This is a genomic window from Pseudomonas sp. 478 (assembly GCF_003254125.1).
Taxonomy (GTDB): domain Bacteria; phylum Pseudomonadota; class Gammaproteobacteria; order Pseudomonadales; family Pseudomonadaceae; genus Aquipseudomonas.
Window position 1 is genome coordinate 111,983 of sequence record NZ_QKZG01000010.1, and the last position, 115,343, is coordinate 227,325.

General features: G+C 59.3%; 103 protein-coding genes and 1 pseudogene (2 of these 104 running past the window's edge). 58 read left to right on the forward strand and 46 right to left on the reverse strand.

Translation table 11 applies throughout. The features are described 5' to 3' along the window. From DFS28_RS21240 to lpxC, 12 genes are all read left to right on the forward strand, one after another. Window positions 1–67: the final stretch of a UDP-N-acetylmuramoyl-L-alanyl-D-glutamate--2,6-diaminopimelate ligase gene (locus tag DFS28_RS21240; RefSeq protein ID WP_111451314.1), read on the forward strand. It extends 1,397 nt beyond the left edge of the window; 67 of the gene's 1,464 nt are visible here — the last part of the coding sequence; the start codon falls outside the window, past its left edge; its stop codon occupies window positions 65–67. Beyond that, on the forward strand, window positions 60–1,427 hold the full coding sequence (murF, locus tag DFS28_RS21245) for a UDP-N-acetylmuramoyl-tripeptide--D-alanyl-D-alanine ligase (RefSeq protein ID WP_111451315.1): 1,368 nt from the start codon (window positions 60–62) through the stop codon (window positions 1,425–1,427). Before DFS28_RS21240 ends, murF begins: the two co-directional genes overlap by 8 nt. Beyond that, window positions 1,427–2,509, forward strand: a complete 1,083-nt coding sequence (gene mraY / locus DFS28_RS21250; RefSeq protein ID WP_033061333.1) for a phospho-N-acetylmuramoyl-pentapeptide-transferase — start codon at window positions 1,427–1,429, stop codon at window positions 2,507–2,509. Before murF ends, mraY begins: the two co-directional genes overlap by 1 nt. Before the next feature lie 5 nt (window positions 2,510–2,514). Beyond that, window positions 2,515–3,861 carry a UDP-N-acetylmuramoyl-L-alanine--D-glutamate ligase gene (murD, locus tag DFS28_RS21255; RefSeq protein ID WP_111451316.1) on the forward strand — a complete coding sequence of 449 codons (1,347 nt, stop codon included), beginning with the start codon at window positions 2,515–2,517 and terminating at the stop codon, window positions 3,859–3,861. Next, window positions 3,858–5,075, forward strand: a complete 1,218-nt coding sequence (gene ftsW / locus DFS28_RS21260; RefSeq protein ID WP_111451317.1) for a putative lipid II flippase FtsW — start codon at window positions 3,858–3,860, stop codon at window positions 5,073–5,075. Before murD ends, ftsW begins: the two co-directional genes overlap by 4 nt. Beyond that, window positions 5,065–6,135, forward strand: coding sequence for an undecaprenyldiphospho-muramoylpentapeptide beta-N-acetylglucosaminyltransferase (gene murG, locus DFS28_RS21265; protein WP_111451318.1), 1,071 nt, complete (start codon window positions 5,065–5,067; stop codon window positions 6,133–6,135). Before ftsW ends, murG begins: the two co-directional genes overlap by 11 nt. Next, window positions 6,128–7,588 carry a UDP-N-acetylmuramate--L-alanine ligase gene (gene murC, locus DFS28_RS21270; RefSeq protein ID WP_111451319.1) on the forward strand — a complete coding sequence of 487 codons (1,461 nt, stop codon included), beginning with the start codon at window positions 6,128–6,130 and terminating at the stop codon, window positions 7,586–7,588. Before murG ends, murC begins: the two co-directional genes overlap by 8 nt. Continuing rightward, window positions 7,585–8,553 carry a D-alanine--D-alanine ligase gene (locus DFS28_RS21275; RefSeq protein ID WP_111451320.1) on the forward strand — a complete coding sequence of 323 codons (969 nt, stop codon included), beginning with the start codon at window positions 7,585–7,587 and terminating at the stop codon, window positions 8,551–8,553. Before murC ends, DFS28_RS21275 begins: the two co-directional genes overlap by 4 nt. A 4-nt stretch (window positions 8,554–8,557) precedes the next feature. Beyond that, window positions 8,558–9,427 (forward strand): cell division protein FtsQ/DivIB, encoded by an 870-nt coding sequence (locus DFS28_RS21280; protein WP_111451321.1) that lies wholly within the window; start codon window positions 8,558–8,560, stop codon window positions 9,425–9,427. Window positions 9,428–9,441: 14 nt separating this feature from the next. Continuing rightward, a complete protein-coding gene (gene ftsA / locus DFS28_RS21285) occupies window positions 9,442–10,701 on the forward strand; it encodes a cell division protein FtsA (RefSeq protein ID WP_046048247.1) in 1,260 nt (419 codons plus the stop codon). 74 nt (window positions 10,702–10,775) lie between these two features. Then, the gene (ftsZ, locus tag DFS28_RS21290) at window positions 10,776–11,969 is read left to right on the forward strand and encodes a cell division protein FtsZ (protein WP_111451322.1); all 1,194 of its coding nucleotides are present in this window, start codon (window positions 10,776–10,778) and stop codon (window positions 11,967–11,969) included. A 112-nt stretch (window positions 11,970–12,081) separates the two neighbouring features. Next, window positions 12,082–12,993 (forward strand): UDP-3-O-acyl-N-acetylglucosamine deacetylase, encoded by a 912-nt coding sequence (lpxC, locus tag DFS28_RS21295; RefSeq protein WP_111451323.1) that lies wholly within the window; start codon window positions 12,082–12,084, stop codon window positions 12,991–12,993. 182 nt (window positions 12,994–13,175) lie between these two features. Here lpxC and DFS28_RS21300 read toward each other — a convergent pair whose 3' ends face one another. From DFS28_RS21300 to DFS28_RS21335, 8 genes and pseudogenes are all read right to left on the reverse strand, one after another. Then, complete coding sequence (locus DFS28_RS21300) at window positions 13,176–14,669, reverse strand: sensor domain-containing diguanylate cyclase (protein WP_111451324.1); 1,494 nt, start codon at window positions 14,667–14,669, stop codon at window positions 13,176–13,178. 147 nt (window positions 14,670–14,816) lie between these two features. Continuing rightward, window positions 14,817–16,136, reverse strand: a complete 1,320-nt coding sequence (locus DFS28_RS21305; RefSeq protein WP_111451325.1) for an OprD family porin — start codon at window positions 16,134–16,136, stop codon at window positions 14,817–14,819. Between the two features lie 195 nt (window positions 16,137–16,331). Next, entirely contained in the window at window positions 16,332–16,556 is a 225-nt protein-coding gene (locus DFS28_RS21310; protein ID WP_056743541.1) for a hypothetical protein, read from the reverse strand. Between the two features lie 464 nt (window positions 16,557–17,020). Then, on the reverse strand, window positions 17,021–18,385 hold the full coding sequence (locus tag DFS28_RS21315) for a heavy metal sensor histidine kinase (protein ID WP_111451326.1): 1,365 nt from the start codon (window positions 18,383–18,385) through the stop codon (window positions 17,021–17,023). After that, complete coding sequence (locus DFS28_RS21320; RefSeq protein WP_111451327.1) at window positions 18,375–19,052, reverse strand: heavy metal response regulator transcription factor; 678 nt, start codon at window positions 19,050–19,052, stop codon at window positions 18,375–18,377. Before DFS28_RS21320 ends, DFS28_RS21315 begins: the two co-directional genes overlap by 11 nt. Window positions 19,053–19,061: 9 nt before the next feature. Beyond that, window positions 19,062–22,175 carry a multidrug efflux RND transporter permease subunit gene (locus DFS28_RS21325; protein WP_111451328.1) on the reverse strand — a complete coding sequence of 1,038 codons (3,114 nt, stop codon included), beginning with the start codon at window positions 22,173–22,175 and terminating at the stop codon, window positions 19,062–19,064. Next, window positions 22,172–23,332: an efflux RND transporter periplasmic adaptor subunit gene (locus tag DFS28_RS21330; protein WP_111451329.1), complete on the reverse strand. Its 1,161-nt coding sequence runs from the start codon at window positions 23,330–23,332 to the stop codon at window positions 22,172–22,174. The genes DFS28_RS21325 and DFS28_RS21330 overlap by 4 nt, the downstream gene beginning before the upstream one ends. A 291-nt stretch (window positions 23,333–23,623) precedes the next feature. Further along, window positions 23,624–25,151 (reverse strand): annotated as a pseudogene (locus tag DFS28_RS21335) (IS3 family transposase). A 673-nt stretch (window positions 25,152–25,824) separates the two neighbouring features. Here DFS28_RS21335 and DFS28_RS21345 point away from each other — a divergent pair. Further along, window positions 25,825–26,082: a hypothetical protein gene (locus DFS28_RS21345; protein ID WP_008147542.1), complete on the forward strand. Its 258-nt coding sequence runs from the start codon at window positions 25,825–25,827 to the stop codon at window positions 26,080–26,082. 157 nt (window positions 26,083–26,239) lie between these two features. On the opposite strand, the gene DFS28_RS21350 is transcribed toward DFS28_RS21345, so the two are convergent. The 5 genes from DFS28_RS21350 to norR all read right to left on the reverse strand — a co-directional run bounded on the left by DFS28_RS21350 (window position 26,240) and on the right by norR (window position 30,838). Beyond that, on the reverse strand, window positions 26,240–26,989 hold the full coding sequence (locus tag DFS28_RS21350; RefSeq protein WP_111451330.1) for a YkgJ family cysteine cluster protein: 750 nt from the start codon (window positions 26,987–26,989) through the stop codon (window positions 26,240–26,242). An 83-nt stretch (window positions 26,990–27,072) separates the two neighbouring features. Beyond that, entirely contained in the window at window positions 27,073–27,399 is a 327-nt protein-coding gene (locus DFS28_RS21355) for a hypothetical protein (protein WP_111451331.1), read from the reverse strand. A gap of 179 nt (window positions 27,400–27,578) precedes the next feature. After that, the gene (locus DFS28_RS21360; protein ID WP_111451332.1) at window positions 27,579–28,037 is read right to left on the reverse strand and encodes an N-acetyltransferase; all 459 of its coding nucleotides are present in this window, start codon (window positions 28,035–28,037) and stop codon (window positions 27,579–27,581) included. A gap of 27 nt (window positions 28,038–28,064) precedes the next feature. Continuing rightward, window positions 28,065–28,967, reverse strand: coding sequence for a chemotaxis protein CheV (locus DFS28_RS21365; RefSeq protein ID WP_008147551.1), 903 nt, complete (start codon window positions 28,965–28,967; stop codon window positions 28,065–28,067). 317 nt (window positions 28,968–29,284) lie between these two features. Continuing rightward, on the reverse strand, window positions 29,285–30,838 hold the full coding sequence (gene norR / locus DFS28_RS21370; protein WP_111451333.1) for a nitric oxide reductase transcriptional regulator NorR: 1,554 nt from the start codon (window positions 30,836–30,838) through the stop codon (window positions 29,285–29,287). A 156-nt stretch (window positions 30,839–30,994) separates the two neighbouring features. On the opposite strand from norR, the gene hmpA reads away from it, so the two are divergent. Further along, a complete protein-coding gene (hmpA, locus tag DFS28_RS21375; protein WP_111451334.1) occupies window positions 30,995–32,176 on the forward strand; it encodes an NO-inducible flavohemoprotein in 1,182 nt (393 codons plus the stop codon). A gap of 140 nt (window positions 32,177–32,316) precedes the next feature. Here hmpA and DFS28_RS21380 read toward each other — a convergent pair whose 3' ends face one another. The 5 genes from DFS28_RS21380 to DFS28_RS21405 form a co-directional block, all read right to left on the reverse strand. Then, the gene (locus DFS28_RS21380; protein ID WP_111451335.1) at window positions 32,317–32,973 is read right to left on the reverse strand and encodes a transcriptional regulator; all 657 of its coding nucleotides are present in this window, start codon (window positions 32,971–32,973) and stop codon (window positions 32,317–32,319) included. Between the two features lie 92 nt (window positions 32,974–33,065). Beyond that, complete coding sequence (locus tag DFS28_RS21385; protein WP_111451336.1) at window positions 33,066–34,193, reverse strand: FAD-binding oxidoreductase; 1,128 nt, start codon at window positions 34,191–34,193, stop codon at window positions 33,066–33,068. 164 nt (window positions 34,194–34,357) lie between these two features. After that, a complete protein-coding gene (locus DFS28_RS21395) occupies window positions 34,358–35,305 on the reverse strand; it encodes an ornithine cyclodeaminase family protein (protein ID WP_178082223.1) in 948 nt (315 codons plus the stop codon). Between the two features lie 139 nt (window positions 35,306–35,444). Beyond that, entirely contained in the window at window positions 35,445–36,932 is a 1,488-nt protein-coding gene (rhlB, locus tag DFS28_RS21400) for an ATP-dependent RNA helicase RhlB (protein ID WP_111451339.1), read from the reverse strand. Window positions 36,933–37,030: 98 nt separating this feature from the next. Then, the gene (locus DFS28_RS21405; protein ID WP_111451340.1) at window positions 37,031–37,687 is read right to left on the reverse strand and encodes an alpha/beta hydrolase; all 657 of its coding nucleotides are present in this window, start codon (window positions 37,685–37,687) and stop codon (window positions 37,031–37,033) included. Window positions 37,688–38,153: 466 nt separating this feature from the next. Between DFS28_RS21405 and DFS28_RS21410 the strand changes: the two genes are divergently transcribed. The 4 genes from DFS28_RS21410 to DFS28_RS21425 all read left to right on the forward strand — a co-directional run bounded on the left by DFS28_RS21410 (window position 38,154) and on the right by DFS28_RS21425 (window position 42,315). Beyond that, on the forward strand, window positions 38,154–39,185 hold the full coding sequence (locus tag DFS28_RS21410) for an amino acid ABC transporter substrate-binding protein (RefSeq protein ID WP_111451341.1): 1,032 nt from the start codon (window positions 38,154–38,156) through the stop codon (window positions 39,183–39,185). Between the two features lie 65 nt (window positions 39,186–39,250). Beyond that, window positions 39,251–40,432 (forward strand): amino acid ABC transporter permease, encoded by a 1,182-nt coding sequence (locus DFS28_RS21415; protein WP_008147571.1) that lies wholly within the window; start codon window positions 39,251–39,253, stop codon window positions 40,430–40,432. A gap of 10 nt (window positions 40,433–40,442) precedes the next feature. Then, a complete protein-coding gene (locus DFS28_RS21420; RefSeq protein WP_111451342.1) occupies window positions 40,443–41,540 on the forward strand; it encodes an amino acid ABC transporter permease in 1,098 nt (365 codons plus the stop codon). 10 nt (window positions 41,541–41,550) lie between these two features. Next, complete coding sequence (locus tag DFS28_RS21425; RefSeq protein ID WP_008147575.1) at window positions 41,551–42,315, forward strand: amino acid ABC transporter ATP-binding protein; 765 nt, start codon at window positions 41,551–41,553, stop codon at window positions 42,313–42,315. 63 nt (window positions 42,316–42,378) lie between these two features. On the opposite strand, the gene DFS28_RS21430 is transcribed toward DFS28_RS21425, so the two are convergent. Beyond that, window positions 42,379–42,867 carry a type II toxin-antitoxin system MqsA family antitoxin gene (locus DFS28_RS21430; RefSeq protein ID WP_111451343.1) on the reverse strand — a complete coding sequence of 163 codons (489 nt, stop codon included), beginning with the start codon at window positions 42,865–42,867 and terminating at the stop codon, window positions 42,379–42,381. Beyond that, window positions 42,864–43,175 (reverse strand): type II toxin-antitoxin system MqsR family toxin, encoded by a 312-nt coding sequence (locus DFS28_RS21435; RefSeq protein WP_111451344.1) that lies wholly within the window; start codon window positions 43,173–43,175, stop codon window positions 42,864–42,866. The genes DFS28_RS21430 and DFS28_RS21435 overlap by 4 nt, the downstream gene beginning before the upstream one ends. Window positions 43,176–43,341: 166 nt before the next feature. Between DFS28_RS21435 and DFS28_RS21440 the strand changes: the two genes are divergently transcribed. The 5 genes from DFS28_RS21440 to DFS28_RS21460 all read left to right on the forward strand — a co-directional run bounded on the left by DFS28_RS21440 (window position 43,342) and on the right by DFS28_RS21460 (window position 47,276). Then, window positions 43,342–44,001 carry a FadR/GntR family transcriptional regulator gene (locus DFS28_RS21440; protein WP_008147581.1) on the forward strand — a complete coding sequence of 220 codons (660 nt, stop codon included), beginning with the start codon at window positions 43,342–43,344 and terminating at the stop codon, window positions 43,999–44,001. Beyond that, window positions 43,991–45,307: a CynX/NimT family MFS transporter gene (locus DFS28_RS21445; RefSeq protein WP_111451345.1), complete on the forward strand. Its 1,317-nt coding sequence runs from the start codon at window positions 43,991–43,993 to the stop codon at window positions 45,305–45,307. The genes DFS28_RS21440 and DFS28_RS21445 overlap by 11 nt, the downstream gene beginning before the upstream one ends. A gap of 113 nt (window positions 45,308–45,420) precedes the next feature. Continuing rightward, window positions 45,421–45,891: a nuclear transport factor 2 family protein gene (locus DFS28_RS21450; RefSeq protein ID WP_111451346.1), complete on the forward strand. Its 471-nt coding sequence runs from the start codon at window positions 45,421–45,423 to the stop codon at window positions 45,889–45,891. 40 nt (window positions 45,892–45,931) lie between these two features. Next, window positions 45,932–46,252 (forward strand): GIY-YIG nuclease family protein, encoded by a 321-nt coding sequence (locus tag DFS28_RS21455; protein ID WP_111451347.1) that lies wholly within the window; start codon window positions 45,932–45,934, stop codon window positions 46,250–46,252. An 88-nt stretch (window positions 46,253–46,340) separates the two neighbouring features. After that, window positions 46,341–47,276 carry a glutathione S-transferase family protein gene (locus tag DFS28_RS21460; RefSeq protein ID WP_111451348.1) on the forward strand — a complete coding sequence of 312 codons (936 nt, stop codon included), beginning with the start codon at window positions 46,341–46,343 and terminating at the stop codon, window positions 47,274–47,276. A 149-nt stretch (window positions 47,277–47,425) separates the two neighbouring features. On the opposite strand, the gene DFS28_RS21465 is transcribed toward DFS28_RS21460, so the two are convergent. Both DFS28_RS21465 and yejK read right to left on the reverse strand, forming a co-directional pair. Next, window positions 47,426–47,776 carry a glutaredoxin family protein gene (locus DFS28_RS21465; RefSeq protein ID WP_111451349.1) on the reverse strand — a complete coding sequence of 117 codons (351 nt, stop codon included), beginning with the start codon at window positions 47,774–47,776 and terminating at the stop codon, window positions 47,426–47,428. Continuing rightward, entirely contained in the window at window positions 47,776–48,780 is a 1,005-nt protein-coding gene (gene yejK / locus DFS28_RS21470; protein ID WP_008147593.1) for a nucleoid-associated protein YejK, read from the reverse strand. Before yejK ends, DFS28_RS21465 begins: the two co-directional genes overlap by 1 nt. A 395-nt stretch (window positions 48,781–49,175) precedes the next feature. Here yejK and DFS28_RS21475 point away from each other — a divergent pair, with 395 nt between their 5' ends. Continuing rightward, window positions 49,176–49,457, forward strand: a complete 282-nt coding sequence (locus tag DFS28_RS21475; protein ID WP_007905514.1) for an HU family DNA-binding protein — start codon at window positions 49,176–49,178, stop codon at window positions 49,455–49,457. Between the two features lie 213 nt (window positions 49,458–49,670). Here the strand turns inward: DFS28_RS21475 and rlmF are convergent, their stop codons facing one another. The 5 genes from rlmF to DFS28_RS21510 form a co-directional block, all read right to left on the reverse strand. Then, window positions 49,671–50,693: a 23S rRNA (adenine(1618)-N(6))-methyltransferase RlmF gene (gene rlmF, locus DFS28_RS21480; protein WP_111451350.1), complete on the reverse strand. Its 1,023-nt coding sequence runs from the start codon at window positions 50,691–50,693 to the stop codon at window positions 49,671–49,673. Between the two features lie 246 nt (window positions 50,694–50,939). Next, window positions 50,940–53,786, reverse strand: a complete 2,847-nt coding sequence (locus DFS28_RS21490; RefSeq protein WP_111451351.1) for a valine--tRNA ligase — start codon at window positions 53,784–53,786, stop codon at window positions 50,940–50,942. Window positions 53,787–54,004: 218 nt separating this feature from the next. Next, on the reverse strand, window positions 54,005–54,400 hold the full coding sequence (locus DFS28_RS21500; protein ID WP_111451353.1) for a DNA polymerase III subunit chi: 396 nt from the start codon (window positions 54,398–54,400) through the stop codon (window positions 54,005–54,007). An 8-nt stretch (window positions 54,401–54,408) separates the two neighbouring features. After that, window positions 54,409–54,837, reverse strand: a complete 429-nt coding sequence (locus tag DFS28_RS21505) for a DNA polymerase III subunit chi (protein WP_111451354.1) — start codon at window positions 54,835–54,837, stop codon at window positions 54,409–54,411. A gap of 60 nt (window positions 54,838–54,897) precedes the next feature. Further along, entirely contained in the window at window positions 54,898–56,388 is a 1,491-nt protein-coding gene (locus tag DFS28_RS21510) for a leucyl aminopeptidase (RefSeq protein WP_111451355.1), read from the reverse strand. A gap of 306 nt (window positions 56,389–56,694) precedes the next feature. Here DFS28_RS21510 and lptF point away from each other — a divergent pair, with 306 nt between their 5' ends. The 8 genes from lptF to pdxJ all read left to right on the forward strand — a co-directional run bounded on the left by lptF (window position 56,695) and on the right by pdxJ (window position 65,183). Next, on the forward strand, window positions 56,695–57,813 hold the full coding sequence (lptF, locus tag DFS28_RS21515) for an LPS export ABC transporter permease LptF (protein WP_111451356.1): 1,119 nt from the start codon (window positions 56,695–56,697) through the stop codon (window positions 57,811–57,813). Next, a complete protein-coding gene (gene lptG / locus DFS28_RS21520) occupies window positions 57,806–58,867 on the forward strand; it encodes an LPS export ABC transporter permease LptG (protein ID WP_111451357.1) in 1,062 nt (353 codons plus the stop codon). The genes lptF and lptG overlap by 8 nt, the downstream gene beginning before the upstream one ends. Window positions 58,868–59,038: 171 nt before the next feature. Beyond that, window positions 59,039–60,838: a translation elongation factor 4 gene (gene lepA / locus DFS28_RS21525; RefSeq protein ID WP_111451358.1), complete on the forward strand. Its 1,800-nt coding sequence runs from the start codon at window positions 59,039–59,041 to the stop codon at window positions 60,836–60,838. A 5-nt stretch (window positions 60,839–60,843) separates the two neighbouring features. Then, entirely contained in the window at window positions 60,844–61,698 is an 855-nt protein-coding gene (gene lepB, locus DFS28_RS21530; RefSeq protein ID WP_111451359.1) for a signal peptidase I, read from the forward strand. A 184-nt stretch (window positions 61,699–61,882) separates the two neighbouring features. Continuing rightward, window positions 61,883–62,572: a ribonuclease III gene (gene rnc, locus DFS28_RS21535; RefSeq protein ID WP_033053426.1), complete on the forward strand. Its 690-nt coding sequence runs from the start codon at window positions 61,883–61,885 to the stop codon at window positions 62,570–62,572. Continuing rightward, complete coding sequence (era, locus tag DFS28_RS21540; RefSeq protein WP_008151577.1) at window positions 62,565–63,467, forward strand: GTPase Era; 903 nt, start codon at window positions 62,565–62,567, stop codon at window positions 63,465–63,467. Before rnc ends, era begins: the two co-directional genes overlap by 8 nt. 173 nt (window positions 63,468–63,640) lie before the next feature. After that, entirely contained in the window at window positions 63,641–64,330 is a 690-nt protein-coding gene (gene recO / locus DFS28_RS21550) for a DNA repair protein RecO (protein WP_076029865.1), read from the forward strand. A gap of 109 nt (window positions 64,331–64,439) precedes the next feature. After that, the gene (gene pdxJ / locus DFS28_RS21555) at window positions 64,440–65,183 is read left to right on the forward strand and encodes a pyridoxine 5'-phosphate synthase (RefSeq protein ID WP_095130562.1); all 744 of its coding nucleotides are present in this window, start codon (window positions 64,440–64,442) and stop codon (window positions 65,181–65,183) included. Between the two features lie 127 nt (window positions 65,184–65,310). Here the strand turns inward: pdxJ and mltF are convergent, their stop codons facing one another. Then, window positions 65,311–66,771, reverse strand: a complete 1,461-nt coding sequence (gene mltF / locus DFS28_RS21565) for a membrane-bound lytic murein transglycosylase MltF (protein ID WP_111451360.1) — start codon at window positions 66,769–66,771, stop codon at window positions 65,311–65,313. 274 nt (window positions 66,772–67,045) lie between these two features. Between mltF and purL the strand changes: the two genes are divergently transcribed. From purL to DFS28_RS21585, 4 genes are all read left to right on the forward strand, one after another. Next, window positions 67,046–70,942: a phosphoribosylformylglycinamidine synthase gene (gene purL / locus DFS28_RS21570; RefSeq protein ID WP_111451361.1), complete on the forward strand. Its 3,897-nt coding sequence runs from the start codon at window positions 67,046–67,048 to the stop codon at window positions 70,940–70,942. A gap of 20 nt (window positions 70,943–70,962) precedes the next feature. After that, entirely contained in the window at window positions 70,963–71,274 is a 312-nt protein-coding gene (locus DFS28_RS21575; RefSeq protein WP_111451362.1) for a YqfO family protein, read from the forward strand. A gap of 272 nt (window positions 71,275–71,546) precedes the next feature. After that, on the forward strand, window positions 71,547–72,185 hold the full coding sequence (locus DFS28_RS21580; RefSeq protein ID WP_178082224.1) for a DUF6036 family nucleotidyltransferase: 639 nt from the start codon (window positions 71,547–71,549) through the stop codon (window positions 72,183–72,185). Further along, on the forward strand, window positions 72,169–72,624 hold the full coding sequence (locus DFS28_RS21585) for a hypothetical protein (protein WP_111451363.1): 456 nt from the start codon (window positions 72,169–72,171) through the stop codon (window positions 72,622–72,624). Before DFS28_RS21580 ends, DFS28_RS21585 begins: the two co-directional genes overlap by 17 nt. A gap of 112 nt (window positions 72,625–72,736) precedes the next feature. Here the strand turns inward: DFS28_RS21585 and nagE are convergent, their stop codons facing one another. The 7 genes from nagE to DFS28_RS21620 form a co-directional block, all read right to left on the reverse strand. After that, window positions 72,737–74,452, reverse strand: coding sequence for an N-acetylglucosamine-specific PTS transporter subunit IIBC (gene nagE, locus DFS28_RS21590; protein ID WP_111451364.1), 1,716 nt, complete (start codon window positions 74,450–74,452; stop codon window positions 72,737–72,739). Window positions 74,453–74,495: 43 nt separating this feature from the next. Further along, window positions 74,496–77,012 carry a phosphoenolpyruvate--protein phosphotransferase gene (ptsP, locus tag DFS28_RS21595; protein ID WP_111451365.1) on the reverse strand — a complete coding sequence of 839 codons (2,517 nt, stop codon included), beginning with the start codon at window positions 77,010–77,012 and terminating at the stop codon, window positions 74,496–74,498. A gap of 102 nt (window positions 77,013–77,114) precedes the next feature. After that, window positions 77,115–78,137 (reverse strand): SIS domain-containing protein, encoded by a 1,023-nt coding sequence (locus DFS28_RS21600; protein WP_111451366.1) that lies wholly within the window; start codon window positions 78,135–78,137, stop codon window positions 77,115–77,117. Next, window positions 78,118–79,224, reverse strand: a complete 1,107-nt coding sequence (gene nagA / locus DFS28_RS21605; protein ID WP_111451367.1) for an N-acetylglucosamine-6-phosphate deacetylase — start codon at window positions 79,222–79,224, stop codon at window positions 78,118–78,120. The genes DFS28_RS21600 and nagA overlap by 20 nt, the downstream gene beginning before the upstream one ends. A 31-nt stretch (window positions 79,225–79,255) precedes the next feature. Further along, the gene (locus DFS28_RS21610) at window positions 79,256–79,987 is read right to left on the reverse strand and encodes a GntR family transcriptional regulator (RefSeq protein WP_010463034.1); all 732 of its coding nucleotides are present in this window, start codon (window positions 79,985–79,987) and stop codon (window positions 79,256–79,258) included. 526 nt (window positions 79,988–80,513) lie between these two features. Beyond that, on the reverse strand, window positions 80,514–81,017 hold the full coding sequence (locus tag DFS28_RS21615) for a murein L,D-transpeptidase family protein (protein WP_111451368.1): 504 nt from the start codon (window positions 81,015–81,017) through the stop codon (window positions 80,514–80,516). Between the two features lie 64 nt (window positions 81,018–81,081). Then, window positions 81,082–81,633 (reverse strand): NUDIX hydrolase, encoded by a 552-nt coding sequence (locus DFS28_RS21620; protein WP_111451369.1) that lies wholly within the window; start codon window positions 81,631–81,633, stop codon window positions 81,082–81,084. Between the two features lie 146 nt (window positions 81,634–81,779). On the opposite strand from DFS28_RS21620, the gene DFS28_RS21625 reads away from it, so the two are divergent. From DFS28_RS21625 to purT, 5 genes are all read left to right on the forward strand, one after another. After that, a complete protein-coding gene (locus DFS28_RS21625; RefSeq protein ID WP_111451370.1) occupies window positions 81,780–82,379 on the forward strand; it encodes a CoA pyrophosphatase in 600 nt (199 codons plus the stop codon). 68 nt (window positions 82,380–82,447) lie between these two features. Continuing rightward, on the forward strand, window positions 82,448–82,972 hold the full coding sequence (locus DFS28_RS21630) for a gamma carbonic anhydrase family protein (protein WP_007954617.1): 525 nt from the start codon (window positions 82,448–82,450) through the stop codon (window positions 82,970–82,972). Further along, window positions 82,969–83,184 (forward strand): DUF1289 domain-containing protein, encoded by a 216-nt coding sequence (locus DFS28_RS21635; protein ID WP_111451371.1) that lies wholly within the window; start codon window positions 82,969–82,971, stop codon window positions 83,182–83,184. The genes DFS28_RS21630 and DFS28_RS21635 overlap by 4 nt, the downstream gene beginning before the upstream one ends. 205 nt (window positions 83,185–83,389) lie before the next feature. Beyond that, window positions 83,390–83,857, forward strand: a complete 468-nt coding sequence (locus DFS28_RS21640) for a VUT family protein (RefSeq protein WP_111451372.1) — start codon at window positions 83,390–83,392, stop codon at window positions 83,855–83,857. A gap of 99 nt (window positions 83,858–83,956) precedes the next feature. Further along, window positions 83,957–85,138, forward strand: coding sequence for a formate-dependent phosphoribosylglycinamide formyltransferase (gene purT / locus DFS28_RS21645; RefSeq protein WP_111451373.1), 1,182 nt, complete (start codon window positions 83,957–83,959; stop codon window positions 85,136–85,138). Between the two features lie 120 nt (window positions 85,139–85,258). Here purT and DFS28_RS21650 read toward each other — a convergent pair whose 3' ends face one another. The 3 genes from DFS28_RS21650 to DFS28_RS21660 form a co-directional block, all read right to left on the reverse strand. After that, window positions 85,259–86,575 (reverse strand): MFS transporter, encoded by a 1,317-nt coding sequence (locus tag DFS28_RS21650; protein ID WP_111451374.1) that lies wholly within the window; start codon window positions 86,573–86,575, stop codon window positions 85,259–85,261. A 327-nt stretch (window positions 86,576–86,902) separates the two neighbouring features. Further along, a complete protein-coding gene (locus DFS28_RS21655) occupies window positions 86,903–88,138 on the reverse strand; it encodes a transporter associated domain-containing protein (protein WP_111451375.1) in 1,236 nt (411 codons plus the stop codon). Between the two features lie 12 nt (window positions 88,139–88,150). Next, entirely contained in the window at window positions 88,151–88,963 is an 813-nt protein-coding gene (locus DFS28_RS21660; RefSeq protein WP_111451376.1) for an inner membrane protein YpjD, read from the reverse strand. Window positions 88,964–89,173: 210 nt separating this feature from the next. Here DFS28_RS21660 and ffh point away from each other — a divergent pair, with 210 nt between their 5' ends. The 11 genes from ffh (at window position 89,174) to DFS28_RS21720 (ending at window position 99,586) form a co-directional block, all read left to right on the forward strand. Continuing rightward, window positions 89,174–90,550 carry a signal recognition particle protein gene (gene ffh, locus DFS28_RS21665; protein ID WP_008151618.1) on the forward strand — a complete coding sequence of 459 codons (1,377 nt, stop codon included), beginning with the start codon at window positions 89,174–89,176 and terminating at the stop codon, window positions 90,548–90,550. A 249-nt stretch (window positions 90,551–90,799) separates the two neighbouring features. Continuing rightward, a complete protein-coding gene (gene rpsP / locus DFS28_RS21670) occupies window positions 90,800–91,051 on the forward strand; it encodes a 30S ribosomal protein S16 (protein ID WP_007944872.1) in 252 nt (83 codons plus the stop codon). A 5-nt stretch (window positions 91,052–91,056) separates the two neighbouring features. Further along, window positions 91,057–91,593, forward strand: coding sequence for a ribosome maturation factor RimM (gene rimM, locus DFS28_RS21675; RefSeq protein ID WP_111451377.1), 537 nt, complete (start codon window positions 91,057–91,059; stop codon window positions 91,591–91,593). After that, a complete protein-coding gene (gene trmD / locus DFS28_RS21680) occupies window positions 91,575–92,348 on the forward strand; it encodes a tRNA (guanosine(37)-N1)-methyltransferase TrmD (RefSeq protein ID WP_173667518.1) in 774 nt (257 codons plus the stop codon). The genes rimM and trmD overlap by 19 nt, the downstream gene beginning before the upstream one ends. 45 nt (window positions 92,349–92,393) lie before the next feature. Continuing rightward, on the forward strand, window positions 92,394–92,744 hold the full coding sequence (rplS, locus tag DFS28_RS21685; RefSeq protein WP_003175895.1) for a 50S ribosomal protein L19: 351 nt from the start codon (window positions 92,394–92,396) through the stop codon (window positions 92,742–92,744). 100 nt (window positions 92,745–92,844) lie between these two features. Beyond that, a complete protein-coding gene (xerD, locus tag DFS28_RS21690; protein WP_111451378.1) occupies window positions 92,845–93,741 on the forward strand; it encodes a site-specific tyrosine recombinase XerD in 897 nt (298 codons plus the stop codon). A 256-nt stretch (window positions 93,742–93,997) separates the two neighbouring features. Continuing rightward, entirely contained in the window at window positions 93,998–94,729 is a 732-nt protein-coding gene (gene dsbC, locus DFS28_RS21700; protein ID WP_111451379.1) for a bifunctional protein-disulfide isomerase/oxidoreductase DsbC, read from the forward strand. Between the two features lie 134 nt (window positions 94,730–94,863). Further along, window positions 94,864–96,168: a homoserine dehydrogenase gene (locus DFS28_RS21705; protein ID WP_074880855.1), complete on the forward strand. Its 1,305-nt coding sequence runs from the start codon at window positions 94,864–94,866 to the stop codon at window positions 96,166–96,168. 66 nt (window positions 96,169–96,234) lie between these two features. Further along, window positions 96,235–97,644: a threonine synthase gene (thrC, locus tag DFS28_RS21710; RefSeq protein WP_076029878.1), complete on the forward strand. Its 1,410-nt coding sequence runs from the start codon at window positions 96,235–96,237 to the stop codon at window positions 97,642–97,644. A gap of 133 nt (window positions 97,645–97,777) precedes the next feature. Next, window positions 97,778–99,136, forward strand: coding sequence for a transporter substrate-binding domain-containing protein (locus tag DFS28_RS21715; RefSeq protein ID WP_111451380.1), 1,359 nt, complete (start codon window positions 97,778–97,780; stop codon window positions 99,134–99,136). Window positions 99,137–99,298: 162 nt separating this feature from the next. After that, window positions 99,299–99,586, forward strand: a complete 288-nt coding sequence (locus tag DFS28_RS21720; RefSeq protein WP_111451381.1) for a DUF3509 domain-containing protein — start codon at window positions 99,299–99,301, stop codon at window positions 99,584–99,586. A gap of 170 nt (window positions 99,587–99,756) precedes the next feature. Here DFS28_RS21720 and DFS28_RS21725 read toward each other — a convergent pair whose 3' ends face one another. Both DFS28_RS21725 and DFS28_RS21730 read right to left on the reverse strand, forming a co-directional pair. Beyond that, complete coding sequence (locus tag DFS28_RS21725) at window positions 99,757–100,683, reverse strand: TIGR02285 family protein (RefSeq protein WP_111451382.1); 927 nt, start codon at window positions 100,681–100,683, stop codon at window positions 99,757–99,759. Then, complete coding sequence (locus DFS28_RS21730) at window positions 100,664–101,863, reverse strand: CaiB/BaiF CoA-transferase family protein (protein WP_111451383.1); 1,200 nt, start codon at window positions 101,861–101,863, stop codon at window positions 100,664–100,666. The genes DFS28_RS21725 and DFS28_RS21730 overlap by 20 nt, the downstream gene beginning before the upstream one ends. Before the next feature lie 147 nt (window positions 101,864–102,010). Here DFS28_RS21730 and DFS28_RS21735 point away from each other — a divergent pair, with 147 nt between their 5' ends. The 3 genes from DFS28_RS21735 (at window position 102,011) to DFS28_RS21745 (ending at window position 105,704) form a co-directional block, all read left to right on the forward strand. Continuing rightward, window positions 102,011–102,553: a YaeQ family protein gene (locus tag DFS28_RS21735; protein ID WP_008151638.1), complete on the forward strand. Its 543-nt coding sequence runs from the start codon at window positions 102,011–102,013 to the stop codon at window positions 102,551–102,553. Between the two features lie 66 nt (window positions 102,554–102,619). Further along, on the forward strand, window positions 102,620–104,329 hold the full coding sequence (gene recJ / locus DFS28_RS21740; protein WP_111451384.1) for a single-stranded-DNA-specific exonuclease RecJ: 1,710 nt from the start codon (window positions 102,620–102,622) through the stop codon (window positions 104,327–104,329). A gap of 268 nt (window positions 104,330–104,597) precedes the next feature. After that, window positions 104,598–105,704: an NADH:flavin oxidoreductase/NADH oxidase gene (locus tag DFS28_RS21745; RefSeq protein ID WP_033056387.1), complete on the forward strand. Its 1,107-nt coding sequence runs from the start codon at window positions 104,598–104,600 to the stop codon at window positions 105,702–105,704. 208 nt (window positions 105,705–105,912) lie between these two features. Here the strand turns inward: DFS28_RS21745 and DFS28_RS21750 are convergent, their stop codons facing one another. Next, complete coding sequence (locus tag DFS28_RS21750) at window positions 105,913–107,538, reverse strand: glucan biosynthesis protein D (RefSeq protein WP_008151641.1); 1,626 nt, start codon at window positions 107,536–107,538, stop codon at window positions 105,913–105,915. Between the two features lie 391 nt (window positions 107,539–107,929). On the opposite strand from DFS28_RS21750, the gene DFS28_RS21755 reads away from it, so the two are divergent. Beyond that, entirely contained in the window at window positions 107,930–108,115 is a 186-nt protein-coding gene (locus DFS28_RS21755) for a hypothetical protein (protein WP_111451415.1), read from the forward strand. A gap of 10 nt (window positions 108,116–108,125) precedes the next feature. On the opposite strand, the gene DFS28_RS21760 is transcribed toward DFS28_RS21755, so the two are convergent. Both DFS28_RS21760 and DFS28_RS21765 read right to left on the reverse strand, forming a co-directional pair. Continuing rightward, a complete protein-coding gene (locus DFS28_RS21760; protein ID WP_111451385.1) occupies window positions 108,126–108,329 on the reverse strand; it encodes a hypothetical protein in 204 nt (67 codons plus the stop codon). Window positions 108,330–108,425: 96 nt separating this feature from the next. Beyond that, window positions 108,426–108,848 (reverse strand): Bro-N domain-containing protein, encoded by a 423-nt coding sequence (locus tag DFS28_RS21765; protein ID WP_256596896.1) that lies wholly within the window; start codon window positions 108,846–108,848, stop codon window positions 108,426–108,428. 522 nt (window positions 108,849–109,370) lie between these two features. On the opposite strand from DFS28_RS21765, the gene DFS28_RS21770 reads away from it, so the two are divergent. Continuing rightward, on the forward strand, window positions 109,371–110,624 hold the full coding sequence (locus tag DFS28_RS21770) for an ATP/GTP-binding protein (RefSeq protein WP_111451417.1): 1,254 nt from the start codon (window positions 109,371–109,373) through the stop codon (window positions 110,622–110,624). A gap of 2 nt (window positions 110,625–110,626) precedes the next feature. Beyond that, a complete protein-coding gene (locus DFS28_RS21775; protein WP_111451386.1) occupies window positions 110,627–111,253 on the forward strand; it encodes an RloB family protein in 627 nt (208 codons plus the stop codon). A gap of 44 nt (window positions 111,254–111,297) precedes the next feature. Here the strand turns inward: DFS28_RS21775 and DFS28_RS21780 are convergent, their stop codons facing one another. The 3 genes from DFS28_RS21780 to DFS28_RS21790 all read right to left on the reverse strand — a co-directional run. Continuing rightward, entirely contained in the window at window positions 111,298–112,782 is a 1,485-nt protein-coding gene (locus tag DFS28_RS21780; protein WP_111451387.1) for an APC family permease, read from the reverse strand. A 176-nt stretch (window positions 112,783–112,958) separates the two neighbouring features. Next, window positions 112,959–114,383: a gamma-aminobutyraldehyde dehydrogenase gene (locus DFS28_RS21785; RefSeq protein WP_111451388.1), complete on the reverse strand. Its 1,425-nt coding sequence runs from the start codon at window positions 114,381–114,383 to the stop codon at window positions 112,959–112,961. 181 nt (window positions 114,384–114,564) lie between these two features. Next, a protein-coding gene (locus DFS28_RS21790; RefSeq protein WP_111451389.1) for an ABC transporter permease crosses the window boundary here: on the reverse strand, window positions 114,565–115,343 show its 3' portion. It continues 64 nt past the right edge of the window; 779 of the gene's 843 nt are visible here — the last part of the coding sequence; its start codon lies off the right edge, out of view; the stop codon is at window positions 114,565–114,567.

Consider the following 115,343-nt stretch of genomic DNA (forward strand, 5'->3'; position numbering starts at 1 on the left):
TCACGCTTTCTCCGATCTGATCGAGGCCGATCACGCCTTGACCGCGTGGGAGGTGGCCCATGCTTAAAGCCTTGAAACTGAGCGAACTGACCGGCGCGTTGAATGCCCGCCTGGTCACTGCCGATGCCAGCTTCGACGGCGTCAGCATCGACAGCCGCGCGATCAAACCAGGCCAACTCTTTATTGCCCTGACCGGCCCGCGTTTCGATGGTCACGACTATCTCAATGACGTCGCCGCAAAAGGCGCCGTAGCCGCGTTGGTCGAGCGCGAAGTCGCCGACAGCGCACTGCCGCAATTGCTGGTCAAAGATACGCGTCAAGCGCTGGGGCAACTCGGCGCGTTGAATCGTGCGGCTTACACCCATCCTGTCGCCGCGATCACCGGTTCCAGCGGCAAGACCACGGTCAAGGAAATGCTCGCCAGCATCCTGCGCACGCGCGGTCCGGTGTTGGCGACCCGCGGCAACCTGAACAATGACCTCGGCGTTCCGCTGACCCTGCTCGAACTCGCACCGGAACATACCGCTGCGGTGATCGAACTGGGTGCTTCGCGTCTCGGTGAAATTGCCTACACCGTCGGCATGACCAAGCCTCATGTGGCCGTGCTCAACAACGCCGGGACCGCCCACGTCGGCGAGTTCGGCGGGCCGGAAAAAATTGTTGAAGCCAAGGGCGAGATTATTGAAGGGCTGGATGCCGATGGCGTCGCCGTTCTCAATCTTGACGACAAGGCATTCGACATCTGGAAGACCCGCGCTGCCGGTCGCAAAGTGCTGACCTTCGCCCTGAGCAATGTCAGTGCCGATTTCTACGCCAGCGATCTGGACCGCGACGCGCGCGGTTGCCCGGCGTTCAACCTGCACAGTCCTGAAGGTATGGAGCGCGTTCAACTGAACCTGCTCGGCACCCATAACGTTGCCAATGCCCTGGCCGCAGCAGCCGCTGCCCATGCGCTGGGCGTGTCGCTGTTCGGCATCGCCACCGGTCTGGGCGCTGTGCAACCGGTCAAGGGCCGCACCGTTGCGCAACTGGCCAGCAATGGCATGCGCGTGATCGATGACACGTATAACGCGAACCCCACCTCCATGTGCGCCGCCGTTGATATACTCGCCGGCTTTTCCGGCCGCACCGTTCTGGTGCTCGGGGATATCGGCGAGTTGGGCGATTGGGCGGAGCAGGGGCACCGCGATGTGGGCGAGTACGCCCGTGGCAAGGTTTCCGCGCTCTACGCTGTCGGGCCAATGATGGCTCACGCCGTGAACGCTTTCGGTCCACAGGCCTTTCACTTCAGCACTCAGGCTGAACTGATCAAGGCCCTGGGCGCCGAGCAAGACACAAACACCACCATTTTGATCAAGGGCTCGCGCAGCGCCGCGATGGAAAACATCGTCGCCGCTTTGTGCGGGACCAGCCTGGAGAAACATTAATGCTGCTGCTGCTAGCGGAGTATCTGCAACAGTTCTACAAAGGCTTCGCGGTCTTTCAGTACCTGACCCTGCGCGGGATTCTCGGTGTGCTGACCGCGTTGGTTTTGTCGCTGTGCTATGGCCCGTGGATGATCCGCACGTTACAGAACCGTCAGATCGGTCAATCCGTTCGCAACGACGGTCCACAATCGCACCTGTCCAAGTCCGGCACCCCGACCATGGGCGGCGCGCTGATCCTGTCGTCAATCGGCGTCAGTACTTTGCTTTGGGCTGACCTGACCAACCGTTATGTCTGGACTGTGTTGCTGGTGACCTTGTTGTTCGGGGCGATCGGCTGGGTCGACGATTACCGCAAAGTGATCGAGAAGAACTCCCGTGGCTTGCCGAGCCGCTGGAAGTACTTCTGGCAATCGGTGTTCGGCCTGGGCGCAGCGATCTTCCTTTATATGACCGCAGCGACACCGGTGGAAACCACCCTGATCCTGCCGATGCTCAAGGACCACAGCATTCCGCTGGGCATTGGTTTCGTTGTCCTGACTTACTTCGTGATCGTCGGCTCGAGCAACGCGGTCAACCTGACCGACGGCCTCGACGGTCTGGCGATCATGCCCACTGTAATGGTTGGCGGCGGGTTGGGGATCTTCTGCTACCTGTCGGGTAACGTGAAATTCGCTGAATACCTGCTGATCCCGTATGTACCGGGCGCAGGCGAGTTGATTGTGTTCTGCGGCGCCTTGATCGGTGCGGGCCTCGGGTTCCTTTGGTTCAACACCTATCCGGCTCAGGTGTTCATGGGCGACGTCGGCGCACTGGCGCTGGGCGCTGCACTGGGCACCATCGCGGTGATCGTCCGTCAGGAAATCGTCCTGTTCATCATGGGCGGCGTGTTCGTGATGGAGACCCTGTCAGTCGTCATTCAGGTGGCCTCCTTTAAGCTCACCGGTCGCCGTGTGTTCCGCATGGCACCGATTCACCACCACTTTGAACTCAAGGGCTGGCCCGAGCCACGCGTGATCGTCCGTTTCTGGATCATCACCGTGATTCTCGTGCTGGTTGGCCTTGCCACCCTGAAGCTGAGGTAGAACGAGTGTCTCTGATCGCTTCTGACCACTTCCGCATCGTTGTCGGCCTCGGCAAGAGCGGCATGTCTCTGGTTCGCTTCCTGGCGAACCGGGGCACGTCGTTTGCTGTCGCCGACACGCGGGAAAATCCACCGGAACTGGCCACGCTCAAGCGTGACTATCCGCACGTGGAAGTGCGTTGTGGCGAGCTGGACGTCGAATTCCTGTGCCGCGCCGACGAGCTCTACGTGAGCCCCGGCCTGGCGCTGGCGACCCCGGCCCTGCAGGCTGCCGCCGCCCGTGGCGTGAAATTGTCCGGTGACATCGAGCTGTTCGCGCGTAACGCGAAGGCGCCGATCGTCGCCATCAGTGGTTCCAACGCAAAAAGCACCGTCACTACACTGGTCGGCGAGATGGCTGCGGCGGCCGGCAAGCGAGTCGCCGTTGGCGGCAACCTCGGTACGCCGGCACTGGACCTGCTCAGCGACGACGTCGAGCTGTACGTGATGGAACTGTCGAGCTTCCAGCTCGAAACCACCGATCAACTCAACGCCGAAGTGGCGACCGTGCTCAACGTAAGCGAAGACCACATGGACCGCTATAGCGGTCTGCCGGCTTATCACCTGGCCAAGCACCGGATCTTCCGGGGTGCCAAGCAGTTTGTGGTCAACCGCCAGGATGCCCTGAGCCGTCCGCTGATTGGCGAAGGTCAGCCATGCTGGACCTTCGGTTTGAGCAAACCTGATTTCAAGGCATTCGGTATCCGCGAAGAAGACGGCGAGAAGTACCTGGCCTTCGAATTCCAGAACCTGATGCCGGTGCGCGAGTTGAAAATTCGCGGTGCCCACAACCAGTCCAACGCCCTGGCGGCATTGGCCCTGGGCCACGCCGTCGGTCTGCCGTTCGACGCCATGCTGTCGAGCCTGCGCACCTTCGCCGGGCTTGAGCATCGCTGCCAGTGGGTCCGTGACTTGAATGGCGTGAGCTACTACAACGATTCCAAAGCCACCAACGTCGGCGCCGCACTGGCTGCCATCGAAGGCCTGGGCGCGGACATTGACGGCAAACTCGTGCTGATCGCCGGTGGCGACGGCAAGGGTGCCGAGTTCAAGGACTTGCGTGATCCGGTGGCGGCCAACTGCCGCGCCGTGGTGCTGATGGGCCGTGACGCCGAGCTGATCGCTCAGGCTATCGGCGATGCCGTGCCACTGATTCGCGTCAACTCGCTGATCGAAGCGGTCGAGCAATGCCGCGCCATCGCGGAGACGGGCGACGCCGTGTTGTTGTCGCCGGCCTGCGCCAGTTTCGACATGTTCAAGAATTACGAAGACCGTGGTCACCAGTTCGTCCGCGCAGTGGAGGATCTGGTATGAGCCTGAGAAACATCATCAAGCCGTACCCGTCGCCGATCATCACCGGGCGCGGCATCGACCTCGACTTCCCGATGCTCGCCGGCTGCCTGGCATTGATCGGCCTCGGGCTGGTCATGATTGCATCGGCCTCGACCGAAGTGGCGGCTGTGCAGTCGGGCAGCGCCCTGTACTACATGATCCGCCACCTTATCTACATCGTGCTGGGCCTGGGTGCCTGCGTCGTCACCATGATGATTCCGATCGCCACCTGGCAACGCCTGGGCTGGCTGATGCTGATTGGTGCGTTCGGTTTGCTGGTGATGGTGATCATCCCGGGGATCGGCCGTGAAGTGAACGGTTCGATGCGCTGGATCGGCTTCAGTTTCTTCAACGTTCAGCCGTCGGAAATCGCCAAGGTATTTGTCGTTATTTACCTTGCCGGTTACCTGGTGCGTCGCCAGAAAGAAGTGCGTGAAAGCTGGATGGGCTTCTTCAAGCCGTTCATCGTTCTGCTGCCAATGGCGGGTCTGTTGCTGATGGAGCCGGACTTCGGTGCCACCGTCGTGATGATGGGGGCTGCTGCTGCGATGCTGTTCCTTGGCGGGGTCGGCCTGTTCCGTTTTTCCTTGATGGTTGTCCTGGCGGTCGCAGCGGTGGTGTTGCTGATTCAAGTGCAGCCGTATCGAATGGCGCGCCTGACCAACTTTGCGGATCCGTGGGCCGACCAGTTCGGTGCCGGCTATCAGTTGTCTCAAGCGTTGATCGCTTTTGGTCGCGGCGAATGGCTGGGCGTTGGCCTGGGCAACAGCGTGCAGAAACAGTTCTACCTGCCGGAAGCCCACACCGACTTCGTGTTCTCGGTCCTGGCCGAAGAACTGGGTGCCGTCGGTTCTTTATGCACGGTAGCGCTGTTCGTCTTTGTCTGTATTCGTGGCATGTACATCGGTTATTGGGCCGAGAAGGCCAAGCAGTTTTTCGCCGCCTACATCGCGTACGGCTTGTCGTTCCTGTGGATTGGTCAGTTCCTGATCAACATCGGGGTGAACGTCGGTCTGCTGCCAACCAAAGGTCTGACCCTGCCGTTCCTCAGTTACGGCGGTAGCTCGTTGGTGATCTGCTGTGCCTGTCTTGGCTTGTTGCTGCGCATTGAATGGGAAAGTCGAACCCACTTGGGCAGCGAAGAGATGGAATTCCATGAGAGCGACTTCGCCGAGGAGCCGACCCATGGGCGCTAACGTATTGATCATGGCGGGCGGCACCGGTGGCCACGTGTTCCCGGCGCTGGCGTGTGCTCGGGAATTCCAGGCCCGTGGTTACACCGTGCATTGGCTCGGGACACCGCGGGGCATCGAGAACGATCTGGTTCCGGTGGCCGGCATCGAACTGCATCGGATCAATGCCAGCGGATTGCGTGGCAAGGGCAAATTGTCCCTGCTCAAGGCGCCGTTCATGTTGCTCAAGTCGATCTGGCAGGCGCGGGCGATCATTCGTCAGCTGCGGCCGGTGTGTGTCGTCGGCTTTGGTGGTTTTGTGACCGGCCCTGGTGGCGTTGCCGCCAAACTGGCTGGCGTGCCGGTGATCGTTCACGAGCAGAACGCCGTGGCCGGTACCGCCAATCGGTTGCTGGTGCCGTTGGCCGCCCGAGTCTGTGAAGCGTTCCCCGACACCTTTACCCTGTCGGGCAGCCGTCGGACCACCGGTAACCCGGTGCGCACCGAGCTGTTCCTCGAAACACCGCGACAGGCTCTGGCCGGTCGCAAGGCGCGTTTGCTGATCCTGGGTGGAAGCCTGGGCGCAGAACCGTTGAACAAGTTGCTGCCTGAAGCCCTGTCGCAAGTCGCCCCCGACCTGCGCCCGGAAGTGTTTCATCAGGCCGGCAAAAACCACGATGAAGTGACTGCAGAGCGCTATCGCGCGGCTGGCGTCGAGGCGCAAGTGCAGCCTTTCATCAAAGACATGGCCCAAGCCTATGGCTGGGCCGACCTGGTGGTGTGCCGCGCAGGCGCGTTGACCATCAGTGAACTGGCCGCTGCCGGTCTGCCCTCGATGCTGGTGCCTTTGCCCCACGCGATCGACGATCACCAGACCCGCAACGCCGATTATTTGGCCCGTGAAGGCGCTGCCTTCCTGATGCCGCAAAGAACGACTGGCGCAGCGGATCTTGCCGCACGCCTGACAGAGGTCCTGATGCAACCACAACGACTCACCGCCATGGCCACCGCGGCACGCCGCCTGGCCAAACCCGATGCAACCCGTAACGTGGTCGATACCTGCCTGGAGGTGGCCCATGGTTGAGAATCAGAAAGCCATGCCGCAACCGGAAATGCGCCGCATCCGTCGCATCCACTTCGTCGGGATCGGCGGCGTGGGCATGTGCGGCATTGCCGAAGTGTTGTTGAACCTGGGCTATGAAGTGTCCGGTTCCGACCTGAAAGCTTCGCCGGTGACCGAGCGTCTCGAGTCCTTCGGTGCCCAGATCTTTATCGGCCACCGCGCCGAGAACGCTGCGAACGCCGATGTGCTGGTCACCTCCAGTGCCGTGAACACGTCCAACCCGGAAGTCGCCACGGCCCTGGAACGCCGCATTCCGGTAGTGCCTCGCGCTGAAATGCTGGCTGAGCTGATGCGCTACCGCCATGGCATCGCCGTCGCCGGCACGCACGGCAAAACCACCACCACCAGCCTGATCGCTTCGGTGTTTGCCGCCGGTGGCCTGGACCCGACATTCGTGATCGGTGGCCGTCTGAATGCCGCGGGCACCAATGCCCAGCTTGGCACCAGCCGTTACCTGATCGCTGAAGCTGACGAAAGCGACGCCAGCTTCCTGCACTTGCAGCCGCTGGTGGCCGTGGTCACCAACATCGACGCCGACCACATGGCGACCTACGACGGTGACTTCAACAAACTGAAGAAAACCTTCGTCGAGTTCCTCCACAACCTGCCGTTCTACGGTCTGGCGGTGGTGTGCCTGGACGATCCGGTGGTGCGTGAAATCCTGCCGCTGGTGAAACGTCCGACGGTCACTTATGGCTTCGGCGACGACTGCGATGTGCGCGCGATCAATGTGCGTCAGCAGGGCATGCAGACCTTCTTCACCGTGCTGCGTCCTGATCGCGATCCGCTGGATGTATCGGTGAACATGCCGGGCAACCACAACGTGTTGAACGCACTGGCAACCATCTGCATCGCCACCGATGAAGGCGTCAGCGATGAAGCCATCGTCCAGGGCCTGTCCGGGTTCCAGGGTGTCGGCCGACGCTTCCAGGTCTACGGCGAACTGCCGGTAGAAGGTGGCAGCGTGATGCTGGTCGACGACTACGGTCACCACCCGACCGAAGTCGCCGCGGTCATCAAAGCCGTGCGCGGTGGCTGGCCGGAGCGCCGTCTGGTGATGGTCTACCAGCCGCACCGTTACAGCCGCACCCGTGACCTGTACGACGATTTCGTCAATGTCTTGGCCGACGCCAACGTCCTGCTGCTGATGGAAGTCTACCCGGCCGGTGAAGAACCAATCCCGGGCGCCGACAGCCGCAAGCTGTGCAACAGCATTCGTCAGCGCGGCCAGCTCGACCCGATCTACATCGAGCGCGGTGTTGACCTCGCGCCGGTGGTCAAGCCGCTGCTGCGTGCTGGCGACATCCTGCTGTGCCAGGGCGCCGGTGACATCGGTGGTCTTGCACCGAAACTGTTGAAAAGTCCGTTGTTCGCAGGCGCCGTTGCTGCGCCGACTGTGGGGAAGTTGAAATGACTGCTGCTTACGCCAACCTCGTCTCCACTGTTGCGCCGAAAGATTTCGGCCGCGTCGCCGTGCTCTTCGGCGGCAAGAGTGCCGAGCGTGAGGTTTCCCTGAAGTCGGGTAACGCGGTTCTCGACGCGCTGCTAAGCGCCGGTGTGGACGCGTTTGGTCTCGACGTGGGCGATGATCTCTTGCAGCGTCTGCTGAACGAAAAAATCGATCGCGCCTTCATCATTCTCCACGGTCGTGGCGGTGAAGACGGCAGCATGCAGGGCCTGTTGGAATGCCTGGGTATTCCGTACACCGGCAGCGGCATTCTTGCTTCCGCGCTGGCCATGGACAAGCTGCGGACCAAACAGGTCTGGCACAGCCTGGGTATTCCGACGCCACGCCATGCCGTACTGAGTTCTGAGGCCGATTGTATTTCGGCGGCGACGGAACTGGGCTTCCCTTTGATCGTCAAACCGGCCCATGAAGGTTCAAGTATCGGGATGGCCAAAGTGAGTTCCGCGTCGGAGTTGATCGACGCGTGGAAAGCGGCCAGTACCTACGATTCGCAAGTGTTGGTCGAGCAATGGATTCAAGGTCCGGAGTTCACCATCGCCACCCTGCGTGACCAGGTGTTGCCACCGATTGCCCTGGGCACGACGCACAGCTTCTACGACTACGACGCCAAGTACGTGGCTTCCGATACCCAGTACCGGATTCCGTGTGGCCTGGACAGCAACAAAGAAAAAGAACTGATGGACCTCACGGCGAAAGCCTGTGAGGCGCTGGGTATCGCCGGTTGGGGCAGGGCTGACGTGATGCAGGACGCCGACGGGCAGTTCTGGTTCCTGGAAGTCAATACCGCACCGGGCATGACCGATCACAGTCTGGTGCCGATGGCGGCTCGTGCTGCCGGTCTGGATTTCCAGCAACTGGTTCTGGCGATTTTGGCCGCCAGCATTGCCGGCAACAACGAGCCGCGAGGTTAAGACCATGCAAGGCGCACAGCTGAGACATCAGCCCTCCGCACCGACCGGCCGCAAGCCGGTACCGCGGGGTGCCAGCCGAATGGTGGCCAAAGAGCCGATGTCTGCGCGCCTGCCGAAAGCCAATTTTGGTTTTCTGAAAAGCCTGTTCTGGCCGGTGCTGTTGGTCGCACTGGGTTTCGGCACTTACGAAGGCGCACAGCGATTGCTGCCGTACGCCGACCGGCCGATCACCAAGATCAACGTGCAGGGCGATTTGAGTTACATCAGCCAGCAAGCGGTGCAGCAGCGGATCGCCCCGTACGTGGCGTCGAGCTTCTTCACCATCGACCTGGAGAGCATGCGCACCGAGCTTGAAACGATGCCATGGATTGCCCACGCCGAAGTGCGTCGGGTGTGGCCGGATCAAGTGGTGATCCGCCTGGAAGAACAACTGCCGGTGGCCCGTTGGGGCGATGAATCGCTGTTGAACAACCAGGGCCAGGCGTTCACCCCGCGTGAGCTGGCGAACTACGAACACTTGCCACAGCTGTTCGGCCCACAACGGGCGCAACAGCAAGTGATGCAGCAATACCAGGTGCTGAGCCAGATGCTCAGGCCGTTGGGCTTCTCGATTGCACGCCTGGAATTGCGTGATCGAGGCAGCTGGTTCCTGACCACCGGCGCCGGCAGCGCGGGTCCGGGAATCGAACTGTTGCTGGGACGCGGCAACCTGCTGGAAAAGATGCGCCGCTTCATTGCCATCTATGACAAGACGCTTAAAGAACAGATTACGAACATTGCGCGCATCGATCTGCGCTACGCCAACGGCCTCGCTGTTGGCTGGCGGGAACCTGTAGCGCCCACGACAGCCCAACCCGCTGTCGCGAAGAATTAAGAAGAGGCAGGACCATGGCAAACGTGCAAAGCGGCAAAATGATCGTCGGTCTCGATATCGGCACCTCCAAGGTGGTGGCGCTGGTCGGCGAGGTCTCGGACGACGGCACGCTGGAAATCGTCGGGATCGGTACCCATCCGTCCCGTGGCCTGAAGAAAGGCGTGGTGGTGAACATCGAGTCCACCGTGCAATCGATCCAGCGCGCGATCGAAGAGGCGCAGCTGATGGCTGGTTGCCGCATTCACTCGGCGTTCGTCGGCGTGGCGGGCAATCATATCCGCAGCCTGAACTCCCACGGCATCGTGGCGATTCGTGATCGCGAAGTCAGCGCCGCCGACCTCGAGCGCGTGCTCGACGCCGCCCAGGCTGTAGCGATCCCGGCTGACCAGCGCGTGCTGCACACCCTGCCGCAGGATTACGTGATCGATAACCAGGAAGGTGTTCGTGAGCCTCTGGGCATGTCGGGCGTACGTCTGGAAGCCAAGGTTCACGTGGTCACCTGCGCCGTCAACGCCGCACAGAACATTGAAAAATGCGTGCGTCGCTGCGGCCTGGAAATCGACGACATCATTCTCGAGCAACTGGCTTCGGCTTACTCGGTCCTGACCGACGACGAGAAAGAACTGGGCGTGTGCCTGGTGGACATCGGTGGCGGCACCACTGACATCGCGATCTTCACCGAAGGTGCGATCCGTCACACCGCGGTCATCCCGATTGCGGGCGACCAGGTAACCAACGATATCGCCATGGCGTTGCGCACCCCGACCCAGTACGCCGAAGAAATCAAGATTCGCTACGCCTGCGCCCTGGCCAAACTGGCCGGTGCCGGTGAAACCATCAAGGTTCCAAGCGTTGGCGACCGTCCACCGCGCGAGCTGTCCCGTCAGGCCCTGGCCGAAGTGGTCGAGCCGCGTTACGACGAGCTGTTCACGCTGATCCAGGCCGAACTGCGTCGCAGTGGCTACGAAGACCTGATCCCGGCCGGCATCGTGCTGACCGGTGGTACGTCGAAGATGGAAGGCGCAGTCGAACTGGCCGAGGAAATCTTCCACATGCCGGTCCGCCTGGGCGTGCCGCATGGCGTCAAGGGCCTGGACGATGTGGTCCGCAACCCGATTTATTCCACCGGCGTTGGCCTGTTGATGTACGGCCTGCAAAAGCAGTCCGACGGGATTTCGTTCTCGGGCATCAGCAGCCGCGACAGCTACAGCAATGAAGAACCGAAAGCCGCCTTGCTCGATCGCATCAAGAGCTGGGTACAAGGCAACTTCTAAAGATTTACGCAGCACCGCAAGACCGCAGCAAAAAGCAGTAGGCGAAAAAACTAGAGAATGTAAGGAGAGGGAAAATGTTCGAACTCGTAGACAACATCCCCGCAAGCCCGGTTATTAAAGTTATCGGTGTTGGCGGAGGCGGCGGCAACGCCGTCAACCACATGGTCAAGAGCAACATTGAAGGCGTTGAATTCATCTGCGCCAACACTGATGCCCAAGCGCTGAAAAGCATCGGCGCGCGGACCATCCTGCAACTGGGCACCGGCGTGACCAAAGGTCTCGGCGCTGGCGCCAACCCTGAAGTAGGTCGTCAGGCCGCTCTCGAAGATCGTGAGCGCATTGCCGAAGTCCTGCAGGGCACCAACATGGTGTTCATCACCACTGGCATGGGCGGTGGTACCGGTACCGGTGCTGCGCCGATCATTGCTGAAGTGGCCAAGGAAATGGGGATTCTCACCGTTGCGGTGGTGACTCGTCCGTTCCCGTTTGAAGGTCGCAAGCGTATGCAGATCGCCGATGAAGGCATCCGTCTGCTGTCTGAAAGCGTCGACTCGTTGATCACCATTCCCAACGAGAAGCTGCTGACCATCCTTGGCAAGGACGCAAGCCTGCTGTCCGCGTTCGCCAAGGCCGACGATGTACTGGCCGGTGCCGTTCGCGGTATCTCCGATATCATCAAGCGTCCGGGCATGATCAACGTCGACTTTGCCGACGTGCGTACCGTAATGAGCGAAATGGGCATGGCGATGATGGGCACTGGCTGCGCCAGCGGTCCGAACCGTGCACGCGAGGCCACCGAAGCGGCCATTCGCAACCCGTTGCTGGAAGACGTGAACCTGCAAGGTGCACGCGGCATCCTGGTGAACATCACCGCCGGTCCTGACCTGTCCCTGGGTGAGTACTCCGACGTGGGTAGCATCATCGAAGCTTTCGCTTCCGAGCACGCGATGGTCAAGGTCGGTACCGTTATCGATCCGGACATGCGCGACGAGCTGCACGTAACAGTAGTAGCCACTGGTTTGGGCGCGAAAATCGAGAAGCCTGTGAAGGTTATCGACAACACCATGCACACCTCCGTGGCTTCGCAACCGCAGCAACAAGCGCCTTCGCGTCATGAAGCGCCAGCGGTAAACTATCGTGACCTGGACCGTCCGACCGTCATGCGCAACCAGGCTCAGGCCGGTGCTGCGACTGCCGCGAAGATGAACCCGCAAGATGATCTGGACTACCTGGACATCCCGGCTTTCCTGCGTCGTCAGGCCGATTAATGGAATGTATCAGGGCTATGAAGGTGATTGGTGTTCAGCAAAGGTCTGGTCTGCTATCATCGCCAGCCTTTGTTGATACCAGTTCGCAATTTGCGCTGAAGCGGCCCAAGCCATGATTAAACAACGCACACTGAAAAATATTATCCGTGCTACAGGTGTAGGCCTGCACTCCGGGGAAAAGGTATACCTGACCCTCAAGCCCGCACCTATCGACACCGGCATTGTGTTTGTTCGTGCCGATCTCGACCCTGTGGTGCAGATTCCTGCCCGCGCGGAAAACGTTGGTGAAACCACGATGTCGACCACATTGGTCAGTGGTGACACCAAAGTGGATACGGTGGAGCACTTGCTCTCGGCCATGGCTGGCCTGGGCATCGATAACGCCTACGTCGAGCTCTCCGCGTCTGAAGTTCCGATCATGGATGGTAGCGCTGGACCTTTCGTATTCCTGATTCAATCGGCCGGCCTGGAAGAACAGGACGCACCGAAGAAGTTCATCCGGATCCTGCGGGAAGTGACAGTGGAAGACGGCGACAAGCGCGCCACTTTCGTCCCTTTCGAAGGCTTCAAGGTGAGTTTCGAGATCGATTTCGATCACCCGGTTTTCCGTAACCGCACACAAAGTGCAAGCGTGGATTTTTCCAGCACTTCGTTCGTAAAAGAAGTCAGCCGCGCCCGTACCTTTGGTTTCATGAGTGACATCGAGTACCTGCGCAAGCACAACCTCGCACTCGGCGGCAGCGTTGAAAACGCTATTGTGGTCGACGCGGATGGTGTACTGAACGAAGACGGCCTTCGCTATGAAGACGAATTCGTGAAGCACAAGATCCTCGATGCAATTGGTGACCTCTACCTACTGGGCAATAGCCTGATTGGTGAGTTCAAGGGCTTCAAGTCCGGACATGCATTGAACAACCAGCTGCTGCGCAAGTTGATTGAGCAGACAGATGCTTGGGAAGTCGTGACTTTCGAAGACGCCAGCTCTGCACCGATCTCTTACATGCGTCCAGTTGCGGCCGTGTAAGTAAAAAACCTCTCTAGTTTTTTAAAGGCTACCTTCGGGTGGCCTTTTTTTATGCCTGCGGGAATGGTTCCCACGCTCTGCGTGGGAATGCAGCCCGGGACGCTCCGCGTCCCTTTCCAGAGTTGGAACGCGGAGCGTCCCTTGAGGCATTCCCACGCAGAGCGTGGGAACGATCTCCTCGATCAGGCAGCGACCACCCGATTACGCCCACTTTCCTTGGCCTGATACAGCGCCTTGTCCGCTGCAAACAATAGCTGTTCCAGGCTGATCTCGGCGGAAGTGGTCCAGGTGCTGATACCGATACTGACAGTAATTGGTGACTCGGCACCTGCCACCAGCGGCAATTGTTCTACTGTCGCGCGGATGTGTTCGGCAATCTGTTGCGCCCCCTGACTGTCGGTTTCCGCGAGAATCACCGAAAACTCCTCACCGCCATAACGGGCGACCAGATCGGCTGGTCGCCTCACATTGTCGGAGATCACCTTGGCCACCGAGCGCAACGCATCGTCGCCAGCCTGATGCCCATGACGATCGTTGAACGCTTTGAAATGGTCGGCATCAATCATCAGCAGCGATAATGGCTGGCCGGAACGTTGAGCGCGGAACCACTCATGACGCAGGACCTGATCCAGCGTTCGGCGGTTGGCCAGGCCGGTCAAGGCATCGGTGGCCGCCAGTTGCGCCAGTTCCTGTTCGGCGTTGTGGCGCAGGCGCAGTTCCCGGCTGAGCAGCCAAGTCAGCCAGAGCAAGCCGATGCACAGCGCAATAGTCGCAACGCTGACCACCACCGCCGTGCGCTTCCACGACGCAAACACTTCATCACTGGACAGTGCAACGATGACGATCAACGGCAAGTTACCCACCTTGGAGAACGTGTACAGGCGTTTGTCCTTATAGTGGCTTGAAACACTGGTGAAGCTGCCGTTGCCTTCCTTGACGATGCGCTGAAAGTTGGGACGGTTGCTGAAGTCCTTGCCAATCAGCTCTTCGGCCAAGCGGGGTTCCTGGGCCAGAAGAATCCCGTCCGAGCTGATCAGGTTGACCGAGCTGTCACGACCGATGCTCAAGCTGTTGAACAGTTGATCGAAATAACTCAAGCGCATGGCGGCTTCGGCCACGCCAAGAAATTCACCCTGTGAGCCGCTGACCCGGCGACTGAAGCTGATTCGCCATTCATGTTCAGGCAGTCTGGAACGGAAGGGACGGCTGATGAACATGCTCGGGTCGCGATTGTTCACGTGCGACTGAAAGTATTCGCGGTCAGCAAAATTGCCCTTTCTGGGCTCTACCGAGGCCGAATCGGCGATCACGTCGCCCTTGTTGTCCAGCAACAAAATGTCGCCCTTGTACGGCGCGGCAGTGGCGCGGTCAAACAAGGCCAGATGGCGGATGGCAGGGGAAACGTTCTTGAGGTCTTCACGCTGGGAGGCGGCGATCAAGCCGAGCAAGGACAGGTCATAGAGTTCGACATTGCGCAGCACGTCGGCGTCGATCAGTTGCACGATGTTGGTGGCTGCGCGAGTGGCGGAGTGTTCAGCATTGGCGCGTTCGCGAATGAGCAGGAACGTCACGATGCTTGATATCGCAATCACCAGCAGCAAACTGCCGAGAAGCAGAAGCTGCTCCGATCGCGTCGACCGGATCGGATGGTGAGAAATTGCAGTGCTCACACTCATGGTTCTGACTTCTGCTAATGAGGCGTTATGAAAGTGTTTTGCAAGACTCAGGCAGAATCCCAGATACCATTTGCGTTCGGAGCGCCTGTATAAATCCCGGATAAAAAAAAGGCCAGCAAAACATGCTGGCCTTTTACTTATAGAAGCTTAGAAGACATTGAGCGGGTAGTCGACGATCACCCGGTATTCATCGGTGTCCTGATCCAGCGCGCCGTAGCCGTTGCCTCCTCGGTTGGTCGCCCATTGCAGACGCAACGCCAGGTTTTTGGCCTTGCCGCCCTGAACCACATAGTTGAGATCTATGTCGCGTTCCCAGTGCCTGGCGTTTTTGCCATCAGCGCTGTACCACGAGGCATAACCGGGGCTGGCCGGATCGACCTTGGTCAGGTCCAGTTCCCCTTGGGAGTAAGAGACCGCCGAGGTCAGGCCGGCGAGGCCGAGCCCGACAAAGTCGTAGGCGTACTTGAGTTTCCATGAGCGTTCGTTCGGGCCGTTGAAGTCCGAATACTGCTGGGAATTGTCGAGGTAGACGCTGTCGCCCTGGCTGATGTAGTCGAATGGTGTGTTGCCGTTGACCCGCTGATAGACCGCGGTAACGCTGTGATTGCCCACCCCCACGGTGAAATGCAGGCTGTAGGTGTTGTTGTCGATGTGGCCCAGCAGCGCATTGCCGGTGTCTTGCGTGTGATAGGCATGCAGACCCGGGTTGAGGCTGACCAGATCGTTCAAGGCGTAGGTGTAATCCAGGTCGTAGTAATACTGGTTCCAGATGTCCTTGAGTTCGGAAGCATAGAGGCTGCTGGTTAACCCCGGCAGGCCGCTCCAGGTCACGCCGGCCCAATTCAGGTGCTTACTTTCGTCACCGTCGGCCAGGCTGCCGTAGGACGTGCCGATTCGGGTGTGTCCACTCTGGTTGTAAGGCTTGGTGAAACTCGCCTGGCCACCTTCGATCATCCAGCCGTCAAAACTGTGGTTGGTCAGGCTGACGCCGCGAAAGGTCTGGGGCAGCATGCGGGTTTCGCCGCCGGCGATCACCGGGTTGGCGAGAAACAAGTCACCGGCCTTCAGTTCGGTGTCGAAGGCACGCATTTTCAGCGTGCCACCCGCCGTCGAGAACGAGCCCGGCGCTTTGCCGTTGCCATCGCTGACCGGCAGGATGCTCGAATTATCAGTGCCGCCACCGCCGTCGAGCTTGAGCCCGAGCATGGCGTGGGCGTCAACGCCGAAACCGACGCTGCCTTGGGTGTAGCCCGATTCGAAGGTGCCGAGGAAACCCTGGCCCCATTCAATGTTGTCGTCGGTCTGCTGCAGGCGGTTGCGGTTCATGTAGTAGTTACGGGCGTTGAGGTTGAGGCTCGATCCTGCAACGAAACCTTCGGCGTTTGTGTCGTCTGCGGCGTGAGCGGCAGGCGTCACCGTTGCAGCAATTGCAATGAATAACGGGCTGTATCTGAGAGGGAAACGCACTAGCGGTAAAGCTCCTTGGGTCAACTAAGAGCCTCATTGTTTTGAGACTCAGGATGTTTCTTGTTAGGGAAGACGAACTAAAGCTGTTTAAAACCACAACGAAAAAAAGCCGCTGATAGCAGCGGCTTTGAAGACAACTTTTCAAAGGGAAGAGCCGATGAAAAGTGTCGAGGGAAACAGAGTGATACTGGGCAATCAGCTGTCTTTCTCAACCACTGGCTGGGCCTGAGTACTCGACGCTTGAGGGGTTTGCGCAGCTTCCTGGGCCTTGGCTGTCATTTCGCTCTGATACTGTTCGAATGCAGCAGCGCGGGCGGAGTTTTGCGCGACGAACGTCTGCGACTCTTCAGCGATGGCGAACGGAGACAGAAACAAAGAGGACAAAACGAAAGCGCTGGCAATACCCATAGTGTTGGACATCTTTAAAACCTTCTTGCTTGGCAAGTGCTGTTTGGTGGGGCCAAGATAAGGGGGATTCGCGCGGGGAAAAAGAGCGGATTCATGAAAGGACTGTTGCGCTTAAAGCAACAGTAGGTGGCCGAATTGAACATGTCCTCTGGTGAGGTGGCTTCTGAGGTGATGGGCTCTGGGCTGAGGGGACTTCTGTGCTGAAGGGGCTTTTGTTGCAAAGGGGCTTTTGTGGTGAAAGGGCTTTTGTGGCAAAGGGGCTTTTGTGGCGAGGGGACTTGTCCCCGTTCCAGTGCGTAGCGCTGGCAAGATTTCGGTAACGCTATAGATTTTTGGGGCCGCTCCGCAGCCCAACGGGGACAAGTCCCCTCGCCACAAAAGCCCCTTCACCACAGAAGGCCCCTCAGCCCAGAGCCCCTTCACCACAAAAGTCCCTTCACCAAAGAAGTCCGCTTGCCACAGAGGGCCGGGTTGGATCAGACGGGGAGGTGGATGCCGAAGGTATTCATGCCGTGATCACTGCGCACAAACACGTCCCCGCCGTGCATCAGTGCAATCGCCTTGACGATCGCCAACCCCAAGCCATGGTTGTTGCCACTGTTGCTGCGCGATGCATCGACCCGATAAAAACGCTCAAACAGCCGCGACAAATGCTCGCTGGCAATCGGCGACCCTGGGTTCGCAACCCCGATGCTGACCTGATGCTCCTCAACCTCGATCCGCACCTCAATCACTTGCCCAGGCTCGGTGTGCTGCACCGCGTTGCTCAGCAGGTTGATCAACGCCCGGCGCAGATGAGCGATCTCGATCCGCACTTGGGCATCGCCACTGACCTGCACCTGAACCTGCGCGTCTTCAAGGATGAAATCCAGATACTCCAGGGTCGTGGCCACTTCATCGGCCAGCGAGGTGGAGGTCAGTTTGGTGGCTTTGCTGCCTTGGTCTGCGCTGGCGAGGAACAGCATGTCGTTGATGATCGAGCGCAGTCGCTCAAGCTCTTCAAGGTTCGATTGCAGCACTTCAAAATAGTGTTCGGCGGATCGCCCGCGAGTCAGCGCAACCTGGGTCTGGCCAATCAGGTTGGTCAGGGGCGAGCGCAGTTCGTGGGCCACGTCCGCGTTGAACGACTCAAGGCGCGAGTAAGCCTGTTCGACCCGCTCCAGTGTCGAGTTGAACGAATTGACGAACTGATTCAGTTCCGGCGGTAGCGGCGACAATTGCAGGCGACCGGACAACAACGGCGGTGCCAGCCGCTGGGCTTCCTGGGACAACTTGATCAGCGGCTTGAGGCCGATCCGCGCCACCCAATAACCGAGGGCCGACGCCAGCAACACGCCGATGATCGCCAGGCTGATCAGGGCAACCAGCAAATGGTGCTGAGTCTGCAAAAAAGTCTCGGTGTCGATGCCGATCATGAAGCGCAACGGCGGGCGTTGATCCTTGGCCGGGAACTGACTGACCAGCACTTTCAGCGGATAAGGCTGATCCGCAAGATTCAAGTCGCGCATGCCCAGCGGGCCTTCGGCAAAGGCGCGGATCTGCGGCGTCAGGTTGCCGTATTCGTAGTGCGGATCACCGCTGATGATCCAGAAGCTGATGCGCTTGTCTTCTTCGCCGAGCAGCTTGAGCTTGTTGTTGATCTTCACCCAATGCTCGGGCGTGCCATAACGCCCGACCGTGGATTCAAGCACGCTGTAGCGCGCGTCCAGTTCAGCCTCGGGCAACAAACCCAGGCCTTTATCGACCTGTTGATACAGCGCCCAGCCGATCAACAGAAACACCAAAAGCGCCACCAGCGTGAACATCCCGCTCAGGCGTAGCGCGATTGAGTTACTGGACACCACGGCTCTCCAGCACATAACCCATGCCACGAATTGTGTGCAGCAGTTTCTCTTCGAACGGCCCGTCGAGTTTGGCGCGCAGGCGTTTGATCGCGACTTCGACAACGTTGGCGTCGCTGTCGAAATTGATGTCCCAGACCATTTCGGCGATGGCGGTTTTTGACAGGATTTCACCCTGACGGCGGGCCAGCACGCTCAATAGCGAGAACTCCTTGGCGGTCAGGTCCAGACGCGTGCCGGCACGGGTGGCTTTGCGGCTGATCAAATCTATCCACAGGTCGGCGATGCTCACCTGCACTGGTTCATGACCACCGCTGCGGCGGGTCAGCGCCTGAAGGCGCGCCACCAGTTCCAGAAAGGAAAACGGTTTGCCAAGGTAATCGTCGGCACCGTCGCGCAGGCCTTTGATCCGGTCTTCAACACGCTCGCGGGCGGTGAGCATGATCACCGGGGTTTGCTTGCGCGCACGCAACGCGCGCAGTACGCCGAAGCCGTCGAGGCCCGGGAGCATGACGTCGAGGACGATCACCGCATAGTCGCTTTCCAGCGCCAGGTGCAGGCCGTCAACGCCGTCGCGCGCCAGGTCCACGGTGTAACCCTGTTCCGTCAGGCCGCGGTGCAGATAATCCGCGGTTTTTTCTTCGTCTTCGATAATCAGAACGCGCATGACCCCGCCTCAGTCTGTGGTTGTCAGCGCCGGTTGAGGTGCTGATGCTGGTGGGAGAGAGTGCCGATGGAATAGCCGCTCAAGCCACAAGTATATGACCGGCGTGGTGAACAACGTCAGCGCCTGGCTCACCAGCAAGCCGCCGACGACCGCGATCCCCAAGGGCTGGCGCAGTTCGGCGCCGGTGCCATAACCGAGCATCAATGGCAGCGCGCCGAGCAGGGCGGCGAGGGTGGTCATGATGATCGGACGGAACCGTGTGATACAGGCCTGGTAGATCGCTTCTTCCGGCGACAGCCCACCCTTGCGTTGCGCTTCGAGGGCGAAGTCGATCATCAGGATGCCGTTCTTCTTCACGATCCCGATCAGCAACACTAGCCCGATCAGCGCCATGATCGAAAAGTCCTGCCCGCAAATCCACAACATGATCACCGCGCCGAGCCCCGCCGACGGCAGCGTCGAGATGATGGTCAGCGGATGGACGAAGCTCTCGTAAAGCACGCCGAGAATGATGTACACCGCCACCAGCGCCGCCAGGATCAGCCATGGCTGGCTGGCCAGCGAACTCTGGAACGCCTGGGCCGCGCCCTGGAAATTACCGCTGATGGCCACCGGCATGCCGATGTCGGTCTTGGCCTGATTGAGCATGATCACCGCATCGCCCAGCGCCACACCGGGCGCCAGATTGAACGACAGGTTGGCAGCCGGGAACATGCCGTCATGGGCGATGGACAGGGGGCCGACCGTTGGCGCGTCGAATTTGGCCAGGGCCGACAGCGGCACCATTTCCCCGCTGAGCGGCGAGCGCAGGTAGAAATAGTTGAGGCTTTCAGCCTTGCCGCGCTGCTTGGTGTCCAGTTCCAGAATCACGTTGTACTGGTTGGTCTGGGTCTGGAACTCATTGATCTGCCGCTGGCCGAAGGCGTCGTACAACGCTTCGTCGACATCGCTGGCGGTCAGGCCGAAACGCGCTGCGGCGCTGCGGTCAATGCTGATGTGGGTGATGCTGCCACCCAGTTGCAGGTCGTTGGAAATGTCGCGGAACGCCGGGTTGGCGCGCAGTTTTTCCGTCAGGCGCTGGGTCCAGGTGCTCAGGAGTGCCCCGTCGTTACTCTTGAGCACGTATTGGTACTGCGCGCGACTCGGACCGGAGCTGAGGTTGATGTCTTGCCCGGCGCGCAGGTACAGCACGATGCCCGGGACTTTCATCAGTTGCGGGCGAATCCGGTCAATGAACTGACTGGCGGAGACGTCGCGGTCGCCGCGTTTTTTCAGAGAGATCCAGAAGCGACCGTTGGCGATGGTCTGGTTACTGCCAGAGACGCCGACCGAGTGGGAAAACGCCGCGACTGCCGGATCCGCCGCGACGATTTCGGCCATCGCCAGGTGTTTTTTCACCATGTCGCCGTAGGAAATATCGGCGGCCGCTTCGGTGGTGCCGAGGACGAAACCGGTGTCCTGCACCGGGAAGAAGCCCTTGGGGATAAAAATGTAACCGGCAATCGCCAGGCCCAGAGACAGGCCGAACACGCCGATCATCAGCTTCTGGTGGGCGAGGGCGCGGCGTAGAAGTTTTTCATAGCCTGCCAGTAAGCGTTCGCCAAACGTGGGTTTGCTGTGGGCGTTATGCACCGGCGCGCGCATGAACAGCGCCGCGAGCGTGGGTGCCAAGGTCAGTGAGACCACCACCGAAATCATGATCGTCGAAGTGGCAGTCAGGGCGAATTCCTTGAACAGCCGCCCGACCACGCCGCCCATGAACAGCAGCGGAATGAACGCCGCCACCAGCGAAAAGCTGATGGAGACCACGGTGAAACCAATCTCGCCGGCACCTTTGATCGCCGCCTCGCGCATGCCGTCGCCGGCTTCCAAGTGACGGTGAATGTTTTCCACCACCACAATCGCATCGTCCACCACAAACCCGACGGACACCACGATCGCCACCAGTGTCAGGTTATTCAGGCTGAAGCCCATGATGTACATCAGGGCGAAACTGGCGATCAGCGACACACCGAGCACCGACGCCACGATCAGGGTCGCCGATAACTGCCGCAGGAACAGCGCCATCACCGCCACCACCAGCAGGATTGCGATCAGCAGGGTGACCTCCACTTCATGCAACGAAGCACGGATGGTCTGGGTGCGGTCGATCAACACGTTGACCTGCACCGATGCCGGCAGCATGGCCTCCAGCGTCGGCAGGGCCGCTTGAATACGGTCCACGGTCTCGACGATGTTGGCTCCCGGTTGCCGGAAAATCACCAGGTTCACCCCCGGCTGACCGTCAGCCCAGGCCTGGATGTAGGCGTCTTCCGAACCGTTGACGACTTTGGCTACATCCTTGAGATGAACCGGTGCGCCGTCCTTGTAGGAAACAATCAGCTGACCGTATTCCTGGGGGTGAAACAATTGGTCGTTGGTGGACAAGGTCGAAATGCTCGACTCGCCGTACAACGCACCCTTGGCCAGGTTGAGGCTGGTCTGCTGGATCGCGAGGCGAATGTCTGCCAGGGTCAGGCCAATGGCGGCGAGTTTGTCCGCCGACGCCTGCACGCGAATCGCCGGACGTTGCTGACCGGTGATGTTGATATTGCCTACGCCGTCGATCTGGCTGATCTGACGGGCGAGCAGGGTTTCCACCAGGTCACTGACTTCGGTGCCGGGCATTTGCGGCGAGTTGATGCTGAGGATCAGCACCGGGCTGTCGGCCGGATTGACCTTCCTCCAGTTCGGCAGATTCGGCATGTCTTTGGGCAGTTTGCCGGCGGCGGTGTTGATCGCGGCCTGGACTTCCTGGGCTGCGGTGTCGATGCTTTTGTCGAGGGTGAATTGCAGGGTCAGTATGGTCGAGCCCAGGGCGCTGCTCGAGGTCATCTGGGTCACGCCGGGGATGGCGCTGAATTGCACTTCAAGCGGCGTGGCCACCGACGAGGCCATGGTTTCGGGGTTGGCGCCGGGCAATTGCGCGGCCACCTGAATGGTCGGAAATTCTGCTTCCGGCAATGGCGCGATAGGCAGGCGCGGAAAGGCGATGACACCGAGCAGCACCAAGGCAAAGGTCAGCAGGACCGTCGCCACCGGATGATCGATGCACCACGCGGAAACCGAGCCATGGCCCTTCATGGTTTCGGCTCCGATTGCACCACTTGCGGTGGGTCGGTCACTACCTGCACGGTCGAACCGGGCTTGAGCCGCGACTGGCCGTCGCTGACCAGCACATCGCCCGGTTTCACGCCTTTGATGAGGTCCTGGCCGCTGCCTTGATAAACCATCTGCACCTGAACGGCTTCGACCTTGTCGCCATTGACCCGGTAGACGAAATGTTGATCAAGGCCACGTTGTACGACGGTGGGCGGCACCACCAGCGCATTTTTATCCAGAGCTGTCTGAATCTTTACCGTTACCAGCAGGCCCGGCCAGAGTTTCTGTGCGGGGTTGGCGAATTCGGCCTTGGCGCGGATGGTCCCGGTGTTGGCGTTGATCTGGTTGTCGATCAGGGTCAAATGACCTTCGCCGAGCAGGTTGCCGGTTTCCCCGTCGGTATCGGCGCCGATATAAGCCTTGACCGGCGTGTGCTGTGGATCGTTGATCAGTCCCTGCAGGGTCGGCAGCATTTGCTGTGGCAGGGAGAACTCCACGGCGATCGGGTCGATCTGGGTCACCGTGAACAGGCCTTGAGCGTCGGTCATGCGCAGGAAGTTGCCTTCATCCACTGTGCGAATACCGACGCGACCGGTCACCGGGGAGCGAATCTGTGTGTAGGAAAGCTGCACTTGCGCGGCGTCGATCGAGGCCTGGTTACCTTGGGCGGTGGCTTTGAGTTGGTTGACTAACGCCTGTTGCTGGTCATAGGTCTGTTTGGATACGCCGTCGTCCACGCTCAGTAGTTTGTAGCGTTTGAGGTTGACCAGTGCGACTTGCAGCTGCGCCTGGCTTTCGCCGAGTTGCGCCCGGGCCTGGTCGAGGCTGGCGCGGATCGCGCGGTCGTCGATGGTGGCGAGCAGGTCGCCTTTGTTCACCAGTTGGCCTTCCTTGACCAATAATTTGGTGAGGATGCCGTCAATTTGCGGGCGCACCACAACGCTATGCAGGGACAGCACCGAGCCGATGCCGCTGACGTAGCGGGGGACGTCTTTTTCGGTGACGCTCACTACCCGAACGGGGATCGCCGTGGGCGCGGTCAGTTTGGTGGTAGCGGGCTTGATGGCGTACCACAGGCCCAGCGCTGCCAGAACGATCAGAAGGGCTGCGAGCAAGGCGGGTTTTTTCTGAATTCGCATGCGAGTGGGGCGCCGGGGCTGGGAGGTCGGAATTCTTTCAGGTTTATACCTTCCTTTATAAACCTGTTCGCCCGTCAGGAAGGTGACTGCTAACTGACGGCGCTGTCAGTTTGGACCTCTGCGGGGCGATGCCGATCCTCCCTTGGCGGCCAGGTAGCCGGCCATGTTGCTGTTGGTGGCGTACATATCCATTTCTGCGGTAACGGCCGCTTAGGGTTTCGCCCTTACGGCGAGTCCCTTTTGGCAAACGCGGTACGTGTCAAGGTACCTGTCGCCTTAGTACAGCTGCGGCTAGCCCATTGCGCCCTTAACTTCAGGGCGCTCTGGGTTTAAATACACCGCATCTGCCAGCTTCCAGTTCCGTGTCCGAGTACTCCAGCGATTCGGATTAGCTTCCCTGGCATCTTCATAAAGTGCTGCTCTAGCTTGTAATAAAACCGTCGCTTTGCCTTCGTGACGTTCGTTCGGCGTCACATATTTCAAGGCGCTGTGGCGGTGATCTTCGTTGTACCACTCTATGAATTTCTGCACCCAAAGCCTTGCATTAGTGACCGTATCAAAAGGTTGATCCGGCCAGAGTGGGCAGTACTTGGCGGTGCGGAAAAGTGCCTCGGCATAGGCGTTATCGTTGCTCACCCTTGGCCGGCTAAAGGATGGCTCGACGCCCAGCGCAACCATACTTTCACGCAACAAAGAACCTCTCATCACGTGCCCGTTATCCGAGTGCAGCACCAGCGGACGACCCGCTGTGTGTTCACGTAAGCACCCCTTTCTGAGCAGTTCGCACGCGTGTTCGGCGCACTCCACCTCATGTACTTCATTGGCGACCAGCTTGCGGCTGTAAACATCCTTGACCATGTACCAGTAGAAAAACCGACCTCTGACGGTACTAGGCAACCAGGTGATATCCCAGCACCACACCTGATTGGGGCTGTCAGCGCGATGCGTCGTCAGCACCCTGCGTTTCGGGGCTTTGGTTCTGCCGCGACGCACGTTTTGATTGGCTGCTTTTAACACACGATAAAACGTCGACTCCGAGGCCAGGTAGATGCCTGCATCGGCCAGCTTAGGAACGATTTGGTGCGGGGTGAGGCTGGCGTAGCCAGCCTGATTGGCAGCATCAAGCACCGCTTGGCGTTCTGTCTCACTGAGCTTATTGGCCGGAGCTGCCCGTTGAGCCAGTCGTCGTCGATCACAGCCAGCGTGTCGCCAGCGTTGGACTGTGCGCAGGCTCAACCCCAACTCATTGCACGCTCGATATCGACGAGCGCCATTCAGCACCGCGTCTGCAATCAACTTCATGGCTTGCGTACGATCAGAGGCGTCGATCAGTCTTCCTTGTCCTTGCCCCAGATCGCATTGGCTTTTTTTCTGAGTTCCAGCAAAGCCTCCGCCTCAGCACGTCCAGCATCTGACCGGATCAACTGACGTTCCAACTCTTTAATCCGCCGTTGCTCGGCAGTTTTCTCTACGCTGGGTTTCAGATCAGCAAGAATATTGGCGTTTTGGCAGGTCTCGCGCCATTGACGGATTTGCTCCGGATAGATGCCCTTGATCCGGCAGTATTGAGAGGTTCCACCTCACTCAACGGTGCGGTTTCCATCACAGCGTTGAATTTATCGGCGCTGGACCATTGATCACTGGTCTTGCCGTTTCCCGGCACGATCAAACCTTTATCTCTAGCCATTTGTCTCCAGTTTCGCAGTGACTGAGGCGTGAGATTAAGCGCAACGGCGAGTTCCGCCACTGAGCGATTGAGGGGCGGCATCATTTGCAGAACGACCCAATCTTTGAAGTCTTCGTCATAGCGCTTGGACATTGCAAAACACCTTCGCCCTCTTGAATGAATGAGTCAATCAACAAGGGCGACAGGTAGCCTGACACGGAGGGAACGCCCCAAAAGGAACCAAAAGGTCTCGCCCCGAGCGTCCGGCCCCTCGCTTAGGCTCGGCGTTCCTTCGTTCCGGTATTCATCTGGGGGCATCGCCTCCGGTTGGCTTCGCTTCAACCTCCTCTCGATGTGTTCGACTGCGTCGAACGGCGCTGCGCGCCTACCCCCCAGATGAACACCTCCACTCAGCCTGCCGAAGGGGCGGGTGGATCAAGATCAAGAGCTGCAGGCGAGCTAACGCTCGGCCTGTTGAGTGGTGAGGAGCGAAAGGCGAACACTGTCCCCCCTGTGGGAGTGAGCCTGCTCGCGATGGCGGCCTGACAGCCGACCAATCTCTTCCTGCCAAACATTGAATCCCTGTGTGAGCGAGCCTGCTCGCGAAGGCGGTCTGACAGCCTACCAATGTCTCGCAGATGGATACTGTTCAATTTTAGGCGCCGAGCTTGGTCCGGGCGGGGTTCCGACGAAGGCGTCAGGTCAGTCAATACAAAAACCGACGGACTCGCTTGCTGCTTGAAGCTTGCGACTCCCGAGACAGGTATACTGCCGCCTTTCGCGGCTCGCTGACCGGGCCCGACTCTATGCATCACCCGGAGCTTTCATGACTTCCCCGACACAACCGCCGGTTGCCGACGCTTTGAGCGACGACCAGGCTGACCTGCCAGACAGCGTCGACTCCAGCGCAGACAGCGAAACCAAAGCCGAGATCCCGGCGTTCAAGTTCCCGTTCAAACCGGGCGACCTGGCTGCAGCAAAGAACGCCAGCCAGCCCTGGTACAAGAACGGCGCGAAGAATGGTCACACCAAGACCCCGGGCGCAGCGCCTCCAGGGACTCGTCGTTCGATGGGTAAGCGCTGAGTCTTAAACGCTGCGGTGGCTGATCTACCGTCATCGCGAGCAAGCTCGGCTCCTACAGTTGATCTCTGTGAGATACAGATTTTGTGTACGACGCCAATCCACTGTAGGAGCTGAGCTTGCTCGCGAAGGGGCCATCAAAGGCAATACACCTTCTGGATCAAGCCGCCCGCAACGAAATAAACGCATAGTTTACGGGCGTATCCGTCGCCACTTGCGCACCCGCAGCCTGCACTTGCCGGGCAATGTCCTCACCCGACACATGAAACAACCAGTCAGCGCCTGACTCAGCCATTGGCTGTGTCATAACTTGGTCGATGACTACGGCGAACGCCGCCATGTCCGGCAGATAAGCAGTAAACCCATCGCCCTTCAGTGCTGTAGTCCGAATCCCCAACAGCGCGCAAATCGCCTCCTTGGTCTGAATGTCATCGCGATCCGCCTGACGGGAGCGCTGGATCAATCCGGCCAGTTCCTGATCGACCAATTCACCCCCCACAATCAGATCCGGTCCCTTTTCCCACGACTCGGGCGGACATTCTTTCACCGCAGGGTTCAGGGGAATATGCGGATTGATTTCCATCGGGTAGATGCGGCACACCAGCGGCCGGCGTTCATAAATGCGGCAGAGGTTATCTTCGTCAAGATTCCGGCAAGGACCAACGTTGTAGGCGGCAAAGGTGATGGCTATGTGCGCCTCGGATACGCCGCTTCGAACCTTCACCGAACGGCGTTCGGCGTGTTCGCGTTGCTGCACTGGCAGGCCCAGGCCATTGCCCAGGAAACCTTCCACCAGCACGATCACCTGACCCCCATCGGCCGCCCACATCCGGGCTTCGGGCAGGGTTAGGGGTACGTGGTGGTCGTTGCAGCATTTGCCACAGCCTACGCAGGAAAACGTCGTATTCATTGAACGGCCAGTCGCATTAAAGGACATGAAGCGACGACAGAATGCCGCCGCAAAGGCCGCTATCGAAGCAAGTTATGCGCCAGTCACTGCGCCTTGGCGGTTGGGCGGATGGAGTCCCATTCGGTGACGTAAGCGGTTTTGCTTTTTTTGTTGTAGAGACACAGTTCGGTGCCTTGCTGGCCTTTCATGTGTTTTTGCGGGTATTGGCCTTGCAACAGCAGTGCGGTGTAGCCAACCCGGTCATCGAACTGCGCGGCGTTGCCCACAGGTTTGGCATTTTTCAAGCCGCTGGCCTTGGTGCAACTGGCGAGCACGGCTTTGTCGTAGGCGGCCCAGGCGTCCGGGCTGGAAGCGTGAACCTGGGAGGCAAGAGCGGTGAGGCAGAGGAGGGTCAGGCTTGCTGCTTTCATGGGGTCGGGCATCCTTGGGGGTGTTTTGGCCAAGGTTGGAGTATGCCTGATGGGTTCAGGTTGAATGTGTCGGCCCCTTCGCGAGCAGGCTCGCTCCCACATTGGCTCTGCATAGGACACAGATTTTGTGTACGACAAAGATCCATTGTGGGAGCGAGCCTGCTCGCGAAGGCGGTGTGTCAGGCCGGAACCGGTTCCCGGCGGATTACACGCATTCCGGCGTTTTCATACAAACGCTGCGCTCTAAGGTTGTCTTCCAATACCTTCAAATCCACAAAACCTTCGCGCCGTTGCTGAAACACTTTGAAAGCATGCAGTAACAATGCACGACCCAAACCCCGGCCCTGAGCCCGTGGATGCACCACCAGGTTCTTGATATAGGCGCTGGTCCAGCACTGACACACGCCGACGATACCTTCGGCATCCAGAGCGATGAAGCACAGGCTCGGATCATATTCAGGATCGGTTTCAAAACGCTGTTGCCAAACCTCCAGGTCCGGCACGCGACCACCACCTTCCTGATAGCCCGATTCCATCAAACGATGAACGGCTTCAGCCAGATCGGGGCGGTATTCGCTGAGGACGATTCCCTGAGGCCAAGCGATCGCAGGCACACCTTCAGCAAGGTTGCGCCGCATCAGAAAGCAGAAGTCCTTGCTCAAGCCTCAATGACCTTGTTCTGCGACAGCCTTGGCCGCTTCGATCAGGCACTTGGTCAGTTCTGGCGAGGAGAACTTGGTCAGCACTGCGTTCGCGCCGGCGAGACGGGCCTTTTCGCTGTTCATCGCACTGTCCAAAGAAGTGTGGAGCAGCACATAGAGGTGCGAGAAGTCGGGGGTTTCGCGCAGGGTTCGGGTAAAGGCGTAGCCGTCCATCTCCGACATTTCGATGTCCGAGACGATCAGGTTGATCTGCTGGGCCGTACCTTGCAGGTCCAGCAGGCAGTCGATGGCTTCCTTGGCACTGCGGGCGGTGTGGCATTGCAGGCCGAGGTTGCGCAGGGTGTGGACCGATTGCTGCAGCGCCACCTGGCTGTCATCGACCACCAGAATCCGCGCGTTGCCGAGTACTTCGGCGTCTTCCATGCTCAGTTCGGTCGGGGCCGTTTCAATCTGCGCCGGGGCGATGCCATGGATCACTTTTTCGATGTCCAGCACCTGTACCAACGTGCCGTCGACCGAGGTCACGCCAGTGATGTATGAGCGCACGCCGCCAGAGCCAAACGGCGGCGGACGGATGTCGGTGGTCAGGCAGTGGACGATCTTGCTCACGGCCTGAACGTGCAAACCCTGCTTGGAGCGGCTGACATCGGTGACGATCAGGCAGCCACCGTTCGGGTCTTCCAGCGGCCGTTCACCGATGGCACGGCTGAGGTCGATCACCGACAACGAGGCACCGCGAAGGGTGGCGATGCCTTTGACGTGGGGGTGCGACTCCGGCAGCTTGGTCAGCGGCGGGCAGGGAATGATTTCACTGACTTTCAGCAGGTTGATCGCCATCAGCTTGCCGCTGCGCAAGGTAAACAGCAGAAGCGAAAGTGAGTCTGCGCGGGCTTTGTTTGAAGACATAAAAACCTTCTGTGGAAAAAGGTGATGGGCAATCGCGAGGATCGCCAGCAGCTATCGATGCCGGGTTATCGACCTGAACGGGGTGGGCTTTAGGGTAGTTATGGGTTGGTGGTCGGATCCACCCCTCACCCCAGCCCTCTCCCCAGAGGGTAGAGGGAGCCGACCGAGCTGAATGGGAAATTACGTCGACCTGAGAAACCGAATTGGATTCACCGTGGTTTCTCAGGTCGAAGCAAATCCCGCATCATCCCCGATCGGCCCCCTCTACCCTCTGGGGAGAGGGCTGGGGTGAGGGTTGGATTCAGAAACCGCCACACTTAATCCTTTATCCCCAACCGCTTCGCCATTCTCCCAAGATTCGCCCGATCCAAGCCTAGCTCACGCGCCGCACTCGCCCAATTGTTATGGTGCCGTTCCAGACAGGCGTTAATCAGTCGACGCTGATAATCCTCGGTCGCCGCCCGCAAGTCTCCCGAGACCAAAGCCGCAGGGCTGACAGGGACTGGCTCGGTTGCAAGCTCAACGCTGCCATTGGGCAAATCCAGATCCGCCGCGCTCAAACTCAGAATCTTCGGCCGCTCCTTGCAGTTACCCAGCGCCTTCAAGGCACTGCGGCCAATCAAGTGCTCCAGCTCCCGCACATTGCCCGGCCATGTATATGCCAGCAATGCCGCCTGCGCATCGCTGGTCAGGCGCAGGCTGTTGAGGCCCATGCGAGAGCGGTTTTGCTCCAGAAAATAGCCACTGAGCAACAGCACATCCCGCCCACGATCACGCAGTGCCGGCACCAGCAACGGATAAACGCTCAGGCGGTGATAGAAGTCGGCACGGTAGCGGCCGCTGCGCACTTCCTCGGCCAGGTCGCGGTTGGTCGCGGCAATCAGTCGTACGTCGACCAGATGCTCTTTATCCGAGCCCAATCGCTGCAGCTGACCGCTTTGCAGGACGCGCAGCAATTTGGCCTGGACGGTCAGGGACAGCTCACCGACTTCGTCGAGAAACAGCGTGCCGCCATTGGCCAGTTCAAACTTGCCGCGCCGATCGTTCATCGCGCCGGTGAAGGCGCCGCGGACGTGGCCGAATAGTTCGCTTTCCACCAGCGTGTCCGGCAGCGCGGCGCAGTTGAGGCTGATGATCGGCTTGTCGGCCCGGGGCGATGCGGCGTGGATGGCTTGGGCGACCAGTTCCTTGCCGACCCCGGTTTCGCCGGTGATCAGCACGGTAAGATCGCTGCCGCCCACCAGATTGATTTCTTCTACCAGCCGTTTGTGCGCCTTGCTCTGGCCAATCATCTCGCGGTTCTGCTGGCCGCTGGCTTGTCGGTAAACCTCGGCCCGTTGATGTTCGTCTTCGACACGATTGGCCAGGCGTTCGATGCGCTCGGCGGCGTTGACGGTGGCGGCGGCGAGGCTGGCGAAGGCTTCCAGGGCGTCCAGTTCGATCGGTTCGAAGCGCTCCGGATCGAGTGCGTCGAGGGTCAGCAAACCCCACGGGCGCTCGTCGATAAACAGCGGGCAACCCATGCAGTCGTGGACTTCCAAATGTTCATCGAGGCCCTCGACCAGGCCGTCGTAAGGGTCGGGCAAGTCGCTGTCGGCGGCAAAACGGGTCGGGCCGTGGCTGCTGAGCAGCGCTTCGAAACGCGGGTGTTCGCTGATTTTGAAGCGTCGACCGAGGGTGTCGGTGCTCAACCCGTCGACGGCCAGCGGCACCAACCATTCGCCATCAAGGCGCAGCAGGGCGGCGGCGTCGCACGGGAGCAAGGCGCGCATGGCTTCGAGCAAGCGCCGATAACGCTCGCCTTCGGGGAGTTCGCGGGACAGGTCGGCGACCAGTGGCAGCAGGGTGGTGAGCAGGGCTTTTGCAGTCATAGTGACTCCATGTAGTCGGTATGACTATAAGTCAGTGTGTGTCGAAATGACTATAAAGAATTTAACTAATTGATTTATAAGGTTTTATTTTCTGGCATGGAAACTGATAGGTATAAGGCAATTAGTTAGCAATCCAAGTAGATCAGGAGTCGCCTTATGCTTAGCGTTCAAGACCGTGCAATCGTCAAATCCACCGTGCCCTTGCTGGAAAGCGGCGGCGAAGCATTGATCACTCACTTCTACCGCATGATGCTGTCCGAGTACCCGGAAGTTCGTCCGCTGTTCAACCAGGCCCACCAGGCCAGCGGTGATCAGCCGCGTGCCTTGGCCAACGGTGTCTTGATGTATGCGCGGCACATCGACCAGCTCGATCAGTTGGGCGACCTGGTGGCCAAGATCATCAACAAGCACGTGGCCCTGCAAATCCTTCCGGAACATTACCCGATTGTCGGCTCCTGCCTGCTGCGAGCCATCTCTGAAGTGCTGGGTGAAGAGATCGCCACACCTGAAGTGATGGCTGCCTGGGGGGCTGCTTATGGTCAATTGGCCGACATCCTGATCGGCGCCGAAACCAGCATCTACGACCAGAAAGAACAAGCACCGGGCGGCTGGCGCGGGGCGCGGGAATTCATCGTGGTGGCCAAGGTCGACGAAAGCGAGGAAATCACCTCGTTCTACTTTGAACCAGCCGACAAAGGCCCGATTCTGGCGGCAGAGCCGGGCCAGTACATCGGCATGAAACTGATCCTCGATGGCGAAGAGATTCGTCGTAACTACTCGCTGTCGGCTTTGACCAACAAGGGTCAGTACCGGATCAGCGTCAAACGTGAAACCGGTGGCCGCGCCTCCAACCACCTGCACGATCATTTGCAGGTAGGCTCCAGCATCCAGCTGTTCCCGCCAGCGGGCGAATTCACTCTGACCGACAGCGACAAACCGCTGGTGCTGATCAGCGGCGGCGTCGGCATCACTCCGACCCTGGCAATGCTGGAAGCAGCGCTGGCGACCGAGCGGCCGGTGCACTTTATCCACTGCGCACGCAACGGCAGCGTTCACGCGTTCCGCGACTGGATTGATGGCTTGGCCGAGCGTCACCCGCAACTCAAACGCTTTTATTGCTACGACGAAGATGATGGCGTGAGCCCGGCGGCGGACAAGGTTGGGTTGTTGAGCCAGGAGCAATTGGGTGAGTGGTTGCCGCAGCAGCGCGATCTGGACGCGTACTTCTTGGGTCCTAAAGGCTTCATGGCGGCGGTCAAGCGCCACCTGAAAGCGCTGGGTGTGCCAGAGAAGCAAAGCCGTTACGAGTTCTTCGGGCCGGCTTCAGTGCTGGAGTAACCGCTAAAGCGAGAAACCTGTGGCGAGGGAGCTTGCTCCCGCTGGACTGCGCAGCAGGCCCCTTCTTTTCAGGTAGAGAGAGGGGCCGGTTCCCGGCCCAGCGGGACGATGCGGCGTTCCGACAAGCTCCCTCGCCACAATTAGCCCTTCAGTTCTTTCAAATGTTTGTACACCGTTGCCCGCCCCATGTTCAGCACGTTCGCCACATAGTTGGAAGCGCTTTTACCTTTGAAGGCGCCTTCGGCGTGCAGTGCCAGCACCAGTTCGCGCTTATGGTCACGGGTCAGCAGGTTCAGGCTCAGCTGGCGTTCGCGCAGCCAGGCGTGCAGGAACGTGTTGATCCGCTCCTGCCAGTCATCGCGAAACAGTGAATCGGGCTGTGGAATCAACTTGCTCGGTGACAGGAACAGATCCAGCGCGGCTTTGGCATTTTCGAACAACGAAATATTCAGATTAATGCACAGCACCGCCAGCGGACGACCTTCGCTGTCGCGCAGCACGCTGCTCAGGCTGCGAATCTTCTGGCCATCCCAATTGAGTTTTTCGTACGGCCCGATGTTTCGTTCGCTGATCTCTTCGCTGAGCATGTCCTCCAGCGACGAGTCATCACCGATTTCCCGTTTGGACAGGTTGTTGGCGATGTAATCGACCTTCTGGGTGCGCAGGTCGTGCAGCACCACCTCGGCGTGGGGAAAGAACAATGTGGCGATGGCATCGGCGATCGCACGGAAATTGTCCAGCGGCGAGCTCTTCAATGCAGAGTCATCACCGGCGGGTTCTTGTTCTTTGGCGTTCATAAAGTGGAGCTCCAGACAGCATCAGCGCCCCGTCAAAAAAGGGCGCTGGAAGTTTGCCGCAATCGTGTCAGCACGTCACCTGCGTCCGAACGTCAGCCCAGTCGAGCAGGGGAGAGCATCTGGGTGTTCAGACCGAAGCGAGTCAGTTGCTCGGGCAAGGCTTCACCGCGTACCAGTGCAGCGCTGGCCTGGCCCATGGCCGGCGAGGTCTGGATGCCATAACCGCCTTGTGCCGCTACCCAGAATAACCCCGGCACCTGTGGATCGAAACCGGACAGCAAATCTCCATCGCTCACGAAACTGCGCAAGCCGGCCCAGGTGCGGGTCGGACGGCGGATAGTCAGGGTGGTGGCTTCTTCGATCTGGTAAATGCCCATCGCAATGTCCAACTCTTCAGGCTGCACGTCGTGCGGTTCCACCGGGTCGGCGTTGGCGGGCGAGCCGAGGAACATTCCGGCGTCAGGCTTCATGTAGAAGGATTCGTCGAGGCTGACCAGCATTGGCCAATGGTGGATGTCCACGCCCTCGGGGCCGGCGAAGATGAACGCCGCACGGCGCTTGGGTTGCAGGCCCAGTGGTTTGGCACCGGCCAGCTCGCCGATTTTGTCGGCCCAGGCGCCTGCCGCGTTGATGATGATCGGGGCGCTGAAGGTCTGGCCGTTGGTTTGCACGTGCCACACACCTTCAGCGTCGCGGGTCAGGCTCAGGACTTCGCTGTCGGTATGAACTTCACCTTTGTTGCGTCGGATACCGCGCAGGTAACCCTGGTGCAAGGCGTCGGTGTCGATGTCGCTGGCGGTCGGGTCGTAAATGGCACCATGGACTTTCTCCCGACGCAGAATCGGCAGGCGCACGCAGGCCTCTTCGGCGCTGAGCAGCTGCATCTCCGGCACCGTGGCTTTGGCGCTCAGGTATTGATTGTTCAGTTCGGCCGGGTCACCGGTGAAGTCCACGGTCATCTCGCCACGCGGGGTCAGCAGCGGGTGTTCGCAGAAACCGGCCGGAGGGGCGTCGAAGAAATCACGGCTGGCCTGGGTCAGCGCCCGAACCTGCGGTGTGCCATAGGCGGCGGTGAACAGTGCGGCTGACCGTCCGGTGGAGTGGTAAGCCGGATGGGATTCGCGTTCGAGCACAATCACTCGGGCGTGCTGCGACAACCAGAAACCGGTGGAAGCACCGGCAATTCCGCCGCCGATGATGATGAAATCTGCCTGGCTCATGAACGTCTCCTGTCGAGCGCAAATGCCGAATGTGTCGATGATCATTGTGGGAGTGGCGGTGCGACGATTCGACTTGCTCGCGAAAGCGGTGTGCCAGTCAACATCATTGGTGAATGTCAGACCGCTTTCGCGAGCAAGCCCGCTCCCACAAGGGGTTTGTGGTGTTAGTGCTGTAGGCGATAGATGGCGTTGGCCAGTGCAATGTCTTCCAGGCCCAGGCCAATGGAGCGGAAGAACACATGACGGTCGTAGTCAGGGCGCTGCACTTTTTCGCTGAGCAGATCGGGCAAGTCGCCGATGATCGCGTTTTTGTCCCAGCCATGTTGTTCACCGGCAATCAGCATCTCGCCGGCCGAGCCCGGGGTGGTCAGACGATAGTCGCAGAACACTTGCATGTCATTGAGGCTCTGCGGCGGCACTTCGTGGGCACGTGGTGCGTTGGTGCTGATGGAGGTGATCAGCGCCGGTTTGCTCAAGCTTGACGGGTCAATCACCGGGCCTGCGGACGAGGTGCAGAGCATGATGACATCGGCGTCTTGAACCGCTGCTTCACGACTGTCGACGATGGTCAGGCGTGGATCGAGGCTTTTGAGCTGCGCCAACACCTCGGGATTGTTGTCGCTCAGGCTCGGCGAGTAGAGGCTGATGCTCTGCCAGTCGCGCAGGCCTTTGACGTAGTGCAAGTGCGCCTGGGCGACCTTGCCGCTGCCGATGATCGCCAGGCGCTGCGCCTTCAGCGGGGCGAGGGCGTCGACCGCCACGGCGGTGGTTGCGGCGGTGCGTGCCGTGGTCAGTTCACCGGCATCGCAAAGCAACAGCGGCTGGCCGGTCTGCATCGACATCAGCAGCGTCCAGGCGGTCACCAGCGGGCCTTGTTCACGCACGATGTACGGCGAGGTCTTGACCCCGTAGACGCCGTCTTCGGCCAGCACACCCAGGTAGTTGATGAAGTCGCCAGCGCCCTGCGGAAACTCCACCAGTTGCTGCGCCGGTTGCACAGCTTGCCCGGCGGCCAGATCGCGGAACAGTTTGCGCAGGATCTGCGGCACGTCGACCTGCGCCAGCAGCTCGCGGGCCTGAGGTTGGGTGATCACGTAAGGCGTACTGGACATGGTCGGCTCCGGGAGCTGGAAGTAAACTAATTTGTCCATTATGGACTTTTAGTTATCTCGAGCAAGCTCCTGTTGAAAAAAACGGACGAAAAAAAAGCGCAGTCCGTTTCCGGCTGCGCCTCTTTTAATGCGACCCGCGTTACGGGCGCTTGCGCTCAACCGCCCGCAGCAGATGCGTCGGTGGTGTTTCGCAGCTGATCTTGCGACCCAGCAGCGCCTCGATGGACGGTAGCTGGTAGGAGTCGTCTTCACCGGCAAAACTGATGGACACACCATCGGCGCCGGCACGACCGGTACGACCGATGCGATGCACGTAGTCGTCCGGGACTTCCGGCAGGGTGAAGTTGATCACGTGGCTGATACCGTCGATGTGAATGCCGCGACCGGCCACATCGGTGGCGACCAGGACGCGGATCTTGCCTTCGCGGAAACCTTCCAGAGTCTTGATGCGCTTGTGCTGCGGCACGTCGCCGGACAGTTGCGCGGCGTTGACGCCGTCACGCACCAGGCGTTCTTCGATGCGCCGCACTTCATCCTTGCGGTTGGCAAACACCATCACCCGCTCCCAACCGTTGTCGTTGACCAGGTTGTAGAGCAGTTTGTATTTGTCGGCACCGGCGACGGCGTAGATGTGCTGCTCGACGTTTTCGCTGGCCACGTTCTGCGACTCGATCTCGACGATCGACGGCTCGGTGGTCCATTGCTTGGCCAGGTTCATCACGTCTTCGGTGAAGGTCGCAGAGAACAGCAGCGTCTGACGCTCGTTCTTCGGCGGAGTCTGGCGAATGATCTGACGCACTTGTGGGATGAAACCCATGTCGAGCATTCGGTCGGCTTCGTCCAGCACCATGACTTCGACCATGTCCAGGTGCACGTCGCCGCGCTGGTTGAAGTCCAGCAAGCGGCCCGGTGTGGCCACGAGGATATCGCAGTGACGGGCCTCGAGGTGCTTGAGCTGCTTGTCGAAGTCCATGCCGCCAACGAACGTCATGACGTTGAGGCCGGTGTATTTGGTCAGGTCGGCTGCGTCCTTGGCGATCTGCACCACCAGTTCACGGGTCGGTGCAATGATCAGCGCCCGCGGCTCACCCATGTAGCGCTCTTTCGGCGGCGGGGTTTCCAGCAACTGGGTGATGATCGAAATCAGGAACGCTGCGGTTTTGCCGGTGCCGGTCTGGGCGCGACCGATGGCATCTTTGCCGGCCAGGGTGAAGCCGAGAACTTGTGCCTGGATCGGCGTGCAATACGGGAAGCCCAGGTCCTGGATGGCGTGCATCAGTTCGGGGGCGAGTTTGAAATCGTGGAAACGGGTTTTGCCTTCCTGGGGTTCGACGGCGAAGTCTTCGAGTTTCCAGGGGATAACCGGTGCTTTTGGCTTCGGTTCGCGACGCGGTCGGGCAGGTTTCGCAGCTTCGCTGCCCGGTTCTTCAGAGGCCTGAGCCTCAACGGGTTGGACGGCCGGTGTGGTGATCGGCTCGTGCTTCGGTACCGCTACGGTTGCGGTCCGGCCAGACTGATTACCGTCGGTGCGGTGGCTGGGATGGTGAGACGGAGCGCTGGAGACTGGCGCGAGCTGCTCAGTCTCGCTTTTACCGAACATTTTCTTGAGTGCTTTGAGCACGGTCATCTCATCAATTGGTTAAGGAATATACGCCGGCCAGTGTAATGCAAGAATCAGGCGCGGCGTAGTGGGATGGATCAATGGGCTGCTTTTCACATAAACAGTTAACGCAAGCGCTCGGCGAGCCAGACACCAATGTCGCGTATCTCCTCGGGTAACACTTCGTGGCCCATTGGGTATTCCTGCCATGTCACGGTGACACCATGCTGCTTTAAATACTCGTAGGCGGTGCGGCCCATGGAGTTTTGAACGACGTCATCGTACTGGCCGTGTAAAGACAGCACGGGAATACGCTGCTGGCTGGCGGAAAGCTCCAGTTCATCGCTGAAGGTCGGTGCGTAGGTCGAGAGGGCAAGTACGCCACCCAATGGCCCCTGCCATTTCAGAAACGCGGCGTGTAATGCCACCGCGCCGCCTTGGGAAAAACCGGCTAGAAATATCCGCGAGGCGTCTATTCCGATGGCTCGCTCCACTTCGATCAAATTAATGATCCTTTGTGCCGACTCTTCCAGCTGGTCGCGGTTGATCGCGCGCGCGGGGCTCATGGCCAATATGTCGTACCAGCTCGGCATCTCGTAACCACCGTTGATGGTCACGGCGCAGGTCGGTGCCTGAGGGAGAACGAAGCGGGTGGTCAGCAGGGTTTCCTGCAGCGCTTCGGCCACCGGCAGGAAGTCGTAGCGGTCGGCGCCCAGGCCGTGCAGCCAGATAACGCAGGCGTCTGCGGGCTTGACGGGTTGAAGAATCAAGGGCTCGGTCATGGTTGCTCCAATATTGTGCAGACGCTCTCATTGGGTGCGAGATCTGAGTGCGCGCCTGGTTGATCAGTTAAGAAGATGTCGCAAGGCTACAAGTTTTGCTATTGACCTGTCGCGCAATCGCTTCAGCGAGCGGTCTGGTACGGGCTTTGCTATGGGGAAACGGTGCAACCCATCTCGCGCCTTGCGGTAACACTATCAGTGTACTGCTGGCGGTGGGATAGCAAAGAATCCGGTGATGGATGTTCGCCAGTGGCCGCTACGGGCTCCGCGAACGTGAAAGGGCTACAGCCCGTTCGGCCGATTGGTGAGAAGTGAGTTGTCCATGATGTGGATTTTCTCCTACTAGACTCATAGCGCAGGTCTTACGTCGGTTGACCCCAAAAAAAGCCAACACGGGTCAACAACGCCTCATAAGGGTGCGACTGGACTCAGCTCCGACACAACAAGAGCAAAACTGGAGGTTTGAATGAAGATGTTGAAATCCACCCTGGCTATCGTGACTGCAGCCGCAGTACTCGGTGTCAGTGGGTTCGCTCAGGCGGGTGCAACCCTGGATGCAGTGCAGAAGAAAGGTTTCGTACAGTGCGGCGTAAGTGACGGTCTGCCGGGCTTCTCGGTACCGGATTCGACTGGCAAGATCGTTGGTATCGATGCTGACTACTGCCGCGCCGTGGCTGCTGCAGTGTTCGGCGATGCAAATAAAGTCAAATTCAGCCAGTTGAATGCCAAGGAGCGTTTCACCGCTCTGCAATCCGGCGAAATCGACATGCTGTCGCGCAACTCCACCATGACCAGTTCCCGTGACGCGGGCATGGGCCTGAAGTTTCCTGGCTTCATCACCTACTACGACGGCGTGGGCTTCCTGGCCAACAGCAAGCTGGGCGTGAAAAGTGCCAAGGAACTGGACGGTGCAACCATCTGTATTCAAGCCGGTACCACCACCGAGCTGAACGTGTCCGACTACTTCCGTGCCAACAATCTGAAGTACACCCCGATCACTTTCGACACCTCAGATGAAAGCGCCAAGTCGCTGGAATCCGGTCGTTGCGACGTGTTGACCTCCGATAAATCCCAGCTGTACGCACAGCGCAGCAAGCTGGCTTCGCCGAAAGACTACGTGGTTCTGCCGGAAACCATTTCCAAAGAACCTCTGGGACCAGTCGTGCGTAACGGCGACGACGAGTGGCTGGCCATCGTTCGTTGGGTTGGCTACGCCATGCTCAACGCCGAAGAGGCGGGCGTGACTTCCAAAAACGTGGCTGAACAAGCCAAGTCGACCAAAAACCCGGACGTTGCCCGTTTGCTGGGTGCTGATGGCGAGTACGGTAAAGACCTGAAGCTGCCGAAGGACTGGGTCGTCAAGATCGTCGGTCAGGTTGGCAACTACGGTGAAGTCTTCGAGAAAAACCTCGGCAAGAGCACTCCGCTGGAAATCGACCGTGGCTTGAACGCCCTGTGGACCAACGGCGGCATTCAATACGCACCACCAGTGCGCTGATGGTTCTATCACCCGGTGGGCCAACCACCGGGTGATGTTCTGTTCCATTCTTTGCGGGGCACTTCATGCAAAATTCAATCGGCGCACCAAAGCAGAGGCTCAGCCTCAGCGATCCAAAAGTGCGTGCGTGGCTGTTTCAGATCATCACCATTGTGGCGGTGGTCTCGATGGGCTGGTATCTGTTCGACAACACGCAGACCAACCTTCAACACCGGGGCATCACCTCCGGCTTCAGCTTTCTGGAGCGCAGTGCCGGTTTCGGCATCGCTCAACACCTGATCGACTACACCGAATCGGACAGCTATGCCCGGGTGTTTGTCATCGGCCTGCTCAACACGCTGCTGGTGACTTTCATCGGCGTGATCCTGGCGACGATCCTCGGGTTCATCGTTGGTGTGTCACGGCTGTCGAAGAACTGGATCATTGCCAAGCTGGCGACGGTGTATGTTGAGGTTTTCCGTAACATTCCGCCGCTGCTGCAAATCCTGTTCTGGTACTTCGCGGTGTTCCTGACCATGCCGGGGCCACGCAACAGCCATAACTTCGGCGACACCTTCTTTGTCAGCAGCCGTGGCCTGAACATGCCGGCCGCGTTGACGGCGGATGGTTTCTGGCCGTTTGTGGTCAGCATCGTCGTGGCCATTGTCGCCATCGTGCTGATGAGCCGCTGGGCGACCAAACGCTTCGAAGAGACCGGCGTACCGTTCCACAAATTCTGGGTGGGCCTGGCGCTGTTCCTGGTGATCCCTGCACTGTGCGCATTGATCTTCGGCGCGCCGCTGCACTGGGAAATGCCGAAGCTGCAAGGCTTCAACTTTGTTGGTGGCTGGGTGCTGATCCCGGAACTGCTGGCGCTGACCCTGGCCCTGACGGTGTACACCGCGGCGTTTATCGCCGAGATCGTGCGCTCGGGCATCAAGTCGGTCAGCCACGGCCAGACGGAAGCGGCGCACTCGCTGGGGTTGCGCAACGGTCCGACTCTGCGCAAGGTGATCATCCCGCAAGCCCTGCGCGTGATCATTCCACCGCTGACCAGCCAATACCTGAACCTGGCGAAGAACTCCTCGCTGGCGGCCGGTATCGGTTATCCGGAAATGGTTTCGTTGTTTGCCGGTACGGTGCTGAACCAGACCGGGCAGGCGATCGAGGTGATTGCTATCACCATGAGCGTGTACCTGGCGATCAGTATCAGCATTTCCCTGCTGATGAACTGGTACAACAAGCGCATTGCGCTGATCGAGCGGTAAGGAAAAGCGCATGACGACTCATACTTTCAAACCTGACATGCCGCCCCCGAACCGCAGCATCGGTGTCGTGGCGTGGATGCGCGCCAACATGTTCTCCAGCTGGCTCAATACCCTGCTGACCCTGTTTGCGTTCTACCTCATCTACCTGATTGTTCCGCCAATCCTGAGCTGGGCGATCCTCGATGCCAACTGGGTCGGCACCACGCGCGCCGACTGCACGAAGGAGGGCGCCTGCTGGGTGTTCATCCAACAGCGCTTCGGCCAGTTCATGTACGGCTACTATCCGACAGACCTGCGCTGGCGTGTGGACCTGACCGTGTGGTTGGCGGTCATCGGCGTGGCACCGTTGTTTATCTCGCGCTTTCACCATAAAGCGGTGTATGGGCTGAGCTTCCTGGTGCTGTACCCGATCATTGCCTACTTCCTGTTGCATGGCGGGCTCTTCGGCCTGACCAGCGTGGCGACCAGCCAATGGGGCGGCTTGATGCTGACCCTGGTGATCGCCACCGTCGGTATCGCCGGCGCTTTGCCGCTGGGGATCGTCCTGGCGCTGGGGCGTCGTTCGAACATGCCGGCGATTCGTGTGGTCTGCGTGACCTTCATCGAATTCTGGCGTGGCGTGCCGTTGATTACGGTGCTGTTCATGTCGTCGGTGATGCTGCCGTTGTTCCTGCCCGAAGGCATGAGCTTCGACAAGCTGCTGCGGGCACTGATCGGGGTGATCCTGTTCCAGTCGGCGTACGTCGCCGAAGTGGTGCGCGGTGGTCTGCAAGCGATTCCCAAAGGTCAGTACGAAGCGGCTGCAGCGATGGGCCTCGGTTACTGGCGCAGCATGGGACTGGTGATTCTGCCGCAAGCCCTGAAGCTGGTGATCCCCGGCATCGTCAACACCTTCATTGCGCTGTTCAAGGACACGAGCCTGGTGATCATCATCGGCCTGTTCGACTTGCTCAACAGCGTCAAACAAGCCGCCGCAGACCCTAAATGGTTGGGCATGGCCACCGAAGGCTATGTATTCGCGGCCCTGGTGTTCTGGATTTTCTGTTTTGGTATGTCGCGCTATTCCATGCATCTGGAACGCAAGCTCGACACTGGCCACAAGCGTTAGGAGTTCTGTAATGAGCGAAGCAATCAAAAAGCCTGTGAGCCCTGAAGGCATTATTCAGATGCAGGGCGTGAACAAGTGGTACGGCCAGTTCCACGTGTTGAAAGACATCAACCTGAACGTTAAACAGGGCGAGCGAATCGTCCTGTGCGGCCCGTCGGGTTCCGGCAAGTCCACCACCATTCGTTGCCTCAACCGACTGGAAGAACACCAGCAGGGCCGCATCGTGGTCGATGGCGTGGAGCTGACCAACGACCTCAAGCAGATCGAATCGGTACGCCGTGAAGTCGGAATGGTGTTCCAGCACTTCAACCTGTTCCCGCACCTGACCATCCTGCAGAACTGCACCCTGGCACCGATGTGGGTACGCAAGATGCCCAAGCGCAAGGCCGAAGAAATCGCCATGCATTACCTGGAACGCGTCCGCATTCCGGAACAGGCGCATAAATTCCCGGGGCAACTGTCCGGCGGTCAGCAACAGCGTGTGGCGATTGCCCGTGCCTTGTGCATGAAGCCGAAAATCATGCTGTTCGACGAACCGACCTCGGCACTCGACCCTGAAATGGTGAAAGAGGTTCTGGACACCATGATCGGCCTGGCCGAAGACGGCATGACCATGCTCTGCGTGACCCACGAGATGGGCTTCGCCCGCACCGTGGCCAATCGCGTGATCTTTATGGACAAGGGTGAAATCGTCGAACAGGCTGCGCCGAACGACTTCTTCGATAATCCGCAGAATGAACGGACCAAGCTGTTCTTGAGCCAGATCCTGCATTGATCCTGCGCAGGTGTTGAAATGAACCCGGACTTGATCCGGGTTTATTTTGTCTGGGGTTTGAGGTCAGGAGGTTAGTGTCGCTTCCTGTTCCGGATGACGGGCGGCCAATAGTTGTTTGAGGGCGGCGCCTTCGTTCAATACTTCAATTTCGGCCAGTAAATAGGGGTGACGGTCCAACAGCTGCATCAGTGTGAGTAACGGTTTGGGCGCAGGCAGCTCTCCACGCTCATACCGCGAAAAGGCATTGTTCCCACCGCCGGACAGCAACTTCACTGCGTTTTTTTGCGTGAGATGGAGTTTGCGGCGGATACGCTTGATCTCCGAGCCGATCAGTTGCAGGCAGTCCTGAAGCAATTGATCGCTGGCATCTGCATAACGCTCGGCGCTGTCGGTGTCATGATCGAATTCGATTTCACCGCAAACTCTGCATTCCCAACCCGCAAGCTCGTCAACAAGTCGCGACATCTGTTTGTAATTGACTGAGAGAGTGCGGCCTTCGAAGTGCCCCATCCCATCGTGTGTGCCACAGTTGACGCATTGCTGCGTTCTCATAGGTCTTTCTCCTTGAAGGAGACTACTGGATGTCCACCGCCGGGGCGGTAAGACACTTTTATGTAAATCTCCAATCCGTGAAATGTAGTGTGATAAACGTCCTGCCAAACCCGGTGGTCGACATAGGTGGTCATGGATTTGAAAAGCATTCGGCGTTCCAGTGCACCGATCACCTCGATCATTTGCCGGACGTTGAAACCCATGTAGCTGCCCGATTCCACAGCCCGTCGGGTGAATGCCTTTCTGCCCAGCCTGACCACCTCAGCCTTGATCACCGCCAAGTCGTAATGGGGTGTGCTCTTTTCCATAAGAAACCAAAACCCTGTCCCTGAAATTACCCTTAAAGGGTAATTTTGACTAATCGAAAATCCCGCTCCATTTCCTTCTCTCTGACCGTAGGCGGTTGTCGTCCTACGCGAAGCTGACTAACATGTCAGAAAATTCATCCTATGATTGGATGAAAGGGCGAATCCAATGTCAGAAATTTCTCCACTCATAAAGCGGTCCCTGGTCGATCAGGCCCTGGATCAGTTGCGCCTGCGCATCACAGAAGGCGTCTGGACGGTCGGCCAGCGTTTACCCACCGAACCCGAGCTGTCCGCCGAGTTGGGCATCAGCCGCAATACCGTGCGTGAAGCCATGCGCGTACTGGCGTTTTCCGGGTTGATCGAAATCCGTCAGGGCGACGGCAGTTATCTGCGGGCGGTGGTCGATCCGCTCGACACCATGAAAGCGTTGTCCCGCTGCTCCCATGAACAGGCCCGGGAAACACGGCACATTCTGGAAGTCGAGGCCATCGGCCTGGCTGCGTTGCGTCGTACCGACGAAGACCTGGTGGCATTGCGCGAGGCGTTGGGCGTCAGCGGCAGCCACTATCACGGCGATCTCGACACGTATATCGCCTGCGATCTGGTGTTCCACCGTCGTTTGGTGGACGCCGCGCACAACCCGACCCTCAGCGAGCTGTATCGCTATTTTTCCAGTGTCATCGGTGCGCAGTTGCGCGAAACCCTGAACATTTCCCCCCGACGCCAAGAGGTGTTTGACCTCCATATCGAACTGCTTGATGCCGTCGAGCAACGCGACCCGGAACGGGCCAAAGCCCTGTCGAGGCAGTTGATCAATGAACCTTGAAACCGAGAACCCCATGTCCAGCCAGCAGGTCGACAACAGCCGCATCCCCCAAGCCAAGCGCACGGCGGAGCTCGAAGAGCTGCTGATCGATGCCGAGGCGGATGACGAACAGGTCCAGCAAAGTCACCCGATCCTGCGACGGCCGTGGCTGCTGTTGCTGGGCCTGATACTGGTGGCGCTGAACCTGCGCCCGGCGCTGTCGAGCATGGCGCCGATGCTTAGCGAGGTGTCGAAAACCCTCGGGTTGTCGGCAGCCCAGGCCGGTTTGCTGACGACGTTGCCGGTGCTGTGCCTCGGCTTGTTTGCACCGCTGGCGCCCGTGCTGGCCCGACGTTTCGGCGCTGAGCGAGTGGTGCTGGGCATTCTCTTGATGTTGGCCGGCGGGATCATCCTGCGCAGTTCGCTCGGCGAGATCGGCCTGTTTGCCGGCAGCGTGCTGGCCGGCGCGAGCATTGGTGTAATCGGTGTGTTGCTGCCCGGCATCGTTAAACGCGACTTCGCGAAACACGCGGGCACCATGACCGGCGTCTACACCATGGCCCTGTGCCTGGGGGCGGCGATGGCCGCGGGCGCGACTGTGCCGTTGAGCGAGCATTTCGACAAGAGCTGGGCCTTGGGCCTGGGCTTCTGGGTGGTTCCGGCATTGGTCGCGGCGATTTTCTGGTTGCCACAAGTCGGGCAGAAACACGGTGCGCACAACGTCGCGTATCGGGTTCGCGGTCTGTTGCGTGATCCTCTGGCCTGGCAAGTGACGTTCTACATGGGCCTGCAATCCTCTTTGGCCTACATCGTGTTCGGCTGGTTGCCGTCGATCCTGATCGGTCGCGGCCTGACGCCGACCCAGGCGGGTCTGGTGCTGTCAGGCTCGGTCATCGTTCAGTTGGCGAGTTCACTGGCGGCGCCTTGGCTGGCGACGCGTGGCAAGGATCAGCGTCTGGCGATCGTCATCGTCATGCTGCTGACCCTTGGCGGCTTGTTCGGTTGTCTTTACGCACCGATCGACGGCTTGTGGGGCTGGGCGATCCTGCTGGGGCTGGGGCAGGGCGGTACGTTCAGTCTGGCGTTGACCCTGATCGTGCTGCGTTCGCGGGACGCCCATGTCGCGGCGAACCTGTCGAGCATGGCCCAGGGCTTCGGCTACACCCTGGCGTCCATGGGACCGTTCGCGGTCGGCATCGTGCATGACTGGACCGGTGGCTGGAACGCCTTGGGCTGGATATTCGGCATCATCGGCCTTGGGGCGATCATCGCCGGCCTCGGCGCCGGACGCTCGCTGTACGTCCAGGTCGAAAGCGAAAAGGTCTGACACCCGCACACTGTCGGTATTCGGCTCACGAATGCCGATAGTGTTTCGCGCCTTTGTTGACTATCGTGCAGGCAATCTTTCGAATCTACGTTGCAAACGCAGGGAGCCTGTCCATGAGTGATGCCCACAACGCATTGATCACCCAGTTCTACCAAGCCTTCCAGCGGCTGGATGCCGAAGCCATGAGCGCCTGCTATACCGACGACGTGGTGTTCAGTGATCCGGCGTTCGGCGAACTTCGCAGCCGCGATGCAGGCGACATGTGGCGGATGCTCACCACTCGGGCCAAGGATTTTTCCCTGACGTTCGATAACGTGCGCAGCGATGAGCGCACGGGCGGCGCCCATTGGGTGGCGACCTACCTGTTTAGCCAGACCGGCAATATTGTGGTCAACGACATCCAGGCGCGCTTTGTGTTTCGTGACGGCAAGATTTGCGAGCATCACGACAGCTTCGATATGTGGACCTGGTCCCGACAAGCGCTGGGTTTCAAAGGGCTGTTGTTGGGCTGGACGCCAGCGGTGAGAAACGCCGTACGCGCTCAAGCCTTGAAGGGGCTGAAGGCATTCCAGGCCAGTCGCTGATAAGATCGCGGCTTGTTTCCTTTCAAGCCTTGATCGTCACGTGAACAGCGCCAGCGAATCTTCCGTCATTGCCGCCGAACCGCCGCTGCCTGTCAGCAAACCCTGGTTCGTCTACCTCGTTCGCGCGGCCAATGGTTCGCTCTACTGCGGGATCAGCGATGATCCCGTGCGCCGCTTCGCCACCCACCAGCGTGGCAAGGGCGCGCGCTTTTTTCTCTCGAGCCCTGCCGTGGCATTGGTTTACACCGAAGCCTGCCGCGATAAAAGCGAAGCGCTGCGTCAGGAACGGCTGATCAAAAAACTCAAGAAAAGCGCCAAGGAATGCTTGGTGGCGAGTGCTGCTGCGGGCTTATCAATCTGACTGATAAGTGCCCATCAGGCAGATCGGTGGGCTGCACAGGAAATGCGCGCTAAGCTGCGGATTCCCAAACCGTGCGGCGGAGCCGAGCATGTCCGAGTTAATTCTCCATCATTACCCGACGTCCCCTTTTTCTGAAAAGGCCCGCTTGCTGCTGGGCTTCAAGGGGCTGTCCTGGCGCTCGGTGAAGATTTCGCCGGTGATGCCAAAACCCGACTTGACCGCGCTGACCGGTGGCTACCGCAAGACGCCGGTATTGCAGATTGGCGCGGATATCTATTGCGACACGTCGCTGATCGCCCGTCGTCTGGAGCAGGAAAAAGCCTTGCCGGCGTTCTTCCCGGAAGGTCAGGAAATGATCGCCGCGACCTTCGCCGCATGGGCGGATTCGGTGGTGTTCCAGCACGCGGTCAGCCTGGTGTTTCAACCAGAATCGATCGCCGTGCGCTTCGCCAATATGCCGCCGGAAGCGATCAAGGCATTCATTGCCGATCGCACAGAATTGTTCAGCGGTGGCAGTGCCACACGGTTGTCGGCTGAACAGGCCCGGCATCAGTGGCCGACCATCATGGCGCGTCTGGAGCAACAGCTTCAGCGCGAACAGGGCGACTTCCTGTTTGGCGAGCCGTCGATTGCCGACTTTGCCCTGGCCCATCCGTTGTGGTTCCTCAAGGCCACACCCGTCACGTCACCGTTGGTCGATGCTTATCCCGCGGTTTCGGCATGGCTGGGGCGCGTGTTGGGTTTCGGTCATGGCGCGTTCAGCGAGATGACCGCCGAAGAGGCCTTGGAGGTTGCGCGCAACGCCACACCGGCCGCATTGCCGGAGGAGCAATTCGACGAGCCGAATGGTTTTGAGGCGGGCCAGCAGGTGGTCATTGCCGCCATCGATTACGGCGTTGACCCGGTGGCGGGTGAGTTGCTGTTTGCGGGCCGTGAAGAATTGATTCTGCGTCGTGAAGACGAGCGCGGCGGTGTGGTGCATGTACACTTTCCGCGATTCGGGTTTCGCATTGAAGCGCAGTAACCTGGCATCACGATGATTGTGCTGGCTCTAACCTGTGGCGAGGGAGCTTGCTCCCGCTGGACTGCGTAGCAGGCCCAACTGTTTTGTGAGCGCTGCGCACTCAAGCGGGAGCAAGCTCCCTCACCACAGGGATTGAGTGAGCCAATAGGTTATTTCAGGGCGGCGAGAATGGTGTCCGGGTCATACCCGCGAATCAACGTCCCGTTCACATCGATGATCGGAATTCCGCCGCCTCCCAGCGCCTCGTAGGCCTTGCGCGCCTGGGCATCCTTCTCGATATCGAAATCCTTATAGGGAATTCCCTTCTGATCGAGAAAGCGACGGGTCAGTTTGCAGTAACCGCACCATTCGGTGGCATAGAGTACGACGTTGGCCTTGGCCTGAGTCTGCTCGGACACCACCTGCGCCGGATGGAATACCCGCTCGATCTTGCCCCAGTTCTGGTAGACCACGACCACCAGCAGGATCAGCAGGCATTTCTTCAGTACGCCGCCGAGCATCAGTTACGTCGCTTGAGCTGATCGGTGAGCTGGGTCGGCAGACCTTTGATGATCAGCGTGCCGGCTTCTTCGTCGTATTCGATCTTCGAGCCCAGCAGGTGCGCTTCGAAGCTGATGGACAGGCCTTCGGCGCGACCGGTGAAGCGGCGGAACTGGTTGAGGGTGCGTTTATCGGCCGGGATCTCCGGCGACAGACCGTAGTCCTTGTTGCGGATGTGATCGTAAAAGGCTTTCGGGCGCTCTTCGTCGATCAGCTCCGAGAGTTCTTCCAGGCCCATGGGTTCGCCCAATTTTGCCTGGCTGCTGGCGTAATCCACCAGGGTCTTGGTCTTCTCGCGGGCGGACTCTTCCGGCAGATCTTCGCTTTCGACAAAGTCACTGAAGGCCTTGAGCAGGGTGCGGGTTTCGCCGGGGCCGTCGACGCCTTCCTGGCAGCCGATGAAGTCGCGGAAATACTCCGAAACCTTTTTGCCGTTCTTACCTTTGATGAACGAAATGTACTGCTTGGACTGCTTGTTGTTCTGCCACTCGGACACGTTGATCCGTGCCGCCAGGTGCAGTTGGCCCAGATCCAGGTGTCGGGACGGGGTCACGTCCAGCTGATCGGTCACTGCAACGCCTTCACTGTGGTGTAGCAGGGCGATCGCCAGGTAGTCGGTCATGCCTTGCTGATAATGCGCAAACAGCACGTGGCCGCCCACAGAGAGGTTCGATTCCTCCATCAGCTTTTGCAGGTGTTCCACCGCCACCCGGCTGAACGCCGTGAAATCCTTGCCGCCATCGAGGTATTCCTTCAGCCAGCCGCTGAACGGATGCGCCCCGGACTCGGCATGGAAGAAACCCCAGGCCTTGCCTTGTTTGGCGTTGTAGCTCTCATTGAGGTCGGCAAGCATGTACTCGATGGCGCTCGACTCGGCCAGTTCGGAATCGCGAGCATGGAGAACTGCAGGTGTGCCGTCGGGTTTTTTGTCGATCAGGTGGACGATGCAATGGCGGATCGGCATGGGCTTCTCGGCTGATTGAAGGGAGGAGGGCGTGCTCCCCCAAAAAGTGCCAAGTGTACCGCAACCACTGGTTTTGGCGCGGCACGAAGGGCAATTCGCAGGTGTCCGATGGCGCTTATGCTGTTTTTTACCGTTTTAGAGCAATAAAGCTGACCAAATGGGTAGCTAGAGGCGGATATTTCCCCGTCTCTGTGCTAGTTTTGCCCGGTCTTACGCGAAGTCACTGCGTTAAGCGTGCATTCAGCATTTGTCAGGTCGAACCAAACCCTGATTTCGGTATCTATAACCCCGACTCGTCGCGGTTATGGCCGAGGGTGCCAGATCCAGAAGATCGGGCTCGATGGCTGACACTGCACTCTGCAATCCATATGAATTTGATAGGGAAGGAACACTACATGGCTCTTACTAAAGACCAACTGATCGCCGACATCGCTGAAGCTATCGACGCGCCAAAAACCACCGCGCGTAACGCTCTGGACCAACTGGGCCAAATCGTTGCTGATCAGCTGGAAAACGGCGGCGAAATCACTCTGCCAGGTATCGGCAAACTGAAAGTGACTGAGCGTCCTGCCCGTACCGGCCGTAACCCTTCGACTGGCGCTGCCATCGAAATCGCTGCCAAGAAAGTTATCAAGCTGGTTGTGGCCAAAGGCCTGACCGACGCTGTTAACAAGTAAGACGCAGTAAAAAAAAGCCGTGCTCCGGAGTGATCCGGGCACGGCTTTTTTGTGTCCGCGATTTAGCGGTGCTCCCGCATACACCGCTAAACCAATTGTGGGAGCGGGCTTGCTCGCGAAGGCGGTGTGTCAGTCAATATTGAAATCGACTGACACACCGCCTTCGCGAGCAAGCCCGCTCCCACATTATTTGATCTGCGTCGGGTCAGTTACTCAGCTTTTCTTTACCCAGCGTTCGCGCCAGACCTGCTGCTCCGATTTGGTCTGGAAGGTCCAGGCGACGAAGCGGCTTTGCTTCTGGCCCTGAGACATTTCCACGACCTGGCTTTCCAATACACCGGCCTTTTTCAGGGCCGTCTGGATCGCCGGCAGGTTGGAGGCTTTCGAGACCAGGGTGCTGAACCAAAGCACTTTGTGCTGGAAATGCGCGCTCTCGGCGATCAGTTGCGTCACAAACCGTGCTTCGCCCCCTTCACACCACAATTCCGCCGACTGACCGCCAAAGTTCAGCACAGGCAGTTTGCGTTTTGGATCGGCGCGGCCCAGTGCGCGCCATTTACGCTCGCTACCCTTGGTCGCTTCGTCCATCGAGGCGTGGAACGGCGGATTGCACATGGTCAGGTCAAAACGTTCGCCGGGTTCGAGCAGGCCCAGCAGAATGTGCTTGGGATTGCTTTGCAGGCGCAACTGGATGGCCTTGTTCAGCCCGTTGGACTGGACGATGGCTTTGGCGGCGGCCACGGCTGTAGGGTCGATTTCCGAGCCGAGGAAGTGCCAGCGATAGTCGCTGTAACCGATCAACGGATAGACGCAGTTGGCGCCCATGCCGATATCGAGCACCTTGACCGGCGCGCCACGCGGGATCTCACCGTCGTTGACGCTGGCCAGCAGGTCGGCCAGGAAGTGCACGTAATCGGCACGGCCCGGAACCGGTGGGCAGAGGTAGTCGGCCGGGATGTCCCAATGGGCGACGCCGTAGAACGACTTGAGCAACGCACGGTTGAACACCCGCACTGCGTCCGGGCTGGCGAAGTCGATACTTTCTTTGCCGTACGGGTTGATGATCACGAACTTCGCCAGTTCCGGCGTGGTTTTGATCAGCGCCGGGAAGTCGTAACGACCCTGATGGCGGTTGCGCGGATGCAGGCTGGCCTTTTCACGCGGTTCCACGGCTTTGGCCGGGGTGGCGGAATCAGGCTTTTTGCGCGCAGGGCGGGGTGTGCGGGGGGCGTTCATGGGTGTGGTCGATTCGGGTATGGCTAAAAGTGGCGGGTATTGTCCCACATCCCGGCCTTGTGAACGCAATACCTGTGGGAGCGGGCTTGCTCGCGAAGGCGGCGTGTCAGCCAACATCAGTGCTGATTGAGAAACCGCCTTCGCGAGCAAGCCCGCTCCCACAAGGGATTTGTGGTGTAGGGGAAAGTGACCGGGCACAAAAAAGGGAGGCCGTTTCGGGCCTCCCTCTTTCATTGCGATTTGCCGTTACAGGCTGGCAATCCGCGCATGCTGCTCGGCCAACTTGCCCAAAGCCTGTTCAGCTTCAGCCAGTTTGGCGCGTTCCTTCTCGATGACTTCGGCCGGGGCCTTGTCGACGAAACCGGCGTTAGACAGCTTGCCGCCCACCCGCTGAACTTCGCCCTGCAGACGCAGGATTTCCTTGTCCAGACGCGCCAGTTCCGCGTCTTTGTCGATCAGGCCGGCCATCGGCACCAGCACTTCCATCTCGCCGACCAGTGCGGTGGCGGACAGCGGTGCTTCTTCGCCAGCAGCCAACACGGTGATCGATTCGAGGCGAGCCAGCTTCTTCAGCAGGGCTTCGTTCTCGGTGAGACGACGCTGATCTTCGGCGCTGACGTTTTTCAGGAACAGGTTCAACGGCTTGCCTGGACCGATGTTCATTTCGGCGCGAATGTTGCGCGTGCCGAGCATCAACGTCTTCAGCCACTCGATGTCATCTTCGGCGCCCTGATCAATGCGCGCTTCATTGGCCACTGGCCAAGGTTGCAGCATGATCGTCTTGCCTTCGATACCAGCCAGCGGCGCGATGCGCTGCCAGATTTCTTCGGTGATGAACGGCATGAACGGATGCGCCAGGCGCAGCGCGACTTCCAATACCCGAACCAGTGTGCGGCGGGTGCCGCGCTGACGTTCGACCGGCGCGTTTTCGTCCCACAGCACAGGCTTGGAGAGTTCCAGGTACCAGTCGCAATACTGGTTCCAGATGAACTCGTACAAGGCTTGTGCGGCCAGGTCGAAGCGGAACTGATCGAGTTGACGGGTCACTTCGGCTTCGGTGCGTTGCAGCTGCGAAATGATCCAGCGATCCGCCAGCGACAGCTCGTAAGCTTCGCCGTTCTGGCCGCAGTCTTCGCCCTTGTCCAGCACGTAGCGCGCAGCGTTCCAGATCTTGTTGCAGAAGTTGCGATAGCCTTCGACGCGGCCCATGTCGAACTTGATGTCGCGGCCGGTCGATGCCAGCGAGCAGAAGGTGAAGCGCAGGGCGTCGGTGCCGTAGCTGGCGATACCGTCGGCGAACTCGTCGCGGGTCTGCTTCTCGATCTTCTTCGCCAGTTTCGGCTGCATCATGCCCGAGGTGCGTTTCTGCACCAGGTCTTCGAGCTCGATGCCGTCGATGATGTCCAGCGGGTCCAGGACGTTGCCCTTGGACTTGGACATTTTCTGGCCCTGGCCATCACGCACCAGACCGTGAACATAAACGGTCTTGAACGGAACCTGCGGCGTGCCGTCTTCGTTTTTCACCAAGTGCATGGTGAGCATGATCATCCGGGCAACCCAGAAGAAAATGATGTCGAAACCGGTGACCAGCACGTCGGTGGAGTGGAATTTCTTCAGGAATTCGGTCTGCTCAGGCCAGCCGAGCGTGGAGAAAGTCCACAGGCCCGAACTGAACCAGGTGTCGAGAACGTCGTTGTCCTGTTGCAGTGCAACGTCCGGGCCGAGGTTGTGCTTGGCACGTACTTCGGCTTCGTCGCGACCGACGTAGACCTTGCCCGACTCGTCGTACCAGGCCGGAATCCGGTGGCCCCACCACAGCTGACGGCTGATGCACCAGTCCTGGATATCGCGCATCCACGAGAAGTACATGTTTTCGTATTGTTTCGGCACGAACTGAATGCGGCCGTCTTCAACCGCAGCGATGGCCGGCTCGGCCAATGGCTTGGTCGACACATACCATTGGTCGGTCAGCCACGGCTCGATGATGGTGCCGGAGCGGTCGCCTTTCGGCACTTTCAGCGCGTGATCATTGACGCTGACCAACAGGCCGGCGGCATCAAACGCTGCAACGATCTGCTTGCGCGCTTCGAAGCGATCCAGGCCGGCGTATTCGGCCGGGATCTTGCCGTCGATGCTTTCGTTCAGGGTGCCGTCGAGGTTGAACACCTGACAGGCCGGCAATACAGCGGCGTTCTTGTCGAAGATGTTCAGCAGCGGCAGGTTGTGGCGCTTGCCGACTTCGTAGTCGTTGAAATCGTGGGCCGGGGTGATTTTCACGCAGCCGGTGCCGAATTCAGGATCGCAGTAATCATCGGCGATGATCGGAATGCGGCGGCCGACCAGCGGCAGCTCGACAAACTTGCCGATCAGGGCTTGGTAGCGTTCATCGTTCGGGTTAACGGCTACGGCGGCGTCGCCAAGCATGGTTTCCGGGCGAGTGGTCGCGACGATCAGGTAATCGTTGCCTTCAGCGGTCCTGGCGCCATCGGCCAGTGGGTATTTCAGGTTCCACAGGAAACCTTTCTCGTCGTGGTTTTCCACTTCGAGGTCGGAAATCGCCGTGTGCAACTTGGTGTCCCAGTTGACCAGGCGCTTGCCGCGGTAGATCAGGCCGTCTTCGTGCAGGCGCACGAAGGCTTCTTTCACGGCTTCCGAGAGGCCGTCGTCCATGGTGAAACGCTCGCGGCCCCAGTCCACGGACGAGCCGAGACGGCGGATCTGACGGCTGATGTTGCCGCCGGACTGATCCTTCCATTCCCAGACTTTCTCGAGGAATTTCTCACGGCCCAGATCGTGGCGATTCTGGCCCTGGGCTTCGAGTTGGCGCTCCACCAGCATTTGCGTGGCGATACCGGCGTGGTCGGTACCCGGCTGCCACAGGGTGTTACGACCCTGCATGCGGCGGAAACGGATCAGGGCGTCCATGATCGCGTTGTTGAAGCCGTGACCCATGTGCAGGCTGCCGGTGACGTTCGGCGGCGGGATCATGATGGTGTAGGACTCGCCCGCGCCTTGCGGGGCGAAGTAATTCTCTGACTCCCAGGTGTTGTACCAGGAAGTTTCAATGGCGTGCGGCTGGTAGGTCTTATCCATGCGCGGCGGGACCCTATTGGCATTTATTCAGGAAAAGCCGGCAAGTATAGCGGGGCATGGGGCGTAGGGCGAGCGGGTGCAGACAGGGCGCTTGATCAATTACAGCGCAGATCCAATGTGGGAGCGGGCTTGCTCGCGAAGGGGCCATCACCTTCAGCATTGATGTTGGCTGATACATCGCTTTCGCGAGCAAGCCCGCTCCCACAAGGAGGCGGGGGTTATTCGTATTGGCTAAGGAGGCGTTCCATCCGCGCGCTGAGGCGGCGTTTGATTTCGGTTTCGATGTGCGGGGCGAAGTCGTCGATCACGTCTTGCATGATCAATTGCGCGGCGGCGCGCAGTTCGTCTTCCAGGTGCAGCAGCTCGTCGGCGCTCTTGCTGGCGGCGGGTGCCGGTTGGGCGGCAGGGGCTGCTGGGGCGGGTGGCGTCGGTTCGAGAATCGGCGGGCTGGCGCCGACGGTATCGAACAGCATCGGAATCTGTTCCTGGTCACCTTCCTCGACCGTGTCGGTGAGCAAGGGCGGTTGCAGGTTGTCGTCGCCGAGCAATTGACGGATCGACTCGAGGTCGTCCAGCAGGTGCGCGGACTTTTGCAGCGGTTTTGGAGTGTCCATCGGAATGCTCAGAGTCGCTGTAAACGGTGATCTTGCAAAGGATAGCCCTGTTCGCGGTAGAAACGGAAACTCTCCCGCGCAGCCGTACGAATCGTCGGATCTTCCACCACCACTTCCGCCACGCGGGCGAACTTGTTGGCGAATGCCGGGACTTTCAGGGCGAGATTGATCAACAGGTCCTGATGCGGGCCGCAGTCATCGCCAAGGCCCAACACAATCAAACCGTCCGGCTCATTTTCAGCGGGGCTGTGAGGCACGAAGCTTTCGCCCTTGAAGGCCCACAAACGCGCATCGAGATCGTCGCGCTGGACAGCATCGCTGCAATGCAGATAGATGCGGTGACCCATGCGCCAGGCTTTTTCGGTGAGCTTGCAGGCAAAGTCCAGCCGCGCCGAAGGATCGGCGCTGGGCAGGATATAGAAGTCGACTTTGGTCATTGCGGTTCCTGAGCCAAGGGCGGCGTCACCCGAAAGCAACGCGGCCCAAGGTCATCGGTTTCAGGCTTTGGCGCGGTCCAGCAGGTATTGGGTCAGCAATGGAACCGGACGGCCAGTGGCGCCCTTGTCCTTGCCGCCGCTGGTCCAGGCCGTGCCGGCGATGTCCAGGTGCGCCCAGTTGAGGTTCTTGGTGAAGCGCGACAGGAAGCAGGCCGCGGTGATGGTGCCGGCTTTCGGGCCGCCAATGTTGGCGATGTCGGCGAACGGGCTGTCCAGCTGTTCCTGATACTCATCGAACAGCGGCAGTTGCCAGGCGCGATCGTCAGCCGATTGGCCAGCGCTCAGCAGTTGGCCGATCAGTTCGTCGTTGTTGCCCAGCAAGCCCGACGTGTGGGAACCCAGCGCAACGACGCAAGCGCCGGTCAGGGTCGCGATGTCGATCACCGCTTGCGGCTTGAAGCGCTCGGAGTAGGTCAGGGCGTCGCACAGCACCAGACGGCCTTCGGCGTCGGTGTTGAGGATTTCCACGGTCTGGCCGCTCATGGTGGTGACGATGTCGCCAGGACGCGAAGCATTGCCGCTCGGCATGTTCTCGGCGCAGGCCAGGATACACACCAGGTTGATCGGCAGTTTCAGCTCGAGCACGGCACGCAGCGTACCGAATACGCTGGCAGCGCCGCCCATGTCGTACTTCATTTCATCCATGCCGGCGCCCGGTTTCAGGCTGATGCCGCCAGTGTCAAAGGTGATGCCTTTGCCGACCAGCGCATACGGCTTCTCGGATTTCTTGCCGCCGTTGTATTGCATGACGATCAGGCGCGGTGGCTGGGCGCTGCCCTGGCCCACGGCGTAGAACGAGCCCATGCCCAGGTCCTTGATCTTCTTCTCATCAAGGACTTCGACTTTCAGGCTCTTGAATTCTTTGCCCAGGTTCTTCGCTTGCTCACCGAGGAAGGTCGGGTGGCAGATGTTCGGCGGCAGGTTACCCAGGTCGCGGGTGAATGCCATGCCGTTGGCGATGGCAGTGGCGTGGGCCACGGCGCGCTCGACTTCAGCCTGTGCAGCCTTGATGGTCACCAGGGTGACTTTCTTCAGGATGCGAGGTTCGGCTTTCTGGCTCTTGAACTGATCGAACGTGTATTCGCCGTCCACCAGGGTTTCGGCCAGCAGGCGAGTTTTGCCGTAGCTGTCACGGCCTTTGACCACGACTTCGTCCAGGGCCAGCACCGCATCGCTGCCGCCCAGGCCTTTAAGGGTGTTGAGGATGCCGGCAATGATCTTGCGGAACGGGCGGTCGCCCAGCTCTTCGTCTTTGCCCACGCCCACCAGCAGCACGCGTTCGGCCTTGAGGTTCGGCAGGCTGTGCAGCAACAGACTCTGACCGACTTTGCCAGCCAGGTCGCCGCGCTTGAGCACAGCGCTGATGGCGCCACCGCTCAGTTCGTCGAGTTGTTTGGCAACGGCGCCGAGCTTGCGGCCTTCGCCGACGGCGACCACCAGAGTGGCGGTTTTCAACGTTTCTGGGCTAACGCTTTTTACAACCAGTTCCATGTCCGGGTCCCTGAATTAATGGTCAACACGCAAGAGCTCGACAGCATGCATTCGAGCTTGCTTATAAATAGAAAGACGCAGGTCACGGCCCGCGACAAAGGCCGCAGTTTGAACCTCGTGCCCCGAGCCTGACAACCCTCGGTTGTACGATCTTCAGCGCTTTACCCGCCTGCTTGAGCATGCGCAGTGACAGGCGCACCCAATCACAGGATAATGCGCCAACTTTTTCGGCAGCTCTGCCCTGCGGGCCGTCTGATACGTTTGCTTGTTTGGCCGCCTTAGCCTGACAACCCTGGAGTGTCTGGTTTGATCGTCTTCCGTTACCTATCCCGCGAAGTCCTGTTGACCTTGAGCGCCGTCAGCGCTGTGCTGCTGGTCATCATCATGAGCGGTCGCTTCATCAAGTACCTCGCCCAGGCGGCCTCTGGCCTCCTGGATCCGGGCTCGCTATTCCTGATCATGGGCTTTCGTCTGCCGGGTTTCCTGCAGCTGATTTTGCCTTTGGGCCTGTTTCTTGGAATCCTGCTGGCCTACGGTCGCCTGTACCTTGAAAGCGAAATGACGGTGCTGTCTGCCACCGGCATGAGCCAGCAGCGTCTGTTTGCCATGACCCTTTTCCCAGCCACCCTGGTCGCACTGGTGGTGGCATGGCTGAGCCTGAGCCTGGCACCACAAGGCGCCAATCAGTTCCAGTTACTGTTGAACAAGCAGGATGCCCTGACCGAGTTCGACACCCTCGAGCCGGGTCGCTTCCAGGCACTGCGTGACGGGACTCGGGTGACCTACACCGAAACGCTGTCGGATGATCGCATCAACCTCGGCGGCGTATTCATTTCGCAGAAAAACGTCAATTCCGATAACAAGGATCGCGGGATTTCCGTGCTGGTGGCCGAGAAGGGCCGTCAGGAAATTCGGCCCGACGGTAACCGTTACCTGATTCTTGACAACGGCTATCGCTATGACGGCAATCCGGGTCAGGCCGACTATCGGGCGATCAAGTACGAGGAGTACGGCGTCTTGCTGCCCAAGCCGGATGTCAGCGACGAAGTGACTGACCGTGACGCGATGCCCACCAGTTCCCTGATCAGCAGCGATGACATCCGTTTGCATACCGAGCTGCAATGGCGTTTGTCCTTGCCGTTGCTGGTCTTCATCGTGACCTTGATGGCGGTGCCGTTGTCGCGGGTCAATCCGCGACAGGGTCGTTTCCTCAAGCTGCTGCCGGCGATTCTTCTATATATGGCTTACCTGTCCATCCTGATTGCCGCTCGCGGCGCCCTTGAAAAGGGCAAAATCCCGCCAGCTCTGGGGTTGTGGTGGGTGCATGCAATCTTCCTGGCCATCGGCCTGGGCTTGCTCTATTGGGAAACCTTGCAGTTGAAGCTGGCGAGTCGTCGCAGTGCGCTGGAGGTGGCTCGTGGATAAGCTCGATCGCTACATTGGTAGCAGCGTGTTCGTGGCAATTCTGGCGGTACTGGGGATCATTCTCGGTCTGGCGACGCTGTTCGCGTTCATCGATGAAATGAGTGAGGTCAGCGATACCTACACCTTGGTCGACGTGTTGAGTTATGTCCTGCTGACCGCGCCGCGTCGTCTTTACGACATGTTGCCGATGGCTGCACTGATCGGTTGCCTGATCGGCCTCGGCAGTCTCGCCAGTCACAGCGAGCTGACCATCATGCGTGCTGCGGGCGTGTCGATCGGGCGCATCGTCTGGGCGGTCATGAAGCCAATGCTGATCCTGATGGTGGTGGGTGTGCTGATCGGCGAATACGTTGCGCCGGCCACCGAAGTCACCGCTCAGGCTAATCGCTCCCTGGCCCAGGGCAGCGGCGACGCGCAAAGCGCCAAGCATGGCCTGTGGCACCGTCAGGGGGACGAGTTCATTCACGTCAACTCCGTGCAGCCAAACGGTTTGCTGTATGGCGTGACCCGTTATCGCTTCGACGATCAGCGCCACATGCTGTCCTCGAGCTTCGCCAAGCGCGCCGAATTCGACAAGGATCACTGGCAGCTCAGCGATGTCACGACCACGTTATTCCATGACAAGAGCACCGAAGTGGTGACCGCTCCGGTCGAACGCTGGAACGTGGCGCTGAGCCCGCAACTGCTGGATACCGTGGTGATGTCGCCCGATTCGCTGTCGATCAGTGGTCTGTGGGGGTACATCCACTACCTGGCTGAGCAGGGCTTGAGCAATGGTCGTTACTGGCTGGCATTTTGGGTCAAGGTATTGCAACCGCTGGTCACCGCCGCGCTGGTGCTGATGGCGATTTCCTTCATCTTCGGTCCGTTGCGCTCGGTGACCCTCGGTCAGCGGGTGTTCACCGGCGTGCTGGTGGGCTTCACCTTCCGTATCGTTCAGGATTTGCTCGGCCCTTCGAGCCTGGTCTTCGGCTTCTCGCCACTGTTTGCGGTGCTTATTCCGGCGGGTGTTTGTGCCTTGGCCGGGGTCTGGTTGTTGCGCCGGGCCGGTTGATCCAGGGTTTCTTCTGACGTTGCAGGTCACTCAAAACGCCCCTGTCGCAAGACCGGGGCGTTTTTGTAGGCGCCGTCTGACCTGCGAACGTGACGCTTGCGCCGTGGATCAGGTACAATTCCCGGCTATTTTTCGGCGGGCTATGCCTGCAGCCTTTTTGAGTGTTGATCCGTGAGTGATTTGAGTCATATCCGCAATTTCTCCATCATCGCCCACATTGACCATGGCAAGTCGACGCTGGCCGATCGCTTCATCCAGATGTGTGGCGGCCTTGCCGAGCGCGAAATGGAAGCCCAGGTTCTGGACTCCATGGACCTGGAGCGTGAACGCGGGATCACCATCAAGGCCCACAGCGTCACCCTGTATTACACCGCTCGCGATGGCATCAAGTACCAGCTGAACTTCATTGACACCCCGGGCCACGTCGACTTCACCTATGAAGTCAGCCGGTCGCTGGCGGCCTGTGAAGGCGCGTTGCTGGTGGTCGATGCCGGTCAGGGCGTTGAAGCGCAGTCGGTAGCCAACTGCTACACCGCCATTGAGCAGGGCCTGGAAGTGATGCCGGTCCTGAACAAGATCGACCTGCCTCAGGCCGATCCGGACCGCGTGAAAGAAGAAATCGAAAAAATCATCGGCATCGATGCCACCGACGCGGTCGAGTGCAGTGCCAAGACCGGTCTGGGCGTCGACGAAGTGCTGGAGCGTCTGGTCAAGACCATTCCTGCGCCGACCGGCAACTATGAAGATCCGCTGCAAGCGTTGATCATCGACTCCTGGTTCGACAACTACCTGGGCGTTGTTTCCCTGGTTCGCGTGCGCCACGGTCGTGTGAAGAAGGGCGACAAGATCCTGGTCAAGTCCACCGGCAAGATCCACCTCGTGGACAGCGTCGGTGTCTTCAACCCGAAACACACCGCCACCGCAGACCTGAAGGCCGGCGAAGTGGGCTTCATCATCGCCGGCATTAAGGACATTCACGGTGCACCGGTCGGTGACACCCTGACCTTGAGCTCCACGCCGGACGTCGACGTGCTGCCAGGCTTCAAACGCATTCAGCCGCAGGTATACGCCGGCCTGTTCCCGGTCAGCTCCGACGACTTCGAAGATTTCCGTGAAGCCCTGCAAAAGCTCACGCTCAACGACTCGTCCCTGCAATACACCCCGGAAAGCTCCGACGCTCTGGGCTTCGGCTTCCGTTGCGGGTTCCTCGGCATGCTGCACATGGAAATCATCCAGGAGCGCCTGGAGCGCGAGTACGACCTGGACCTGATCACCACGGCGCCGACGGTAATTTTCGAGTTGCTGCTGAAAACCGGTGAAACGATTTACGTCGACAACCCGTCGAAGCTGCCAGACCTGTCCTCGATCGAAGACATGCGCGAGCCGATCGTGCGGGCCAATATTCTTGTGCCGCAAGAGCACCTCGGTAACGTCATTACCCTGTGTATCGAGAAGCGTGGCGTGCAACACGACATGCTGTTCCTCGGTACCCAGGTTCAAGTGACCTACGATTTGCCGATGAACGAAGTGGTCCTGGACTTCTTCGACCGTCTGAAATCCACCAGCCGTGGCTATGCTTCGCTGGATTACCATTTCGATCGTTATCAATCGGCTAATCTGGTGAAACTGGATGTGCTGATCAACGGTGACAAGGTCGACGCCCTGGCGTTGATCGTGCACAAGGATAACGCGCACTACAAAGGTCGCCAGCTGACCGAGAAGATGAAAGAACTGATTCCACGTCAGATGTTCGACGTCGCGATCCAGGCCGCCATTGGCGGGCAGATCATTGCGCGGACCTCTGTCAAGGCGCTCAGAAAGAACGTATTGGCCAAATGCTACGGCGGTGACGTTAGCCGTAAGAAAAAACTGCTGGAAAAGCAAAAGGCCGGTAAAAAACGCATGAAGCAAGTCGGTAACGTGGAAATTCCACAAGAAGCCTTCCTTGCAGTGCTCAGGTTGGATAGTTAGGTCCTATGTCACTAAATTTCCCGCTGTTGCTGGTCATCGCCGTGTTCGTCTGCGGCCTGTTGGCGTTGCTCGATCTGCTGTTCCTGGCGCCACGGCGCCGGGCTGCCATTAACTCTTACCAGGGTAGCGTCAGCCAGGCTGACATGGTGGTGCTCGAGAAACTGAACAAGGAGCCGCTGCTGGTCGAATACGGCAAGTCGTTCTTCCCGGTGTTGTTCATCGTGCTGGTGCTGCGTTCGTTCCTGGTGGAACCGTTCCAGATTCCTTCGGGCTCGATGAAACCTACGCTGGATGTTGGCGACTTCATACTGGTGAACAAGTTTTCTTACGGGATCCGCTTGCCGGTGATCGACAAGAAAGTCATCGAAGTCGGTGATCCACAGCGCGGCGATGTGATGGTGTTCCGCTACCCGAGCGATCCGAACGTCAACTACATTAAACGTGTGGTGGGCCTGCCGGGTGACCAGATTCGTTACACCGCCGACAAGCGTCTGTTCGTCAACGGTGAGTCGATTGCCGAACAACTGGTCGGCTCCGAGCCGGGCACGTTGGGCAGCGCTGAGCTCTACAAGGAAAAACTCGGCGTCGCCGAGCACCTGATCCGCAAGGAAATGAGCCGCTATCGTGCATCGCCGGACCATACATGGACCGTGCCTGCCGGGCACTACTTCATGATGGGCGACAACCGCGACAACTCGAACGACAGTCGCTACTGGGATGATCCGAGCATTCCCAAGGATCTGCTGGGCATGGTTCCCGACAAGAATATCGTCGGCAAGGCCTTTGCAGTCTGGATGAGCTGGCCGGAACCCAAACTCAGTCACCTGCCGAATTTCTCGCGGGTTGGCCTGATCAAGTAATCACACACGGCGCTGTTGAACACAGCGCCGAATGCATTTCTGGAGTCGGCACAATCGGCGCCAGACGCATGAAAACAATGATATTCAGGACGTAATTTTTGAACACAGCGTTAATTGTCCCAAGCCTGCGCCGCACCACGGCGATGGCGGTGGAATCCAGCCACGAACTCAGCGTGGGTACACCGTGAGCGTCTCCTTAAGCCGTCTAGAGCGTCAGCTCGGCTACACCTTCAAGGATCAGGAACTGATGGTCCTGGCCCTGACTCACCGCAGCTTTGCCGGGCGTAACAACGAACGCCTGGAGTTCCTCGGTGATGCCATCCTTAACTTCGTCGCTGGCGAGGCGCTGTTCGATCGCTTCCCGCTGGCCCGCGAAGGTCAGTTGTCGCGCTTGCGCGCACGCCTGGTGAAAGGCGAGACCCTGGCCGTACTGGCTCGCGGTTTCGATCTGGGCGAATACCTGCGCCTGGGTTCCGGTGAATTGAAAAGTGGCGGGTTCCGTCGCGAGTCGATTCTGGCCGACGCCCTTGAAGCGCTGATTGGTGCGATCTACCTGGATGCCGGCATGGACATGGCACGCGAACGCGTGCTGGCCTGGCTGGCCGGGGAGTTCGAAGGCCTGACGCTGGTCGACACCAACAAAGATCCGAAAACCCGTCTGCAAGAGTTCTTGCAGTCCCGTGGTTGCGAACTGCCGCGTTACGAAGTGGTGGATATCCAGGGTGAGCCGCATTGCCGGACGTTCTTCGTCGAATGTGAAATCACCTTACTGAATGAAAAAAGCCGAGGTCAGGGTGTGAGCCGTCGTATTGCCGAACAGGTAGCGGCCGCTGCAGCACTGATTGCCCTGGGCGTGGAGAATGGCCATGACTGATTCAACTGCAACTCGCTGTGGCTATGTCGCCATCGTCGGCCGTCCCAACGTGGGCAAGTCCACGCTGCTGAACCACATCCTCGGTCAGAAGCTGGCGATCACCTCGCGCAAGCCTCAGACCACTCGCCACAACATGCTCGGCATCAAGACCGAGGGCGCCGTGCAGGCGATCTACGTCGACACCCCCGGCATGCACAAAGGTGGCGAGAAAGCCCTGAATCGCTACATGAACAAGACCGCTTCGGCAGCGTTGAAAGACGTCGACGTAGTGATCTTCGTGGTTGACCGCACCAAGTGGACCGACGAAGACCAGATGGTCCTCGAGCGCGTTCAATACGTGACCGGTCCGCTGATCGTGGCGCTGAACAAGACTGACCGCATCGAAGACAAAGCCGAGCTGATGCCGCACCTGACCTGGTTGCAGGAACAGTTGCCGAACGCGCAGATCATGCCGATCTCTGCTCAGCACGGGCATAACCTCGAAACGCTGGAGCGTGTGATTGCCGGTTACCTGCCGGAAAACGATCACTTCTTCCCGGAAGACCAGATCACCGATCGCAGCAGCCGCTTCCTCGCCGCTGAACTGGTACGCGAGAAAATCATGCGCCAGATGGGCGCCGAGCTGCCGTACCAGATCACCGTCGAAATCGAAGAATTCAAGCAACAGGGCAAAACCCTGCACATCCATGCCTTGATCCTCGTTGAACGCGACGGCCAGAAGAAAATCATCATTGGCGACAAGGGTGAGCGGATCAAGCGCATCGGCACCGAGGCACGCAAGGACATGGAGTTGCTGTTCGACTCCAAGATCATGCTCAACCTCTGGGTGAAAGTGAAAGGCGGCTGGTCCGACGATGAACGCGCCTTGCGTTCGCTGGGTTACGGCGACCTGTAATCGCTTAACCTGGATGCACAAAGATCCAATGTGGGAGCGGGCTTGCTCGCGAAGGCGGTGCGACAGTCAACGAAGATGTTGATTGTTAAGCCGCCTTCGCGAGCAAGCCCGCTCCCACATTAGTTTCAGGTTGTCTATAAGATCGTGTTCCTCTATTGAGAACTCTGACGTCCATGTCTCCAACCCAACCCATCGGCCAACCCGCCTTCGTGCTCCACTCCCGCGCTTACCGCGAGAACAGCGCATTGGTGGATTTCCTCACGCCGCAAGGCCGGCTGCGGGCGGTGTTGCGCAGTGCTCGGGGCAAGGCCGGGACGTTGGCGCGGCCGTTCGTGCCGCTGGAAGTGGAGTTCCGTGGCCGTGGTGAGCTGAAGAATGTCGGGCGCATGGAAAGCGCCGGTGTTTCCACCTGGCTCAACGGTGAAGCGCTGTTCAGCGGTCTCTACCTCAATGAGCTGTTGATTCGGCTGTTGCCCTCCGAAGACCCGCATCCGGCTGTGTTTGACCACTACGCCGCGACCCTGCTTGCGCTTGCCGAAGGCCGTCCGCTGGAGCCTTTGTTGCGATCCTTCGAATGGCGGCTGCTGGATGACTTGGGTTACGGCTTCGCTCTGACTACTGACATCCATGGCGAGCCCATCGCGCCGGACGGTCTCTACCGTCTGCAAGTGGACGCGGGGCTCGAGCGGGTCTACCTGCTGCAACCCGGTCTGTTCAACGGCACCGAACTGCTGGCGATGGCCGATGCAGATTGGTCTGCCCCTGGCGCGCTATCGGCAGCCAAGCGATTGATGCGCCAGGCACTGGCGGTTCATCTGGGTGGTCGTCCCTTGGTAAGTCGCGAGTTGTTTCGCAAGCCGTAGGGTCTGTTGATGCTTGGCAGTGCCCGGCGCGGCCACTGCCAAACATCAACAGACCCTATCTCCCCGTGTATGCTGTGCGCCGAACTTTTCCATTTTCAGGAGCGCTTCCGTGACCACCAGCAATCGCATTCTTCTTGGCGTGAACATCGACCACGTTGCCACCCTGCGTCAGGCCCGGGGCACTCGCTATCCGGATCCGGTCAAGGCTGCACTGGACGCGGAAGAGGCGGGCGCTGACGGCATAACCGTGCACCTGCGCGAAGACCGTCGGCACATTCAGGAGCGCGACGTGTTGCTGCTCAAGGATGTGCTGCAAACCCGCATGAACTTCGAAATGGGCGTGACCGAAGAGATGATGGCGTTTGCCGAACGCATTCGTCCGGCGCACATTTGCCTGGTACCGGAAACCCGCCAAGAGCTGACGACCGAAGGTGGTCTGGACGTGGCGGGGCAGGAAGCACGGATTAAAGCCGCGGTGGATCGTCTGTCAAAGATCGGCTGTGAAGTGTCGCTGTTCATTGATGCTGACGAGCGACAGATCGAAGCATCCCGTCGTGTTGGTGCGCCGGCTATTGAGCTGCATACCGGCCGTTACGCCGATGCCGAGACGCCGACCGATGTGGCTGAAGAGCTCAAGCGTGTGGCGGATGGCGTGGCGTTTGGTCTGGCTCAAGGTTTGATCGTCAACGCTGGCCACGGTCTGCACTACCACAACGTTGAAGCTGTAGCGGCGATCAAAGGCATCAACGAACTGAACATCGGTCACGCGCTGGTGGCTCATGCGTTGTTCGTCGGGTTCAAGTCGGCGGTGTCGGAGATGAAAGCACTGATCCTGGCTGCCGCAAAAGCCTAAAGCCAAACACAAATTCAATTGTGGGAGCGGGCTTGCTCGCGAATGCGGTGTATCAGTCAAAGTTGATGTCGACTGACACACCGCATTCGCGAGCAAGCCCGCTCCCACATTTGATTGGTGGTGGCCGTTAAAGCTGTGGGGTTTCCGGATTCGGCTTGGTCTTGTCGACCCCCGGCACATGCAGGTTGCCCTCGGCGACCTGATTGCCTTCAAGCTGCGGCTGCGTCACCCAGGTCAGGATGTCATAGTAGCGGCGGATGTTCGCCACAAAGTGAACGGGTTCGCCGCCACGGGCATAACCGTAACGGGTTTTGCTGAACCACTTCTTCTCGGACAGGCGCGGCAGGATCTTTTTCACGTCCAGCCACTTGTCCGGGTTCAGTCCTTCCTTGGCCGCCAGTTTGCGCGCGTCATCCAGATGACCGCTGCCAACGTTGTAGGCCGCCAGCGCAAACCATGTGCGATCCGGCTCCTGGATCGACTCATCCAGCTGATCCTTCATGTAGGCCAGGTACTTGGCGCCACCCATGATGCTTTGTTTGGGGTCCAGTCGATTGGACACACCCATGGCCTGCGCAGTGTTCTGGGTCAGCATCATCAGGCCGCGCACGCCGGTCTTCGACGTGACGGCCGCTTGCCATAGCGACTCCTGATAACCGATCGCTGCCAGCAGGCGCCAGTCGACTTTCTCTTTCTTGGCGTACGCCTTGAAGTGCTGTTCGTATTTGGGCAGACGTTGCTGCAGGTGTTGGGCAAAGGTGGTGGCGCCCATGTAACCCAGTACATCGACGTGCCCGTAATAGCGGTCTTTCAGGCGTTGCAGGGTGCCGTTTTTCTTCACCTTGTCGAGGTAGTCGTTGATCTCGTTGAGCAAGCTGTTGTCGTCGCCAGCGGCCACCGCCCAGCTCTGGTTGCTGGCATCTCCGAGGTCGAAGGCCACTTGTATGTTGGGGAAGTAGACCTGGTTCATCGCGACTTCGTTTGAATCGACCAGGGTCAGGTCTATCTGACCTTCATCGACCATCCGCAGCAAGTCGACGACTTCAACGGCGTCGGACTCTTCGTATTCAATGCCGGGATACTTCTTTTTCAGCTCCGCCAATTGCTCGGCGTGGGTGCTGCCCTTGAGCACCATGATCTTCTTGCCCACCAGATCCTTCGCGTCGGTCGGCCGCGATTTGCCGTTGCGATAGATGACCTGCGGGGTGACTTCGAGATAGGAGTGGGAAAACCGCACCTGCTGTTTGCGTTTGTCGCTGCTGACCAGGCCGGCAGCAGCGATCACCGGGCCGTTGGGTTTGCCCACCTGATTAAACAGGTCGTCGAGGTTGTCGGCGGTTTCGATTTTGAGTTCCACCCCCAGATCGTCGGCGAAGCGCTTCACCAGCTCGTATTCGAAGCCGGTTTCACCGTTGCGATCCTGAAAGTAGGTGGCGGGGCTGTTACGGGTAACCACCCGCAGCACGCCATCCTCCTTTACGCGCTCCAGCGTGTTGGGTTTATCAACACAGCCACTGAGCACCAGGAAGAGTCCGGTTGCGATGAGCCATTTGGCGAACCGCGGACGCAAAGCCGTTGGGGAAAACATCTGCGCAGTATACGCAAAGGACCACGAGCGCCATATCTCGACAGCGAAGGGCTTGTCTGCTAGGCAACTGAAAACCGCTCCGGAGCCCGTAGGAATGGGCCCGAGCAGCATTTTGTGACAGAAAAAATATCGCTCGGCGTGCGCCTGTTTTATGTCCGAATACCCGGCCCGACGCCCGGGTGCAGCCGCCCGTACCGTTTCGGGTGATGTCGCGGCCTGTTTAGGCTAGAATGCACGGCCTCAAAGCACACCCCTTCCCGAGGCTGTCCCGAAGATGTTGATCCTGCGCGGCGCTCCTGCCCTTTCTGCCTTTCGCCACAGCAAACTCCTTGAGCAACTGAGCCAGAAAGTTCCGGCTGTCAGTGGCTTGTATGCTGAATTCGCTCACTTCGCCGAAGTTACCGGCGTCCTGACCGGCGACGAACAGCAGGTGCTCGCGCGCCTTCTGAAGTACGGCCCAAGTGTTCCGGTACAAGAGCCGACCGGTCGTCTGTTCCTGGTGTTGCCGCGTTTCGGCACCATCTCGCCATGGTCCAGTAAAGCCAGCGACATCGCTCGCAACTGCGGCCTGACGAAAATCCAACGCCTGGAGCGCGGCATCGCGTTCTACGTGGCCGGCCAGTTCAGCGACGCCGAAGCGCAGCTGATCTGCGATGCGCTGCACGACCGCATGACCCAGATCGTCCTCGGCAACCTTGAACAAGCCGCCGGCCTGTTCAGCCATGCCGAGCCGAAACCGCTGACCGCCATCGATGTGCTGGGTGGCGGCCGCGCCGCGCTGGAAAAAGCCAACACCGAGCTGGGCCTGGCCCTGGCCGAAGACGAGATCGACTACCTGGTCAACGCCTTCATCGGCTTGAAGCGCAACCCCCACGACATCGAACTGATGATGTTCGCCCAGGCGAACTCCGAGCACTGCCGTCACAAGATCTTCAACGCCAGTTGGGATATCGACGGTCAGAGCCAGGAAAAAAGCCTGTTCGGCATGATCAAGAACACCTACGTGATGCACAGCGAAGGCGTTCTGTCGGCTTATAAGGACAACGCTTCGGTGATCGTCGGCAACGTCGCCGGTCGTTTCTTCCCGGACCCTGCAACCCGCCAGTACGGCGCGGTGCAGGAACCGGTGCACATCCTGATGAAAGTCGAAACGCACAACCACCCAACCGCGATTGCCCCGTTCCCGGGCGCTTCCACCGGTTCCGGTGGCGAGATTCGCGACGAAGGCGCAACCGGTCGCGGTGCCAAGCCAAAGGCTGGCCTGACCGGTTTCACCGTGTCCAACCTGCAAATCCCGGGCTTCGAACAGCCGTGGGAAGTGCCGTACGGCAAGCCTGAGCGCATCGTTACCGCGCTGGACATCATGATCGAAGGCCCACTGGGTGGCGCCGCGTTCAACAACGAATTCGGTCGTCCGGCCCTGACCGGTTACTTCCGTACCTTCGAACAGTCGATCACCACCCCGCGTGGCGACGAAGTTCGCGGTTACCACAAGCCGATCATGCTGGCCGGCGGTATGGGTAACATCCGTGCCGAACACGTGCAGAAAGGCGAGATCACCGTTGGCTCCAAGCTGATCGTGCTCGGCGGCCCGGCGATGCTGATCGGCCTGGGCGGCGGCGCGGCTTCCTCCATGGCCACCGGCACCAGCTCGGCAGACCTGGACTTCGCTTCCGTACAGCGCGAAAACCCGGAAATGGAACGTCGCTGCCAGGAAGTCATCGACCGTTGCTGGCAGTTGGGTGAACACAACCCGATCAGCTTCATCCACGACGTCGGCGCGGGCGGTCTGTCCAACGCCTTCCCGGAACTGGTCAACGATGGCAACCGTGGCGGTCGCTTCGAACTGCGCAACATTCCTAACGACGAGCCGGGCATGGCCCCGCACGAAATCTGGAGTAACGAATCCCAGGAACGCTACGTTCTGGCGGTCGGTCCGGCTGACTTCGAACGCTTCCAGGCGATCTGCGAACGCGAGCGTTGCCCGTTTGCGGTCGTCGGCGAAGCCACTGCCGAGCCGCAACTGACGGTCACCGACAGTCACTTCGGCAACAGCCCGGTGGACATGCCACTCGAAGTGCTGCTGGGCAAAGCCCCGCGCATGCACCGTTCGGCCGTTCGCGAAAATGAACTGGGCGACGATTTCGATCCGTCGACGCTTGAGATTGCAGACTGCGTCGAACGCGTTCTGCATCACCCGGCCGTGGCCAGCAAAAGCTTCCTGATCACCATCGGCGACCGCACCATCACCGGCCTCGTGGCTCGTGATCAGATGGTCGGCCCGTGGCAGGTTCCGGTGGCCGACGTTGCCGTCACCGCCACCAGCTTCGACGTCTACACCGGTGAAGCCATGGCCATGGGCGAGCGCACTCCGCTGGCACTGCTGGACGCTCCAGCGTCGGGCCGTATGGCCATCGGTGAAACCCTGACCAACATCGCGGCTTCGCGCATCAACAAAATTTCCGACATCAAACTGTCGGCCAACTGGATGTCCGCTGCCGGTCACCCAGGTGAAGACGCGCGTCTATACGACACCGTGAAAGCGGTCGGCATGGAATTGTGCCCGGACCTCGGTATCACCATTCCGGTGGGCAAGGACTCCATGTCCATGGCCACGCGCTGGAACGATGAAGGCGTCGACAAGACCGTGACCTCGCCGATGTCCCTGATCGTGACCGGTTTCGCGCCTGTGGCTGACATCCGTCAGACCCTGACGCCGGAACTGCGCATGGACAAGGGCACCACCGACCTGATCCTGATCGACCTGGGCCGTGGCCAGAACCGCATGGGCGCCTCGATCCTGGCCCAGGTTCACGGCAAGCTCGGTTCGCAAGCGCCGGACGTCGACGATGCTGAAGACCTCAAAGCCTTCTTCGCCGTGATCCAGGGCCTCAACGCCGACGGTCACCTGCTGGCTTACCACGACCGCTCCGACGGTGGTCTGTTGACCAGCACCGTGGAAATGGCCTTCGCCGGCCATTGCGGTCTGAGCCTGAACCTCGACGGTCTGGCAGAGACTTCTGCCGACATCGCCGCGATCCTGTTCAACGAAGAACTGGGCGCCGTGATCCAGGTTCGCCAGGACGCTACTCCAGACATCCTCGCGCAGTTCAGCGCTGCCGGTCTGGGCGAGTGCGTGTCGGTGATCGGTCAGCCGATGAACAACGGCCAGATCAGCATCACCTTCAACGGCGAAACCGTGTTTGAAGGTCAGCGTCGTCTGCTGCAACGTCAGTGGGCTGAGACCAGCTACCAGATCCAGCGTCTGCGCGATAACGCCGACTGCGCCGAACAAGAGTTCGACGTGCTGCTGCAAGAAGACAACCCGGGCCTGAGCGTCAAGCTCAGCTACGACGTCAACCAGGACGTCGCCGCGCCTTACATCAAGAAAGGCATCCGCCCACAGGTTGCCGTGCTGCGTGAGCAGGGCGTCAACGGTCAGGTGGAAATGGCGGCTGCGTTCGACCGCGCCGGTTTCAACGCAATCGACGTGCACATGAGCGACATTCTGGCCGGCCGTGTCGACCTGAACGAGTTCAAAGGCCTGGTGGCGTGCGGCGGTTTCTCCTACGGCGACGTTCTCGGCGCCGGCGAAGGCTGGGCCAAGTCCGCGCTGTTCAACAGCCGCGCTCGCGATGCGTTCCAGGGCTTCTTCGAACGTACCGACAGCTTCACCCTCGGCGTGTGCAACGGTTGCCAGATGATGTCCAACCTGCACGAGCTGATCCCGGGCAGCGAGTTCTGGCCGCACTTTGTGCGTAACCGTTCCGAGCAGTTCGAAGCTCGTGTGGCGATGGTTCAGGTTCAGGAATCGAACTCGATCTTCCTGCAGGGCATGGCCGGTTCGCGTATGCCGATCGCTATTGCTCACGGTGAAGGTCATGCCGAATTCGCCAGCGAAGAAGCGTTGCTGGAAGCTGATCTGTCGGGTTGCGTGGCGATGCGTTTCGTCGACAACCACGGCAAGGTCACCGAAAACTACCCGGCCAACCCGAACGGCTCGCCGCGCGGGATCACCGGTTTGACCAGCCGCGACGGTCGCGTGACGATCATGATGCCGCACCCGGAGCGTGTGTTCCGCGCGGTGCAGAACTCGTGGCGTTCGGAAGACTGGAATGAAGACGCACCTTGGATGCGTATGTTCCGTAATGCGCGCGTCTGGGTGAACTAAGAGCGGGTGAACTAAGCGCTGTGTACAAGCTCAGTTTTTTTGTTCCAACCAGTCACGTCGAAGACGTGAAAAGCGCCGTATTCGCCGCCGGTGGCGGACGAATCGGCGCGTACGACCATTGCGCCTGGCAAGTGCTCGGCCGCGGCCAGTTTCGCCCGTTGGACGGCAGTCAGCCGTTCATTGGGGAAGCGGGGCAGGTCGAGCAGGTTGAGGAATGGAAGGTCGAGCTTGTGGTCAGCGACGAGTTGATTCGCGCTGTGGTGTTGGCGCTGAAGCAGAGTCATCCCTACGAGACGCCGGCTTATGAGGTGTGGCGGTTGGAGGAATTTTGATCTGCCTGCCGCTGAAATGAGAAACCCGCTGATGAAGATCAGCGGGTTTTTTTTGCCCGGGATTTGGACTGATGTACACAACTCAAACTGTGGGAGCTGGCTTGCCTTCGATGATGGCCTAATAGCCGTTTTCGTCGAGGTGTGGATACTATTCTTGCGGTAACGGCTACATCGTTCGATGAAATATCCGACAACCTTTTCAGGTTGTCCGTCGGAAGTCTCAAGTCCAGCCTTTGTCCATCACAACACTTCAATCCACTTGAGGTTCAACGATGGAATTGCCGGACGCAATTACTCCCTGGGTTAACTCGAACACCGCGCTTGGGCAGGCGCTAATTTCGATGTTCAAATCAGTCGAACTGGAGCTAGTCGGTGAATGCGCAGAGCCAGGGGCGGTCAAGGTTGTCGTGTTCGGAGGGTGCGCCGTCCACCTCTACACTCATCACCGCGTGTCAACTGATGTTGATGCTGAGATCTATTATGCAAATCTTCCGCAGGGTCTTCACTTACAGACCTTACTCGCAGAAGTACCTGAACAATTCGTTGATGAGCAATCCGGCCGGTTAATGGAGCTGAACTACGACCTTCAGTACAACACCAGCTTCGGTCCCATTCATGAAGACTACTGGGAACGTAGTCTTCCTCTTGCAGATTTCTCCGTAGAGTCGCCGCTGCATGTCCATATTGATGCTCCTGTCGACATCGCAATATCCAAACTAGGTAGAGCGACAGACCAGGATATCGGCGACGTCATGGCGCTGCTCCGGGCGGGTTTCATACTGACCACTGAACTCCGTCGTCTGGCATTGCAGGCAATTGATGTATATGTTGGCAACAAAGAGCCACCGACGTCCGTTCTCACTAACATATTGCAAGATTACCTGGAGACTACAGATGGCGACGCCCCTTAGTGGCCACGTCCTCTCATCCGCCTTGGACACCTTGGTCAAAAAACCGTTGAATCAAGCAGATGACGCTGCGTTGGTGCGCGCAGCTAAAGTTGTCTGGTATTCGGAGGATGATCTTGTGAGTGAAGTCGAAGCCTTCCTGAGCCTTCACTCTGACGAGCTCGAAGTTCGCCGCGCAGGTTATTTGCTTGAGCGGTTCACGCGTTTTGCATGTGTTTCTGATAGCCGTGTATTGGAAACCTTCTGGGCTCTTAAGCTTTTTTTACGCTCTACGTCCAGACTGGAAGTGAGGTCGGAGGTAGCGACTGTTCCGCTTCGCAAGCGTCGCGATGAACTCGCGGCTTCTTGGGGACTGAGTGAGGGGCTTGGCCTGAAGGCTCAGACCCTCATGCCTTTCCAGACTCGACATTACGAAGCTGAGCAGCACGCCACGTCTGCTTGAGCTCATCCAATGCCTCATCGCGCGCAGGCTCGCTCCTGCATTGGTTCTATGTACGCCAATCCAATGTGGAAGCTGGCTTGCCTGCGATGACTGACTATCAGGTACCCACAATTTAAACCTTGGCACTCACCTCACTGCGATTCACCAATGCCTCCAGTGCATCATTCAAACTCGATGCCTTGTCGCCAATCAGCAGATGCCAAATCCCTCCCTCCAACTGACTGACACCCTGGCAACCCAACGCCTTCAGATCACATTCCGACAATGCTTTGCCGTCCGCCAGTTGCAATCGAATCCGGGTCATGGCGATGCAATCCATCTGCAACACGTTCTCGCCACCACCCAAAGCGTTCAGCCATTGCTGTGCTTCTGTACTCGCCACCGCAGCAGGTTTCGGCGCATCGATCACCGCAGCGGGGGAGGAAATGATCGCGCGCCCCAACGCAGGCATCGCCAAGCGAATCTCATCGGCAATGCTGTCCGCCATCGGCCCGACCACGACCTGCAAACTCCCACCCTTGCCCGGACGCACCACCGCCATCGCCCCCAGCGCTTTCAATTCCGCATCGTTCGCCTTGTTGCGATCCACCATGTCCAGCCGCAACCGAGTGGTGCAGGCACCCACGGTGATCAAATTCTGCGCTCCACCCAGCGCCTTGATATAAGCGCCCGCCCGTTCGCTGTCGGCGACGACGACTTTGTCGCCCGTTGGAATGTCTTCACGCCCTGGGGTCTTGAGGTTGAAGCGGCGAATGCAGAAATCGAACACCACGTAGTAGATCACCGCATACGCCAGGCCGACCGGTACCATCAACCAGCCGTTGGTGGATTTTCCCCAGCCGAGAATCATGTCGATCAAACCACCGGAAAACGTAAACCCGAGGTGAATGTTCAGCAGGTTGGTGATCGCCATCGACAGGCCCGTCAGCAACGCATGCACCAGGTAAAGCAGTGGCGCGAGGAACATGAAGGCGAACTCGATCGGCTCAGTCACACCCGTTAAAAACGACGTCAGCGCCATCGACAGAAAGATCCCGCCCATGACCTTGCGGCGCTCCGGCGAAGCATTGCGGTACATCGCCAGGCACGCGGCGGGCAGACCGAAGATCATCACCGGGAACATGCCGGTCATGAACTGGCCGCCCTTCGGGTCACCGGCGAAGTAGCGCGACAAGTCACCGGTGACGATGGCGCCGGTGGTCGAATCAGTGAAATTGCCGAAGACGAACCACGCCATGTTGTTGAGGATGTGGTGCAGCCCGGTGACGATCAGCAGGCGGTTGAAAACGCCAAAGACGAACGCGCCGAAGCTGCCGCTCTCCATCATCAACGTGCCGAAGCTGTTGATGCCTTGTTGGATGGGCGGCCAGATCAAACCGAAAATGACACCCAGGCCGACGGCGGCGAACCCGGTGACAATCGGCACGAAGCGCCGGCCGCCAAAGAATGCCAGGTACTCCGGCAATTTGATGTCCTTGAAACGGTTGTACAGCGCGCCCGCCATCAAGCCGCTGACGATCCCGGCGAGCATGCCCATGTTGATGCTCGCGTCGAGCACCTTGAGGGTGGAGATCATCACCAGGTAGCCAATGACTCCGGCCAGGCCTGCGGTGCCGTTGTTGTCCTTGGCGAAACCGACGGCGATGCCGATGGCGAAGATCATTGCCAGGTTGGCGAAGATCACTTGGCCGGCGTCGTGGATGATCGCGATGTTCAGCAGGTCGGTGTCGCCCAGGCGCAGCAACAGGCCGGCGATCGGCAGGATCGCGATCGGCAGCATCAGCGCGCGGCCGAGGCGTTGCAGGCCTTCGATGAAGTAGTGGTACATGGCGGTTCTCCCTGTGTTCTTTTTGTTATAGCGCTGTTGTTGTTCAGCTCAGAGGCCATTGCTGGTGACAGGCGTGACGCACCGCAGCGGCACAGCTCAACTTGAGCAGGTCCTGGCAGATGCGTCGGCATTCGGCGGCGTCGAGATGACGGACGCGGTCTTTGATTTCACCGATCTGCACCGGGCTGACCGACAACTCGCTGACGCCCAGGCCAATCAACACCGGAGTGGCCAGCGGATCGGAGGCGAGCGCGCCGCAGACACCGACCCAACGGTTATGCACCGCAGCACCAGCGCAGGTCTGGGCGATCAGCCGCAGCAGCGCCGGGTGCATGGCGTCTACCCGCGAAGCGAGGCCGGCGTGGTCGCGGTCCATGGCCAGGGTGTATTGGGACAAGTCGTTGGTGCCGATCGACAGGAAGTCCGCATGCTCTGCAAGCTGCTCGGCCAGCAGTGCGGCGGCGGGGACTTCGATCATCACGCCTAACTCAGGACGCTCACTTACACCGAGTTCAGTGCACAACGCGTCGAGACGCTGGCGGACGTGCAGCAACTCATCGACTTCAGTCACCATCGGCAGCAGGATCCGGCAACGCGACAGCGGGCGGACATGCAGTAATGCGCGCAATTGCTGATCGAGGATTTCCGGACGGACCTGAGCCAGGCGAATACCGCGCAGACCCAGCACAGGATTGGCTTCAGCCGGCAGCGGCAAATAGTCGAGTTGTTTGTCGCCGCCAACGTCGATGGTGCGAATGATCACCGACTTGTCGCCGATGGCGTCGAGCACGGCTTGATAAGCAGTGCGCTGTTCCTCTTCGTCCGGTGCGGTGTTGCGATCCACAAACAGAAACTCGGTACGCAGCAAGCCGACGCCGTCTGCACCATTGGCCAAGGCATCAGCCGCTTCAGCGCTGGAGGCCACATTGGCGGCGACTTCAATCTGCAAGCCGTCGAGCGTCAGCGCCGGGGTGTGAGCCTGAGTCTGTTGTTCGGCGCGACGCTGTTGATGATCGAGTTGCGCCTGATGCACTTCGGCCAAACGTTCGGCACTTGGCATCAGTTCGAGACGACCGCCATCGGCATCCAGCACGACCGCTTGGCCTTGCTGCTGATCCAGCAGCGTAGAACCCAGCGCGACCATGCACGGCAGACCTTTGCCGCGAGCGAGAATCGCCACGTGGGAAGTCGCGCCACCCTCGGCCATGCACAACCCGGCAGCACCTTGCTGACTGAGTTGCAGCAGATCGGACGGGGTCAGTTCATGCGCGGCGACGATGGCGCCGGCCGGCACGTCGTAGTGCCAGGCTTCGCCGAGCAGGACGCGCAGCACGCGTTGTTTGAGGTCGCGCAGATCATTGGCGCGCTCGGCCAACAACGGGCTGCCGAGTTGCTGGAGCACCTCGCACTGCACGTCGATCGATTGGCTCCAGGCGTGGGTTGCGGCCATGCCCTGATCGATGGAGGTGTTTGCTGCGTTCAGCAGCGCCGGGTCTTCGAGCAGGGCGAGGTGCGCGGCGAAGATCGCTTCTTCGTCGGTGTTTTTATGTTTCCTTGCTTGGGCCAGCGTGTGGTCGATTTCACCGCGCACAACGGTCAGCGCCGTATCGAGAACATGCAGCTGTTGCTCGGGATCATGGTTGCCGGTGTCCACCGGCAGGCTGATGGCGGTCAAGCGGAACAACGGCCCGCCAACCAAACCGGGAGCGGCACAGACGCCGTGCAACACGCCCGCTTCGGCAGCTCGAGTGCGTCGGGCAATCGGTGTTGGCGCGGCGGCGTGGCTGTCTTCGGCCAGCGCTGTGGATAACGCGATCAGCAGCGCTTGCAACGCAGCTTCGGCGTCCGGCCCCTGGCAGCTGACCTGAACCTCATCCTGTTCGCCGACTGCCAAACCCATCAAGCCGATCAAGCTGTCGCAGGTCGCCGATTTGCCAGCGAAGTGCAGCCGCGATTGGCTCTTGAAGCCTTGCGCTGTCTGGCGAATCAGTGCTGCCGGACGGGCATGCAAACCGCCACGATGGGCGATGCGAATGTGGCCATGAATTTCTTCCCCGCAGAGCTCCGCTTCAGCCTGCGCGCCCGACGCGTGCCGACGAATGATGTGCAGCAATGGTTCGCCAACTTTCACCGACTTCAGCGTGATGGGTCGCGCCTGAAAGTCCTGGCTGTTGGTCAGGATCATCAAGCTGACCAGGCTTTTGCATTGCTGCGCGACCTTGTCCAGGTCGTAGCGCAACAGCGGCTGGCCATTGCTGACCCGCGCGCCTTCCTTGACCAGCATCGAGAAGCCTTCGCCCTGCAACTCGACCGTGTCGAGGCCCAGGTGCAGCAGCAATTCGGCACCGTTGTCGGCACGCAAGGTGACGGCATGGCCGGTGCGCGCGACGTGCACCACGACGCCGGCGCACGGGGCGTGGAGAGTGTCGTTCAGCGGATCGATGGCGATCCCGTCGCCCATGGCGCCGCTGGCGAACACCGGGTCAGGAACTTTGGCGAGCGTGAGCACCGGGCCGCTGAGCGGGGCGCTGAGGGTCAGCTCTTTATTATTGTTGTGCATGGCTCGGTCTCATCAGTAAAAACTACGGTTCGGATCAACTCGCCCTGTACGGATTAACGGGGGTATTCATCCGCCGGTAAATAGGGATGGATTCCAATCGGTTCAGTGGGTGCGGGTCACTTTGCTCAAGTGCCGTGGCTGGTCCGGGTCCATGCCTCGGGCGACGGCCAAACCGGCGGCCATGACGTAGAAACTCTGGATCGCCAAAATCGGGTCGAGGGCCGGGTGCTCGGCGCGGGTCAGGGTGAGGTCGCGTTCGGCAATGTCATCCGGTGCGGCCAGCAATACGCGAGCACCGCGCTGGCGCATGTCGGCGGCGAGGCTCAGCAAGCCGGCCTGCTCGGCACCGCGCGGGGCGAAGATCAGCAGTGGATAATTTTCATCGATCAACGCCATCGGACCGTGACGGACCTCGGCGCTGCTGAAGGCTTCAGCCTGGATCGCCGAGGTTTCCTTGAATTTCAACGCAGCTTCCTGGGCGATGGCGAAACCGGCGCCACGGCCGATCACCATCAGGCGCTGGCAATCACGCAGGGCATCGATGGCCAGGCTCCAGCCCTGTTTCGCCGCTTCGCGCAAACCTTCCGGCAGGGCTAGGCCGGCCTCCAGCAATTGCGTGTCCTCTTTCCAATGGGCGATCAGACGGGCGCTGGCGCTGAGGGTGGCGATAAAACTCTTGGTTGCCGCAACGCTGCTTTCGGTGCCGGCGCACAGCGGCAGGCTGAACTCACACGCGGCCTCCAGCGGCGAGCTCTCGGCGTTGATCATCGAGATGCTCAGGGCGCCGCGCTTGCGCAGCAGACGCATGCTGTTCACCAGATCGGGACTTTGCCCGGACTGCGAAAAGGCGAACGCCACTTGGCCACTGACCTTCAACGGCGCTTGCAGCATGGTCACCACCGACATCGGCAACGACGCCACCGGGAAGCCCAATTGCTGCATGGTCAGGTAGGCAAAGTAACTGGCGGCATGATCGGAGCTGCCGCGAGCGACGGTCATCACCACTTGCGGCGGCTGACGGCGCAGGCGCCCGGCGATCTCGATCATCTGCGGGTCGAGTTGCTGCAATTGGGCTTGCACGGCCTCGAACGAGGACAGCGCCTCTTCAAGCATTTTTGAAGTCAATGTCTTCTCCTTCGACCATGACGGCGGTCAGTGTGAGTGAGCGATCGAGCCGTACGCAGTCGGCCCAGCTGCCGGGTTGCAGGCGCCCGCGTTCGTTGAGGCCGAGGTAGTCGGCGGGGAATTGCGAAAGACGTTGCGAGGCCTCGGCGATCGGCAAACCGATTTTCACCAGATTGCGCAGGGCCTGATCCATGGTCAGGGTGCTGCCGGCCAGCGTGCCGTCGGGCAAGCGCACACCGCCCAGGCATTTGGTCACGGTGTGGCTGCCAAGCTTGTACTCACCGTCCGGCATACCCGCTGCGGCGGTCGAATCGGTGACGCAATACAGACACGGGATTGAGCGCAGGGCCACACGGATGGCGCCGGGGTGCACGTGCAGCAAGTCTGGAATCAGCTCGGCGTATTGGGCGTGAGCCAGTGCCGCGCCGACGATGCCTGGCTCGCGGTGATGCAGCGGGCTCATGGCGTTGTAGAGGTGAGTGAAGCTGCTGGCGCCGGCATTCAGCGCGGCAACGCCTTCCTCATAACTGCCAAGGGTGTGGCCGATTTGCATGCGCACACCGCGAGCGCTGAGGTCGCGGATCAAGGCGTCGTGACCGGCGATTTCCGGGGCAATGGTGATCACCCGGATTGGCGCCAGTGCCAGGTATTCTTCTACTTCGGCCATCAATGCGGTGTGGGCGAAATTCGGTTGCGCGCCGAGTTTGCCGGGGTTGATGTACGGGCCTTCGAGGTGCACGCCGAGGACTCGGGCGCTGCCTTTCGGGCGCTGTTCGCAATATTCGCCAACGGCTTTGAGCACGCTGGAAATTTCCGCAGGCGGCGCGGTCATGGTGGTCGCCAGCAGCGAGGTTGTGCCGAAACGCACGTGGGTTTTGGTAATGGTCTCGAAGGCTGGTGCACCTTCCATGATGTCTTTGCCGCCGCCGCCATGAACGTGCAGGTCGATGAAACCCGGCAGCAGGTAAGGCAGGTCGTTGTCGGCCGGATCGCACGGTTGGCCTTCGATCGACACGACCTTGCCGTGTTCGTGAATCAGCCGGCCGCGAACCCAGCCGTGGGCGGTGAGGATGTTGTCTTCGGACATGATCGGTTCTCAGTCTTGGCGGCGAAGCTCTTTATCGACGAAGCTCGGCGACAAAGTCGTAGTAGTCGTTGCGGCAATAGGTGTCGGTGACTTCGATCGGCGTGTTGTCTTCCAGGTAACCGACCCGGGTCATCAGCAGCATGGCGGTGCCGGGGGCGATGCCCACCAGGGCGGCGAATTCGTCCGAGGCGTTGATCGCCTGAATGTGCTGCAGGGCGCGGACGATCGGCTTGCCGATGCCGTCGAGGTATTCGTACAGGGAGTCGCCCACCGCTTGCGGCTTGGGAATGATCGAGGCGGGCAGGGTGCTCATCTCGATTGCCATCACCGTGTCGTCGGCTTTACGCAGGCGCTTGAGCCGGGCGACCTTATCGTTCGGCGAGAGGCCCAGGCGAATCAGTTCTTCGTGGGTCGGCGGAGTGATTTCACGCTCCAGCCATTGCGAGCCGGGGACGAAGCCTTTCAGGCGCAGCATCTCGCTGAAACCCGAGAGGCGCGACAGCGGTTGTTCCAGGCGCGGGGTGATGAAGGTGCCGGAACCCTGGTTGCGGCGAATCAGGCCTTGTTCGAACAGAACTTCCAGCGCCTTGCGTGCGGTGACGCGGGAGATGCCCAGCAGCTCGCTGAGGTTGCGCTCCGACGGCATGGCCTGTTCGGCTTTCCACTGGCCGGCATGGATCGCCGCTTCCAGATTGCGCGCCAGTTGCAGGTACAACGGCGTGGGCTGAGTGTCGTCAGGGCGTAGGGCCTGGAGGTCATTCATGTAGGTTTGGTCCGATGCGGATATAGGATTGTTGTCGCCCGGTGGTGGGGTGAAACCTAATACCACTTAAATACCATGTCAATGAGACCACTTTGCTGTTGGCGCGGGAAAGCCGGCCCTTATTGATGGGCAATAGGGTTGCTGGTTTTAAGTGGTATTAGCGGTGGGGGTTTTGAGCGCAAAGATCGCAGCTTGCGGCAGCTCTTACACAGGGAATTGGTATTCACCCGGTAGGCGCTGCCGCAGGCTGCGATCTTTTGAGTTTATTTGTTGATGCCGACCGAAGGTAGCGGCCAGAACATAATGTTGGAGCCCACTCGATCCCTTGTGGTGAGGGGATTTATCGGAACGCCGCACCGCCCCGTTCGGCTGCGAAGCAGTCGCAAACTCAGGCGGCGCGGTGGGCCTGACACAATGCAATTGCAGGTTTCAGCGCTGCTTCGCAGCGCAACGGGGATAAATCCCCTCGCCACTGAAGCCCATCACCAGTCTGGAAAAGTCTTTCATCCGTCCGGGAAGCTTGAGATTACGGGCGGATTTCGATCATCGTGCCGTCCGGCACCAAACCCCAAACCTCGCGCATGTCCATGTTGCGCATGGCAATGCAGCCGTCGGTCCAGTCCAGCGTGTGGAAAAGGTCTTCGGGGTTTTCTTCAGTGTCCGGGGTGCCGTGGATCATGATCATGCCACCGGGTTCGACGCCTTCACGCCGGGAGCGTACGGAGTCACTGATGTTCGGGTAGGAGATGTGCATCGCCAGATTGAAACGGTCACTGACCTTGCGCCAGTCCAGCCAGTAAAAACCTTCTGGCGTGCGTTTGTCGCCTTCCATGAGTTTCGGGCCGATGGGTCTTTTTCCCAATGAGATGCGATAGGTCTTGATCGGCTTGCCGTCATTGATCAATTGCAATTGGTGAGCGGACTTAAGCACCAGAACTTTTTCGATGACTTTGCCGTCCAGCGTTTCCGCAACGGAAGCCTGGGAGACAGCGACGAACGCCAAGCAAAACAGGGCAAGCAACCAGCGCATTGAAACGATATCCCTAAAAGGTGTCGCGACTATTAAGTTATAGGTGATTTTAGAGCCAGGAGCTTTATGTATTGGCAGGCTGAGCAAGTGGCGGGATCGACTCGGACCGCACGGGGTAGACCTCGGTCTGCCGGTCAGCAAAGAAGCATTCTAAGGTACGGCCCACTGTGCGGAAAGCCAACTCGGACCACGGGATGTCGGCTTCGTCGAAAAGCGCCACTTCCAGGCTCTCGGGGCCGGCGGCAAAGTCCAGGTCCACCAGCTCGGCGCGGAAGAACACATGCACCTGACTGATGTGCGGCACGTCGATCAACGTATAGATGGTCAGGTTACGCACCCGCGCGCAGGCTTCTTCGGCCGTCTCGCGAATGGCCGCCTGTTCGATGGTTTCCCCGTTTTCCATGAAACCGGCGGGCAGGGTCCAATAACCGAGCCGAGGCTCGATGGCGCGTCGGCACAGCAAGACCTTGGAGCCCCAGGTCGCCACGCAACCGGCGACGATATTGGGGTTCTGGTAGTGAATCGCCTGACAGCTGTCACAGACAAAACGCAGGCGCGAATCGCCTTCTGGAATGCGCTGGGTCACCGGGTTGCCGCACTGACTGCAAAATTTCATGCTTGGGTTCCTGAATGCTGCGCCTATCTTGGCGTGCGGCGGTGTCTGTCGGCAAGTTGTCGTTTAGCGACATGCAGTGGTTATGGGGTTGGGCGGCCGGTTCGATTGGTGCATGATGCGAGATAGAGAACAAATCGAGAAGACTCATGCTGGACGAGCTACTTCACCGAGTAAGCAATCACACCCCAAGCACACTGGAAACCGATAAGCGTTTCCCCGAAGCCGCTGTGCTGGTGCCCATTACCCGCAGCGACGAGCCGGAACTGGTTCTGACCCTGCGCGCCAGCGGGCTCTCGACCCATGGCGGCGAAGTCGCCTTTCCCGGCGGGCGACGCGACCCTGAAGACCCGGACCTTATTTTCACCGCCCTGCGCGAAGCCGAAGAAGAAATCGGCCTGCCGCCGGGGCTGGTCGAAGTGATCGGCCCGCTGAGCCCGTTGATCTCCCTGCACGGCATCAAGGTCACACCCTATGTTGGTGTGATTCCGGACTTTGTTGAGTACCTGGCCAACGATGCCGAGATTGCCGCAGTCTTCAGCGTACCGCTGGAGTTCTTCCGCAAGGATCCGCGCGAGCATACCCATCGAATCGATTACCAGGGCCGCAGTTGGTACGTGCCGAGCTATCGTTACGGCGAATACAAAATCTGGGGCCTGACGGCGATTATGATCGTGGAGTTGATCAACCTGCTCTATGACGCCAAAATCAGCCTGCACCAGCCACCCAAGACGTTTATCAATACCTGAAGCCATCGCCCGTATGGCGTGAACCCCGCTTTCTGTAAGTGAGCCTGCCTGGCCTTGAGGACAATAAGATGAAATATCGCCTGGGCGACGCCCGCGTCGAAACCCATCCGCAGAGCTGGGTCGCACCCAATGCCGTGCTGGTGGGTAAGGTCAAGCTGGAAGAGGGCGCCAACGTCTGGTTCAACGCTGTGCTGCGTGGCGACAACGAACTGATCCTGATCGGCAAGAACAGCAACGTCCAGGATGGCACGGTGATGCACACCGACATGGGTTACCCGCTGACCATCGGCACCGGCGTGACCATTGGCCATAACGCCATGCTTCATGGCTGCACGGTGGGCGATTACAGTTTGATCGGGATTAACGCGGTGATCCTCAACGGCGCGAAAATCGGCAAGAACTGCATCATCGGCGCCAACTCACTGATTGGGGAGGGCAAAGAGATTCCAGACGGTTCGCTGGTCATGGGTTCCCCCGGCAAAGTGGTGCGCGAACTGACCGAGCCGCAGAAGAAAATGCTGGAGGCCAGCGCTGCTCACTATGTGCATAACTCGCAACGTTATGCCCGCGATCTGGTTGAGCAGGAAGAATGAGCGCGCCCGAACGCCCGGTTCGATCGCCTTGCGTGAATATCTGCGCGCTGGACGAGGACGATATTTGCACCGGGTGTCAGCGCACAGTGGAAGAGATCACGCGCTGGAGCCGGATGGACAACGAAGAGCGGCGCAAGGTGTTGGGGTTGTGTCATGAGCGGGCCAAGTCCAGCGGGATTCTCTGGATGATCGGCAAAACTCCAAACCTGTAGCAGCTGGCGGAGCCTGCGTTCGGCTGCGAAGCAGTCGCAAAATCAGGCAATGCAGTCATTCAGACACACCGCGGACTCAGGATTCACGACTGCTGCGCAGCCGAACGCAGGCTCCGCCAGCTGCTACAGGATTCGCGTTTGGGTTTGGTGCTTGTTTATGGCTGAAGTACTCTGTGCGCCAAATTGACAGGCTCCCCACTCGCCCATGCTCTTCCTGATCGCCTACATCAGCAGCGTCGTGCTGATCAACTACGCCTTTTCCACCGCCCCAAACCTGGACATCATCTGGTCAGCCTGGGGAGGTTTGGTGTTCGTTTTGCGCGACATGGTGCAAACCCGTTTCGGCCATGGCGCGATCGCGGCGATGCTGGCAGCGCTGGTGTTGTCTTACGTGACGTCCGATCCCTCCATTGCGCTGGCCAGCGCCACGGCGTTTGCGGTGTCCGAATGCATCGATTGGCTGGTGTTCAGCGTCACCAAGCGTCCCTTGCACGACCGCCTGTGGATAAGTTCAGCCCTGAGCATTCCTCTCGATACCTTTATCTTCTTCGGCATGATCGATGCGTTCACCCCGGCCGTGATCCTCACCGCCATGGGCTCGAAGTTCGCCGGCGTGACCATTGTGTGGATCGCAATGGCCTGGCGTCTGCGCAAGAACGCGATTCCCGGTTAAAGCCAAACCCCTCGGTTCATGTAAAATGCCGCGCTTTCTCCCCATGGGAAGCGCGCCAGGCGTCGCGTCCCTCGATGATCCGCTTCTTGAGGACCTGAGATGACCCGTATCGGAACTCCATTGTCGCCAACCGCGACCCGCGTATTGCTGTGTGGCTGTGGCGAGTTGGGCAAGGAAGTGGTGATCGAGCTGCAACGCCTGGGCGTTGAAGTGATTGCCGTGGATCGCTACGCCAACGCGCCGGCCATGCAAGTCGCGCATCGCAGCCATGTGATCAACATGCTCGACGGCGCCGCCCTGCGTGCGGTGATCGAAGCCGAAAAGCCGCATTTCATCGTGCCGGAAATCGAAGCCATTGCCACCGCGACCCTCGTGGAGCTGGAAGCCGAAGGCTTCACCGTGATCCCGACCGCTCGCGCCGCGCAGTTGACCATGAACCGTGAAGGCATCCGTCGCCTGGCCGCCGAAGAGCTGGACCTGCCGACCTCGCCGTACCACTTCGCCGACACCTTCGAGGATTACAGCAAGGCTGTCGAAGACCTCGGTTTTCCCTGTGTGGTTAAACCGGTGATGAGCTCGTCGGGCAAAGGCCAGAGCCTGCTGCGCAGTGCCGATGACGTGAAAACCGCTTGGGATTACGCTCAAGAAGGCGGCCGTGCCGGTAAAGGCCGCGTGATCATCGAAGGCTTTATCGACTTCGACTACGAAATCACCCTGTTGACCGTGCGCCACGTTGGCGGCACTACGTTCTGCGCGCCAGTCGGCCACCGTCAGGAGAAGGGCGACTATCAGGAATCCTGGCAGCCACAAGCCATGAGCCCGATTGCCCTGGCCGAATCCGAGCGCGTTGCCAAAGCCGTCACTGAAGCCTTGGGTGGCCGTGGGCTGTTTGGTGTCGAGCTGTTCATCAAAGGCGATCAAGTCTGGTTCAGCGAAGTCTCGCCGCGTCCACATGACACCGGTCTGGTGACGTTGATTTCCCAGGACCTGTCGCAGTTCGCGCTGCACGCACGGGCGATTCTGGGCCTGCCGATTCCATTGATCCGTCAGTTCGGTCCATCGGCTTCGGCGGTGATTCTGGTGGAAGGGCAGTCCACGCAAACCGCATTCGCCAATTTGGGCGCTGCGTTGAGCGAGCCGGATACGGCGTTGCGTCTGTTCGGCAAGCCTGAGGTGAATGGTCAGCGTCGGATGGGTGTGGCGTTGGCGCGCGACGAATCCATCGAAGCCGCTCGTGCCAAGGCGACCCGCGCTTCTCAGGCTGTTGTTGTAGAGCTGTAACCGAGTCGCGCCATTCGCGAGCAAGCCCGCTCCCACACTTGACCGGTGTGAATACAGATTTTGTATACATCCAAAATCTAATGTGGGAGCGGGCTTGCTCGCGAAGCTTTTGCTTTTTCTTCAGGCCACTCGATTCAGATCGTTATTGCGCGTTTCCTTCAGGCACAGCACAGCAATCAAGCTCAGCACCGCCGCCCCCGACACATACCCGCCGACATAACTCAAACCACCCATCGCCACCAGCTTCTGTGCGAAGAACGGCGCCGCCGAGGCTCCGACAATGCCGCCCAGGTTGTAGGCCGCCGACGCACCGGTATAGCGCACGCGGGTTGGAAACAGCTCCGGCAGCAGCGCGCCCATCGGCGCAAACGTCACGCCCATCAGAAACAGCTCGATGCACAGGAACAGCGCCACGCCCCAGGTCGAACCTTGGGTCAGCAGCGGATCCATCAGGAAGCCGGACAGAATCGCCAGCACACCGCCGATGATCAGCACCGGTTTGCGCCCGTATCGATCACTGGCCCAGGCCGACAGCGGCGTCGCGGCGGCCATGAACAGCACGGCGAAGCACAGCAGCGCGAGGAAGGTCTCGCGGGTGTAGCCGAGCGTCGACACGCCATAGCTCAGCGAAAACACCGTCGAGATATAGAACAGCGCGTAGCACACCACCATCGATCCGGCACCCAGCAGCATCGGCGCCCAATATTGGCTGAACAACTCGACCAGCGGGATTTTTACCCGCTCCTGGCGAGCCATTGCGTTGGCAAACACCGGGGTTTCGTGAAGCTTGAGACGCACGTACAGACCCACCATTACCAGCACGGCACTGAGCAGGAACGGAATCCGCCAGCCCCACGAACGGAACTGCTCGTCGTTCAGGGTCATGGCCAGCGTAAGAAACAGCCCATTGGCCGCGAGGAATCCGATCGAGGGGCCAAGCTGCGGGAACATGCCGAACCAGGCGCGTTTGCCCTTCGGCGCATTCTCCGTCGCCAGCAGCGCTGCACCGCCCCATTCGCCGCCGAGTCCCAGGCCCTGGCCGAAGCGCAGCACGCAGAGCAGGATCGGCGCCCAGGCCCCGATGCTGTCGTAACCCGGTAGTACGCCGATCAGCGTGGTGCACACGCCCATCAGCAGCAACGAGGCAACCAGCGTCGATTTTCGCCCGATGCGGTCACCAAAGTGGCCGAAAAGCGCTGAGCCCAGCGGTCGAGCCAGGAAAGCGATGCCGAAGGTGAGGAACGCCGAGAGCATCTGGGCTGTGCCGGAGGTCTGCGGAAAAAATACCGGGCCGATCACCAGCGCAGCGGCAGTGGCATAGACGTAGAAGTCGTAGAACTCGATGGCCGTGCCGATGAAACTCGCGGTCGCCACGCGGGTGGCGGAGTTCGTCGGCTGCGCAGGCGCGGTGTCGTTATAAGTCGTGCTGGTCGTCATGCGGTTATCCCTGACAGTCATGTGCCCCAGTGGAGCGAATTATTATGGTCGAACACCCAGGGATGTGGGTTTGATGCGGGGTGCGGGTAGCACGGGGGTGTGGCGGGGCTTGGGTAAGCTGGGATGATTATAGGAAGGAGGCTAACGATCGAACAAGTGGCCAGGGTTGCCGATGGCTTCTGTGGCGAGGGAGCTTGCTCCCGCTCGGGCGCGCAGCGGCCGCAAAAAGGCTGGATGGGTGCTGTCAGGATAAATGCAGCGTCTGTGATTGGCCTGCTTCGCAGGCCGGCGGGAGCAAGCTCCCTCGCCACAGGTTGGGGGCAGGGTTCAAATAACTGCTGGAACTGAGCTGGTATGCCAGATCAAAACCCGCGTGACCCGATTATCTTCCGTCTCCAGAATCTCTAGCCGATAACGCCCGATCTTCAGGCATACCGCACTGTCCGGAATCGTCTCCAGGGCCTCGGTCACCAACCCGTTGAGGGTTTTCGGGCCGTCGCTCGGCAAGTGCCAGCCCAGGCTCTTGTTCAATTCGCGAATCGACGCCGCCCCTTCGATCACCAGGCGGCCATCGGCCTGAGGATGGATGTGCGGGTTATCCAGGCTGTGCTGGCTTTCGAACTCGCCGACGATTTCTTCGAGGATGTCTTCCAGCGTCACGACACCGAGCACTTCGCCATACTCGTCGACCACCATGCCCAGGCGTCGCTGTTGTTTGTGGAAATTCAACAGCTGCAGTTGCAGCGGAGTGCTTTCCGGCACGAAGTAGGGGTCGTGACAGGCTGCCAGCAGTGCCTCACGGGTCAGGCTGGCGTCAGACAGCAGATGGCGGATCTGCCGGGTATTGAGCACTGCCTCGACCTGATTGATGTCGCTGTGGAAAACCGGCAAGCGTGTGCGTTTGTTGGCGCGAAGCTGGTCAATGATTTCCTCAAGGGAGTCGTCCAGATTGACCCCGTCGACGTCACTGCGTGGCACCAGAATGTCGTTGACCGTGATGTTGTCCAGCGCATGGATGCCTGACAGCGGGTGTGGGCGGCAGGCGGCGTGTTCGTGATCGTCGTGCCGATGGTTCGGGGTCTCGTCTTCGCTCTGCTGCACCACTTTGACTTTGCGGGCGAACGGTCGCATCAGCAGCTGGCTTATGCCATTGAGCAACCAGGCGGCGGGATAGATGATTTTCAGTGGCGCGCCCAGCAAGGTGTTACCCAGGGCCAGGACGGCGTCCGGATAACGCACGGCGAGGCTCCGCGGCAGGTAGTCGGCGAACACCAGAAGCACGGCGCCAGCCCCCAGGCAGGCCACCCATGGACCGTTTTCCGCCCAAGTGAAAATCGCCAGCAAGGTGCTGATGACCACGACCAATGCGCGGCACAGGGTGTTGCAGAGGATCAGGCTGTTGAGCGAAAAGCTCAGTTTTGCCACCGGCTTGTCGCTCGAGCGCGAAGCTGTCCGCTGGGGGAGCAAGTGCTGTTGCGCAGCTTCGATGGCGGTAAACAGCCCCGACCATAAAATCAGCAGGGCCACTACCGCGAGCATCGGCCCTATGGGCAAGTCGTCCATTAATGCCGCCCGTCAGATATGCAGGATGTATTCACGAACCAGCTTACTGCCGAAATAAGCCAGCATCAGCAGGCAGAAACCGGCGAGGGTCCAGCGAATGGCCTTGTGGCCGCGCCAGCCGAGGCGATTACGGCCCCATAGCAGCACGCTGAAGACGATCCAGGCCAGGCATGCCAGCAAGGTTTTGTGCACCAGGTGCTGGGCGAAAAGGTTGTCGACGAACAGCCAGCCGGAGATCAACGACAGCGACAGCAGGGTCCAGCCGGCCCAGAGGAAACCGAACAGCAGGCTTTCCATGGTTTGCAGCGGCGGGAAGTTCTTGATCAGGCCCGACGGGTGTTTGTGCTTGAGCTGATGGTCTTGAACCAGCAGCAGCAATGCCTGGAATACCGCGATGGTGAACATGCCGTAGGCAAGGATCGACAGCAGGATGTGGGCGAGGATGCCCGGTTCTTCGTCGATGATCTGCACGGTGCCGGCGGGGGCGAACTGTGCGAGCAGCACGGTGGCGGCGCCGAGCGGGAACAGCAATATAAGCAGGTTTTCCACCGGGATCCGCGAGCAGGCCAACAGCGTCAGGGTAATCACTGCAGCGGCGATCAGGCTGGCGGCGCTGAAAAAATCCAGTCCAAGGCCAATCGGTGTCAGCAGGTGGGTGAACAGGCTGGCGCTATGAGCCAGCACGGCGAGCACGCCGAGCGTGACCAGCAGGCGTTTGTTCGCCTTGGCAGCGGTGGCCAGACGAGTGCCCTGATAGAGGGTCGCAGCGGCATATAAGCAGGCGGCGGCGAGGGTAGCTAGCAAACTGGGTGACAAGGGGAGCATAAATCCTGTTAGGCAAGCCCGAAAGGCGCTGAGTTTGGCATAGAACCCCCACAGCACGAAAGACCATGCAACCTGACGACGAGGTGTCCGCCAGACGCAGTCTTCGCTATAATCCGCGACCTGCCCACGCCGCAGGCTCGCCGAGCACATGTTTATTCCGGTCTGGGCCGCCATTATCCCGGTCTACACAGGGCCTGAAAGGATCGCGCAATGTTTGAAAACTTAACCGACCGTCTCTCGCAGACGCTGCGCCATGTCACCGGCAAGGCCAAGCTGACCGAAGACAACATCAAAGACACCCTGCGCGAAGTGCGCATGGCGTTGCTCGAAGCTGACGTCGCCTTGCCGGTCGTCAAGGACTTCGTCAATTCGGTCAAGGAGCGCGCCGTCGGCACCGAGGTGTCGCGCAGCCTGACGCCGGGCCAGGCCTTCGTGAAGATCGTCCAGGCCGAACTCGAAAGCCTGATGGGCGCGGCCAACGAAGACCTGAACCTGAGCGCCGTTCCTCCCGCCGTCGTGCTGATGGCCGGTTTGCAGGGTGCGGGTAAAACCACCACCGCCGGCAAGCTCGCGCGCTTCCTTAAAGAGCGCAAGAAGAAGTCGGTCATGGTCGTGTCTGCGGACGTTTACCGTCCGGCAGCGATCAAGCAGCTGGAAATGCTCGCGGGTGAAGTCGGCGTTACCTTCTTCCCGTCCGACCTGAGCCAGAAGCCGGTCGACATCGCGCAAGCAGCCATTAAAGAAGCAAAACTGAAATTCATCGACGTGGTCATCGTCGATACCGCCGGTCGCCTGCACATCGATGAAGAGATGATGGGCGAGATCAAGGCCCTGCATGCCGCGATCAACCCGGTCGAAACACTGTTCGTGGTCGACGCCATGACCGGCCAGGACGCCGCCAACACGGCCAAGGCCTTCGGCGATGCTCTGCCGCTGACCGGTGTGATCCTGACCAAGGTCGACGGCGACGCCCGTGGCGGTGCTGCACTGTCGGTACGCGCCATCACCGGCAAGCCGATCAAGTTCATCGGTATGGGCGAGAAGAGCGACGCGCTCGAGCCGTTCCACCCGGAGCGTATTGCTTCGCGCATCCTCGGTATGGGCGACGTGCTCAGTCTGATCGAGCAGGCCGAACAGACCCTCGACAAGGACAAGGCCGACAAACTGGCCAAGAAGCTGAAGAAGGGCAAGGGCTTCGACCTCGAAGACTTCCGCGATCAGCTGCAACAGATGAAAAACATGGGCGGCCTCGGCGGCCTCATGGACAAACTGCCAAACATCGGTGGTATGAACCTGGCGCAGATGGGCAATGCTCAAGGCGCGGCAGAGAAACAATTCAAGCAGATGGAAGCCATCATCAATTCCATGACCCCGGCCGAGCGCCGCGACCCTGAGATGATCAGCGGTTCGCGCAAACGCCGGATCGCCATGGGTTCCGGCACTCAGGTGCAGGACATCGGTCGCTTGATCAAGCAGCACAAGCAGATGCAGAAGATGATGAAGAAGTTCTCCGCAAAAGGCGGAATGGCCAAAATGATGCGCGGCATGGGCGGTATGTTGCCCGGCGGCGGCGCGCCTAGAATGTAATTAATTTACGCGGGGGCTTGCCCTTGCACCTCCCACACGGAAGTGGGATCTCCAGCAAACCCGCACTTGGCGGGAGCTGACTGGCCGTTTTCAACGACGGCTCTATAGCAAATCTTGATGGCGGCCGAAAGACCGTCGGAAAAAGACATTTGCAAAAGTCCGGATATTCCTTAGAATATGCGGCCTTTCGGGCACCTATGCCCGCTGTGCCTTTAGATTTGCAGCACCGACTACAGGAACGATGTTCACATGCTAACAATCCGTCTTGCCCTTGGCGGCTCCAAAAAGCGCCCGTTTTACCACTTGACCGTAACCGACAGCCGCAACCCGCGCGACGGTTCGCACAAGGAACAGGTTGGTTTCTTCAACCCTGTTGCTCGTGGTCAAGAAGTCCGTCTGTCCGTGAACCAAGAGCGCGTAGCCTACTGGCTGAGCGTTGGTGCACAACCTTCTGAGCGTGTTGCTCAGTTGTTGAAGGACGCGGCTAAGGCTGCGGCCTGAGCAATATGAACGCGACGCCAGCTGTTGCTGATGATTTGATCGTTATCGGCAAAATTTATTCGGTTCATGGCGTTCGCGGCGAAGTGAAGGTGTATTCCTTTACTGATCCGACTGAAAACCTGTTGCAGTACAAAACCTGGACGCTCAAGCGCGAAGGTAGTGTGAAACAGGTCGAGCTGGTCAGCGGACGCGGGAACGACAAGTTCCTGGTCGCAAAGCTCAAGGGTCTTGATGATCGTGAAGAAGCGCGTCTTCTGGCCGGTTATGAGATCTGCGTGCCGCGCAACCTGTTCCCTGAATTGACCGACGGCGAGTACTACTGGTACCAGCTGGAAGGTCTGAAGGTCATTGATCAACTCGGGCAATTGCTCGGGAAAATCGATCATCTTCTGGAAACCGGCGCCAATGATGTAATGGTGATCAAGCCTTGCGCTGGCAGCCTGGATGATCGCGAACGCCTGTTGCCCTATACAGAGCAATGCGTGTTGGCCGTCGACCTTGCCGCAGGCGAGATGAAGGTGGAATGGGATGCGGACTTCTAAACGTGGCTAACCTGCGCGTAGAAGTGATCAGTTTGTTTCCCGAGATGTTCTCCGCCATCAGCGAGTACGGCATCACCAGTCGTGCGGTGAAACAGGGGCTCTTGCAGCTCACCTGTTGGAATCCGCGAGACTACACGACGGATCGACATCACACTGTGGACGATCGCCCATTTGGCGGTGGTCCGGGCATGGTGATGAAGATCAAGCCCCTGGAAGATGCGTTGGTTCAGGCCAAGGCAGCAGCCGGGGAGGCGGCGAAGGTAATTTACCTGTCCCCCCAAGGCCGTCAACTGACTCAGTCGGCGGTACGCGAGTTGGCGAATCTGGATGCATTGATCCTGATTGCCGGCCGCTATGAAGGCATTGACGAGCGTTTTATTGATGCTCATGTCGATGAAGAGTGGTCGATTGGCGACTATGTGCTGTCTGGCGGCGAGCTGCCGGCGATGGTCCTGATCGATGCGGTTACACGACTGCTGCCTGGAGCTTTAGGGCATGCGGACTCCGCCGAGGAAGATTCCTTTACGGATGGTTTGCTGGATTGCCCGCACTACACCCGACCGGAGGTGTATGCGGATCAGCGTGTTCCCGACGTATTGCTAAGTGGCAATCACGCGCATATCCGGCGTTGGCGTTTACAGCAGTCCCTTGGTAGGACCTTTGAACGACGCGCCGATCTTCTGGAAAGCCGCTCGCTTTCTGGAGAAGAGAAGAAGCTGCTCGAGGAATACATCCGCGAGCGGGACGATAGTTAACAACGTATCGATGGTAGATCCGACGATTTACCTTAGGAGCACAGCATGACTAACAAAATCATCCTTGCACTCGAAGCAGAGCAGATGACCAAAGAGATCCCTACCTTTGCCCCGGGCGACACCATTGTCGTTCAGGTGAAAGTGAAGGAAGGCGACCGTTCGCGTCTGCAAGCGTTCGAAGGTGTTGTTATCGCCAAGCGTAACCGCGGCGTAAACAGTGCTTTCACCGTTCGTAAAATCTCCAACGGTGTTGGCGTAGAGCGTACTTTCCAGACCTACAGCCCGCAAATCGACAGCATGGCCGTTAAACGTCGCGGTGACGTACGTAAAGCCAAGCTGTACTACCTGCGTGACCTGTCCGGTAAAGCAGCTCGCATCAAGGAAAAACTGGCTTAAGTCCAGCTTCCGATGCAGAAAAAAAGCAGCCTACGGGCTGCTTTTTTGTTGCCTGCGATTTATCTTCCCTGACCGTATTGTCGGTCTTGCCTGAGCCTTTATGCCCACCATCGATCATCCTTTGATAGACCAGTTTCTCGACGCGCTGTGGCTGGAGAAAGGTCTTTCCGATAACACCCGCGATGCCTATCGCAGCGACCTGGCCCTGTTCAACGGCTGGCTGCAGGAAAAAAACCTGGAGCTGATCAACGCCGGACGCGAGCTGATCCTCGATCACTTGGCCTGGCGCCTGGAGCAGAACTACAAACCCCGTTCCACTGCGAGATTTCTCTCGGGTGTGCGCGGCTTTTACCGCTATCTGCTGCGGGAAAAGTTGATCGCGGTCGATCCGACGTTACGCGTCGATATGCCTCAACTCGGTAGGCCATTGCCCAAATCCCTGTCGGAAGCAGACGTAGAAGCGCTGTTGAAGGCCCCAGATTTGAGCGAAGCCATCGGCCAACGCGACCGCGCCATGCTCGAAGTGCTTTATGCCTGCGGCTTGCGCGTGACGGAGCTGATCAGCCTGACGCTGGAGCAAGTCAACCTGCGCCAAGGCGTGCTGCGAGTGATGGGCAAGGGCAGCAAGGAGCGGCTGGTGCCGATGGGCGAGGAGGCGATTGTCTGGGTCGAGCGTTACCTGCGCGATGGCCGCCAGGAGCTGCTTGGCGGGCGTCCCAGCGATGTCATGTTCCCCAGCCAGCGCGGCGAGCAGATGACCCGGCAGACCTTCTGGCATCGCATCAAGCACCAGGCCAAGGTTGCCGGGATCGGCAAGTCGCTGTCGCCGCACACCTTGCGCCATGCCTTTGCCACCCACTTGCTCAACCACGGCGCCGACCTGCGGGTGGTGCAAATGCTGCTCGGCCACAGCGATCTGTCGACTACGCAGATCTACACCCACGTCGCCCGCGCACGTCTGCAGGACCTGCACGCCAAACACCATCCGCGCGGATGATCACGATTCTTGTGGGAGCGGGCTTGCTCGCGAATGCGGTATGTCAGTCAAAGATGATGTCGACTGACACACCGCATTCGCGAGCAAGCCCGCTCCCACATAAGAGCCAGCGTCACCACGATGTCCCGCATCACCCGCATTCGGCCACAGGGGCCTTATGTGGTAGGCTTTGCCGGTTTGCACGATGGGCGTTTATGACCCGGTGTTTCGGCACGGGCGTTCTGATCGTCCCATTTGTCCGCCTTCAGGAGTTCTCATGCGTCTGACCCAGATTTTCGCCGCCGCAGCCATTGCGTTGGTCAGTACCTTTGCCGTCGCCGATGACGCGGCCGACAAAGCCATTCGTAAAAGCCTGGAAAACCTCCAGCTCGAGGTGCCGGTAGAAAGCATCACCGCCAGTCCGCTGCCGGGCCTGTACGAAGTCAAGCTGCAAGGCAGCCGCGTGCTCTACGCCAGCGCCGACGGCCAATACGTGGTGCAGGGCTACATGTTCCAGCTCAAGGACGGCAAACCGATCAACCTGACCGAGAAGACCGAACGCCTGGGCGTGTCCAAACTGATCAACGCCATTCCAGTCGCGGAAACCGTGGTCTACCCGGCGATCGGCGAAACCAAATCGCACATCACCGTGTTTACCGATACCACCTGCCCGTACTGCCACAAGCTGCACGCTGAAGTGCCTGAGCTGAACAAGCGCGGCATCGAAGTGCGTTATGTCGCGTTCCCGCGCCAGGGCCTGGGCTCGCCGGGTGATGAGCAGCTGCAAGCGGTCTGGTGCTCGAAAGACAAGAAAGCGGCCATGGACAAGATGGTCGACGGCAAGGAGATCAAGGCCGCCAAGTGCGATAACCCGGTTTCCAAGCAGTTCGCCCTCGGTCAGTCGATCGGCGTGAACGGTACACCGGCCATCGTTTTGGCCGACGGCCAGGTCATTCCGGGCTACCAGCCTGCGCCACAAGTCGCCAAACTGGCGTTGGGCGCGAAGTAAATTCGCATCGTCACGGTCAGCCATTGACGATCATGGTTCGGCGGCAGCGTTCGCCGGGCCATTAATAGAGAACCGCGAGTATGCGGTTGTTTTCACGGCCGGCCTTGAGTCGGCCGTTTCATGGGGAGTTCACAGTGAAACCGGTCAAAGTAGGCATCTGTGGGTTAGGGACCGTCGGTGGCGGTACCTTCAACGTACTTCAGCGTAACGCCGAGGAAATTTCTCGTCGTGCCGGGCGTGGAATCGAAGTGGCACAAATTGCCATGCGCACGCCAAAGCCTCAGTTCCAGACGACCGGTATTGCGATTACCAACGATGTCTTCGAAGTGGCCACGAACCCTGAGATCGACATCGTCATAGAGCTGATGGGCGGCTACACCGTTGCCCGCGAGCTGGTACTCAAAGCGATCGAGAACGGAAAACATGTGGTGACCGCGAACAAGGCGTTGATCGCCGTTCACGGTAATGAAATTTTCGCCAAGGCCCGCGAGAAGGGCGTGATTGTGGCGTTCGAAGCCGCGGTGGCCGGTGGCATTCCGGTGATCAAGGCAATCCGTGAAGGCCTGTCGGCCAACCGCATCAACTGGGTCGCCGGCATCATCAACGGCACCGGTAACTTCATCCTCACCGAAATGCGTGAGAAGGGCCGGACTTTCGAAGACGTACTCGCCGAGGCACAAGCCCTGGGTTACGCCGAGGCCGATCCGACCTTCGACGTTGAAGGCATCGACGCGGCCCACAAGCTGACGATCCTGGCGTCCATCGCGTTCGGTATTCCGCTGCAGTTCGACAAGGCCTACACCGAAGGCATCACCAAGCTGACCACCGCTGACGTGAACTACGCCGAAGCGCTGGGCTATCGCATCAAGCACCTGGGCGTGGCGCGCAGCACCGCGGCCGGCATCGAACTGCGCGTGCACCCGACGCTGATCCCGGCCGATCGCCTGATCGCCAACGTCAACGGCGTGATGAACGCAGTGATGGTCAACGGTGACGCTGCCGGTTCGACCCTGTTCTACGGCGCTGGCGCTGGCATGGAGCCGACCGCTTCGTCGGTGATCGCCGACCTGGTGGATGTGGTTCGCGCCATGACGTCCGACCCGGAAAACCGCGTACCGCACCTGGCGTTTCAGCCGGACTCGCTGTCGGCCCACCCGATCCTGCCGATCGAGGCTTGCGAGAGCTCCTATTACCTGCGCATCCAGGCCAAGGATCATCCAGGCGTGTTGGCGCAGGTGGCGAGCATCCTGTCGGAGCGCGGCATCAACATCGAATCGATCATGCAGAAGGAAGTCGAAGAACACGACGGCCTGGTGCCGATGATCCTGCTGACTCACCGCGTGCTGGAACAGCACATGAACGACGCGATCGCCGCCCTGGAAGCCTTGGCGGGCGTAGTCGGTCCGGTCGTACGGATCCGCGTCGAGCACCTGAACTAAGCCGTTATCGTTCACCGGGCTCGCCTGCGAGCCCGGGTTTGCGAACACTGTCTATTGGAGCCAGTCATGCGTTATATCAGTACCCGCGGCCAGGCACCGGCCCTGAATTTCGAAGACGTCCTGCTGGCCGGTCTGGCCACGGACGGTGGTCTGTACGTCCCGGAAAACCTGCCACGTTTCACCCAGGAAGAAATCGCTTCCTGGGCCGGCCTGCCGTATCACGAGCTGGCCTTCCGGGTGATGCGCCCGTTCGTGACCGGCAGCATTCCTGATGCCGATTTCAAAAAGATCCTCGAAGAAACCTACGGCGTGTTCTCGCACAACGCCGTGGCACCACTGCGTCAGCTGAACGGCAACGAATGGGTGCTGGAGCTGTTCCACGGCCCGACCCTCGCGTTCAAAGACTTTGCCTTGCAACTGCTGGGTCGTCTGCTCGACTACGTGCTGGAGAAACGTGGTGAGCGCGTAGTGATTGTTGGCGCCACCTCCGGCGACACCGGTTCGGCCGCCATCGAAGGCTGCAAGCACTGCGAAAACGTCGACATCTTCATCCTGCACCCGCACAACCGTGTGTCCGAAGTGCAGCGTCGCCAGATGACCACCATCTTCGGCGAGAACATCCATAACATCGCCATCGAAGGCAACTTCGATGACTGCCAGGAAATGGTCAAGGCCAGCTTCGCCGACCAGAGCTTCCTCAAAGGCACACGTCTGGTGGCTGTGAACTCGATCAACTGGGCGCGAATCATGGCCCAGATCGTTTACTACTTCCACGCAGCCCTGCAGTTGGGCGGCCCGGCGCGTTCGGTATCGTTCTCGGTGCCGACCGGCAACTTCGGCGATATTTTCGCCGGTTACCTGGCGCGCAACATGGGCCTGCCGATCAACCAGTTGATCGTCGCCACCAACCGCAACGACATCCTGCACCGCTTCATGAGCGGCAATCAGTACGTCAAGGACACCCTGCACGCCACGCTGTCGCCGTCGATGGACATCATGGTGTCGTCGAACTTCGAACGCCTGCTGTTCGACCTGCACGGTCGCAACGGCGCAGCGATCGCCGGGCTGATGGACACCTTCAAGCAGGGTGGCGGTTTCAGCGTCGAACAGGAACGCTGGACCGAAGCCCGAAAGCTGTTCGATTCGCTGGCTGTGGATGATGCTCAAACCTGCGAAACCATCGCCGAAGTCTTCGAGCAAACCGGCGAGCTGCTGGATCCGCACACCGCCATCGGTGTGAAGGCGGCGCGCGAGTGCCGTCGCAGCCTGGATATCCCGATGGTGATCCTTGGTACGGCGCATCCGGTCAAATTCCCGGACGCTGTGGAAAAAGCAGGCGTAGGAAAAGCGCTCGAACTGCCTGCACATCTTTCTGATTTGTTTGAGCGAGATGAGCGCTGCACCGTGCTGCCAAATGACTTGAAAGCCGTGCAGGCCTTTGTCAGCAAGCATGGCAACCGCGGCAAGCCTCTGTAACCAATTAAAACTGTCACATTTTGAAGCCCGTCTCCTGACGGGCTTTCTCATTTCTGCATGCCACACTTGCCGGGTTTCGTAAATGAAGAGCCGCCCATGAAGGGCGGGCGAGACGATTACCAAGGAAGTGGCAATGCTGTTTTTCAGAGGGTTAAAACCAGCCGCGTGCTGGATGTTTTTTTTAGTCGGCACCCTGGGCTTTGTTCAATGGGGGAGCGCGTCGCAATTGGCGGCAACCGATTCCAAAGGATCGGTTGCTGGCCCAAGGATCGAGCTGGATGCTCAGGAGTTGAAATGGATTGCCGAGCATTCAAAAGTCATCGTCGCCTCGGTGCAATACCCGCTGTACCTGTTCAAGGATGAGCACGGCCACTGGAACGGCTTGAACAATGATCTGCTCAACCGCATCAGCGCGATGACGGGATTGCAGTTTGTTCACGAAGAATCGTTTTCTACCGATCAGTTGCTCGGGCGACTGGAAAGTGGCGCAGCGGACATGAGCACGACGCTGGCGATGAATGACGAACGCAAGACGTTTCTGGATTTCAGTCATGCGTTCGGTGGAGCTGGCTGGGTGTTCGTCGGGCGGGCCGGGGCGCCAGTGGTGCAATCCCTGGATCAGCTGTCGGGAAGGGTTCTGGTGTTGCCGACCCGGCATGCGCTGGAGGCCACGATTCTCCGGGACTATCCTGACATCGAGCTGCGCTCGGTTAAAACCTACGCGGAGGCCCGGGCGCTGGTCGAGAGCGGTGAGGCCTATGCCACCATCGAAAACGAAACCGGCGCGCAACTCTATCCGTCCGGGCAGCTCAAGGTCGGGTATACGGTGGAGGGCAAATGGGAGGCGGACCACCTGGCCGTACGCAAAGGTCAGCCTCAGCTGTCGAGCATCCTCAACAAGGCGCTCGAGGCGCTTGATCCTGCCGAATTGCGCGCCATTCGCCTGAAATGGCTCAATGGCATTGCCCCCGTCAAGGTGCCCGGCACCTGGCACCGACTCGCCGAGTGGGGCTGCTGGGGAATGTTTATCGCCAGCCTGTTCGGCCTGTTGTCCCTGCTCTGGAACCGACGGCTCACGCTATTGATCCAGCAACGCCTGGATGCCGAGAAAAGTCTGAGTGATCAGCTCGCCTTCCAGCATGCGTTGATGGACGCCATGCCCGATCCGATGTTTGTTCGTGATCTGGAAGGGCGTTTGATCATGTGCAACAAAAGTTATGAGGAGGGCTTGTCGACCCGTTTCGACCAGGTTCAGGGACGACAGCTGATTGAACTGGACGTCTTGCCCAAAGAGACCGCCGAACTGCTGCATGCAGAGTTCATGGCCCAGCTCGGTACGCGCAAGACGCGCTTCAGTGAGCGTCAATTGATGTTCAACAACGGCGTCAGGCATATCTATCAGTGGACGGTGCCTTTTTACGGTGCCGACGGACAATTGCGGGGCTTGCTGGGAGGATGGACCGATATCGGCAAGCGCAAGCAACAGGCATGACGCGGCTGTTTTTTATCTGTCATCTTGGCCGTGCATGCTCTATTGACCCGAGGCGCAGGTTTCCCAGCAGTCGGTATCCAGAACTTTCTTCTCGAGCCAGTGGTCATTTACTGTAGGTACGCCCCAGGCACTTTGTTTTCGGACTATTGAGTGGTGATCGAGATGGAAAGTATCAGTCTATTGCTCGGTGAAGCTCTGAGCCCGTATCAGGTAACGTTGACCCCGTCGGGAACCCATGGCGAACGCCTGGTGACACTGAAAAATGCGACCGGCGCGATCGTGGTCGAACGGGTGTTCAATCAGGCCCAACTGACCAGCAAACGTCTGCTGACGGATGTCGTCGACGGATTGCATCGCGACGTGCTGATCGCCGAAGGCAGGCTGGAGCCCTGCGTCATCGCGGCATTACGCAATGCTGCACAGGACAAGATCCTGGCCAACCGTAATTGAATTGTTTTTTGTGGGAACCTTCCTGCGCTTAGGTCAGTCAGACCTTGTAACAGCAGGATCAAGCATTGTGCTCCGGTGCTTGTAGCTTGCTGCCACTGGTCTTTATGTAGACCACGTTTAACCCCGAGTCGTCTCCCCACTTCTCGGGGTTTCTTTTTGCCTGCGATTTGTCATTGCTCGGCCTGGCGCTCAAAAAACGCTTTGGTTTCTTTTAGGTATTCGCTGCGTCTTTGCGGGTCCAGCCAGTCAGCGTATTGCTGATCCAGCCGATCGTGCGGCATGGTGCGTAATAGCTGGTTTATCTCATTGATCGCCTTTCGGCCTTGAGGTGTATTGGAGCAACCAATGTGCCCGGACAGGTATTTACCGGTGCCCTTGACCGGATAGAACTCCAACTGGTCGTCGGCGATTTGTGCCTGATTGGCCTTATAGCGAATTTCCGGCCAGTACCCCAAAACCACCTGCAAGCGACCCAGGCGCTGCATCTGTAACAGACTGCCGAGGGCGTCGTTGCCGTAGTGGCGTGTCAGCGCATCGGGCAGAGCCTGTTTCAGCAGCGTGTCGAGGAATTGACCGTAACTGCGCTCAGCCACCACACCGACTTTCTTTCGACCGCTGGCCAGCATTGCCGCCAGATCGACTTCACCGTCGACAAGAAACGGTTCCAGCACCGCTCGGTCTTCCTGCCGCACGACCAGACCATTGCTGACTGCACGGAAGGCCGGAATGGAGAACGTAATCCACTGTTCCCGCTCCTGGGTCCAGATCAACGAGGGATCGCACGTAAACGACGCTTCGTGGAGCATTTGCATGCCGCGGGCTCGGTTGACCCGCATCAGGGCGTGTTGGTATTGCGGCATGCCGGCGATCAACAGCGGCAACATTTGATCGATGATTCCCTGTCCTTTTTTCGGACCTTCAAGAATCATCGTCGGTGGCAAATCGCGCAGCAGCCAGATCAGCGTCTCTTTGGGTTGCGCCCAGACGGTAGAACTAAGGCACGACAATAAGATGAGCGTCGCCAAAACCCGCCAGCCGTGGGCGTGATCGAGTGCTGATGAAAGCAGGCGCCTCAGCTTAGATGGCCCCGTCTTCACGCAGCTTTGCGATCTGTTCCCTGTCATAACCAAGATCGTTGAGTACCTGCGCATTGTGTTCGCCCAACTGCGGCCCGACCCATTCCGATGTTCCGGGTGTCTCTGAGAGTTTCGGCACGATTCCCGGCATCTTGAAATCTTTGCCGTCCGGCAACTTGGCCTTCAGGAACATTTCCCGGGCCAGGTACTGCGGATCACTGAACATATCTTCTGCACTGAAGATCCGGCTGGCCGGTACGTCGGCCTGATTCAACTGCTCAATGATGGCGTCCAGCGGCAGCGAGTTGACCCAGCGATCAATCACCCCATAAATCTCGTCGCGACGGCTATCACGTCCGTCGTTGCTCGCCAGCGCAGGGTCGTTGGCCAAGTCCTCGCGACCAATAATCAGCATGAAGCGTTTGAAGATCGCATCGCCATTGGCGCCGATCTGCACATGTTTGCCGTCGGCACTGGTGTGGATCGAAGAGGGCGTGATGCCCGGCATGATGTTGCCGGTGCGTTCGCGGATGAAGCCGAACACGTCGAATTCCGGGACCATGCTTTCCATCATGGCGAAGATCGCTTCATACAGCGCCACATCCACCACTTGGCCAAGGCCACCGTTGACCTCGCGATGACGCAGGGCCATCAATGCGCCGATCACACCCCACAACGCAGCAATAGAGTCACCGATGGAAATCCCGGTGCGTACCGGTGGCCGGTCTTCGAACCCGGTGATGTAGCGCAAGCCGCCCATGGATTCACCGACGGCGCCAAAGCCTGGCTGATCCTTCATCGGCCCGGTCTGACCGAAACCCGAGAGGCGCACCATCACCAGTTTCGGGTTCAGTGCGTGCAAGACTTCCCAACTCAGGCCGAGCTTTTCCAGCACGCCAGGGCGAAAGTTCTCGATCAGGATGTCCGCCTCGCTGAGCAGTTTTTTCAGGATCGCCAAGCCGTCGGGGTGTTTGAGGTTCAGGGTCAGGGATTTCTTGTTGCGCGCCTGGACGAACCACCACAGCGAGGTGCCTTCATACATTTTTCGCCATTTGCGCAACGGATCGCCGCCATCGGGGGACTCGATTTTGATCACCTCGGCACCGAACTCTCCGCAAATGCGCGAGGCAAACGGCCCGGCGATCAGCGTACCCAATTCAATGACTTTCAGCCCTGAGAGCGGTTTTCCGGTGAGCGGCATGCTGGATCCTGTAGGACAAAGGTTGAGCGAAGACAGGGTTTTAACATAGCCGAACGTCAGACGACCAAGGTTGATCGCCTTCAATTCGTGGATTGCCTACCGCATCGGTTAGACTTGCCGCCTTTCCCCGTATCAAGAAGCCCGTTCATGGCCCAGCCGTCCACGACCTACAAGTTTGAACTGAACCTTACCGACCTCGACCGCAGCGTGTACGAGAGCGTGAAGCAGACCATCGCCCGTCACCCTTCGGAGACCGAAGAGCGTATGACCGTGCGGCTGCTGGCCTACGCCTTTTGGTACAACGAGCAGTTGTCGTTCGGTCGCGGTCTGTCAGACGTGGACGAACCTGCCCTGTGGGAAAAGAGCCTGGACGACCGTGTCCTGCACTGGATCGAAGTCGGCCAGCCAGACGCTGATCGCCTGACCTGGTGCTCGCGTCGCACCGAGCGCACCAGCCTGCTGGCCTACGGCAGCCTGCGCGTCTGGGAAACCAAAGTGATCCCGGCGATCAAAAACCTGAAAAACGTACACATCGCTGCTGTTCCCCAGGACGTGCTGGAAACCCTGGCCAAAGACATGCCCCGGGTTATCAAGTGGGACGTGATGATCAGCGAAGGAACGATTTTCGTCACCGACGACCGTGGTCAGCACGAAGTCCAGTTGCAGTGGCTGAGCGGCGAACGCGGCTGATTATTCGCTGCTGGTCCGCGTTATCCGGTTTTATCCTACGTATTCAAGAGAAGCACCTGTCACCCCATGCGCATCGAACCTCGCCTGTTGCCCGACACCCTGCCATTCCTCGGTGATCTGCCGCCGCTGCTGACCCGGCTGTACGCGGCTCGTGGTGTGCAGACCGAGGCTGAACTGGACAAGAGCCTGGCGCGGTTGATCCCGTTCCAGCAACTCAAAGGCATTGATGCAGCGGTGGATTTGCTGGTGACAGCGCTCGAGCAGCGTCAGCGGATTCTGATCGTCGGTGACTTCGACGCCGATGGGGCGACGGCCAGCACCGTGGGCATGTTGGGCTTGCGCCTGCTGGGCGCGGCGCACGTCGACTACTTGGTGCCGAACCGGTTCGAGTACGGCTACGGCCTGACGCCGGAAATCGTTGAAGTGGCGCTGACCCGTACACCCCAGTTGCTGATCACTGTGGACAACGGAATCTCCAGCGTTGAAGGCGTGGCAGCGGCGAAAAAGGCCGGGCTCCAGGTGCTGGTCACCGACCACCATTTGCCCGGTGACGAGTTGCCGTTGGCCGATGCCATCGTCAATCCGAACCAACCGGGTTGCGAGTTTCCGAGCAAGGCGCTGGCCGGCGTCGGGGTGATTTTCTATGTGCTGATGGCTTTGCGTGCGCGTTTGCGCAGCCTCGGCTGGTACGAGAGCAAGCCGCAGCCGAACATCGGCGAGTTGCTGGACCTTGTGGCCCTGGGCAGCGTCGCCGACGTGGTACCGCTGGATGCCAACAACCGGATTCTGGTGCACCAAGGCCTGGAGCGGATTCGCGCCGGGCGCGCGCGGCCGGGGATCAAGGCGATCCTCGAAGTCGCCAAGCGTGACCACACGCGCATCACCTCTACCGACCTGGGTTTCATTGTTGGCCCGCGTCTGAATGCGGCGGGGCGTCTGGATGACATGAGCCTGGGCATCGAATGCCTGCTCACCGAAGACGCTGGTCTGGCGCGTGAAATGGCCGCTCAACTCGACGGCATGAACCAGGACCGCAAATCCATTGAGCAGGGCATGCAGCGTGAAGCGCTGGCTCAACTGAAGGATTTGCCGGTCGAGTCGATGCCGTTCGGCTTGTGCCTGTTCGATCCCGAGTGGCACCAAGGTGTCATCGGAATCCTCGCATCGCGTATGAAAGATCGCTATTTTCGCCCGACTATTGCCTTTGCCGATGCCGGCGATGGCTTGCTCAAGGGCTCGGGCCGTTCGGTTCAGGGTTTTCATATTCGCGACGCGTTGAGCGTGGTGGCGGCGCAGCATCCGAATCTGATCAGCAAATACGGCGGCCATGCGATGGCCGCCGGCCTCACGCTGCCAGAGGCGAATTTTCCGTTGTTCGCCGAAGCCTTTGACGCGGAAGTGCGTAGGCAATTACGCGAAGAAGACCTGACCGGGCGATTGCTGTCGGACGGCACGCTAGCGGTCGAGGAATTTCACCTGGAACTGGCCCGCGCCCTGCGTCATGCCGGACCCTGGGGGCAGCACTTCCCGGAGCCGTTGTTCCACGGTGTGTTCCAGCTGATCGAGCAGCGAGTGGTCGGCGAGCGGCACCTCAAAGTGGTGCTGAAGAGTGAATGTGGCTCGGTAAAACTGGATGGCATTGCCTTCGGAATCGACCGCGACATCTGGCCGAATCCGACCATCAAGTGGGTGGAATTGGCCTACAAACTCGACCTCAACGAGTTCCGTGGCAACGAGACGGTGCAGCTGATGATTGCCCACATCGAACCGCGTTGAACCCTTCACGAGCAAGCCCGCTCCCACAGGATTTGCGCAAACCCTGTGGGAGCGGGCTTGCTCGCGAAGGCGATCTCCCTCACGCCAAATTTCCCCGGAACCCGCCCTCATCCCCCGATGTCGACTAGTCTCTAAGCACTGCTTGATTATCCTTGTGACGTCTTGTCGAATTTTTTGCCCGCGGGGGCGGGTGCTGCACCTTTTTCCTGTCACTCGTCGACTTTCAAACAGAACCCTGGAGCCTGCCCACTGATACGAGAGGTGCCCCATGAGTCTGCTGCTTGAACCCTATACCCTTCGCCAATTGACCCTGCTCAACCGAATTGCGGTGTCGCCGATGTGCCAGTACTCCAGCGTTGATGGACTGGCCAATGACTGGCACCTGGTCCACCTCGGCAGCCGCGCTGTCGGCGGCGCCGGCCTGGTGTTTACCGAAGCCACGGCGGTCACGGCCGACGGGCGCATCACCGCCGAGGACCTCGGCCTGTGGAACGATGAACAGATAGAACCGTTGCAACGCATCACGCGCTTCATTGCGGCACAAGGCGCTGTGGCCGGCATTCAGTTGGCTCACGCCGGGCGCAAGGCCAGCACCCATCGGCCGTGGATCGGCAAACATGGCAGCGTCAAACCCGAAGACGGTGGCTGGATTCCAGTGGGCCCTTCGCCGATTGCTTTCGACCCGCAGCACACACATCCCAAGCAGCTCGATGATGGCGAGATCGCTGAGGTCATTCAGGCCTTTGTCGCTTCGGCCAAGCGAGCGCTGACCGCCGGTTTCAAAGTGGTGGAAATACACGCCGCCCACGGCTACCTGTTGCATCAGTTTCTTTCGCCCCTGAGCAATCAGCGGCGCGATCAATATGGTGGTTCGTTCGAGAATCGCATCCGGCTGGTGCTGCAAGTCACCGAAGCGGTGCGTGCGGTGTGGCCTGAAGAGCTACCGCTGTTCGTGCGGGTGTCGGCCACCGATTGGGTGGAAGACGGCTGGAACCCGGATGAAACCGTGGAGCTGGCGCGACGCCTCCATGCGTTGGGCGTAGACCTGATTGACGTCTCGTCGGGCGGTACGGCGGCCAACGCCGAGATTCCTACAGGTCCCGGGTATCAGACCCGCTTCGCTGAACGTGTGCGCAAAGAGTCAGGTATTGCCACCGGCACGGTAGGAATGATCACCGAGCCAGCACAGGCCGAGCACATTCTGCGCACCTGCCAGGCTGACATCATCTTTCTCGCCCGTGAGCTGTTGCGTGATCCGTACTGGCCGCTGCATGCCGATGATGACCTGGGGGGACGCAAGGCCATCTGGCCAGCGCAGTATCAGCGGGCCACCCATCGTGAACAGCCGATTCATGAGTCGGATTTGCGCGACTGATTGATGCGCTGAAAACAAAAAGCCCCGATCGAGTTGATCGGGGCTTTTGCATTTCTGTGCACTGAGGTTTGTTGTCTGTCAGGCCCTCATCGCGAGCAGGCTCGCTCCCACATTGGATCTCCATGAGACACAGCTCCTGTGTCCGACGATGATCACCTGTGGGAGCGAGCCTGCTCGCGATGGGGCCAGCCCAGACACCCAATTACCCTCAGGTGTACTTACGCTTATCCGGTGCCGGCGGGAAATACTGGTACAACCAGGTCTCACTCAACGTCCGGTCATTGGTGCGAATGAACAACCGCAGCTCAACCGGAGCCACGCTGTCATTGGTCGGGTACCAGTCAAAGGTAATGCGGTAACCCTTGATGTCATCCAGCACCAGCACGTTGAAATCCTTCACCTGCCCATTCGAGCACGTGACCACCGGCTCGATCCCCGCGCCTTCCGGCAAGCGATCCAGACCGCCTCCGGTGAAGTCCACGGCAAACCGTCGAGCCCAAACCTCTGGGTAGTGCTCGCCAGGGGCCCAGCCTTCGATGAAGCCGCCCATGCCTGAACGAGTGGCGTTGACCCGCGCCAACGGCGTGCCGACCGGTGGCAGTGCGCTCCAGTACAGCTTGTAGCCGTAGTTCAGTGAGTCGCCGGCCGCGACCGGTTTTTTCGGGGTCCAGAATGCGACGATGTTATCCAGGGTTTCGCCCGTCGTAGGAATTTCCAACAGATCGATAGAGCCTTCGCCCCACGCGGTCGTAGGTTCTACCCACAGGCTCGGACGCTTGCTGTACCAGTCGACGGTGTCTTGATAGCTGTCGAACTCATGATCGGTCTGCACCAGACCGAAACCTTTCGGGTCGGTGTCGGCGAAGGCGTTGAATTGCAGGGTGGCCGGGTTGTTCAGCGGGCGGCAGATCCACTCGCCGTTGCCGCGCCACATGGCCAAGCGATCAGAATCGTGGATTTGCGGGTGAATCGTGTCGCACATGCGCCGTTCATGGGTGCCGCAGCTGAACATGCTGGTCATCGGCGCGATGCCCAGTTGTTCGATGGCAGTGCGCGCATTGATGTGGGCATCGATGCCCATGACGACCTGGCTGGCCTGACAATCGATATCGAAACGGTAGGCACCGGTGGCGCTCGGTGAATCCAGCAGGGCGTAGACCACGAAACGGGTGCTGTCCTTGTCCGGGGTCTCGAACCAGAACTTGGTGAAATCCGGGAATTCTTCACGCTTCTTGGCATAGGTATCGATTGCCAGGCCGCGCGCCGACAGACCGTACTGGCCTGAGGCATCGACCGCACGGAAATAGCTGGCGCCGAGGAAGGACAGCACGTCGTGCTGGTCCAGCTCCGGGGCCTTGAACAGCTTGAACCCGGAAAACCCCAGGTCGCCCGTGAGCTGTTTGGTATCGACCGTGGTTTTTTCATAGTTGAACAGGGACGGGCGGAAATGCACCTCCCGCGCCTGACGCGTCTTGGGGTCGACGCTGTACATGCGCACCGGCTGCTTGAAACCCATGCCCACGTGGAAAAACTGCACATCCAGCTGACCATTGAGGTCATTCCACAGCGAGTGGTTGCCGTCGTAGCGGATCGCGTTGAAGTTCTGCGGTGTCATGGTCGCCAGGGTCGGCGGCAACACCTGCTTGGTGTCCTGATAGCGATTGCCGGCGAGTTGCTTGGCCTGGATCTTCAGCGCTTCGAAGTCGAACGCCTGAGCCTCGCCATCCGCCGCGCCGGTGCCGGCCCAGGCCCGCGAAGCCAGCAGGCCGGTGGCTGATAATCCGGTGTAGGCAGCGATGGCCATGGATGCTTTGAGCAAATTCCTGCGGTGCATAAGTTCAACCTGTCGTGAACAATCCCGCGCCGTTCCTGGCACGTGCTGGATCAAAAATAAAGGTTCGGACATGCCTTCGGCCAAACGCAACGGACATTAAACAGATAACAAATAGCTTAAACCGTTCGGTTGCAGAGAAAAAATGATTGGTAGCACTTTGGCTTCGTGGCAATGAAACAAGAAATGTCGGTTAAGTTTTCCGACAGTACTTTCTGATTTATAGGGCATTTCTGCTTTTTTTGACTAATTACTCTAAAAATCGCTTTTCACCGCCGCGATAGTTCCTATTCTGTGTTCATGACCGACCTCTGCCCTTCAGGCCGGCGACTACAAAAAGGAGAGGGCGATGCGGTTTTTGAAGTTTTCTCGGGCTTATAGAAGGACATCGTCCATGACGAAAGTACAAGGCATCACCCAGTTGCTGGGAATCCTTCCTTGCCTGACCAGTGCGCGCCGAAGGCGTCGGGTCAGCTCGGACGAGATGAAGTTGTTGGAACGCTATCGGGAGCTGTCGGAAAGCGATCAGATTGCGATGCGGTATCTGGTGGAGGCGATGAGGAGTGTTTCGCGGTTTTGACCGAGGATGGTTACCGTGAAAGCCATTTGGCTTTTACGGTTGCCAGGCAGGTGAGCTTGCCAGCATCGGCGTCGATGATGCCTTCCTCGATTGCTTGGCGGCGAGCCGCGATATTTTTTTGCTCGATGGTTTGACGCAGATACTTTTCTGAAAAGGCGCTATCACTTGGAATCACTTCAGTGACGCTTTGGCTGGTGATGTGCGGTTTGCTCATGGCTGCGGATTGCTCTTGCGGGAGATTGAACAGGTGTATTCAAACCAAAGGGGCAGACTGTGAAGTCTGCCCCTTTTTCATTTTTTCATCCCGCCTTCAACTGCAAGTGCCCACTATCGTGAACGGCCGTTGCGCCTGCATCAGATCAGGCATGTCCCGCCACTTGATCCAGGCCTGATGCTGCCAATGCAGCAACGGCACCGAGATCCCGGCCCACTGCAACGAACTCAGGCTTGGAATGTTATCCACAGACGTCGCTTTCGACTCACGCAGCGAAGGTATGACTTCGTTGCTCAGCCATTGGCGCAGGTTTCGGTTTTCCGGGACGAAATGGTGCACCAGAAGGGCATACATTCCTGATTCGCTGACCATCAGTGATTCGACCGTTTTGCCGTTCTTCAGCATCCAGACATATTGGCGCTGATCGGGATCGAGTTTCAGGGTGAGGCGTTGGTCCATCGGGCGGCCCATCAGGCGACCGAGATCCTGGACGCAGAACCAGGCTTGGTTGTCCTGCATGAAGGCGTGGAGGAAGCGGTTGTGGCGGGTGAAGATGGTTGGGGGAAGTAAGGTAGAAGCGAGTTTTGAGCGTGTGCTGACATGAAGTGACTTCCGTTTTGAGTAGGAAAGTCGCCACCAACCCTTCGACAGGTTGGGTGGCGGACCGAGTGGCGTTCGAAGTCGGGACACTTCCAATCAAAACGGAAGCCGGAAGGCCCGCGCCACACGGCCCGCCATAAATCAGAACTGAAGACATGAAACTGCCTCAATTCTATGGGGGGCGCGTAAGCACCGTTTTGAAATTTCCCGGCTTCGACCCCGGGTCGCTGATTTGGCAGCGACGAGGTAAAGCCTATCGTTCAGGCGCTCGCGGCGCCAAGTCTACCTTGGCGCCGCATGCTGTAGGAATCGGTGTCTATGCCGGAAGGTTCGATCTGTAGGAATTTCCTGTTTTTGCCTGAAGTGCAGTCAAGCAGCGTCACAGCCGTGGTTTTTCCTATAGCTTTTCCCGCATTCAGGAACGAACTGCAGGTTTGCTACATGTTGATCGAATTTTCAGTTTCCAATTATCGCTCCTTCCGTGACAAGCAAACCCTGTCCATGGCTGCGACGCCGCGCTTGAGCAAAAAGCGCAACGTGTTCACGCCCATTGTAAATGGAGAAAAACTGCCTGATTTGTTGAAGGTGGCGGCGATTTACGGACCGAACGCATCCGGTAAATCTTCGCTTATCCGGGCAATGGGGGTCATGGGGAGTTTGCTCGCTTCGATACCTTCATCAAATGATGAACCGCTACCGGTCTCGCCATTTCGTTTTGACCCGCAACTTCAAAACGAACCCAGTTCTTTTGAGTACAACTTCATTCAACGCGGGGTCCGATATCGGTTTGTTCTGCGCATGACTGCGCAGCGGATTATCGAGGAACAATTGGTTTCCTATCCCAAAGGTAAGGAAACGCTGTTGTATTCGCGTTGCTTTGTTGATGAGGGAGAGCATTATGTTTTTGGCTCAAGCCTCGAGGGTGGCAAAGAGGTGCACAACGCCTGGCGGCGTCTGACGAGCCCCAAGATGTTGTTTATTTCGCAGGCGGTTGCGAACAGTAGTGAAGAGTTGACTCAGTTGCGGGGGCCGTTTAGCTGGTTTCAAACCGGTCTACTCGTTATTGAGCAGAACAACATGATGGGGCTGTCAGCAGCGTCCATCAGATTTCTTCGGATGGCCTCGGATTACACACATGATTTACGAGACTTTCTAAAGGAAGTGGATATCCCGGTGTCAGCGATCCGGCTCAACACCGAAGACGCAGAGTCTGCTCAACGCACCAAAAAACTCACGCTGAAAGAGTTCTTCGCCGCCGCCCAAAAAGACAAAGTAACCTTGACGCATACGAGCTTGTTAGGCATCGCGGAGTTTGATTTTTCCGAGGAATCCGACGGTACGAAAAACCTGATTGGATTCTGGCTGCCCTGGTTCATGATCAATCACGCCGATGGTAGGGGGATACTTTCTGTCGATGAGTTGGACAGCAGTCTTCATCCCTCAATCGTCGCGGACTTGATTGAGAAGCACCTGGACGGTGGGTTGGATACTCAACTGATCTTTACCACTCACGACACTCATCTGATGAACGCCAAAGCGCTTCGGCGCGATCAGTTCTGGATCACCGAAAGAGACGCTAACGGTGCAACCTGCCTTTTTTCTGTATACGACTTTGAAGGACGGGAAGGGGAGGATGTTGAGAAACGCTACTTTGAAGGTCGTTATCGTGGGTTGCCACTGATAAGGCGGGGTTGATCATGGCGCGTTCGATACGGCAATTTGATCGAAAGGCACCTCGGTTCAAGCCTCAACCCAAAGTGTTGATCCTCTGTGAAGACAGCAAGTCAGGAAAACGATATCTGGAGGAGGCTGCATTTCATTTTCGCGCCAAAGCTCAAGTGGAAATTGCCCACTGTGGCGTCACACACCCAAGCGGCATTGTTGAAACAGCAATAGCCCGCCAGAAATGCTTCGACAAGGTTTTTTGTGCATTGGATCGCGATACACATCTGTGTTTTGAACGAGCAATAAATCTGGCGAGGCCTCATCCGAAAATCAAAGTCATCGCTTCGTACCCCTGTTTTGAGTTTTGGCTGCTTCTGCACTTCGGTTTTAATCGAAAGCCTTTTCGAGCGGTTGGAAAGCACTCTCCAGGCGACTTGGTGGCCAAGAGCCTCAGAGAGAAACCCAGCATGGATAAGTACGAGAAAGGCGAAGACACCAACTATTTCGCACAACTTTTAGGTCAGCCATTCCAAAGGGCGAGAGATTTAGCACCAAAGATTATCGAGGACGTCGCTATCAGCGGCGAACCCAACCCCAGCACCGAAATCCATCTGCTGATGGACGAATTCGAAATCCTCTCCAAACCCCTACCGATCTAACACCTCAAACCCAGCCCGCATCGCTGCGAGCTGGGCAATTACCACTACCGACTAACCTTCCAGGCATCCCCCGCTGGCGCAGTCCCATGGTCATACGGCTTGGCCAGCCACATGTAAATCAGCCCCAACCCAATCACGATCGCAGTACTCAACACCATCGCGTAGTTGATGTACCACGCCGCATCCGGCGTGCGAGGCCAGGCCATGTTGATGATTGCGCCGACGCCATAGACCAGCGCGCCGATGTTCACGGCCCAGCCCCAGGCGCCGAGGGTGAATTTGCCGTTCGGTTTCCAGCCTTTCATGCGCGCATAGAGTGCCGCGAGCACGATCATCTGGAATGCCAGGTAGATGCCGATGGCCGCGAAGCTGACGATGGTTGCCACCGCATCCTGCAGGAAGAAGCCCAGCACAATGATCAGCGCCGGCAGGACGCCGGACACGAACAGTGCCGCAACCGGCACCTGAGTCGTAGGGGAAATCTTCTTCAGCAGTGAGCTGCCGATGACCATTTCATCCCGGGCGTAGGAATACAGCAGACGACTCGCCGCGGCTTGCAGGCTGATGACGCAGGAGATGAAGGAAATCATCACCACGCCCATCACCACTTTCGAACCGACCGGGCCAAAGGCGTTGTTGAGGATGGTGGTGACCGGGTCCTTGTCGGTGCCATTGATCACGGCTTGCATGTCTGGCACGGCGAGGATCAGCGCCAGGCAGGCGAACATCGCCGCGATGCCGCCGATGTAGATGGTCATGCGCATGGCCACCGGGATTTGCTTGCTCGGGTTCGGGGTTTCTTCGGCCACGTCGCCGCAGGCCTCGAAGCCGTAGTACAGGAACATCCCTGCCAGCGAGGCGGTGAGGAACGCTGGCAGATACGAGCCGTCGATGCTGATATCGAAGGTGTTGAACAACACACTGATCGATTGATGACGCTCGAAGATCAGCAGGTAAACGCCGACGATCACTGCGCCGACCAGCTCGCAGAGGAAGCCGAACATGGCGATCCGCGCCAGCACTTTGGTACCGCTGAGGTTGACCAGGGTGGCGAACAGCGTCAGGAACAGTGCGATGACGATGTTGGTGTTGTTGTTCGGTTCAAAGCCCATCATCGCGGCCAGGTACGGACCGGCGCCCACCGCAACGGCGGCGATGGTGACGCACAGGGCGATGGAGTAGATCCAGCCGACCATCCACGCCCAGCGCTTGCCCACCAAGCGACGAGCCCACGGGTACACGCCGCCGGAAATCGGGAACTGCGAGACCACTTCACCGAAGATCAGGCACACCAGCAACTGGCCGCATCCGACCAGCAAATACGCCCAGAACATCGGAGGCCCACCGGCGGCGAGGCACAGGCCGAACAGGGTATAAACCCCTACGACCGGAGAGAGATAAGTGAAGCCCAGGGCGAAGTTTTCCCACAGGCTCATGCTGCGATTGAAGTTTGAGGTGTAACCCAGCTTGCGCAGTTGCTCGGCATCGCTGTCGGCAACGGCTGCGGAGAGTTCGGGTGATGCACTCATGGTGTGTTAACTCCGGAAAATCGGCAGATTTCGGATGTCCGAAACCGTGACAGGGCCATGACGGCGCTGCCCGGATCGGTGGTTATTGTTTTGTGTTGCGGTGAGGCCATCGCGAGCAGGCTCGCTCCCACAAGGGAATGCGAGCAAATGTGGGAGCGAGCCTGCTCGCGATGCTTTTAGTGCTTGAACATCACATGCCGAACGACGGTGTAGTCCTCCAGCCCGTACATGGACATGTCCTTGCCATAACCGGACAGTTTCTGACCGCCGTGCGGCATTTCGCTGACCAGCATGAAGTGTGTATTCACCCAGGTGCAGCCGTACTGCAAACGCGCAGACAGGCGATGCGCACGGCCGACGTCCGAGGTCCAGACCGACGACGCCAGGCCGTAGTTCGAATCGTTGGCCCAGCCCAGCACCTGCGCTTCATCGGTGAATTTGGTCACCGACACCACCGGCCCGAACACTTCACGACGGACGATTTCATCGTCCTGTTGCGCGTCGGCCAACACCGTCGGTTCGAAGAAGAAGCCATTGCCCTCGACAGCCTTGCCGCCGGTGATCAATCGGATATGCGGCTGCGCCAAGGCACGCTCGACAAAACCGGCCACGCGGTCACGATGTTGGGCGGTGATCAATGGGCCCAGTTCGGTCGACGGATCGTCCTGCACACCGTACTTGATGCTGCTGACCGCTTCGCCGAGCTTCTCGACGAATTTGTCGTAGATGCCTTCCTGCGCGTAGATACGGCAGGCGGCGGTGCAGTCCTGGCCGGCGTTGTAGAAACCGAAGGTGCGAATGCCTTCCACGGCGGCGTCGATGTCGGCGTCGTCGAAGATGATCACCGGGGCCTTGCCGCCCAGTTCCATGTGCATGCGTTTGACGCTGTCGGCGGTGCTGGAAATGATGTTCGAACCGGTGGCGATCGAACCGGTCAGCGAGACCATGCGCACTTTCGGGTGTGTGACCAGTGGATGACCAACCGTAGGACCACGACCGAACACCAGGTTCAGCACGCCGGCCGGGAAAATCTCCGACGCCAGTTCCGCCAGACGCAGCGCGGTCAGCGGGGTTTGTTCCGACGGCTTGAGCACCACGGTATTACCCGCGGCGAGGGCCGGGGCGATTTTCCAGGCGACCATCATCAGCGGGTAGTTCCACGGTGCGATGGACGCGATCACGCCGACCGGGTCGCGGCGGATCATCGAGGTGTGGCCGTGCAGGTATTCACCGCCCGCCGAACCGCTCATGCAACGGCTGGCGCCGGCGAAGAAACGGAACACGTCGGCAATCGCCGGGATCTCGTCGTTCAGTGCAGCACTGTAAGGCTTGCCGCAGTTGTCGGACTCCAGTTTGGCCAGCTCTTCGCCGTGGGCTTCAATGGCGTCGGCGAGTTTGAGCAGCAGCAGCGAACGTTCTTTCGGCGTGGTTTGCGACCAGCCTTCGAAGGCGCTGTCGGCGGCCCGCACGGCGGCATCGACCTGGGCTTCACTGGCTTCGTTGATTTCGACCAACACACGACCGAGGGCCGGGTTGAACACCGCTTGGGCGGGGCCTTCGCCGTCGATCAGTTGGCCATTGATCAAGAGTTTGGTTTGCATGGCTTTGTCCTCTTCGAAGCAATTGTATTTCCTCTGTTGGAACGGAGATCTAATGTGGGAGCGGGCTTGCTCGCGAAGGGGCCATCACATTCAACAATGATGTTGGTTGACCCACCGCCTTCGCGAGCAAGCCCGCTCCCACATTAGATCTCCGTTCCAACAGAGGGTTAGTCGTTGTCCGTTATTTACCGCCACTGCCCGCAACGCTTTCGCCGCCACGGGTCAGGTAATAGGCGCCGAGGATTGGCAGCATCGTCACCATCATCACCAGCATTGCGACGACGTTGGTCACTGGCACGTCCCGTGGGCGGCTGAGCTGGTTAAGCAGCCACAGTGGCAGGGTGCGTTCATGGCCAGCGGTGAAGGTGGTGACGATGATTTCGTCGAACGACAGGGCAAACGCCAACATGCCGCCGGCCAGCAACGCCGAGCCGAGGTTCGGCAGGACGATGTAGCGAAAGGTCTGCCAGCCGTCGGCGCCGAGGTCCATCGAAGCCTCGATCAAACTGTGAGAAGTGCGACGCAAGCGGGCGATGACGTTGTTGTAGACGATCACCACACAGAAGGTCGCGTGGCCGACGATGATGGTAAACATCCCCGGCTCGATCCCCAGCGTCTTGAAGGTCGCCAGCAACGCGATCCCGGTGATGATCCCCGGCAAGGCAATCGGCAGGATCAGCATCAGCGAAATGCCTTGCTTGCCGAAGAAATCCCGGCGGTACAACGCCGCCGAGGCCAGCGTGCCGAGGACCAGTGCAATCAACGTCGCGACGGAGGCAATTTGCAGCGACAGCTTGATCGCTTCCAGCACGTCGGGACGCAAGAACGCCACGCCGATCCACTTCAACGTGAAGCCTTTAGGCGGAAAACTGAACGCCGCGTCTTCGGTGTTGAAGGCGTACAGGAAGATGATCAGGATCGGAAAGTGCAGAAACAGCAACCCGCCCCAGGCGGCGATGC

Coding starts and splice junctions, on each gene's coding strand:
- nagA (WP_111451367.1), bottom strand. CDS start 79,224: ATGTCCGAAGACAACATCCTCACCGCCCACGGCTGGGTTCGCGGCCGG.
- DFS28_RS21310 (WP_056743541.1), bottom strand. CDS start 16,556: ATGTCCAACACTATGGGTATTGCCAGCGCTTTCGTTTTGTCCTCTTTG.
- purT (WP_111451373.1), top strand. CDS start 83,957: ATGACCCGTATCGGAACTCCATTGTCGCCAACCGCGACCCGCGTATTG.
- DFS28_RS21320 (WP_111451327.1), bottom strand. CDS start 19,052: ATGCGCGTTCTGATTATCGAAGACGAAGAAAAAACCGCGGATTATCTG.
- rlmF (WP_111451350.1), bottom strand. CDS start 50,693: ATGAACGCCCCCCGCACACCCCGCCCTGCGCGCAAAAAGCCTGATTCC.
- DFS28_RS21765 (WP_256596896.1), bottom strand. CDS start 108,848: ATGCAGGACAACCAAGCCTGGTTCTGCGTCCAGGATCTCGGTCGCCTG.
- thrC (WP_076029878.1), top strand. CDS start 96,235: ATGCGTTATATCAGTACCCGCGGCCAGGCACCGGCCCTGAATTTCGAA.
- era (WP_008151577.1), top strand. CDS start 62,565: ATGACTGATTCAACTGCAACTCGCTGTGGCTATGTCGCCATCGTCGGC.
- ftsW (WP_111451317.1), top strand. CDS start 3,858: ATGAGCCTGAGAAACATCATCAAGCCGTACCCGTCGCCGATCATCACC.
- DFS28_RS21500 (WP_111451353.1), bottom strand. CDS start 54,400: ATGGACACTCCAAAACCGCTGCAAAAGTCCGCGCACCTGCTGGACGAC.
- DFS28_RS21490 (WP_111451351.1), bottom strand. CDS start 53,786: ATGGATAAGACCTACCAGCCGCACGCCATTGAAACTTCCTGGTACAAC.
- murG (WP_111451318.1), top strand. CDS start 5,065: ATGGGCGCTAACGTATTGATCATGGCGGGCGGCACCGGTGGCCACGTG.
- DFS28_RS21640 (WP_111451372.1), top strand. CDS start 83,390: ATGCTCTTCCTGATCGCCTACATCAGCAGCGTCGTGCTGATCAACTAC.
- DFS28_RS21660 (WP_111451376.1), bottom strand. CDS start 88,963: ATGCTCCCCTTGTCACCCAGTTTGCTAGCTACCCTCGCCGCCGCCTGC.
- DFS28_RS21385 (WP_111451336.1), bottom strand. CDS start 34,193: ATGAGCCAGGCAGATTTCATCATCATCGGCGGCGGAATTGCCGGTGCT.
- rpsP (WP_007944872.1), top strand. CDS start 90,800: ATGCTAACAATCCGTCTTGCCCTTGGCGGCTCCAAAAAGCGCCCGTTT.
- yejK (WP_008147593.1), bottom strand. CDS start 48,780: ATGCCGATCCGCCATTGCATCGTCCACCTGATCGACAAAAAACCCGAC.
- DFS28_RS21425 (WP_008147575.1), top strand. CDS start 41,551: ATGAGCGAAGCAATCAAAAAGCCTGTGAGCCCTGAAGGCATTATTCAG.
- DFS28_RS21775 (WP_111451386.1), top strand. CDS start 110,627: ATGGCGCGTTCGATACGGCAATTTGATCGAAAGGCACCTCGGTTCAAG.
- mltF (WP_111451360.1), bottom strand. CDS start 66,771: ATGTTTTCCCCAACGGCTTTGCGTCCGCGGTTCGCCAAATGGCTCATC.
- DFS28_RS21735 (WP_008151638.1), top strand. CDS start 102,011: ATGGCCCAGCCGTCCACGACCTACAAGTTTGAACTGAACCTTACCGAC.
- DFS28_RS21625 (WP_111451370.1), top strand. CDS start 81,780: ATGCTGGACGAGCTACTTCACCGAGTAAGCAATCACACCCCAAGCACA.
- DFS28_RS21395 (WP_178082223.1), bottom strand. CDS start 35,305: ATGTCCAGTACGCCTTACGTGATCACCCAACCTCAGGCCCGCGAGCTG.
- mraY (WP_033061333.1), top strand. CDS start 1,427: ATGCTGCTGCTGCTAGCGGAGTATCTGCAACAGTTCTACAAAGGCTTC.
- DFS28_RS21325 (WP_111451328.1), bottom strand. CDS start 22,175: ATGAAGGGCCATGGCTCGGTTTCCGCGTGGTGCATCGATCATCCGGTG.
- DFS28_RS21750 (WP_008151641.1), bottom strand. CDS start 107,538: ATGCACCGCAGGAATTTGCTCAAAGCATCCATGGCCATCGCTGCCTAC.
- ffh (WP_008151618.1), top strand. CDS start 89,174: ATGTTTGAAAACTTAACCGACCGTCTCTCGCAGACGCTGCGCCATGTC.
- DFS28_RS21635 (WP_111451371.1), top strand. CDS start 82,969: ATGAGCGCGCCCGAACGCCCGGTTCGATCGCCTTGCGTGAATATCTGC.
- xerD (WP_111451378.1), top strand. CDS start 92,845: ATGCCCACCATCGATCATCCTTTGATAGACCAGTTTCTCGACGCGCTG.
- DFS28_RS21440 (WP_008147581.1), top strand. CDS start 43,342: ATGTCAGAAATTTCTCCACTCATAAAGCGGTCCCTGGTCGATCAGGCC.
- rhlB (WP_111451339.1), bottom strand. CDS start 36,932: ATGACCGTGCTCAAAGCACTCAAGAAAATGTTCGGTAAAAGCGAGACT.
- DFS28_RS21475 (WP_007905514.1), top strand. CDS start 49,176: ATGGCTCTTACTAAAGACCAACTGATCGCCGACATCGCTGAAGCTATC.
- nagE (WP_111451364.1), bottom strand. CDS start 74,452: ATGTACCACTACTTCATCGAAGGCCTGCAACGCCTCGGCCGCGCGCTG.
- DFS28_RS21610 (WP_010463034.1), bottom strand. CDS start 79,987: ATGAATGACCTCCAGGCCCTACGCCCTGACGACACTCAGCCCACGCCG.
- DFS28_RS21355 (WP_111451331.1), bottom strand. CDS start 27,399: ATGAAAGCAGCAAGCCTGACCCTCCTCTGCCTCACCGCTCTTGCCTCC.
- DFS28_RS21345 (WP_008147542.1), top strand. CDS start 25,825: ATGACTTCCCCGACACAACCGCCGGTTGCCGACGCTTTGAGCGACGAC.
- DFS28_RS21360 (WP_111451332.1), bottom strand. CDS start 28,037: ATGCGGCGCAACCTTGCTGAAGGTGTGCCTGCGATCGCTTGGCCTCAG.
- DFS28_RS21510 (WP_111451355.1), bottom strand. CDS start 56,388: ATGGAACTGGTTGTAAAAAGCGTTAGCCCAGAAACGTTGAAAACCGCC.
- DFS28_RS21650 (WP_111451374.1), bottom strand. CDS start 86,575: ATGACGACCAGCACGACTTATAACGACACCGCGCCTGCGCAGCCGACG.
- DFS28_RS21505 (WP_111451354.1), bottom strand. CDS start 54,837: ATGACCAAAGTCGACTTCTATATCCTGCCCAGCGCCGATCCTTCGGCG.
- DFS28_RS21580 (WP_178082224.1), top strand. CDS start 71,547: ATGGAATTGCCGGACGCAATTACTCCCTGGGTTAACTCGAACACCGCG.
- DFS28_RS21410 (WP_111451341.1), top strand. CDS start 38,154: ATGAAGATGTTGAAATCCACCCTGGCTATCGTGACTGCAGCCGCAGTA.
- DFS28_RS21755 (WP_111451415.1), top strand. CDS start 107,930: ATGACGAAAGTACAAGGCATCACCCAGTTGCTGGGAATCCTTCCTTGC.
- DFS28_RS21280 (WP_111451321.1), top strand. CDS start 8,558: ATGCAAGGCGCACAGCTGAGACATCAGCCCTCCGCACCGACCGGCCGC.
- norR (WP_111451333.1), bottom strand. CDS start 30,838: ATGACTGCAAAAGCCCTGCTCACCACCCTGCTGCCACTGGTCGCCGAC.
- dsbC (WP_111451379.1), top strand. CDS start 93,998: ATGCGTCTGACCCAGATTTTCGCCGCCGCAGCCATTGCGTTGGTCAGT.
- hmpA (WP_111451334.1), top strand. CDS start 30,995: ATGCTTAGCGTTCAAGACCGTGCAATCGTCAAATCCACCGTGCCCTTG.
- rplS (WP_003175895.1), top strand. CDS start 92,394: ATGACTAACAAAATCATCCTTGCACTCGAAGCAGAGCAGATGACCAAA.
- DFS28_RS21585 (WP_111451363.1), top strand. CDS start 72,169: ATGGCGACGCCCCTTAGTGGCCACGTCCTCTCATCCGCCTTGGACACC.
- DFS28_RS21780 (WP_111451387.1), bottom strand. CDS start 112,782: ATGAGTGCATCACCCGAACTCTCCGCAGCCGTTGCCGACAGCGATGCC.
- DFS28_RS21330 (WP_111451329.1), bottom strand. CDS start 23,332: ATGCGAATTCAGAAAAAACCCGCCTTGCTCGCAGCCCTTCTGATCGTT.
- DFS28_RS21350 (WP_111451330.1), bottom strand. CDS start 26,989: ATGAATACGACGTTTTCCTGCGTAGGCTGTGGCAAATGCTGCAACGAC.
- DFS28_RS21420 (WP_111451342.1), top strand. CDS start 40,443: ATGACGACTCATACTTTCAAACCTGACATGCCGCCCCCGAACCGCAGC.
- DFS28_RS21720 (WP_111451381.1), top strand. CDS start 99,299: ATGGAAAGTATCAGTCTATTGCTCGGTGAAGCTCTGAGCCCGTATCAG.
- murC (WP_111451319.1), top strand. CDS start 6,128: ATGGTTGAGAATCAGAAAGCCATGCCGCAACCGGAAATGCGCCGCATC.
- DFS28_RS21430 (WP_111451343.1), bottom strand. CDS start 42,867: ATGAGAACGCAGCAATGCGTCAACTGTGGCACACACGATGGGATGGGG.
- recJ (WP_111451384.1), top strand. CDS start 102,620: ATGCGCATCGAACCTCGCCTGTTGCCCGACACCCTGCCATTCCTCGGT.
- DFS28_RS21730 (WP_111451383.1), bottom strand. CDS start 101,863: ATGCCGCTCACCGGAAAACCGCTCTCAGGGCTGAAAGTCATTGAATTG.
- ftsZ (WP_111451322.1), top strand. CDS start 10,776: ATGTTCGAACTCGTAGACAACATCCCCGCAAGCCCGGTTATTAAAGTT.
- DFS28_RS21365 (WP_008147551.1), bottom strand. CDS start 28,967: ATGTCTTCAAACAAAGCCCGCGCAGACTCACTTTCGCTTCTGCTGTTT.
- lpxC (WP_111451323.1), top strand. CDS start 12,082: ATGATTAAACAACGCACACTGAAAAATATTATCCGTGCTACAGGTGTA.
- DFS28_RS21655 (WP_111451375.1), bottom strand. CDS start 88,138: ATGGACGACTTGCCCATAGGGCCGATGCTCGCGGTAGTGGCCCTGCTG.
- DFS28_RS21715 (WP_111451380.1), top strand. CDS start 97,778: ATGCTGTTTTTCAGAGGGTTAAAACCAGCCGCGTGCTGGATGTTTTTT.
- DFS28_RS21415 (WP_008147571.1), top strand. CDS start 39,251: ATGCAAAATTCAATCGGCGCACCAAAGCAGAGGCTCAGCCTCAGCGAT.
- rimM (WP_111451377.1), top strand. CDS start 91,057: ATGAACGCGACGCCAGCTGTTGCTGATGATTTGATCGTTATCGGCAAA.
- lepB (WP_111451359.1), top strand. CDS start 60,844: ATGTCACTAAATTTCCCGCTGTTGCTGGTCATCGCCGTGTTCGTCTGC.
- DFS28_RS21460 (WP_111451348.1), top strand. CDS start 46,341: ATGTCCGAGTTAATTCTCCATCATTACCCGACGTCCCCTTTTTCTGAA.
- DFS28_RS21405 (WP_111451340.1), bottom strand. CDS start 37,687: ATGACCGAGCCCTTGATTCTTCAACCCGTCAAGCCCGCAGACGCCTGC.
- murF (WP_111451315.1), top strand. CDS start 60: ATGCTTAAAGCCTTGAAACTGAGCGAACTGACCGGCGCGTTGAATGCC.
- DFS28_RS21785 (WP_111451388.1), bottom strand. CDS start 114,383: ATGCAAACCAAACTCTTGATCAATGGCCAACTGATCGACGGCGAAGGC.
- DFS28_RS21300 (WP_111451324.1), bottom strand. CDS start 14,669: ATGAGTGTGAGCACTGCAATTTCTCACCATCCGATCCGGTCGACGCGA.
- ftsA (WP_046048247.1), top strand. CDS start 9,442: ATGGCAAACGTGCAAAGCGGCAAAATGATCGTCGGTCTCGATATCGGC.
- DFS28_RS21445 (WP_111451345.1), top strand. CDS start 43,991: ATGAACCTTGAAACCGAGAACCCCATGTCCAGCCAGCAGGTCGACAAC.
- DFS28_RS21615 (WP_111451368.1), bottom strand. CDS start 81,017: ATGCGCTGGTTGCTTGCCCTGTTTTGCTTGGCGTTCGTCGCTGTCTCC.
- DFS28_RS21770 (WP_111451417.1), top strand. CDS start 109,371: ATGTTGATCGAATTTTCAGTTTCCAATTATCGCTCCTTCCGTGACAAG.
- purL (WP_111451361.1), top strand. CDS start 67,046: ATGTTGATCCTGCGCGGCGCTCCTGCCCTTTCTGCCTTTCGCCACAGC.
- DFS28_RS21745 (WP_033056387.1), top strand. CDS start 104,598: ATGAGTCTGCTGCTTGAACCCTATACCCTTCGCCAATTGACCCTGCTC.
- DFS28_RS21275 (WP_111451320.1), top strand. CDS start 7,585: ATGACTGCTGCTTACGCCAACCTCGTCTCCACTGTTGCGCCGAAAGAT.
- DFS28_RS21380 (WP_111451335.1), bottom strand. CDS start 32,973: ATGAACGCCAAAGAACAAGAACCCGCCGGTGATGACTCTGCATTGAAG.
- DFS28_RS21630 (WP_007954617.1), top strand. CDS start 82,448: ATGAAATATCGCCTGGGCGACGCCCGCGTCGAAACCCATCCGCAGAGC.
- DFS28_RS21760 (WP_111451385.1), bottom strand. CDS start 108,329: ATGAGCAAACCGCACATCACCAGCCAAAGCGTCACTGAAGTGATTCCA.
- recO (WP_076029865.1), top strand. CDS start 63,641: ATGTCTCCAACCCAACCCATCGGCCAACCCGCCTTCGTGCTCCACTCC.
- DFS28_RS21435 (WP_111451344.1), bottom strand. CDS start 43,175: ATGGAAAAGAGCACACCCCATTACGACTTGGCGGTGATCAAGGCTGAG.
- ptsP (WP_111451365.1), bottom strand. CDS start 77,012: ATGCACAACAATAATAAAGAGCTGACCCTCAGCGCCCCGCTCAGCGGC.
- trmD (WP_173667518.1), top strand. CDS start 91,575: ATGGGATGCGGACTTCTAAACGTGGCTAACCTGCGCGTAGAAGTGATC.
- DFS28_RS21450 (WP_111451346.1), top strand. CDS start 45,421: ATGAGTGATGCCCACAACGCATTGATCACCCAGTTCTACCAAGCCTTC.
- DFS28_RS21620 (WP_111451369.1), bottom strand. CDS start 81,633: ATGAAATTTTGCAGTCAGTGCGGCAACCCGGTGACCCAGCGCATTCCA.
- DFS28_RS21465 (WP_111451349.1), bottom strand. CDS start 47,776: ATGCTCGGCGGCGTACTGAAGAAATGCCTGCTGATCCTGCTGGTGGTC.